The organism is Saccharospirillum sp. (genome assembly GCF_039982735.1).
In the GTDB taxonomy this organism is placed as follows: Bacteria; Pseudomonadota; Gammaproteobacteria; order Pseudomonadales; family Natronospirillaceae; genus Saccharospirillum.
In genome coordinates this window covers 56,949-172,291 of sequence record NZ_JBDWXV010000009.1, presented here as the reverse complement: position 1 = coordinate 172,291, position 115,343 = coordinate 56,949, and the positions used below count along the sequence as shown (strand labels likewise).

The window sequence follows — 115,343 nt, the reverse complement described above, 5'->3', positions numbered from 1 at the left end:
TGCGTCGGGCTGTTACCGGTGCCGCCGATGTTAACCCCACTACTGCCACGGCTGTGGCGAAGAGCTGAAGGGGCTGTTATGGAACAGGTAATGACTCGTACAATACCGAATACGCTCTCGACACCATTCAAGCGTTTTGTCTTTCGCTGGGAAACCTTTTTATTGCTGGTTACAGCGCTCGTTTTTTTTGCGAACACACAGATATCTCCGTACTTTCTCGATCCCTGGAGTTTGTCTGACATGACGTTCAATTTCTCGGAAAAGGCGATAATCGCCTTACCCATGGCCATGCTGATTATTTGCCGGGAAATTGATCTTTCTGTCGCCTCGACCATCGCCTTGTCTTCGGTGTGCATGGGTTTGGCTGCTCAGGCCGGGCTCAGCATCGAAGTCATATGTGCCGTTGGTATCCTGGTTGGAATCGGCTGTGGGTTATTTAACGGGTTCATTGTCACCTGGTTCAACATTCCTTCGATTGTTGTGACCATCGGTACCATGAGTCTATTTCGCGGGATTACCTATGTCATTCTTGGCGATACCGTGATGAGTGACTACCCGTCCGAGTTCGCCTTTTTTGGGCAGGGTTATATTGCCTGGGTGATTTCATTCGAATTCACGGTGTTTCTGATATTGGCTCTGGTGTTTTACGTGTTGTTGCATCACACCAATTTCGGACGGCGAACGTATGCCATCGGTAATAACCCAACCGGGGCGCTGTATTCGGGCATTAAAGTCAACAAACATAAGGTAGTGCTGTTCACTCTGGTTGGAGCGATGTCGGGTCTGGCCGCTATTTTTCTGACTTCCCGATTAGGCAGCACCCGCCCGGGCATTGCCTTCGCCTGGGAGTTGCAGATCGTGACCATGGTGGTACTGGGCGGCGTCAGTATTCTGGGTGGCTCCGGCAGTATTCTGGGCGTTGTCATTGCGGTTTTTCTGATGGGTCTGGTGACCTTTGGCTTGGGGCTGATCAATGTGCCGGGCATCGTCATGACCGTCATCATTGGTGCTATGCTAATTACCGTGATCAGTATTCCCGCCGTACTGGCCAAACTGCGTGAAAGAAAAGGCCGCTCGGTATGAGAATTGCGTCGATTATGACGGTGTTTCCAGGTTGTGAAGCAGAGTACCGGCGTCGGCATGATGAGCTGTGGCCCGAGCTTGCCGAGCACCTGAAAAGCGTCGGAATAACCAACTATTCAATTTTTTTGGATCCCGGGTCACGGCAGCTGTTTGCGGTGTTTGATGCGCCCGATACCTTCGATCCGGAGCAGGTCAGTCGTCACCCTGTTATGCAGCGCTGGTGGGATTATATGGCGGATATTATGGAAACTCAGGCAGGGTCCAATGAGCCATTGCAGCATCCACTGACCGAAGTATTCCGGTTTAACTCAACGGGTGAGCACTGATGTCGGTTACCGTAACCGTTGTGTTTGATATCGGTAAAACCAACTTGAAATTGTGTGCACTGGACCTCGCGACGGGCGCTATTGTTGCCAGTTTACGCACCACAAATGATGTTTGTTACGACGGGCTATACCCACATGCCGATGTTAACCGTTGCTGGCGTTGGTTGTGTGAGGGGCTGGTGGAGCTGGGCAAAAGCTGGGCAATCCGCTCGATCGGCATTACCACTCACGGAGCCACAGCAGCCTGTCTTGCCGGTGATGAACTCGTCTTGCCGGTACTCGACTACGAGCATCCGGGTATCGACAGCACAGCGGATACCTACCACAAGGTTCGTCCCGATTTTGCGGAAACTCGAAGCCCGGGGTTGCCTGCGGGATTGAACCTGGGTGCTCAGCTTTACTGGCTGGAAAACACTCACAGGGAAACCTTTTCGCAAGTAACCCGGGTGCTGACTTACCCCCAATATTGGGGCTGGCGATTGTCCGGCGTTGCGGCCTCTGAAGTAACTTCGTTGGGGTGCCATACTGATTTATGGAATCCTGCACGGTCTGATTTCTCAAGTCTGGTTGACAGCCAGAGGTGGCGTTCTCTGTTTCCACCCCTGGTCGCAACGGGTTCCGGGCTCGGAAGTCTGTTGCCTGAACTGGCAAGCGAATTGGGTCTTGATCCTGACTGTGTTGTGTATAACGGCATACACGACAGCAACGCCTCACTGGTACCGCATTTGCTAAAGTTGGACGCACCGTTTGGTGTGGTTTCAAGTGGTACCTGGGCAGTGATCGCCGGAGTCGGTGCGCCGCTGAATTCGCTTGATCAAAACGCCGACATGCTGGCTAACGTGAACGCGTTTGGCGACCCGGTTCCGTGCATTCGTTTCATGGGCGGGCGTGAATGGGAAACCCTGCGAGGCTCTCCCGAGTGCAGCTGGCAAGACGTTGTCGACGTACTGCAATTGCAAGTATATGCCATCCCCTCCTTTGTGGATCAGGGTGGACCTTTTCAGAACCAACAGGGTCGATTTACCGGTCCGGTACAACGATTAAATGAAACCCAGAAAACAGCCTTGGCAACTCTCTACGTTGCTCTGATGACTGACTATTGTCTGGAACGGCTGCAACAACGGGGTGATATCATTGTAGAAGGGGCCTTCGCAGCGAGCGACTGCTTTTTGACTGCGTTGAGTACCTTACGTCCACATCAGGCGGTATTGAAAAGTACAGACGCAACTGGCACGACAATGGGTACCGCTATGTTGTCTAACCCCGAAGCGCACTGGGACATGACCTACGAGAAGCAACCCGGTTCGCCTGATCGGGTAACCGAGTTGCTGGCCTATCGGGATCATTGGGTGCAGTTGTTGCCGTCGGTCTAAACGGCGTCCGCTTGTGCAGCAGGTGCCGCTTTCTCAATCTCGGGCAGTTCCCGGCAACGATCCGCAGTCCGGACCAGGGTGGGGTAGGCGCTCAGGTCGCAGTTGAACCGTTCGGCGTTGAACACCTGGGGAACCAGAAACACATCGGCCAGCGTCGGCTTGTCGCCATGGCAAAAGGTGCCGGTCGCTGCCTCTTGAGTCAGGCGGGCTTCAAACGCGGTAAAGCCTTTGGCGACCCAATGCTGATACCAGGCGAGTTTGGTGGCTTCATCAACGCCCAACTGATCGGTTAGGTAGCCCAGTACCGATACATTGTTCAGCGGGTGCATTTCGCAAGCGACCAACAGGGCCAGCGAGCGAACCCGGGCGCGCGCTTCCAGGCTTTCCGGTAACAGCGGTGGTTCCGGGTACCGCTCTTCGAGGTACTCGCAGATGGCCATTGATTGGGTGAGGGCACTGCCTTGCTCGGTTTCCAGTACCGGTACCAGCCCCTGAGGGTTGCGGCGCCGGTGGGCCTCCAGTCGATGCTCGCCTTTGAGTAGATTGACCGGGATCTGGTCGTAATCGAGCCCTTTCAGGTTCAGGGCAATGCGCACCCGGAAAGCCGCTGAAGACCGGAAGTAACTGTGTAATGTGAGCATGGGGAGCGCCTCATCCTATAGCCTGGGCAGTGTAGTCGATTATTTTACGCCTGATATTGCGTAACTTGCTGGTCGATGGCACCGAAGATGCTCTGGCCATTGGTATCGAACATTTCGATACGAACCCGGTCGCCAAAGCGCATAAATGGTGTTTTGGCAGCGCCGTGCAGAATGGTCTCGACCATGCGTAACTCGGCCAGGCAACTGTAGCCGACGCCGCCGTCACCGATTGGCTTGCCGGGGCCGCCGTTGGCATCGGGGTTGGAGACGGTGCCGGAACCAATAACGGCACCAGCGCCCAGGTACCGGGTTTTTGCCGCATGGGCAATCAGCTCGGGAAAGCCAAAAATCATGTCCGGACCGGCATCGGGTTCGCCGAACTTTTCACCATTGAGGTGAACCGTTAATGGCCGATGTAAGCGTCCGTCTTTCCAGGCGTCGCCGAGTTCATCGGGTGTGACGCAAATCGGGGAAAAGCTGGAGGCGGGTTTGGCCTGAAAAAAGCCAAAGCCCTTGGCCAGTTCACCGGGAATCAGCCCACGCAGGCTGACGTCGTTGACCAGCATGACCAGTTTGATGTGGCTGGCGGCCTGTTCGGGCGTGACAGCCATTGGCACGTCGTCAGTAATGACTGCAATTTCGCCTTCGAAATCAATGCCATGCTCTTCACTGATCGCTTCGATGTCTTCGGTGGGTGATAAAAAGCAATCGCCACCGCCCTGGTACATCAGCGGGTCGGTCCAGAAGGTCTCCGGCATCTCGGCATTGCGCGCCTGGCGCACCAGCTTGACGTGGTTCAGATAGGCAGAGCCATCGGCCCAATGGTAGGTGCGCGGTAAGGGTGAGTGCAGGGCGCTCATATCCAGTGCGAAGGCGTCTTTGGCCGTGCCTGCGTTCAGAGCGGCGTAGCGTTCTTCCAGCTTGGGGGCAACCGCTGCCCAGTTCTCGATGGCCTGTTGCAGGGTGCTGGCAATGTCGGTGGCTGGCGCGGCCTGGGTCAGGTCCCGTGAGACCAGAACTAGGGTGCCGTCGCGGCCGGTGTTCAAAGTGGCGAGTTTCATAATGGTTCAATCCTGTAAGTCGAAAAGCGTGGTCTGCCTGAGAGTGGCTTCCTGTCAGCGTTTGCCGGGGTCGAATTGAGCGGTCAGCGTCGACCAGACGTGCACGTAATCTTGCTGACGGTGTTTGGTAGTCAGGGCCGCTTCGGTCGCTTGAAAAACGTAGCGGCTCTCAAACATAAATGCCAGGGTGTTGCCCTGGTACTGGGGCGTTAATTCGGCAGCGCTGGCTTTGGCAAAGGTGTCGGCATCTGGCCCGTGCGGCGACATGCAGTTGTGCAGGCTGGCACCGCCAGGCACGAAGCCTTCGGCTTTGGCGTCGTATTCGCCGTGAATCAGCCCCATGAATTCACTCATCAGATTGCGGTGAAAATAGGGCGGGCGAAAGGTGTTCTCGGCGACCATCCAGCGCGGCGGGAAGATCACGAAATCGATGTTAGCCATGCCTGGGGTGTCGGAAGCGGAGGTCAACACGGTAAAGATAGACGGGTCAGGGTGGTCGAAACTGACGGTGTTTATGGTGTTGAACCGGGCCAGGTCGTATTTGTAGGGCGTAACATTGCCATGCCAGGCAACGACATCCAGTGGCGAATGGCCCAGGTCTGCGACCCAGAGGTGGCCGGAGAATTTAGCAACCAGCTCAAAGTTACCGGTTTGGTCTTCATAGGCCGCCACCGGCGCTAAAAAGTCTCTCGGGTTGGCCAGGCCGTTGGCGCCAATGGGCCCGAGCCCTGGTAATTCCAGAGGGCTGCCGTAGTTTTCGCAGACATAGCCACGAATGGCCTCACACCCCTCACCCAGACGAACCTGGAATTTGATACCGCGCGGTATTACCGCGATCTCGCCGCTGGCGACTTCCAGTACGCCCAGCTCCGTGCGCAGTATCAGGGTACCCAGTTGCGGCACGATCAACAGTTCACCGTCGGCATTGTAGAAAAACCGCTGGGTCATATCGATGTTAGCGGCATAGAGGTGAACACCGCAACCGGTTTGGGTACCGGCATCACCATTGACCGCCACGGTGAACAAACCGTCGATAAAATCGGTCGGTTCGGTCGGAATGGGTAACGGATCCCAGCGCATTTGGTTCGGGTCAGCCACACCGGCCAGTGGGGCGGTCTCAACCTTGTGACCTGGCAGTGGCCGATAGGCCGATTGCAGCACCGATGGCCGAATCCGATACATCCAGGTTCGCAGGTTTTGGTGGCGCGGCGCGGTAAAGGCCGAACCGGAAAACTGTTCGGCGTACAGACCATAGGGGCAGCGCTGGGGCGAGTTCTGACCGATGGGCAGTGCACCCGGCAAGGCTTCGGTTGAGAACTGGTTGCGAAAGCCGCTTTGGTAGTCGAGTGAAGCCGTCATGATCAGGCCCTCTGAATATTATGGTTGCAAATGAAACTATATACGCCAAGGGTAGCGCCGGTTGGTTTCATTTGCAACTAACTGCCTGGGTGCCGCTATGACGACTGCCAGGAATCCAGCCCCAGCAGTTTGCGCCCGAGCTCCGACAACTCGGCTCTCGGGTAACGCGTCTGCTCCCAGCCTCGTGGGTCGCCGGGGAAGGCATAACCCTGAGGGGGAAGGCGGTCGCGCCATGACGTTATGCGCCAGTCGCACACTTCGGTGTTGTTTTCCTCGGCGGGCACCATGGCGATGTACTGTGCCAGGCGCGCGGCATCCGATTGGTTCGGGCGAATGCCGTGGGCGAGCAGGCTGTTGAAAATCAGCAGGTCTCCGGCTTTCATCGGCACGAATTCAGTAGGGTAGCCGCAATCCTGTCCGGGCGAGAACGGGTCCCGGTCGGCTGGGGCCTGGCCTCGCCATTCTTCAAAGTGTTCGAATAGCTGGGGCACACACTGGAAACCACCGGTTTCCGGCGTGGTGTCGCTCAGCGCCAGCACCCCCTGAACGTTGACTGGCAATGGATCGAGTGTGGTGTTGGCATCCCAGTGAATGAAACCCGAAAAGGCCCGGCCAGAGCGGTTGGGCGGGTTCAGATTGGCCCGGTCGATGGTGACCCAGAGGTCTTCGCGGTCCCAGATATCGACGAAGGCGTTGTACACCCGAGGTGTCTGGCGGTTCGCCCACAACAGCGGGTGGTTGTAGGCCTCCACCATACCGCTGTTGTTCAGTTCTACCATGGCATGGTCACGCCGCTGGGGTGCGTACCAGCTGCCTGGGTCCCGGGGCGACATTTCCTGAAATTCCCAGAGAAAGTCGGCGGTGGCGGTTACCTGTTCAGGTGCGATCGCCTGGCGGATGACGACGTAGCCATAACGCTGCCAGTGAGCCCAGTCAGCCTCGCTGAGCACACGCAATGGTTTCTGTTTAACGAGACTGGCAAGCGGCGGGTGTTCCTGATTGCCAACGCTGTTGTTGCCGGGTTGCTGGTCACCAAAGCCGTAGCGGTTTTTTATCGTGGTCATGGGGTTCTCCTGTGAGTCCATGGACACATCCTAGCGCCATGACAGGGGGCTGGGCGGTGACTTTTGAGCATAAACCAATACAATTCGCTCAATTTGGATGGCATTATCGAATAGATAGTGCAATTAAGGAGGCAGGTGCATGAAAGCCCAATTCGAACGCATTCAGCACCCGGACGATGCCTCCTGGCGGTTCTTTCTGCGTGAGCTCGATACCTTGCCGTTTGAATGGCATTACCACCCGGAGTACGAGCTGACGCTGACGGTGAACAGCCAGGGGGAGCGTTATATTGGTGATCATATCGAAGCCTACCAGAGCGGTGACCTGGTGTTACTTGGCCCCAATTTGCCACACAGCTGGGCCAGCCAGACACCCGGGCAAGCAGGCCCGCATCGGGTCTATGTGCTCTGGTTTCACCAGGCCTGGGTCGATGGCCTGGCCCGGCAATTTCCGGAATTCGCGTCACTCGCCCCCTGGCTGGACAGGTCGCGACGGGGGCTTGCCTGGTCGCATAAGCTGGCCAGTGACCTGGAACCGCTGTTTGAGCAATTACCTGGGGCCAGTGCGGCTCGTCGCCTGACGTTATTGCTCGATATTCTTATCGCCCTTCAGGAAGAAGCCCCGCGTACGCTGGCGTCCGCTCGGTTTCATGGCGAGACGCTGGCCGAACCCGCGCAGCGGGAACTGAGCCCGATACTGGATAGTTTGCACCGCGATTTTCGCGAACCGTTGCGTGTGCCCGATCTGGCGCGAAACCATCATATGAGCGTCAGTACAATGAACCGGGTGTTTCGCCGGCAAATGAACCAGAGCTTGCACCAGTATTTAACCCACATTCGCCTGGGACATGCCTGTGCTGATCTGATTCGGACCGAGCGACCGGTCAGTCTGGTGGCTGAGCAGAGCGGTTTCGCCAATCTGTCCAATTTCAACCGGCTGTTCAAGCAATACAAAGGCGTAACACCGCGCCAGTTCCGCCGGAAGTTTCAGCAGGCGGTGGTTCATGGCAGGCCCTCGATGCTGGCAGGTTCGGTGGACAACTCGTGAAGGTTTACTGGTATTTATCGAGCACGGAATCGAGGCGTTTGATAAAGTTGTCAGTCGCGCGGGAATTTGGGCTGTCGACTGAAAACGTCTGGTGAAACATCAGCGTTAACGTCACTGCACCGTCACTCAGTGAGACAGTATAACCATCAAAACCAGTATCGGCGGTGAGGCCATCAAGCTCATAGCCCTTATCGGTTTTTGTGCCGTTATCGATCACGGTCTGGAAGGCACGCAAGGCGTTACCGGCTTCGATTTTTTCAGACATTCGATCAGCCTGTGAAGGGTGAGTTCAGTCTGAGTCTAGTGTAATTGGCCTTGGCTTCCCAACAGCGTAGGCCTCAACCTGAAAATCGGGGCAAGCGGCTGATCACCATTGCAGCGACAAGCGACAAACCACCGGTGACTACCCAGGTCGATTCCCAGCCTTCGCTGCGACTGGCGACCAGCGCAACCAGAGGCGGGCCAGCAAACTGACCCAGAGATGACCATTGCTGCATCCAGCCGACGGTGGTCGAGACCGTATCCTCACTGGGTGCCAGCCTAACGGCAAGTGAAAACAGAACGCCGGGAATCACACCGCCGACCATGGAGAACAGCAAAACAGCACTGTAGCGAACCATAGGCGCCGTGTCGGTCAAACTGGAAAAGGCGAGCAGAGTGCCAAGGCTCATCACACCAAAACCGGTGTACAACAACTGCCGGGCCTGGATGCCGCGATGCAACAGGTAGCCGGAGGCCAGGTTACCCAGAACGTTAATCAGCGCCACCAGAGCCGTAAGCGGCCCGATCAACAGGGCGCTGAAACCGGCCTGCCGATAGATGGATGGCAAAAACCCGATGACCGAGAGCCACTGGCTGGAATACATGGCGAAGATGATGGCGATCAGCCAGGGGCCCGGCGCCGCCAGTGTATCGGCCGGGCGTTGCCACCAGGGAGCCGATGGCGAAGTGGTATTGGCTGAGGTCGAATGCGGTTGGTCGGCGGGCACTGCGTACCACACCCAAACCAGCATCAGCATCGATACCAGCGCCAGCACTCGCCACCAGCCTTGCCAGCTGGCTGCGTCGATTACCCAGGGTGCGGTTAATAACGCCAGGCTGGTACCGAACCCCATATAGCAGCCCCAAAGGCCGAGTCGCGGGCTCAGTTTCTCGACCGGCACCTGACGCCGAATCAGTCCCGGGGCAGGCAATACGACCAGCAAGAAGCCAACCCCTTCGAGCGCACGCAAGGTGAGCAACGCCGACACCGACGTCGCTTCAGCGCCAAGAAAACTGGCCAGTGCCAGGATAACCAGCCCGGCTATCATGCTGCGCCGCAGACCGACCGTATCGGCTGCCATACCCACCAGTAATCCTACCGTCATGCCCGCCAATTGCACCAGCGACAACATAAAACCCGCTTGCAGCAATGTGATGCCAAGCGCTGATTCAAGAGCCGTAATCGCCGGCGGCAATTTCCCAAGGTGAAGCGCTGCGGAGACACCGGCGATGATCACGACAAACTCAGAAGGAAAGCGACACTGCGACATAATGACGAAAAGCCTGGAAGTTAAGGTCATGGTAAACGAGGTACTTTAACAGGTTAGTGGATGAAAGCGGGAACATAGGGCTATGTCCCGTTAACTGGCTGACTGTGGGGTTAGGCACTAGGCTTGCGCCATCAATTAAACGATACAGCGAGCAACTGTATGGATTCCACAATAGAAACACTTTGGCACCACATCTATGGCGGGGATCATCCTGAAGCGCTGTCGCGACTGTCCAAGCTGCTGGAAACCAGCCGTCAATCGCTGGCGCAACAGCCCACCACGCCGGACCCGGACTGGTACCGCAACGCCATTGTCTATTCACTGTACGTCGATGCCTTTGCCGGTGACTTTAAGGGCCTGACCGAGCAACTCGACTATTTGGCGACGCTGGGTGTCAATACCCTGTGGCTGCTGCCCATTCTGGATTCGCCGATGCGTGACCAGGGCTTTGATATTCGTGACTTCAAAACCATTCGGGCGGAATTGGGTGGCAACGCGGCCTTTTCCGATTTTATTCAGGCCGCGCACCAGCGTGGCATTCGGCTCTTGTTCGACATGGCTGTGAATCACAGTTCCGATCAGCATCCCTGGTTTCAGGCCGCCCGTACCGACCGGAATTCGCCCTATCGGGATTATTACATCTGGCATCCCGACCGCGAGCGTTACCAGGGTGCGCGGCTGATTTTTAAAGGCATGGTCAATTCCAACTGGTCGTATAACGAGGCAACCAATGACTATTATTTTCATCGCTTCTATTCGTTTCAGCCCGATCTGAACTATCGCAACCCCGATGTGCTGATCGCGATGATGGAGAATTTCCTGTACTGGAAAATTCAGGGCGTCGATGGGTTGCGCATGGATGCCATTCCCTTTATCTGGAAGGAGGAGGGCACCAACTGTGAAGACCTGCCCACCACGCATACGCTACTGAAACTGATTCGAGCCGGGCTTGATTATTGCGAGCCGGGCACGCTGTTGATCGCTGAAGCAAACATGAAACCCAAGGATGTCGTCGGCTATTTCGGCAACGACGATGAATGTCAGGCGGCCTATCATTTTCCCCTGATGCCGCAGTTTTATATGGCGCTGGCCGAGGGCAACCGGCGCTACATTGAGGATGCGCTGTCACCTTCAGTCACGCCCGCCATACCGGAGAAGTCCTGCTGGATGTCGTTTCTGCGCTGCCACGACGAGCTGACGCTGGAGTTCGTCTCGCCTGAGGTTCGGGAAAAGATGAACCGCTACTATCTACATGATCCGGAGTGTACTTTTCGCGAAGGGGAAGGTTTGGCCGGCCGGCTGTTCTATCTGGTGAAAGAAGACCCGGCCCAAGCCCTGCTGCTGAACGCCATGCTGTTTGCGACCGAAGGCTCGCCCATTTTGTATTACGGCGATGAAGTCGGCATGGCCAACGATGAGACGTTTTATCGGGAAAACAGTGCCCGCACCGGTTTTAAGGACGCGCGTTTTATGAACCGGGGTGACATGAGCTGGAGCAAGGTCGACGCGGCTCTGAACCAGCCCGGGTCGGTCGAACATCAACTTTTTCACGGCATTCAGCAATTAATTGAATGGCGTCGCCGGTTTGCGGCCTGCTTTCATCGCAGTGCCCGTTTTCTAGCGAACCCGAACCCGGCGGTTTACAGCCTGGAACGAGAGGCCAGCGGTCACCGGCTGGTCATTGTGCACAATCTTTCGGCAACGCCCGTTGAGGTTGAGATCGACCAGCCGATGACCGACCTGGCATCGAACCAGACTGTCATCGGGCCGATTGGGTTGCCGGCCTTCGGCTTCGTCTGGCTGGTCAGCGACACGACCGGTTAAGAGGACACCTCGGTGATCAGTTTCAGGGTGCGTTCCCAGGCTACCTTGGCTGACACCGGCTCATAGGAATCTCGAATGTCGCAGTTGAACCCGTGACCTGCCGGGTAGGTATAGACCGGCAATTTGGGTTGCTTGCTGCGCACGGTGTCGACGTTCGCCATGGGAATGCTCGCGTCCTGTTCGCCGAAGTGAAGGATGGTGGGGCACAGTGGCGACGTGTCGGCGAATTCCGGAATGCGACCGCCGTAATAGCAGACGGCACCGGCGAGCCCGGAATGTTGAGTCGCAACCTTGTAGGCCAATGAACCGCCCATGCAAAAACCGATGACGGAGACCGGACCGCGCGCTTTAAAATGGTCGATCGCAGCGATGACATCAAGTGCGGCTGTGTCGAAACTGAAATTGGCGAGCAAGGCTCGACCGCGTGCGACGTCTTCGGGGGCATAGCCTGTTTCATAGCCGGGTTCCAGTCGATCAAACAACGCCGGTGCCACGGCAATAAACCCTGCGTTAGCCAACCGGTCGCAAACAGAGCGGATGTGACGGTTCACCCCAAAAATCTCCTGCAAGACAATAATGACGCCTCGAGGGGTATGGTCTGGCTCCGCGACGTAGGCCGTAAAACGGTGCTGGTCGCTGGCGGTCAGTTCCTGAGTGTGTGACATGATCAATTTCCTGGTGAAGTTGGGGTGGCCGTCAGTGTAGCCAGCTTTATCTGAACTGGGCAGACTCAGCAGTGAAACTGAGCGTTCAGGAAGGAAACCGGACTGCATTTCAGCGAACCGCTGAGCAAGGGGCAGGCAAAAAAAAGCACGGGACGATCGCTCGGCCCGTGCAAAATAACAACACAACAACAACGACAAAGAGGAGAGCTTGCACCAGCGTGGTGGTTGTCAGGTCACCACGCCGTCATGAAATGAGAGTGTTCAGGCGTTGCTTGGCGTGGCACGCGAGCCCAGAATATTCTGGATACCAGCGCGCAAGGACTTGAAGAAGTCGCCTGCCTGCTTACGCAGGTATTCGTTGCGCAAGCGCATGGCTTCACGCTCGTAGTAGGCAACATCAACGTTGCCGAAACGGTCGGTTACGATTGCAGTTTCAGTGGTCGAGTTGGTCATGTCATGCTCCTGGGCGCTTAGCCGGAATAAGTGGGAGGGGAGACCGGTGTTGGGTGCCCCCTTCAATTGCGGCGCATGATAAGAACTTGACCGCCTGGTCACAAACGATCAAATTTAAGGCTATGAATTAGAAAAAGTATTTTATATTGGCAATGGCCGAGTGGCCCAGTCGGTCGAATGCTGTGCGAGACAGGCATTATTTTTCGTGACGCATCAACCAGGGCAAGGTCAGGCTGGTCAGCAGCACGGTGCCGACGGTTACCACCATCATGGCGGTAAAGGCCCGGGGTTCAGCGCCTGCTTCCAATGCTTTCTGCATAATAACCATGGCAATCTCTGCCCTGGGGATCATACTGACGCCGATCAGCAAGGCGCCATAGCCGCCCAGTCGGCGATAGGCAGGCAGGCAGGAGCCCAGCAACTTGCCTGCGATGGCCGCTGCGAGCAGTATCAAGCCGGGCCAGAGCGCGCTGGAGAAAGCTGTCAGGTCAATGTGCAGGCCCAGACCAATGAAGAAAAACGGGGTAAACACGACGTAGAGGCCGTTAAACACGACGCGTTCTTTGGCGGCGGCGGTATCCCGGCTAAACGCCAGCCCGGCGAGAAAGGCACCCACCGCCAGCGACAGCCCACTGACTTCAGCCAGTGCCGCAATGATAAACCCGATCGACAGCATCAGTACCATGGGTTCATGGCGGGTTTCATAGCGTTCGACAAACTGAGTGAGGCGTTTTTCAATAAAGACTGAAAACACCCAGCAGGCGGTGATGAACAGGGTTAGGGTGGCCAACACTTTGGTCAGCGTCAGCCCCACACTGGTCAGCGCAATGCCCTGACCATTGGCCAATAATGGGGCAAGTGCCACGAGAATGGCCATGAGCACGATGCTGCTGATGTCATCGAGTTCGGCAACATCGACAAACAAATTGCCACGTTCAGTCGTTAGCTGTTTCGCATCCTGCCAGATAGTGACGGTCACCCCCAGGCTGGTTGCGGTGAGGGCCACGCCAATGAAAATACTGGCCAGGAGTGAAAAGCTGGCGAGGTAATAGGCTGCAGCGAACCCGAGCGCGCCGCTGAACAAGACGTTCCACAGCCAGATCCAGGACGCGTTGGGCAGCTGCTTCAGAAGGCCGTTCAGGTCGCTCTCCAGGCCGACCTTGAACACCAGCAACACCAGGCCCGTTTCGGCCAATAACCCAAGGCTGTGTCGGCTGCCCGAATCGAGCAGTGGCACCCTGGTGTTCAGCCAGCCCAGTAAGGTGCCGAGACCAATGTAGATAATCATCAGCGGTATAAAACGTCGAATAAAAACGCCCCGGACCAGCAGGGTGAATATCATCAGCACGCCCACCAGAAACAGTGAGTAGGCTGAGGGGAGCTCTGGCAGTGACACTGAATTCATGGCGCGACTGACGACAGGGAGTGTGATCTCAGTGTAACAGGTTGGTCAGGGACGTCAGGCTGATCTGGGTCAGTAGGCTCCGTTTAAGATGTGGGGCGATGGCGGTGCCTCAGTCGTACATAGAGCGTGCGCGCCACGTGGCAGACCAGATCACCCTGTTGGTCGCGGACGTTGACGGTAAAGACCGGGAAATGTTTTTCACCATTGGCTGTTGCCGCTTTGATGGCATGCAGGTGATCGTCTTCAATATGAAACTCGGCGGTTAATCGCCCTTTGCCGGGAGCAATGTAATCGATGTCCGCCTTTTTATCCCAGATCAGGTAGCGGTCCCAGCCCAGGCAACCGAACAGCATCAAAGCATAGATGGGGTCGGTCATCGCATACAGGCTGCCACCGAATTGGGTATTGTTGATATTGCGGGTCCAGGGGCGCCACTTCAGGTCAACCCGGGCATAGCGGAAATCGGGACTGATGGTCACGATTTTCACCCCGGTAAAGAGAAAGGGTGGCCAGAGGTTCATGACCCAGCGAAACAAGAAAGGATGGCGAAAGAAAAGGTTGCGCATGAAACAGGCCGCTCAGTCGGTGTTTGGCGGCTGAGTATACTGACCTGAACGGGTGGGTATAGCACCCTGCGTTTATCTGTGAAGCGGGGTGCATAAAGCGGGTAGTTGTGCCCGGGTTAATGCTGGTCGGGTGCGGTGAAATTATCAGCGCACCGACCAGCGTACGGTTCATCGCTTAAGCTGGCTCGTGATCAAGAGGCGCTTTGGGCAGGATGCGCTGGGTCAGGTTGCCCAGTCGGTCCATGTAGGTGACCACCACCGGAACGACGACCAGCGTCAGCAAGGTTGAACTCAGCAAGCCACCGATGACCGCGTGTGCCATGGGTGCGTTCTGACCACTGCCTTCGTGCAGGCTCAGCGCCATCGGCAGCATGCCGAACGTCATCGCCAGGGTGGTCATGATGATCGGGCGAAACCGGGTGGTGCCGGCCTGCACCAGGGCATCGTAAAGGCTGAGTCCATCACGTCGCCCCTGGTTCGCATGATCGACCAGCAAAATGGCGTTCTTGACCACCAGCCCCATCAACATGATGAAGCCAATCATCGAATACATGTTCAGCGTGCTGCCACCAACCAGCAGACCGAGCAAGACACCAACCAGGGCCAGCGGCAATGCCGCCATGATCGCAACCGGTTGCAGGAAGCTGCCGAACTGGGAGGCCAGTACCAGATAGATAAAAATGATCGCCAGCAGCAGTGCCGACCCGGCAGCGGCGGCTGTCTCGGCAACCTGTTCGGCATCGCCGCCCATGTTGGCGCGGTAACCGGCTGGCAATGACAGCTGGTCTATCGCTTGCTGCAATTGCGGCGTCACGTCCCCCAGGGTTACACCGGCGATGTTGGCCGACAGGGTAACCTGGCGTGACAGATCCAGCCGGTTGATTTCAGACGGTCCGGTCGATTCGACAATATCGGCAACCTGATCCAGCCGTACGATCGACTGGCTGCCGGTCGCGCCGCTTTGTGAAATTGGCAGGCTCGCCAGCGCATCGCGGTCGTTGCGGTCGGTCTCAGGCAAGCGAACCACCATAGTGAAGCTGTTGCCGAGCGGGTCGGTCCAATCACCCACTTCCTCGCCGCCCAGCATGGGCCTCAGGGTGGCGCCAATTTGTTGCAGGCTAACGCCGAGGTCGCTGGCCGCATCGCGGTTGATCCGGACACCCAGTACCGGCTGTGAAGCGGTCAGGCTCGATTCAATGTCTGTTAACCCATCGATGTCAGCCATGGCTGCGCGAAGCTGATCCGACAGCCGGCGCAAGGTGCCGAAGTCATCCCCGTACAGATTGACCTGCACCGGCGCGGTGACGCCTCCGCCAAAGCTGCCGGCGGCACCGACCTTAACGTCGATACCCGGAATCGTCGCCAGCGCATCGCGAATGGGAATGGTCAGTTCAACCGGGGTCCGGTCGCGTTCCGAGGGCGACACCAGAGACACCATGATGGTGGCTGCGTTGCTTCCCTGTGCATTGGTGCCCGCGTTGACGGTGGTGTAGGTGCCGGTGACCTCAGGCATGCCTTGCAGCAGCGTGCTGACCTGGCGTGCTTTGGTCGCCGTGTATTCCAGACTGGAACCGTCGAGAGTTTCCAGGTCGACCTGCAATTCACTGGTGTCTGTCGCCGGTACAAACTCAACCCCGACCAGGGGGAAGAGTGCGAAGCTGCCGATCAGGGCAGACAACGCCAGCGCCAGCGTCGATTTGCGATGGCGCAGACTCCAGCGGAGTACTTTGCTGTAACCGTTCTGCAATTTGGTGAATAACCGGTCAAAAGCGGCGACCGCCTTGCCGATTGGGCCACGCTTGGCATTGGGTTCTGCCGCCGGGTCATACCAGACGCTCGACAGCATCGGGTCCAGCGTAAAGGCCACGAACATGGAAATCAGTACGGCCACCGAGACGGTTACGCCAAACTGCAGGAAAAAGCGGCCGAGAATGCCGTCCATAAAGGCGACCGGCAGGAAAACCGCAATGATCGACAGGGTGGTTGCCAGAACCGCCAGGCCAATCTCGTTGGTGCCATCAAGCGCTGCCTGGCGATGCCCCTTACCCATATGCAAATGGCGCATGATGTTTTCACGCACCACAATGGCATCGTCGATCAACAAGCCAACGGCCAGTGACAGTGCCATCAGAGACATCATGTTCAGCGTAAAGCCAAAGAAGTGCAGCGCAATCATGGTGCCGATAATGGAAATCGGCAGTGTCAGCCCGGTGATGATGGTCGAGCGCCAGGAGTTTAAAAACAAAAACACAATCAACACCGCCAGGGCCGCACCTTCAACCAGCATGTTCTGCACGGCGTGGAAGGATTGCTCAACCGGTTTGGCATTGTCGCGCACGATCTCCAGGCTAACATTTTCGCTGGCGAGTTCTGCTTCCAAACGACTGACGGCAGCTCGAACGGCCTCGGCAACGCCGACCGTGTTGGCACCCTGCGTCTTGACGATATCAATCGCCAGCGCCTGATTGCCGTTCAGCAACGCCATGCTTTCCCGGTCGGACTGGCCGCTTTCCACCCGGGCCACATCACCCAGTCGAATTGGCTGGCCACCGCGGCGGGCAACAATAACGTCGAGAAAGTCATCGAGACGCTCAATGCGGCCTTCGACTTGAATGGCCTGGACGGCCTGATCGTATTCCAGTGAGCCCGCGGGCAGGTTCTGGTTATCCTGTGACAGGGCGGCGGTAACGTCGCCAATGCCGATGTTAAACGCCGTCAGCTTGTCCGGGTCGATCAGAATACTGACCTGCCGGTTGATGCCGCCGATAACGGTGGCCTCACCAACACCCTGAATGACAGAGATTTGTTGAGCGATGATGTCTTCGGTCAGCGCTGTCAGTTCTCCGGCCGATAAGGAATCGGAACTGACGGCCACTGACATGATCGGCATTTGACCGGGATCAAAGCGCAGGATCATCGGGTCGTTGGCGTTGCTGGGCAGAGAGCCCTCCAGCGTCGCCAGGCGGTCACGGACTTCCTGAGCAGCGGTGCTGGATGCGACATCCATATCAAACATCAGAATGATCAATGCCTGGCCAGAGCGGGCGGTAGACTGCACCGAATCGATGCCGCTGATGGTGTTGACCGATTCCTCAATGGGTTCGATCACATCCTGTTCCACCGCCTCAGGCGAGGCACCCGGGTAACTGACCACCACGGCGACAACCGGAAAGTCGACATCCGGCAATTGCTCGATGGGCAAGCGCTGATAAGAGTAAAAACCAAACACCATAATCGCGACCATGATCATGGTCGCAAATACGGGCTGGTTGACGCTGATACGGGTTAGAAACATCAGTTAACCCCTTCAACAGTAATGCGGTCTCCGGCTTTTAATCCGGGTAAGGGGGCTGAAATCAGGGTGTCACCGACCGAGAGGCCAGAGGCGATTTCCAGGCGTGTGCCCGAGTCCCATTTGCCGGCCACGGTGACGGGCTGGCGCACCAGATGATCGGCTTCAAGGCGCAGGACGAAATCGCCTTCAGCGTCGGACCGCACGGACTCGGCCGGAACGGAGAGGGCGTTATCGCGGGTACTGATGATGATATTCCCGGTGGCAAACAGGCCGCCACGCAGGCGGGCATCCGGTTCCGTTATGCGGATATAAACCGGCAGCGTCCGGGTCGCATCCAGTGCAACCGGATTGATGCGATCGACCGTGCCCTGCAGACTGAACGGTTGGGCACTGTCGACGTCTATGGTGACCAGCTGGCCCGGTTCAACCAGTGTGGCCGCATTGACGGGCAGATTGGCCTGCATTTCCAGCGCAGTCAGGTCAACCAGGGTGACCAGGGGGGTGCCAACCGACACATATTGACCGGGTTCAACCGATCGCGACGACACCTGACCCTTGAACGGCGCCCGCACGACCGCATCAGCCACCGCCTGTTCGGCGGCCCGAATCTGCCATTCCTGAGTGGCCAGAGTCGCACTCTGGGCTTCTACATTGGCACGCAACTCTTCAATGGACGACGCCGGGCTCAGGCCTTGCTCGGCCAGGCGAACCCCCCGGTCGAGGCTGCGTTGCGCCAGCGTCAGTTGTGCCTGTGTCGCCCGAGCGGTGTTGGTCAATTGATTCAATTGGTTGGTCAGGTTGGTGGCGTCCATTTCGACCAGCACGTCGCCCTGTTCAACGGAATCGCCAGGCCTGACCACAATACGGGCCACCGGAGCATTCACCTGAGACGACAGCCGTGCCTTTTCAACCGGGCTTAACGTGCCGGTTACCCGCAAGCGTTGTTCCAGGCGCTGTTGTTCGAGCGTGGTAATTTCTGATGCGCTGATGCGCAAAACGGATTCGGTAGCGGCCGGTTCAGCCTGGGCAGCACTGGCCACATCCGGTTCGCCCTGGGACGCAAATACCACCCCGGCGACGGCGACCGGGATCAGCGCCAGTAACCAGGGCCAGCGGCGACGCTTGTTAGGCGGAAGTCCCTGACGAGCGCGTTCGGCATTCATTAATTCGCGTTTGCTCATGGCCCACTCGGGCTTGGCATTTGAAGATGTTTCTGAAGTCATGTGTGGATCCAGTAAATCGGTAAGTGGGTAAGCGGTGATGTATCGGGCGATTGCTTATTTTGAGGGCGGCAGTCGATCGGACCAGTCGATCGCTGTTTCTGAGGCCAGCCGGTAACATTCGGCTAAATTGGCAATGCGGTCGCGAGCGATAGATTGCTCTGAGGGTATCGCTTCGTGAACCTCGGCAATTTGATTGGAGACTTGCATCATTCGTGCACTGACCTTTAACGCCATCTGTCGATACACATCCGGTACCAACTCGTAAAAATCCTGACGAATGCCGGGTTTGGAGGTCAGGCGTATGACCCCTCTTTCGGCCAGAAACCGGGCATTGGTGCTCGCGCTGGCTTTACTGACCTGCAATCGGGTGGCTATGTCTTGCAAGGCGTATGGCTCATCTTCAACCAACAGCAGTCCAAAAATACGGCCCGCTATCCGAGGTGCACCGTCTACCTGATAAGTCATGCCCATCAGTTCGATGAAGTTTTCAATTGGGTCAGTCATGTCGGTCTCCGGTCAGTTGGTGGTAGTTTGATGTGTTCAGTTCGTTCAGTCAATACTGAACGTTGGGTTAATTGGATTTGAAACGGGACGTCATCCCAGGCTCCGGCCTATAAGGAAAAAGGTGGCTTGTCTGGTAGGTACGAATAAAAACCCATTAAATCAGAGGCTTATTGACTGTGACTATTCATATGGCCTAGTTGAACCACAGGTCTTTTAGGGGGTGGGCTTGATCTGTCTACAGACGCGAGTACTATGAAATTAAGTATGAGAGTGGGGGTGGCGCCGAATTGTCGACGACCCTTGTCGAGTAGGGACCAGTACAGCAACGGTCGATCCATTGCCGGTTGTCGCTGATAGAGCACGGAGCACCTCAATGGAATACTTCCAAGACGCTACGACACAGCGCTTTACGTTTACGTCTTATGCCTCCGGCGTCACCGAAACTACCTTTGCTGTTTTACGTTTCAAGGGAATGGAAGCCATTTCCACTCCTTACGAGTTTGAGATAATGCTGGTCTCAGGCGACCCGGATGTTGACTTGTCGGCTCTGCTTCAATCCCAGGCAGTCTTTACCATACATCGCGACAAAGGTGAGGATATTGCTTATAACGGTATTCTTGCTGAATTCGATCAGCTTCATGCCTACAACGACCACTATTTTTACCGCGCCAAGCTGGTGCCCAAAATCTGGTGGCTGATGCAGACACAGCATAACCAGGTGTTTCTCGACAAATCCGTCCCGGAGATCATTGAAGGGGCGCTGGTCGATGGCGGCATGGATTCCCTCGATTACGACGTTTCTGCACTAGAAGGTACCTACAACCCGGTTGAGTACGTGTGCCAGTACGGTGAGAGCCACTTCAATTTCGTATCGCGTTGGCTTGAACGAGAAGGTGTCTATTATTACTTCTATCACAACATCGATGGCGACAAACTTGTACTGTCAGACAGCAGCTTCAGTCACGAGCCCTTTCGGCAGGGGGCAGATCTTGTCTATTCACCGAAGACCGGAATGGAACAGGGTCACCTCGATGAGCTCATTCTCAATTTCACCTGTCGCCAGAAACAACTGCCCAATCGCATTGTACTGAAGGACCACAACCCGGAGCGACCGTCGCTTGAAATGTCGGTACGTGCCGATGTCGATCCCAATGGTCGGGGTGAAAGTTTCCTGTACGGCGAACACTATGCCACGCCGGAGGAAGGCGAACGTTTGGTGGCTTTCCGAGCAGAAGAGCTGCTGTGTCAGAAACAAGAGTTTCACGGAGACAGCACGGTTCCGTTTCTGTCACCCGGGTTCAAGTTCAACATGAACCGACATTACCGCTCGGCATTTAACCAGGAGTACATGGTCACCAGCGTGACTCACGAGGGCGACCAGACGAATCTGTTGAAAACCTCGGTGATTGGCAGTCTGACCGAAAACGCTGATATCAACATCTACAGCAATTCGTTCACCGCCATACCCGCCGACCGTCAATATCGCCACACTCGCACGGCGGAGAGACCGCGTATTTCCGGTACCTTACACGGGAAGATTGATGGTGAGCAAGAAAGCCCGTATGCACAATTGGATGAGCAAGGTCGCTATAAAGTAAAACTACCCTTCGATATCAACGACGAGCACATCGATGGCAAAGCCAGTGCTCGGGTTCGGATGATGCAACCTTACGCCGGCGAAGGTAAAGGCATGCAGTTTCCGTTAACCAAAGGAACAGAAGTACTGCTAACGTTTATCGATGGTAATCCAGACCGCCCTGTTATTGCAGGTGCAATTTCTTCTGAGGTTGCCCCTAGTCCAGTCAGTGCTGGTAATCAGAGTGAGTCGGTTATCAAGTCGGCAGGAAATAATCGCATCAGGATGGAAGATAAAGCAGGTGCCGAGCGCATAATGTTCGAAAGCCCTTCATCGAATTCCTGGCTCCGTGTTGGCGCTCCCAATGACCCAATCTCTTTGTCGGGAAGTTCCATAGCTTATGTTAAAACCGGTGAAATATGGGGTAGCGATAGCGCACCTGATCAAATGGGACACGGGATTCAAGAAGATGGATCAACATATGATCCAACGCCAATTTCCATCGACTGGATTCGAAAGCAGTCGGAAGTAGATAGCAATTCTGCAACTGATTATCAAGGTAAAGCTCTTGACGATGAAGGAGAGTATATCGTTCAGTATGTTCATACCGGGGCTGAAGAAAACGCTGCCAGTAATACAGCTCGACGACGACTGTTCGTATTTGATACTGATGATTCGGAGCATCCCTATTACAAAAAAGTCACTGACGGGATAAGACTCTTTTCAAACGGATCTGTATGGATCGAGTCTATGGATCGTTATGGTTTGTATACTGATGGGTATCCCGACTATTACAATAAGGCGGGAGGGACTGACCAGGGGCGCGCTTACATTGGCACTTTGTTAAATAAACTCGAAAATGACTACGCACCCTCCGGTCTAAAGAATTATCACGATGGTACTGCACTGGGAGCTGGGAAGTCGATTAAGCAACTGATGCCAACGGCACAGGTCAACGTTTCCAGCTTTGATACCATAACCACTCAGGAAGGCAATATTTATGACTTCGGTGGTTATTGGAATTACAATCTCGGAAACAGCTATGAAGAAGCACATATTAACCAGAGTGCGGAATTAAACTCACTGGATAAAGTGGACATTCTCAATGAGGCGGGACCTAACTGGGCAGGTGTAAGCTGGCCTTCCACAACTGGCGGCACTGGTATAGGTAGCTCGAATATTGCTGCTGAAGATACAACCTTAAGCGGAAATTGGTCTTCCGGCGATGTTTGGACAACCAAGCAGTTTGGAAACAGTTACGACCTTCATGTTGGTGACGCTATATCTATTCACGATGGCGACAGCCTTGATATTTCTTTCAAAGGACATCGAAATATTGAATTGGTGTTGCGGAAAGATGAAAGTGATAATCCATCTAAGCCAGCATACTATTCTCATTCTGAAAGTGGGGTCAATAAAGAGCGAAAGTGGGATAAGCAAGGTCAACTGATCTATGACAGTACTAGTACCGACAGTGGTCACTCTCTTGATACTGTTGAAACCCACTATAATAGAGGGACGTCCGGAGTAAAAAGCTTTAGCGCTGTGTCTACTACTGGTATGGGGACTGCAGAGTTTGAATTTGATTTTTCGAATGTTGCATCTGCCAAGGTTTCAGTAGGAACAAGTTTGAAGTTTACAATGGATGCGGCGGTTTCTGCAGCTGTCGCTGTTAATCTTTCAGCGAGTTTTAGTTTGTCCCTTAACCCAGCAGTAGCCTTGGATATAAAGGCCAATGGACTTGGTGTTGAAATGGACTTGATTGCAAACAAGCAGAAAGTTTCGTTTCCAGGTGGTTCGGTTAAGAATTACACGGGTAGAGTGCTAGATGTTCAAAATAAAGCGTTGGTAGAAATCAAAAATGGTCACATTATTTTGAAGAACGAGCAAGGTGTTAGGATAAAAAAAGGGAACTTTAATCTCGATCTTGTGAATCTTGATATGAAGGGCTAGTTTAATATGAATTAAGGATATCCAGCGACGTAAGTAGCAAAATATGGGTTACAGGTAGAATTTAAGCAGACAAGTTTAGGCAGTATTCTGCAGGCAGCGATTGTATTGCTCGTAAATGAACAATTACAGCAGGATAGTGCTGTGGTTAGGTGTGTTTGCTAGAGCGAATGCTGGTTAGAGTGCCTCTAATTAGAGTAGTAATCGATAAATATGGCGATGTGCATTTATTGTGGCCTGAGCTTGGAGCAACTATGGACTACTTTCAAGACCCTACGACGCAACGCTTTACCTTCGTTTCATACGCATCCGAGGCTAGTGAAAACACCTTTGCTGTGCTTCGTTTTAAGGGGTTGGAGGCCATCTCTACTCCTTATGAATTCGAGATTATGCTGGTATCCTCCGAGCCAGACCTTGATATGTCGGCCATTCTGCAATCCCAGGCGGTGTTCACCATTCGCCGAGAAAGTGGTGACGATGTCGCTTACAACGGCATTTTAGCCAAGTTTGATCAGTTGCATGCCTACGGTAACCACTACTTCTATCGCGCTAAACTGGTTCCCAAAGTCTGGTGGCTGATGCAGACCCAGCATAATCAGGTCTTTCTGGATAAAACCGTGCCGGAGATTGTGGAAGGCGCGTTGGCTGATGGCGGTATGGACTCGCTCGACTATGATCTGAGCGCGCTTGAAGGAAGCTACAACCCCGTCGAGTATGTGTGCCAGTACGGTGAAAGCCACTTCAACTTTGTTTCGCGCTGGCTTGAGCGAGAGGGTGTTTACTACTATTTCTATCACGACATCGATGGCGACAAGCTTGTGCTGTCAGACAGCAGCTTCAGCCATGAGCCCTTCAAGCAAGGTGCCGACTTGGTCTATTCCCCCAAAACTGGTATGGAACAAGGGCATCTGGATGAAATTATTCTGAACTTCAGTTGCAGCCAGAAGCAACTGCCCAACCGTATTGTCATGAAGGATCACAACCCCGAGCGCCCCTCGCTTGAAATGGCGGTTCACGCCGATGTCGACCCGGATGGCCGTGGCGAGACGTTTCTCTATGGCGAACATTACGCGACGCCCGAAGAAGGTGAACGGCTCATAGCTTTCCGGGCTGAAGAGCTGCTGTGTACCAAGCAGCAGTTTCAGGGTGAGAGTACTGTCCCGTTTCTTACCCCGGGGTTTAAATTTAACCTGGGTCAGCATTACCGTTCAGCATTTAACCAGGAGTATATGGTTACCAGCGTGACCCATGAGGGTGATCAGACCAATCTACTGAAGACGTCTGTGATAGGCAGCTTGAGTGACGATGCTGAGATAAACATTTACAGCAACGCTTTTACAGCGATTCCAGCCGACCGACAATACCGGCATCCACGTACGGCAGATCGCCCACGCATATCTGGTACGTTGCATGGCAAAATTGATGGAGAGCAGGAAAGCCCATACGCCCAGTTGGATGAACAAGGTCGTTACAAGGTTAGGTTGCCTTTCGATATAAACGATGAACATCTTGATGGGAAAGCCAGTGCTCGAGTTCGAATGATGCAACCTTATGCCGGGGAAGGGAAAGGCATGCAGTTCCCGCTAACCAAGGGTACCGAGGTATTGCTGACGTTTATTGACGGTAACCCTGATCGCCCGGTGATCGCCGGGGCTGTTTCGTCGGCAACATCGCCCAGCCCGGTGAGTTCGGAGAATCAAAGTGAGTCAGTTATCCGTTCGGCTGGTAATAACCGGATCCGAATGGAAGATAAAGCTGGAAAGGAACGCATGGTATTCCAGTCAGCAATGGCCAGCTCGTGGATTCGTGTAGGCACGCCAAACGATCCGATTAGCCTTTTGGGGGCTTCGCCGCTGGAAGTGACTAACGACGTTGGCTGGACGGATCCGGGTGCAGAAATCTTTGACCCGCAGAGCCCGACAGTGGTTGCAACTGCAAACCAGCCCGCTGATTGGGTACGCCCGGAAAGCTCAATCAACGATCCTGCGACCAATATTAACTCTGGAGATCCGTTGCCCGAGGGCGTTTATATCGCCCACTATTCCAGTGGAACAGACACGGTTAGACGGCGCATATTCTCGTTCGATACAACAGATGTCAATCACCAGTATCACAATCAGGAAGCTGACGGTGTCAGGGTTCGAACTAACGGTGCATTATGGATGGAATCGAAGGATCGCTATGGTCAATATATAAATGGCTACCCACCTAATCCTTCACAACGAAGGGCTGCCGACACCGATCCCTCGCTACTGGGTGACATGCTGTTAAACTTTACGGATCCTTCGGTGCGTTCCTATGCGCCCACTGGGATGAAGGCTTACCTTGATAGTACCGTGGGCATTAATGACTTTATTACGGTACTTCAGGGCGCAGATGTACGAATGTCCAGTTTCGATACCGTTACGACACAAGAAGGCAATATTTACGACTTCGGTGGTTACTGGAATTACAATTTAGGGAACAGTTACGAAGAAGCGCACATCAGTCAAGTTGCCGCGCTAAACCGCGTTAGGGTTCCTAAAAAAGATGATATCGATGAATCCTCCAAGATATGGGGTGATCTGCCTAAGGAAGGCGGACCGGGGTGGACTGAAATAGAGTGGCCAGATGCTGGTAGCGGAAATAGTACAAGCATACCCGGTCAATGGCATTCGGATACCGTCTGGACCACCAAAGAATTTGGTGATTCCTATGACTTTAGGGAAGGCAATGCCATTAGCGTAGCTCGCGGGTCTACGCTGGATGTCAGCTATACGGGCCACACCGCAGTTGAAGTGAAGTTGCGCGATGATGGAAACCCGGCTTCGTATACTCATTCCAAGAGTGGTGTATCAACCGAGAAAAAGTGGAACGCAAATAAAATTCTCTATTACGACAGTACTACAACACTTCACGACGATGGTCGGGTTTCAACAGTAACGACTGAGAAAGATCGTTTAACAGGGGCAGTCAAGACTTTCAATGCAAAGTCGACTACAGGCATGGGCACTGCCGAGTTCGAGTTTGACTACTCAAACACGACATCCGCAAAGATCTCATCTGGAGCTAATTTAAAGTTTTCTATGGATATTTCCGCGACATTGTTCGCTTCCATAAATGTAAGTGCGAATGTCGGATTTACAGCAAATGCACTTGACGTTGACATGAAAGTACACGGTGTTGGCGTGGAAATGAAATTGAATTCAGGAAAGACAGAGGTCTCTGTCATTGGTATGGAAGCAAAGACATATGTTGGGTTTTTCAAATTTGAAGCGGAGCCTCCGACTAAGATTGAGCAAAGCGTTATGAAATTGCAGAATAGTCAAATTAAATTAGCCCAATATACTATGGGTCTTTCACAAGCAACTGCTTTGGAAATGTTTGGATGAGAGTTATTAAGTCCCTACATTCGGGTGTGCTGCACCGAAATCTTGAAATGGATAAAAGGGAGCTTCTTTCTGTTGCTTCTTTATGGGGTTTCCAGTTGTCAACGGGAAAACCGCTGCTTGAAAAAGATCTGTGGCCCTGTGTGCTGGAGGCATTGCCGCAAGGTCAGGCCTTAGATGTGGGGTTGCCTAAATTCAAAGCTGAATTCCTGGTAGCAGGGTCGTTTTTGTCCCCAGAGCCGGTACCCGGTGGTACAGTTCATGTCGAATGCGGTGAGTGTAAAAAGTCGCTTGCTGTATTCGGTGATCGTTATTGGAGTACTACCAGTTTTGAAGGACCAGAACCTATAGCCGAATTACCTTTGACATATGAGCAAGCGTTTGGTGGTGAAAATTTTTTGAGTAATCCGGTTGGTAAAGGGATAGCCGGTGTGACGTACGAAGGTGTCAAACGGTACCCTCTGCCAAACGTTGAATACCTTGATGCACTGGTCAGTTCTAAGAACGATAAGCCCAGGCCGGCTTCATTAGGTAATGTTGATGTGACCTGGCAGCCGCGAAGCCAGTTGGCGGGTACCTACGACGAGGAATACATTAACCGCTATATGCCGGGTTTTCCGCCCGACATGGATCCGACCTACTTTTGCTGTGCCGCACAGGACCAGTGGTTCGAAGATTACCCAAAGGGTGGGGAACGCTTTCGCATCTCTAGCATGAATCTTGAGTATCCGGAACTATCGGGAATATTACCCCAGATTAATGCTCGACTGTTTCTTGCTGACACCTCTGGAAGTGATACTAAACTTGTTGAGCTTGAGAACCAGATCGATACGGTCTGGTTTTTCCCAAACCAGGATTGTGGCGTCATCATACACCGGGGTGTCATGGAATTGTCTACTGAGACACCCTTGCATTTTTCCGATCTATTGATAGCCCATGAAAACCAGGCGGATACACCTCGCGATATAGCTCATTATAAAGACCAATTTATCAAGCGGACCGACCCTGAGAAAGGCGCTATTTACAGCTTCAGCACAGATGCACTGATCCCTGAGGGCGTAATGTGTGGTTTCAAACAAATCATGTCCGAAGCCGAAACAGATAATTCAGTGGCTCGTGATCAGTTTAACACCTATGCCGATAACCAAACTGCGAAACTGGAAGCACAGATCAACGAGCAGAACGAGGCCAGTGGCAGTCCTCTTAGTGAATATGGATTCGATGGGGTGTCGATTAGTGAATTACAGTCTAAACAGTCTGTTGACGATACTGAAATGGGTCGGCAGATACAGTCCATCCTGGATAAAATAGCCCCGAAGGACCCCAATAATCCGAACGCCGTTGACTTGGAGAAAATGGATCTATCGGCAATTGATGAGCTCAATGAGTATATGAAGTCAATGGCCGAGAAAGAAGAACAAAAGGCCATGGAGGGTATTCAGGAGCGAATAGAGCAGCTCAGGGCTGAACCATCAACTGTAGGCATGGCGGAAGACATGGAGCGTGCACTGGCTGAAAGAAAGCTTCCGCCGGTGCTGCCTAGAATACGAGACGAAGTAAATGCTGCCTGGGCTAGTATTGAATCGCAAATGAGCGAAACACGTAAAAACCTAATGGTCACGCAGTCACTTGGGGTAGATCCGGCGCCCATTTTGGCTCAGCTCAACTCTCTGAATGAGACCGCTGAAAAAATCAATGAATCGCTTGAATCTGCCGAGAGTGGGTATTGCAAAAGTGCTCATTTTATTGAAGAGTCGCGCTCTCCTCATGAGGGTAAAGAGCCCGGCCTGGTTGTCGAGTTTCAAAGCCTGGTCGGGAGTAACCGAGAGTTTGAGTTTGTGGAGCTTGCCTTTACTAGCTTGCCTAAACTGATACTCATCGAGAAGTCTTTTAAAGGGGGCTACTTCGAATATGCTGATTTAACCGATTCTGCCTTTGAGAATGTTCGTTTTTCCAGGGCTGTATTTGCGCATGCGAATTTCACCGAGGCACAGATCGTTGGATGTACGTTTAGCGAATGTAACCTGGGCGCTTGCGATTTCACTAACGCCCGGTTTGAGCAATGCGAATTTGATGACACAACGTTAGGTCGTTCCCGCTTTAAGGGAGCAGTATTCATCAACTGTGTCTTTAAATGCGGCATGGATGGTTTTCTTGAAGCTGATCTTAAAGGGAGTTCTTTTTCTGACTGCGAGATGGAGAGCTGCATCTTTAATGAGTTGGACATGACAGGCTGCGTATTCGAACGGTGCAAGCTGGATACTAGTAATTTTGTTTATTGCCAGCTTGCCGGGTCTCGGTTTTCAGGTTCATCACTGAATGGTGCAAACCTTGTGGGAGCGAAAGCCAGTGGGGTTGATTTTAGCGAGTGCAGCATGGAGAACATTCGTTTTGTTGATGGTTGCGTATTGAGTGAGTGTAAGTTTACTCATGCAACCGGGTCGCTGGCTAACTTTCGGGGCAGTCAGCTTGACAAGGCGAATTTGAGCGAGTCTCGGTTCCATAGTTGCGATTTTAGCGATGCCAATCTATTTGCTGCGAACATTAGCCAGGCATCACTACGGTTGTCGATGTTTGACCGCGCCAACATGGAACGAGCCAGCCTTAATCGTTGTGATGCAATGGAGGCTTCCTTCCAGGAAGCGCGGTTGGTATCCGCAAATTTTGGCAGGGCGAACCTCTATGGGGCTAATTTCTACGGCGTTGAAGTCGGCGAGACAGACTTCCGCTCGGCCAATTTGAAGAAAACCCTCTTCAAGGACTGGAGGCCTGAGCGTGGATAAAACTGAATTAGAGCGCTGGGTCCAGGGTCATGGAGATGTCCCAATTGTTACTGAGAAAAATTGTTCGAACGAATCGTTGGTTGGGTTGAATGTCAGTAATGGACAATTTCACCGTGTAAATTTCACCGGCTGTGACTTCTCAGGTGCGATCATAAATGAGTGCCAGTTTATGGAGTGCATTTTTGACCGGTCGGTCATGAACCAGGCGACCATCACCAAATCGAATTTTATTCAGTGTTCACTGGCGGAGTTGACGGCTAGTGAATTGTCGATGGCTGAATCCAGTGCTATTGAGTGCTCTTTTGATGGAGCTCAATGGATTTCTCCAACATTGGCTTTGTGCAATTTCCTTAAAACCTCATTTGTTGATGCTTCGTTGGCTGGTTTAAAAGCCGAGTCAACCACCTGGCTAGAGGGGGATCTGACCAATATCAGGCTTTCGGAAGGAGAGTTTTTCAGGCCCAATTTCATACAAGTTACCTTGGCCGGCTTAAACCTTAAAAACTCTACATTGGATACGCCTTTTTTCAGAGAAGTTAATCTTCATGAATTCGATTTCTCGGATGTTGTGTTGTCAAAACCCCAGTTCAGTATGTCTGTCGTTTCGCAAGCGATCTTTAAGGGACTTTCGCTCAGTCAGGCGGGCTTTTCGGATGCTGATCTTTCGGGAGCGGATTTTGGCGGAGCTAATCTCGACAATGCGCTATTTATTAAGGCAATTGCAAAAGGGGTTAACTTCGAGCGAGCAACGGCCAAGCAGGCCCTGTTTATTGAAGCAGATGTTAGTCTGTCTAATTTCACTGAAGCTCAGCTAGAGCAGGCTCAGTTTACAAACGGCGTGTGTATATCCACCATCTTTAACAAATCTGATCTGACTTATGTTGATTTCTCCCATGCCGATTTGACTGAAGCAGTCCTTATGGACTGCGAGCTATACCGGTGTAATCTACATAGAATTATCGAAGAGAAGACACAGTGGCCGGGGTCTAACCGGAAGGTTGCGCTAGAAACGGACCCCGATCGAGAAGAAGCGGAAAGGGGTGGCCCCGCGGCCTGATGATTTTCATTCACACCAAAATTAGTGATAACCAGGAGTAGGCTATGGATCGTTCTGTTCGAAGTATACGTCAACCGGCAGCGGTGCAGGGGCTGGAGGAAGCCATCGTCGAAAGCGTGTCTGAATCCGGGGTGTTGATTACCTCCCCTAACGGCATTGAACGAGCCAGCCAGGCTGTTTCCTGTTTGATTAAGCCCTGCCAGGGTGACACCGTATTATTGTTGAGAGTCGCTCCCTCAAGACTGTATATCCTGGCGATTCTGGAAAGAACGGCAGCGTCTGGTAGAGATGTTGCACTTGAGTTTACGGGGTCTGTATCAATTAGCAGTGCTGAGGAGGTGACCATAGCCTCCAAGCATACTAAGTTAGCCGGACAGCAGCTTGACCTGGTAGGGCGCGACCTGTCATTAACGTCCAACACCTTGAAATCATATAGTGACACGACGGTACTAAGCAGCAAGACGATGAAAATCGCCTCTCAAACACTGAATGTGGTTGGACAGCACATGAGTCGCCATCTCAAGTCATTTGTCAGCATGGTCGCGGGTAATGAGGTACGAAAGGCAGGTAATGTGACGAGTCAGGTAAGCGACTTTAAGCTGGATCAATCAAGGCACAGTATTATTGATGTTCGTAAAGATCTTAAGATTGATGCCGAACGAATTCACATGGGCTAAGGGGGACAGTCATGGTTTTTGTGAAAACTCAGATGGCGGGCCTCGATATGGCGATGCCCGATGTGTGTCTGACCCCGGTGCCTTCACCAGCGGGTCCGATCCCGACACCCATACCTTACCCCAACATTGCTTTACCAATGTCGGCAATTCCGTCGCAAGTTAAGTATTTAATATTGGCAATGCCAGCACACAATATGATGACCATTACGCCCATGAGCAACGGCGATAATGCGGGTGTTATGATGAACCCAATGTCGGGAATGGTCATGGGGCCTTCGAGGAATTTGATGGGCAGTACAAACCTGATGATAGGTGGGTTGCCAGCCACAAAAATGCTATCTCCAACCGGGCAAAATGGTGCAAGCCCGGGTGCGTTTGGTATGTCGATGGTTCCAAGCCAGGTTAAAGTGATGTCGTTAAGGTAGCGCTTCGGTGTTACTTGGTTTTCGGTTAAGCCACATATATAGGGTATTTAACAGAGTATGTCAGAAGATAAAAAACAAAACGAAGCAGCAACAAGCGACAATACAGTCCAGAAAGTGACGGTTAACTACGCTGACGACTGTGATTATAAGTATCGTGACGTTCTGAATATTTTTGTCGGGCGGGGTGATGTGATATTGGAGCTGGGAAATATTCATCGCAGTGTCGTGGGCCAGGCGACAATCAGTGACCGGATCGCTGTTTCCATGGCGACAGCCTACGACTTTCACGCGCGTTTGGGTCAGGCGCTTAAGGAAGCTCAGGAAGCATTGCAAAAAGAAATGGCTCGGTCACAGTAACCGGCCATTTCCATCATGATCTGGTTAGCTCAGGGTGTAGGAGAACTCCTGACTTTGGGCTAGCCCAATGTGCACTGCGTTTATCGAATCTCCATTCGCCATTCTGGATAGACTCTGTGTCGCCAGTTCCGGCAATATACTCCGCGAAATGACATTCTCTACATTCCGCGCTCCGGTATCCGGGTCCTGACACTGATCGACAATGCGCTGTACGACGGTTTCATCGAAACTGAATGAAGCGCCGTAATGTTCTTTTACGCGCCGCTCGATACGCTTCATGTTGATGCCAACAATGGTTGCGAGTACTTCTTTAGTCAGTGGGAAGTATGGAATGATTCGAGTCCGACCCAAAAAGGCCGGGCGGAAGTGGGTGAGCAGTTCTGGTCGTACCGCTTCCAGCAAGGCTTTGTCATCCGGGGTCGGGTTTGCTTCGCAGTAGTCGGCAATCGAACCTGAGCAGGCGTTAGAGGTCATGATGACCACGGTGTTGCGAAAGTCAATGTCGAGTCCGGCACCATCCTTAATGGTGCCCTTGTCGAACAGGTTGTAGAAAATGTCCTGTATGCCCGGGTGTGCCTTTTCCATTTCGTCTAGCAAGACAACACTGTAGGGCTTTCGGCGTACCGCTTCTGTCAGTACGCCTCCCTCACCAAAGCCGACGTAACCGGCTGGAGCGCCGAGCAACATAGATACCTTATGCTCTTCCTTAAACTCGCTCATGTTGATGGTGATGACGTTTTGTTCGCCGCCATACAATGATTCGGCCAGTGCCAGGGCTGTTTCGGTCTTGCCTGCACCCGAGGTACCAATCATCAGGAACACGCCTATGGGCTTTCTGGGGTCCATCAGGCCTGCTCTTGAGGTGCGGATAGCCTCGGCCACCTCTTTCAGTGCGTGGTCCTGGCCGACGACCCGCTCTTTGAGGTGATCGGCCAGTTGCAGCACAGAATTCAATTCGTCGCTGACCATGCGCCCGACTGGAATGCCAGTCCAGTTGGCGACGACGACCGCGATCGCACTTTGGTCAACACTGAGGTATACCATAGGCGTCTCGCCTTGGAGGGTCGCCAGCTCCACGCGTTCGTGGTTGAGCTTTTCCGTCAATTCCGGGTTCTCCGGGTCACTCGCGCGTTGTTCAAACAGCTGTTTGATCTCAGCCACTTTATCGAGCTCTTTTTTCCACTGTGCATCCAGTTCAGTCAACTGTTCCCGGGTCTCTGCCAGTAATGTGTTGTACTCAGCGATCTTGTCTTCCAGTCCGCCGTGGCTCAGCTGCTCACGCTTCAGTAGTGTCAGGTTAATTTCATACTGGTAAACTGACTTTTGCGCGTCTTCTATCACTGCAGGCGTAGAACCCTGGCTCAGCGCGACGCGAGCACAGGCCGTATCCAGCAGGCTAACGGCCTTATCCGGCAAATGCCTTGCAGGGATGTACCGGCTGCTCAGCTTAACGGCTGCTTCAATGGCGCTATCGAGAATGATCACCTCGTGATGTTGCTCTAGTGACTTGGCAATGCCCCGCATCATATTAATGGCACGGGCTTCATCAGGTTCTGCGACGTTCACTACCTGGAACCGCCGGGTCAGTGCCGGGTCTTTTTCGAAGTATTTCTTGTATTCGGCATAGGTTGTAGCGGCAATGGTTCGAAATTCACCACGGGCCAGTGCTGGTTTCATCAGATTGGCGGCATCACCCTGGCCTTCACGGCCGCCTGCCCCGATCATGGTGTGGGCTTCGTCGATGAACATGATGATCGGTTCGGGCGACTCTTTCACTTCCTGAATAACGGCTTTGAGTCGGTTTTCAAACTCGCCTTTTACACTGGCACCGGCTTCAAGCAAGCCCATATCCAGTGACAGTAGCTGCACGCCTTTTAACGGCGGTGGTACGTCATCATTCACGATGCGTTGAGCCAGGCCTTCTACAACCGCTGTCTTACCCACTCCCGGTTCACCCGTAAGAATTGGGTTGTTCTGCCGTCGGCGCATCAGTACGTCGATGAGTTGGCGGATTTCTTCATCCCGGCCCAGTACCGGATCCATGTCCCCTTCTAAGGCTTTGGCAGTCAGGTTGATGGTGAACCGGGACAAAGCTGACCCGGCCATTGGGTCTGCTTGTGAAGCAGCAGAGCCTCCGGTTGCCGTTCCTTGTCCGGCCTGCTGTATCAGCGCTGATTCCGAGGTGGATCCAATCACGCTGGGTGCGTAGGTTTTCAGTGCTTCGCCGGACAGTGGTGACAATAGGGGGAGAGCGCTTTTCAACTGACTCGAAAGGGCTGCGTCTAGCATGGCAGCGGCGATGATGTGCCCTGTAGTTACCTGAGCATGGCCATACTCGGCTGAGGCCAGTAGCCATCCCTGGGTCACAAGGTCTACCAGTGTCTGTGACAATGCAGGTGGTCGTGTATTGCCTTTTTTGAAGTTCTCTATGCTACGAGTCAGCTGAGTAAGCAATGCCTCCGTCTCAATGTCGTAGGCATCCAGTATTTTGATCAGGTCAGTATCGGGGTGTTCCAGAATCTTGGCCAGCCAATGCTCAATTTCAACGTTGTATTGGCTATTGGCCATTGCCAGGCCAGCGGCACCTTCAAGCGTTGTTTTAAGTGTAGGGTTGAGCTTGGCCACTAAGCCTTTGATATTTATAGGAATCATGCTTACATCCTGTATTGGTCAGGCATTCCATTGCAGAACAGACACGAATGGTAGTGTACCGAACAGAGCCGTCTGTTGTGACAGTGGCTTTTAAGTTGGCTCGTGGCTATGGATTAACCTTCAATGACGTCAGCTACAGATTTGCATATAACAGATGAAGTGAAAAGGACTAAATACAGGCGGCAAGCACCCATCATTCGGGTTCATCCTGAACAATATAGCCTGTAAGTCGATTGGCTGAACCGACAGTTAGCCGTTAACTGTCGTATAAGTTATTGATTTTTAATGGCCTTATGGGAAAGAAATTGGAATCATGCGTTTGGCTGGTCTTCGTTTGTGAATTAGTTCATAGTGAGCAGTCCTAGTACGATTTATCTAGTCAGTTTTCGGCGAATCCAGGTGTGTTTTGGCATCTTGTTGCCTTTATGTGCGCTCTTCCGGGGTCAATCTGACTGGTTGAATGTGGGAAGTGCTGCAGTAATGCAAGGACTGTTATTGGACAAGGGATTTTCGATGTACAAGTTGTTGTCGCACTGGATTTTAATCACGCTGATAATCTCTGTTTCGCCGGCTGCTTTGCCTGAAACACCGGACTATTTCCAGAACGATACCCCTGCCCGTTTCGACAATAATCAGAATCCTCAATTACCGCCCGCAAACAGGTCAGAAGAATCCCAGCCTTTCATTACCATTCGGTCATTTGAGCCGATTGATTTTCTCGATGTACCGGAGAGTGATGTCAGGCTCTCAGACATCGAGTCTGTTCTGGCTCGTTATCTGGAGGAGCAGAATGGCGAATTCACAGTAGCGGAGCTTGATGCACTAACCAAAGAGCTTACGCAGTATTATCGCAGCAGGGGGTTCATACTTGCTCGAGTCATTATCCCGGAACAATCGGTTGTATCTGGTGTTGTTCAGCTTCGCCTGGTTATTGGCAGGTTGCATTCAGTTGCTGTGACAGGTGAGTCGGCTTATGGCCAGGAAACCCTGAAAGTACCCTTTCGCAGGCAAGTTGGCGAACCGGTTCAGCAGGACGCACTGGAGCGTGCCTTGATTCAGTTATCGGCATACCCGGGTATCGACCTGACTACAGCTCTGGCTCCGGGCGACGAACCGGGAACTACTCAGATGAATCTGAGGGTTTTGGAAGAAAAGCCTTTGGCCGCTTCAGTGGTCGTTGATAATCAGGGCACTGAGGATACGGGCATTTACCGGCTTACCATGGCGGGTCAATATCGGAACCCGACCGATCATGCCGATATGCTCAGTGGCAGTCTCAGGGTATCGGCTTTTGCAGCGAATTCGATAGCAGGGCAGATAGATTATACGGCACCCTTGCCTCATTTCACTCCGCCGGGGCCTTATTACCTATGGGAAGATACAGACCTGGGTATCGGCTACAGCCTGACCCGATATCAGGTTATGGGTGATTTCGAAGCTCTCGACCTGAGTGGTGGGAGTGATCAGTTCTATGTGAAAGCGACCAGGGGGCTGGACTACAGCCGCAGACACCGGTTATCGGCAGATATTACGCTGTCCAAGATATTGTCTCGAACACAACAAAGCAATGCGACGTTGAGCGATGATAACCTGACGGCACTGTCAGCTGGTGTGCAGTGGGAAAACACGGATCTGGTTCTGGGCGGGGGGCGAAATACCCTGGATGCCAGAGTAACTCAGGGACTTGGCGGGTTCCTCGGCGGTCTGTCGGGTTCAGGGGATGCAGCGTCCAGCCGGGATGGCGCCAGCGGTGAGTTTGCCGGTGGTGTATATACAGTACTGAGCACCCGCGCTGAGCGGCTTCAATCCTACGGTGATCAGTTCCTATCTCTGGCCGGAACTGTGCAGTTAAGTAATGATTTGTTGACGTCGAGTGAGCAAATAGGGTTCGGCGGGCAGAATACGGTTCGTGGTTATCCTGAATCCTCTTACTCGGCTGACTCCGCTGTGATCGTCAATGTGGAGTATTTTGGTATTTCCGGGTCTCCCGGAGCCGCTTTGCCCATCAGTAATATTAAGCTCGCCGCCTTCTGGGACATGGCCTGGGGTTGGCGCAATGATGCCTTCCCCAGTGAAGATGAAACTCCCAGTGCTATGAGTATAGGCGGTTATATGGCGTTGTCTGTCCTGAGGGATTATCAGGCACGTGTTGACCTTGGTATTCCGGTTGGTAGTAGCTTGCCTGATGACGGCAGTCGATTCAGAGTGACATTCAGCCTGAGTCGACTGTTCTGATTGTTTAACGTAACTGATTGCCAGGAAATGTATCCCGGCGGAGGTCTACATGGATAAGTTTGCCGTTAATAAAACTTGGGCAGCTCTTGGCCTGTGCTCTCCGCTACTCGCCATAGCGGCCCCCGTAGGTGGCACTGTCGAGTCAGGCAGCGCAACAATTTCGCAGTCCGGTCAGCATACTCAGATTGATCAGTCCAGCCAGAGCGCTATTGTGGGATGGGAGCAATTCGATGTGGGTATCAGTGAAACGGTAACGTTCGCGGTACCCAACGCCAGTTCGATTACGCTTAATCAGATTTACGATCAGAACCCCAGTCAGATTCTAGGGCAAGTCTCCTCTAATGGCCGCCTGATTCTGGCAAACCCGAACGGTTTGTATTTTGGCTCCGGCTCGAACCTTAACGTTGGTGCATTGATAGCAACTACCAGCGATGTAGAGCTTGTTGATGACACACTGTTGATGCATGGTGCCAGCACAAGCGCAGGTATTAATCACCAGGGTGCTGTCAATGCCAGTGGCAGCGTTGCTTATTACTCTCCCAGACTAGACTTGAGTGGGTCCATCATCGCGGCTGGTGACATTCACCTGAGTAACCATACGTCGGGAACCATTACCCTGTCCGAGACCGGTATTGGCTTTGAGGTCTCGGATTCAGGCGAGCGCGCCCTGGATCAGCAAGGAATCAACGTCACTGGCAGCGTGAGAAGTGACGGTGGATACATAGGTATTGAAACTGCAGCGGTCAATGGGTTGTACGACGCCGCATTGAATGTCGAAGGCATGATTTCAGCGGACAGTCTGGTAACCGATGGCGGTAAAGTTGAACTGACGGCAAGCGCCGGCACGGCGCTGGTCACCGGCGATGTTAGTGCCAGTTCAGCAACGGGTACAGGTGGTGACATAAGAGTGGCGGGCGATCTCGTCCAATTGACAGAAGACTCGACCGTATCAGCCAATGGGGCGAGCGGAGGCGGTGTCGTTTATATCGGTGGCGGTTGGGACTATACATCAGGCCCGGACATAGCGCGCCGGACCGTGTTGAATGCGAATACCGACGTGTCAGCCGACGCGACGGAGAATGGTGATGGCGGTGATGTATGGATCTGGAGTGAAGAGCAAACTGTTGTGCAGGGCGAGTTGAGTGTCCGAGGTGTGGGTCCCGATGGGGATGGAGGGTTTGTGGAGACCTCAAGCCTCGGACAGTTGGTGGTTGAGAACGCCCCAGACCTGGGCTCAGACACAGGTAGCCATGGTGAATGGCTCCTGGATCCCCAGCGAGTTTACATAACCCCGAATGCACTGCCCACCAATGTCGAGTGCGTAGTAATTGCTTGCAATGCAGATGTTGATTCTGCATCAGACAATGTTGTCTTTACGCCTGCTAATGATGCTGCGGATATTACGACGACCATCTGGGTCGGATTTATTCAGGGTGTTCTGGAAGATGGTGGGGATGTAACAATCCAAACGACGACAACGGACACCGGCAACTTTATTGCCTGGTATGACTCCCCGTTGGTTTTGGGTGCCTTGGGTGCGGGTGGCTCTGCAACCTTGACGCTTAAAACCAGTGGCGGAATATATATTAATAGTGAAATAACCTCCGCGACCGACCCCCTGACACTGAATCTGGAGGCGGGGCAAATTGTTTATCCTTTTGGTGATGCAGCATTTACGGTTGACACTTTGAGGCTTGATACACCGTTGATGTATCACCCTTCCGATATATCCATTAATGCCAGCTCAGTGATTACGCAAAACGATATGAATTGGGACATCGCTAGTGGGGCTGATTTGACGTTTTCCGGTCAGGCAGTTATCAGCAGTGATCAGGAGGGCGGCCTTCTTGACTTCAATGTCTTTAGTGCTGATTCAGTCATACGATTTGGTGATATTGGGCTTGAGAATCTTGGATTGGGTACACTCGATCTGAGGAATGTATCCGGTAGTATCGTTTTTGGCGGGTCTCAAATTACACTTGATTCTCTGCTATTACCCAGTGGTGCACGTATCTTCTCTGATGATGCCCTGACTGTGTCGGCTGATTCGATCAGCGTCAATGGCGTTAGCCGGTGGAATGCCAGTGATGACCTGAACATTAACAATACTAACAATAATTCAGTCTTTAACAATAATGGTCAGTTTACCTTCAATATGTCCGGCAATAGCCTAAACCTGGACAGTGTGAACACAAGTACGATCAGCAGTCTTAGTATCGTAGATGCATTTTCAGTGGGTATTTACGGTGAACAATTGAAGCAGGGTTCAGTGATGTTTGATGCTAACAACCTGACTTCATACAACGGACTCACTCTTGACGTAGATGATATCAGGCTTGCCACCGGCTTGGTCTGGTCGGCAGAGTCTGACCTCACCTTTAGCACTGTGAGTCGATTGGATAGCCTGACTGCAGCAGGTAGTATGAGCTTTGATTTAAATGACAACGATTTAACACTGGGCGGAGTTGGGCTTGGTTCGACTGGCGTGGGGGCGTTTAACCTGACAAACGTCAATCTACTGAGTCTGAATGATTCTATTCAACTGAGCGGCAACTCAGCTTTGAATCTCGGTTCTGCCAACATTTCCAGTATTGACTTGAGAGGAGATGCAGCACTGACCACAGGCGGCGGGACAATTACCCTGGCTCCAGTTACTTCCTCTGACAATGACCCTGTTTCCGGTTCGGCTCCCGTTCTAACTGTTTCCAGTGGCTCGGGCAATATTAGCGTGGGGGATTTATTGAACATTGGAAATGTTGCAATGAGCAGTACGGGCGTTATTACGGTTTCTGGAAATGTAACATCGTTGGGCGACAGTATTGTGATTGATGCAGGTCAGTTTCGTGTGAACAGTGATGGCACTTCTGTGTCGTTATCTACCGGTGGTGTGATAGACCTTAACGCACCCATTGACAGCGTAGCCGGAACCACCTCGGGTTTGACGCTTCAGGCTGGAAATCGGGTCGATATCGGCTCTGTCGGTGCAAGCAATGCACTGGGCGACTTTCAATTGATAACCGGTGGTACAGCATCGCTTAACGGTGCCGTTCTGGCGGCTGATACGGTGAATATAGATGCTGAGAACCTGAGCCTGACCACAGACACTGTGATCAGTGTCCTGGGTGATTCAGGTACGTTTAATGATACGGATATTACCAGTCTTGTTAGTCAGACGCTTTCTTTCGAAGCAGCCGGGGCCGATCTGGTGCTTGGAGGTGACATCAATGCCGGAGCATTGTCAGTAGAAGCCAGCTCGTTAACGGTCGGGGGTACTCTTGCTTCAACACTAGGTGATATCGATCTAAGGCAGGTAAATGCCATGGCATTGTCCGGTGATACCACGCTTAACTCCGGTGTTACAGGTAGCCTGTATCTGGCGGATGATATTTCCGGACCATATGCGCTGACATTGTCAATAGGCGAGGGAAATCTGGAACTTGGCAGCCAGAACAGCAGCGATGCGCTGTCCAGTCTTGCGCTTGAAGATTCTGCTTTGCAATTTGGTACTAATACCTCAAGCGATGGCATTGTTGTAACCGGCCTTCTGGATTTATCCAATACCGGATCGCTTACCGTCGCAGAGAATGCGTTGTTTCAGTCACAGTCAGGCGATGTCTTGCTTAATGGGACAACCATTGAGGCCGGTGACAAGACGATAACCGTCTCAGCCTATGATCAGGCACAGTTGAGTGACGTCAATGCGGGTGGGTTTACGCTGGCCATTACCGGAAGTGCTGACCTTCCAAACGCGAAAGCCTCCCTTGATGGTGACATCACCGCTTTGTCCCGACTGGATCTGAGTCAGGCGGGCAGCATTGAGTTGCTTGATGATATTCAGCTGACGGGCCCCTTGTTGCTCAGCACCGGAACCGGCACCACCTCAGTGAATGGAAACTACGCCCTCACAATCGATGCAAACAACCAGAACCTTACGTTGTTCGATATGGGCAATAGGGTTGAGCTTGATTCATTGTCCGTGGTGAACGCGTCCACTGTACAACTGGCAGGTGGGATTACGACACAAGGTCTCGATGGCATTTCGCTATCGGGCAATCGCCTGGACCTCGCCATCGATACTGATCTGAATACCAGCAGCTCCAGCGGAACCATCGACTTGTCCGGTATTGGCGTGAATGGTGAGTTTACGCTAACGCTGAATGCGGGTAGCGGCAATATCTCACTGGGCGATGTCGGGCAGAATCTGGCACTGGCCAGTCTGGTCGTCCAGGAGGCATCAACGCTGGCATTGTCTGGCAACATCCGCACAGCAGATACCCTGCTGGATCTCAGCAAGGTTCAGTCTGTTGTGCTGTCGGATGACGTCAGTATCGATACGACAGCCTCGGATGGTGGCATAACCCTTGGTGACACAGCAATCGACGGTACATTCTCCCTGTCACTGGCGACGGGAGCCGGAGCGGTTCAACTGGCAGCGGTTGGTCAGTCGGTAGCCCTTCAGTCGTTCAGTTTGAACACTGAGGCGGATATCAGTCTGGATCACGACATCAGTGTCATTGACAGGTTAGCGTTGTCCGGTAATGTGCTGGAACTGAATAGTGACCTGAACAGTTTTGGTGGCGGTGTGTCACTCGCAGCCACTTCTGATCTGAATATGTCGGCTTCAGGGACCGTCACTGCGCTGGACGATGCTGGCTTATCCAGTGAGTCGGGTTCAATTAGGCTGGGCAAAGTAACGTCCGAAACGGGCGCTATAGAACTCAACGCTGGCTCTGGCAGTATCTACAATACCCTTGGTGATTTTGTGAGTGTCGAGGATACCTCTGTTAACCTCACTGCAAACAGGGTCAGTCTGATCGCGGGGCAGGATATTGGGTCGGGTTCCGCTGATCCGATTGTCCTGGACGTACCTCAGTCAGGATCAATCAATTTGTCGTTTACGGCGCCGCTTGCGTACATTGTGAACATTAATCAGGCCGCTATAACGTCCAGCGGCAAAGTGTTTGATGTGTTAAGTGATAGCCAGCGAGCGGCCTTGTCTGCTTCTAACAGCGCTGAACTGGCGGGAGAGACTCAGTTCTGGGGCAGTGTGCTGTCAGCGCCTGAGCCGTATAGTGAGCTTTTTGCCATTACCCAGCCAGGCTATGCTCTGGCGTCGAATGCCAGGGTCGAAGGAAGCCTGAGTGCTGAGCAACCGGCTGTTCCTGCCATTCGGCTGCAAGGTGATGAGTGGTGGTTGTTGCACTCAAGAGGTGTCAGTCAATAATCCGGTGACCACTACACTGCCGGAAGTGCAGTGGGTCGCCGAATAATAACTGTCCGGATTGTGGTGGTAGACCTGCAGCGTTCAGGGTGTTTTAACTACGAAAGTCTGCATTTCCACTGGCGTAGGATCGCCACTGGGCGGGGCAGATCGCGTGATCATCTGTGATTCATCCGCCAGGTTCAGCGTCCAGATCTCACCGCTTGCATTGTTAACTGGCGACGAGGACATCAGAGGCAGCATGGTGCCACCCGGCAAGCTCGGAAGAAAGTAATGAGGTAGGTTGGTATCGACTGTTAGACCCGTTGAGTCGCAGTCAATTGCAACCAGTGATAGTAATTCCTTGATGGTTGGTGCCCGCCAACCGGTTGCATCCGCGGTTTCTCCGTCATACGTGTCTGCTTGTTCAAGCGCGGTGGCCCAGGTTGGGGTGCTGTTGGAATCACTGGTTAACAGAGACCGGGAAGCCCAGGTAAGTCCCGTCAGATTGTCAGTCACTTCACCTGCATTCACATTCAGGGTATACCGGAAGTCAGATGTGATGCTCGCGTCCAGTGAAGCCGTATCTTCAGCGCAGGCGTAGTTGGGTGTCGGACGGATGGGTACCAAGGGTGATTGTGAATCAGAAACCAGCATTAGATAGCCGGACGTATCGGTGGTAATTTGCCCCTGATTGAATGACATCAACAACGGCGTTGAGCTTGCCTTGCTCTCAACAAACCAGTACTTATCGGCACTGCTGGCTACTTGTACGCCGGGGAATACAGACGTATCCAGCAAGCCCGTTTCACCGGTAAACACCATTAAATTAGCCAATTCATTGAAGGTAGGGCGCCGCCAGTCAGTCACTCCGCAAACGCCAACCATTTCAGTGATCTTCTGGTCTACCTGACTGTTTTGATAACTCTGGGGTAAAGCCGAGTCTTCAAATGCCCAGGTTAATTGAGTGACCGAGTCAGTTCGGCAAAGCCAGTCAAGAGGCGTTGAAGCACTGTCTGAGCCTGATTGTGGAGGCGGCGAAGCCGTAAAGGCGGCAGTACCCACTTTGCCATCCTGTGATTGCAATGCCGCTTCCGTAACGTTGTCGCAATCGGCATCGATAGTACCTGCCACGTCCGCGCAGTAGTTAATGCCGGAACCGTTGACCAGCACACTGGTGTCATCATTGAGCAACAGCCAACTGGCCTCAGTGAGCGTCAGTAAATCAATGGGTTCACCGGTCTCGGCCCCTGTTTTGATTCGGATAGCCATCTCTTCGTTAAATTCGGTGATGCTGTCACTGCTTGCGGCGGCTGGAAATGCAAAGGTGCTTCCGGATACATGCGAAGGTTCAACGGTTATCGTAGCTATGTCTGCATCAACACCTTCGGTCGCCGGGTAGGCTTCTCCCCCGGTTCTTTCAAACTCCAGAGTGACCTCAATCTCAGTTGTGCCATTTACAACAACGGCGGCACCGGGTTCCTGGTCGTTCTCGTAGGATTCAAAATGTGATGCTTGAAAGCCAACGCTGAGCGTGTCGACGCTTATAATTGTTAGCGTCACTTGAGCGGAATCGTCTGTGTAACTTAAAACGGAGTTCAGTTCATTGGCGATCGGTTCGAGCCCGAACGTAATGCTTTGAAGTTCTTCCACAATGTCATCTGATTCTATGGTCAATACTCCATCAAGCCAGTCGGACTTGGATGAGCCCGTGCTGTAGTCGGTTCCGCCAGGAACGGTGAGCAGTCCGTTCCCGTAAGTGTAATCCGATGGAGAGCTCGCCGTGGCCGAAACAATGGCCAGTTCAAAGGTCAGGTCGGGGGAGTCAGCATCCAGGCGGTCGCCTGAGATCTGGATGAGTATGTTCGCAGTCGCCCCCTCGTCGACTGACACGGGTGTTGTGTCCAGAGTCAGGGTGACTGAGTCGTCGCTGATAATCGTGTAAGTGAATCGATCCCTGCTGGCATCCACGGACGTCAGTGAGCTTTCGGCTGCTGTAAGGAACAGTGTTGCATCTTCCGTATTCTCGACCAGGTCATCATCGGCCAGCGTAGGCAGTGTGGATGTGATCGCCTCGCCGGTGTTAATGGGAAATCCGGTAATACTCAGCTGGACAGGCAGGGTGGGCGTAAAGTCAGCCCTCTCCGCCTGCCCGGCTGTACCAGGATTGGCTATGTCCAGCGTAACGGCCAGTGCCTGGCCACCGGGGCCTGACGGATCATAGTCTGACGCCACATCTGTCATGGCCACGAGGCTGGGGATTGCGACTGGGCTGTCTTCGTTCCCGGATAGGTCAGCCGTGCTGTTAAAGCCAACTACCAGACTATCGTCATTTTCAATGGTGATAGCGAGTGCGCTATTGGTGCCGATACCCAGGCCGGGTGAGCTTGTGTTGGAAAGACTCAGTGTTAACGTCTCGTCATTTTCCAGGACGTTGTCGGAGATAATGAAGAAATCCGGGATAGGCAGTGACTGTGCAGTCGTGTAATCACCGCTCGGGATGGTAATAGTCACCAGGCCTCCGGCTGGCAGAGCGAAGTCATCAGCTTCTGCAGACCCCTGATTGATGACCGTCATGGTGACTGTGGTGGTTTCGCTAATGATACCGTTATAGACCCGAATGCCAGGGGCCGCTTCAGTGGCAACGAGACTCTCCAGATCCAGTTGAGCACCATTCACATTGCCTTCCTGGCCGCGAAAGGTTGCTTTTGAAAAATCGACCAGAACGGTGTCGTTGTCAATAACTGATATTCGTGATTGATACAATGCGGCTCGTGCGTTGGTCGCATCAGCTTGTGAACCGTAAAAAGAGACCGAGAAGCTTTCAGTGTCTTCAACCAGAGCGTCGTCATTGATGGTTACCAGGACGGGCATCCCTGAAGATCCAGTGCTTCCTTCCGGGTATACGGCGCTACCCGTCAAGCTGGTTGTGGTAATATCGGTATTGGCTACACCGGTTGTTCCTGCAGTAGCGGAGCCTCCGTCTACGACCCAGAAAAGCGTCGTTTCCTGGGTTACCGGCTGAGCGAATCGAGCAAAGAAAGACACTGTGCCAGTGTTTTCGGCGAATTGGTCGCCATCTGTGGGCGTTACGATTAGCTGAGGGGCATCGTCATTCTGTATCAATCCACTTGCCGAGGTGACTGGTACACCCGACACTGTGCTGATCTGCAGCAAAAACGCTTCGTTGGGTTCGTAGTTTGCGTCTCCACGAATCGGGATGTCTATGAATTTAGTGGTATCCCCCGGGGAAAACGTCAGGGAGTCGCTCTTGTAGCTATAGTCGACACCACTGGTTGCGGCTGAGATATCCACTGATACGCTATCCAGCGTTCGATATTTCAATGTAATGGCTTCTGCAACTGGCTCGGGCTCATCCCAGGTTAGCGTAAATCGCATCTGGCTTTCACCGGAATTCCCCTCAAGAGCGGTAACGTCACTCATGGCAAAACGGGGGGTATCGTCGTTCAGGATGTATCCACGGGCTCTGTCCAGTTCATACCCCGTTTCCGTCGTCAGTACCAGCTCAAAATAGTCATTCAATTCGTACTGGTCATCACCAGTTAGGGGGATTAGAAGCACACTGCTTTCTGAAATCTCTCCACCAGATCCATCTATATCCATGTACTTCCCGCTTAAAGCTGGCAGGTCGTTGCTGTCGGCAGGGGTAAAACCACTGGTTGCACTATCGGGGTAGATGACTTCATAGAAAATGGAGAAGCTGACTTCATTGGGTCCGGATAAGTTGAGTGGGAAACTGAGTGCATTACCGGCTCCAGCCGGACCTTCCTGCCCCTGACTGTTATTCAGCGTCACCTCCGGCATATTAAACCCGGGCCCATCATCATTTGTAATGATTCCCAGTGCGCTGTCCAGTGGAACATTTGTCTGGGGGTCTGCAGTGCTTTCAAACACCTTTACTGAAAATGCTTCGTCTGGCTCAATGTTTGTATCTCCCAGAATCAGGACATTGAACGTGACTGAGTTGGCCCCCGACTGGATCACCAGTTGCTGATCGATGGTTTGATAGTCAACGCCCGCGTCAGCGGGCTGAAAGGTAACGCCTGCGTCTGTCGTAAGCGCCGACGGTGAGGCATCTTCCACCAGGACCCGGACCGGGAACGGTGTTAAAGTGGTTTGAGACAGCGCAATAGTGAATCGCATGATCGTCGAGCCTTCAAAGCCCTCCGACACTCGTTGGTTTGCGATACGTAGAGTTGGCCGGTCATCATTGAATATCGTTCCTGTATGCCGTGATGTAGACCCGTCGCTATAGGTGAGCAACAGCCCAGTTTGTTCATCAGCTTCAACTTGGAGGTCGCCAAGCACAGGTACGTCTATTGTCTGCTCAACACCCGGACGCATCAACAACTCGCCAGAGGTACTGAGATAGTCGCTATTGGATGCCGCAGTAATATTAGTTGTCTGGTATCGAATGCGTTGCTCGATATCACTTAACACACGGAATGACAGGTTACTCTGCCCCGAATTGCCTTCGAGTTTGCCGGAAGTGGTAACGGTTGCTATTTGTATCTTAGGTTGATTACTGTCGGCAGGGGCGCATGAAACGGTTAGTAACGCGGCTAGAACAACCAGACACAAAGAAAAACGATGGCGTTTGATCATCTACAACTTCCTCTGTCCCTGAGTATTCCGGTTATACCTATATCCCTCGGCACCACTGGCGGCGGCAATTAACAATGCCGGACTCTACAGCAGTTAGCAGTGGCTTGGTCACGAACACCCTCGTCCTCCTGCTCATAGGCATGGTTTCCGACTGGCACTAAGGTAACCTGGTAATATCTCACCGGTTAACATAGCTCATTACCGGGAAAGAGAGTAACAAACTCTACCTAAAATGGCACTGCTTTGCGTAGTCGGGGATTGTTGGTCGTAATAAGGGTTGGCTGTGAACATCACAGTGCGATGTAATGTGAATGCTTTTAGCAACTCACTGACTGGTAGCGGGCTATGCCTGCTTGCTTTGGAAACTCTATATATTACACGGGCTTATCATTTGCTTTTAATCCTATTTCAAATATAAACAGGAGTAATTGCTTTGGTTGCACCGGTGTTCGTTGTGAAAAAAACAGCGGAAACCTTGTGGGAAAGTAGACATGGCATATGTAACGGGATAAGTTATTCAGCCTACTACAGCGGTGAGCCTAGTGCGGTGAGCATAGTAGCGGCATCTTCTGTCGTTGCGCTAAGGTACGCTATAGTCTCTGGTTGATGCGTTGTAATCGCTGTATTACGAAGCCATAAGGATGTGTCGTTGTATGGAACTGGACCCTAAGCTCGTTTCTCTTGCGCAGGAGCCAATTCAGGGCGAGGCGCCTGCTGGCATCTCCGTTAAGTATGAAGAATCTTTTCAGAAACTTGAGTCAGAGCTTGCCAAGCAAGAGTCGCTAACAGCGGCGACAGTAGATTGGCGACTGGTTGAGGCTTTGGGCCGAACCATTCTGGCAGAGCAGTCCAAAGATATTCTTGTAGCCAGCTATCTCGCAATGGCCCTGATCCAAAACAACGGCTACGCTGGGATGTATCAGGGTTTTTCATTGCTTCAAGAGTTGAGCGAGCGCTGGTGGGAGGACATGTTTCCGCCGCTGAAGCGCATTCGGGGGAGAGCTGCCGCAGTTTCCTGGTTGATAGAGAAAGTCAGCCGGTATGTTGAATCGACGCCCCCCTCAGGTCCTGACCTATCTGTTATTCCGGATCTCTATGAGGCAATTTCGTCGCTGGATCAGTTTCTGGCAGACAAAATGGCCGATAAAGCTCCGGATATGACCGGGTTGATACGCCCTTTGCGTCAATTGAAGAAAGCAGCTGACGCCCTAGAAAAACAGGCTAGAGTTGCGGCAGCGAAAACTGCACCGGCCGAGCCCACGCCAGCGGAGGCCGGGGCCGGCGAAACTGAAGCCAGTGGTAACGCGGCAACGTCCGAAGCACCCGCGGTCACACCGGCCGTTGCACCCGCTGTACCGCCCGCAGCGCCCTCCGCGACCGGTCCAAAAACACCCGACATCCAAGCCGATGTGTCTTCCGATGCCGACGCGAACAAGGCTATTCGGCAAATTCAGGATGCCCTGCGCAAACTGTCCTCATATTATGCGGAAGCCAAACCCGCTGATGGCCGGCGATATCGCCTGGCTAGGTATGCTTTGTGGCTGAACGTCGACTCACTCCCCCCGAACAAAGACGGTAAAACCCAGGTACCACCACCGGCAAAAGATCTGGGTAGCCGCTTGCAACAGACACTGGAACAGGCCGACTTCACCGGGGTTGTTGAGCAGGTGGAGAAGCAACTGGTCAAATCGCCTTACTGGTTTGAAGGTCAGCGCATACTGCTTACCGCCATGGATCAGCTGGGTGGAAGCCATCAGGCCGCTGCGCAGGTCGTGCGTTCTGAGCTACAGGGGTTGCTTCAACGTCTGCCCGGGCTGCTTGACTTAAGTTACAGCGACGGAACACCTTTTGCCGATGATGCAACCCGATTCTGGCTGAAACAGACAATATTGTCATTTCAGGAAGCTTCCGGGAGTGGTGGAGGGCAGGACGATGCATTAGGCGAGGCACATCAGGCGGCCGTGAAACTGGCCGCTTCCGGCAAGGTAGCTGATGCGATCACCGAGTTACAGAAATTTGCTCAACATTGTGGAAGCCGTCGCGAGGAATACCACGCGAGGCTGGCGCTGGCTGAGGTGTTGATGGACAGCGGCCAGGCATCGGCAGCGCTCCCCATTCTTGATCGGCTTGCCAGGCACATAGAAGAGTACCAGCTAGCCGACTGGGAACCCGTTTTTGCAAAACGATGCTATCAGCTGTTGCACCTCGCCTGCCAGCGCGAGGCGAACAATGAGGCGAATGATGTAGAGTCACTTAAACTGAGGCAGGCTGCGGCGTATTCCGAGCTTTGCTGGTTCGATCCCGGGTCTGCAGTGACCTGAAAACAGAACAATTTGCCAGGAGGATCCTGCGATGGCCGATGGAAGTGTTGCACCTAAAGAACGTATCAATATTGCCTATAAATCTAACACTGGTGGTGTCTCTGAAGACGTCGAGTTGCCCCTTAAAATGCTGGTTTTGGATGACTTTACCGGCCGACCCAATGAAGACGTGCTTGAAGATATAGAGCCGTTAAACGTTAATAAGGAAAACTTCGACGACGTCATCAAAAGTCATAACATCGGCATGTCTTTTTCGGTTCCCAATAAGCTACAGGAAGATTCGACGGACACGGTCAATGTTGATTTGAAAATCAATTCGATCAAAGACTTTAATCCGGAAAATGTTGCCCGTCAGATCCCCGAGCTGAACAGCCTGCTTGAGTTGCGTCGGGCGCTGCTGGCGCTAAAAGGCCCTCTGGGCAATACCCCGGCATTTCGCAAGACCATTCAGGCGATTCTCGACAACGACGATACTCGTGCCCAAATCATGCGCGAGCTCGGAATAGAAGAATAAGGGGTAACCATTATGGCCGAATTAGAAAAAGGCAGTGCAGAGAAGACTACAACGGACACCGTATCGTTGCTCGATCAGGTTATGCAAGAGACCCGAATGAAACCTGGCGATGACGGTTTCGATACAGCACGCCAGGGTGTTCAGGCATTTATTGCCGACTTGGTGGCTCCGAACCACCGGACGGGTAAGGTTGAGCAAAAGCTGGTTGATGACATGATCTCCGAGGTTGATCAGAAAATCAGTGCCCAGCTAGATGAAGTGCTGCATTCCGAAGCGTTCAAGAAACTCGAATCCTCCTGGCGGGGACTTAAGTTTCTGGTCGATCGCACTGACTTTCGCGAAAACATTCGAATTGAACTGATTAGCCTGTCGAAAGATGAATTGCTTGAAGACTTTGAAGATGCACCGGATACCACTAAATCCGGTTTGTACAAGCATGTGTACTCGGCCGAGTATGGTCAGTTTGGCGGCAAACCAATCGCATCAATTATCACCGGGTATGACTTTGGCCCCAACTCTCAGGATGTTAAGTTGCTGAGTGATCTGGCCTCGGTATCGGCGATGTCCCATGCACCGGTGGTGGCGAATGCCGGGCCAGAATTTTTTGGTCTGGATGAATTCTCCGGCCTGCCCAACCTGAAAGATCTTGAATCGATTTTCGAGGGGCCTCAGTACGCCAAATGGCATGGCTTTCGGGAATCGGATGACTCAAGAAACATCGGCCTGACAGTACCGCGTTTCATGTTGCGATCAGCCTACGGTGAAGATAACAAGGTCAAAGCCTTCAATTATCAGGAAAACGTAGGAAAAGACTTCAGTAAGTTGTGCTGGGGCGCGGCTTCTTATGCCTTTGCCGGAAACCTGACACGCAGTTTCGCCAAGTACCGCTGGTGCCCGAACATTATTGGCCCGCAAAGCGGTGGTGAGGTTCTGGACCTCCCTGTTTACAAGTATCAGGAAAGCGGTGATACGCGTGCCTATACACCCACCGAAGTCACTATTACCGATCGTCAGGAATTTGAACTGGCAGAGCAGGGTTTTATGGGTCTAGTGGCTCGCAAGGGAGCTGATAACGCGACGTTCTTCTCTGCCAACTCATGCCAGAAACCCAAGTTCTTCGGCAATACACCGGAAGGCAAGCAGGCAGAGACCAACTTCAAGCTCGGTACAGAGCTGCCTTACCTGTTTATGGTTGACCGACTGGCGCACTACATCAAGGTGTTGCAGCGTGAGCATATTGGTAGCTGGAAAACCAAGAATGATCTCGACCGTGAACTCAATGGCTGGATTCGTCAGTACGTGGCCGACCAGGACAATCCACCGCCGGAAGTTCGCAGCCGAAAGCCTTTGCGCGAAGCGCAAATTATCGTCACGGACGATGAAGGTAACCCCGGTTTCTATCGGGTCGAAATGAACGTCAGACCTCATTTCAAATACATGGGATCCAGCTTTACCTTGTCCCTGGCTGGCAAGCTCGACAAAGAGTAAGCCTGAAACGCAATTTAATTTTTGTTAGGAGATAGACCATGGCAATACCTGCATATATGACCATTGAAGGCTCCAACCAGGGTGACATCAGTTCCGGTGCATTGAGTATGGACAGCGTTGGCACCGCCAGCCAGGAAGGTCACGAAGATGAAATCATGATCCAGGCATTTGAGCACAGTGTGCCACGTGCGACTAACGTTCAGAGCGGTCAGATCACCGGCTTGCCTGAAATGAAGGCCATGAAGATCGTCAAAATGATCGATAAGGCTTCGCCTTTGCTTTACAACGCCCTAACCGGCGGTGAACAGCTGAGTATCGTGGTGAACTGGTACCGCGTGTCAGCCAGTGGTGAGGAAGAGCTGTACTATGTGATGACGCTTGAAAACGCCGTTTTGGTAGATATCAAAACGGTTATGGAAAACGTTACCGATCCGCAAAAAGCGCACTTCTCTCATATGGAGGAGCTGTACATCACCGCTGGTAACATTACTTGGACACATGAAGCTGCAGGCACGGAAGGTTCCTATCAATTCGGTGCATCGAACGGGTGATGTTTATTGTCGACTGGTCGAGGCATCCCGATTCATGAAATGGTTCCCGTTTGTGGCGGCGCTACGTCGCCTGGCAACCTTGTTGTGTGTCTGCTCACTCGCACTGTTTATGATTGGTTGCGCGGGCACGCCCGTTCTAGAAGTGGCTCCGGAAGACTGGAAGTATCAGGACCGGGCAATCACTTTGCAGGTAGAGAGTGTTTCCGATCTGAACGTCTTGAGTGGCCGGCCGCACTCACTGGTAATCGGGTTGTTTCAAATGTCCGATCCCGGCACCTTTCAAGGGCTGGCAACGACTCAGGAAGGTGCCATCCAGTTGCTGAACGAGGGTAGGATCGACGGCACCATTGCGAGTTTTGATCGCATCATCGTTCAACCAGGTCAAACCAAAACCGAAGTGTTACCCCGTGCTCAGGGAGCCCAGTTTGTCGGTGTGGTCGTGGGTTATTTTGGCTTGAGTACAGAGCTGGATATCCGCATCGTCGAGATTCCGGTTCAACCGGCGCGGCGAGGGGCGGTTGATCTGGTGCTGGCGAACATGGGGCTGGTTGCGAACGAAGCCAAGGCGGTACCGGACGTACTGTACTTGTCGTTGTCGCTGGGACGGAACAACACCAATAAAGTTGAAATCATACGGTCGACGACCGTAGAGACCATATAGCGCTGGCTGGAGAATGACCTTGAGAGTAAGCAAACCCATCTTTTGGCACCAGGGCATGTTCATGCAGCCCCAGCATTTTCAGTACAGTGAAGCATACTGGCAGTCACTGCTCGGCCCGATGCAGCAAATGATGCAGCCTCACTTCTGGGGAGTCATAGACCTGAACCTGTCGCGCAGCGCCTTGCCGAATCGTAGCTGCGAGCTCGTGTCCGGCCGGTTTATCTTCCCTGACGGTAGTCAGGTCAGCGTGCCCGACAATGGCCAGCTACCCAACCGGACCTTCGATGAGGATGCCGTCGAACCGGACCGGCCGTTTACCATCTATATTGGCGTGCGCACTCTGCAGCCCGGCGAACCCAATGTCACAGTGGTGAACAGCGGCGGTGACGTGCAGTCAGTCAAAACCCGATATTTCACCCGGGTAGACCCGCGCAGCGCACAGGACCTGTACCAGGATGGACCAGACGCCTCCATTCAGGAGCTCGAGTATAAACTGGAGTTTCTATTCGAGAACGAAATTGAGTTGCGCAGTGAATTTCAGGTGATTCCGGTTGCGCAGGTGGTGCGTGATGGCGACCAGTTACGCTATGCCTCTGAATACATTCCGCCACTTGTACAACTGGCGGGTAATGCATCTCTGCTGTCTATGATTCGGGAGATCCGGGATGAAATCACCGGACGTGCCATCCAGCTTGACTACAGTGATGCGTCGAGCAGTGGAATCAGTGAGTTCGACCCGAATGTTCTGCGTTACCGAATTGGCCTGCAGGCGTTGAGCCAGTATGTGCCGCGCCTGGTGCATCTGTGCGAGCAAGACAGCATTCATCCCTGGCAAATTTATGGTGTGTTGCGTGAGCTGATTGGTGAGCTGAGCACTTTTTCCGGGTTGGTTAACATGGTCGGTGAAAAATCGGACGGTGAACGTCTGGTACCTGCTTATGATCATGGCAAATTGACACACTGTTTTCAGGCGGTCAGAGGCCTGGTAACGGCACTGTTGAATGAAATTTCCATCGGGCCTCGCTATCTGGTGGATATGGACTTTGAAGACGATGTTTTTCATGCAGATGTTCCTGAGCATTTCTTTGAGGAGCAGGTTGAATATTATCTGGTTCTAAATACCCAGATGCTTGCCAACGAGTGGCGGGAGACCTTTGAGACTACCGCCAAGCTGGCCTCATTCGATACCGTTAAACAGCTGGCGCAGCGCTCCTTGCCGGGCGTGCCTATGGTGCTGCTGGGCAGCGCCCCCATTGGTCTGCCACGCAAAGCCTTTGCAAACTACATTCGGCTCGATGCCAATAACGAGCAATGGGACAAGGTACGCCGGCAGAAGAACGCGGCCCTGCACTGGGCTGAGGCGCCGGAAGATCTGAAATGCGAGCTGGTCATTCTGAGAAAGTAAGTTTTACCCGCTCGCGTGACTGAAGGGCACAATTGACCTGCAGGTGCATTGCACCTGACCAAGAGAACAGGGACCGTTATGACACACAAGCCATACAGGGATGGGTACTCCGCCGAACCCGGACAAGGTGCGCTATGAGACTGGTCGACTTTTACGTTCCCGCGTTGCTTTTCACGCGTCAGACAGCCAGAACACTGCATGCCAGTGAGTTGCCGGCCGATCAGTTGCGAGAACATTTCGATCGCTTGTATCAAAGCCTGACCGAGCGCGCCGAAGCGGCGGGATTCAGTCTCGAGAGCGTACGTGAAGGCTGGTTTGCCGTGTGCGCCTACATCGATGAAGTGTTGTTGACCAGTCAGTGGCCCAACCGTAATGCCTGGCAACAAGCATCCCTGCAGCGCGAGCATTTTAACACCACCAATGCAGGCGCAGAATTCTACGATCGACTCAACCTGCTGAGTAAACACGGTGACGATCGCAGTGTTCGGGAAATATTTTTGCTGTGCCTCGGCCTGGGTTTCAAAGGTCGCTACTTTGATCCTGAAGATCGCCCTCAGCTAGAAAACGCGCGCGGCTTCAACCTGTCGCTGCTTTTGCCTGAGGAAGCGCAGCATAACCTGGACCAGTCGGTTCTGTTCCGTACGGCCTTCAGTGAACAGGAACTGGCGGCAAAAGAGCGTAAACGCCGCGCGAATCTTATTCCCTATGTTGTTGCGGTTCCCGCGTTGTTTATTCTGGGGGTGTTCTTGTGGTACGCCAGCCAGATTCACGGGCTGATCGTTGATTTACTGAACCTGGTGTCCTGACGATGAAAGCATTTTTTGTATTCCTGTGGCGCCTGTTGCTGATTTTGCTGGTTATCGGCGTAGTGCTCAGCCTGTTTTATTTGCTCGAATGGCCCATGGAACTGGCGTACTGGGTACTGGGCGTTGGATTCGGTGTATTCTTTTTGTTGGTTCTGGGGCGGCGACTCTATGTTCGATATCGCGCCAGGGCTCAGGTCAAGCGGGTCATCCGCCAGGGAAAGCCCAGCGCGGTGTCTGCCGGTCAAGACGTAGGTATGTCCAGTAGCCAGCTAAATCGGGCCCTGAGCAAACGCTGGCGGCAAACCATAAAGGCATTGAAAAAGTCGCAACTCAAACTTCGGGGCGATCCGCTGTATGTGCTGCCCTGGTATATGATCATCGGCCGCCCGACCACCGGTAAAAGCACCTCCTTGCGCAGCGCGCAGTTGCTCAAGCCCGGTATCGAAAACCTGTCCATTCATGAAGATGGCTCGACCCTGAATCTGGAATGGTGGCTGTACGAAGAGGCCATCGTTATCGATACAGCCGGGCGCTACGCAGTACCTGAACAGCAGGAACGAGATCGCAAGGAATGGGATAAGCTGCTGGGTCTATTGGCCGGTCACAAACAACGAGAGCCGCTTAATGGGCTGGTGGTAGCTGTGTCAGCCGAACGATTGTTAACCTGCGACGAAGAAACCATTCTGGAAGAGGGGCGCCAGGTTCGCTCCTCGATCAACAACCTGATGGACCGTTTGGAAATTCAGGTGCCGGTCTATTTGCTGGTGACAAAGTGCGACAAGATTGAAGGATTCTCAGAATGGGTTTCCTACCTGCCCGATGAAAGCCTGTTGCAGCCCATGGGGTACCTGAATACGGCGGATACCGTTGACTTTAATTCAGTGCTAGATAAGGCACTGGACAGTATTCTTGATCGCATGAAAGAGCTGCGATTGCTGATGATGGAGCGCACCGATACACCCGATGACAGTCTGTTGGTATTGCCTTCGGAAGTAGAACGTTTACGCGATAACCTGCATGCTTTTATCAACACCGCACTGGTGGGGAATATTTATCAGGAAGCTCCAAAATTCCGTGGCTTGTATTTCGGGTCGAGCATTCAAAGCGTTAACGGCAAGGAAACTCATCGGGGTGTTTTTCTTCATGAATTTTTCACCCGGGTGTTGCCCTCTGATCGGGGCTTGTATGAAAGCCTGCCAAGCATAGACCGGATACGCCGCGCGGTGCGTCGGTATGCACTCGGTATCGGCGGTGCCGTCACGCTGATCAGCTTTGCGGTTTTAACGCTGGCCTATGAAGCCAATCGCAGTACTCTTGAGACCATTCGAGATACGTTTTCGGAAGTTGAACTCAGTGATCAGGGTAGCTCGGCGGACCAGCTCTTTTCGGCCGCTGAATTGCTTGATTTTGCCCTGGCCATGGAGCAGTACCAGCAATCAGAAGTGATACCCTGGTGGCTGCCATACGGTGGAGCGGGTGATATCAGCGAATTGAGGGCCCGTTACGTCAACTATTTCCGCACCTCGATTTTGCAACCCATTGATGAACCCATTATTCAAACCATTGATGATCTGGCAAATGCAGAGACCAGTGTCGTGGCCGGTGGTCTGATACGTCGTATTAATGCCTTGCAAACGCAGTTGGACGGTGAAGATCCAAATCTGGTACCTGCGGTGAGCAGCACCTATTACGGCTTGCTGGAAGAAGGCGTCAGCCTCGAGCAATCGGCCATCTTCAATGAGTTGTATCTGGCGTACCTTGATTGGAATCCGGTTACCAGCTCACTGGTCGAAGAACGCCTTAATCTGCAGAGTGCTTTATTGCACCTGGTTAATCGCAACAGCGGTGATTACTCCTGGATCGTAGACTGGGCCAACGCCCAGGGTTTTCCGAGCGTTCGGCTTGAAGATTTCTGGGGTGGCAGTCAGCGCATTGCAGATGCGCCCCAGGTAGACCCCGCCTTTACCCTAACCGGTTACGACTTTGTTACCCAGTTTATGGAAGAGTTTTCCACGGCCAACGAAGGGGACGATGCGTTAACGGAGATTCAGGCTGATTTCGAGCAGTTTTACCAGCGTGAGTACCAAATGGCCTGGGAATCTTTTGCTGAGCGCTTTGACGAAGGGGTTCAACGTTACCGGGACCGCCGGGAATGGGTGAGAGCACTGGAGCGCATGCCCGGAAACGACAACCCTTATTTCGCGTTTATCGAACGCATGTACGCTGAGCTGACTCCGTTCGAAGAGCTGCAGTATGCCTCAGCTGACCATTTTGCTTACTTTGTGGAATTGCAGGAATACACAGTACCGGACGCGTCCGGCGGACAGGGACCCGGCGCCTCACGAGCCATTAAAAAAGTACTGGGTAAGGCCGGTAGAGTGGGCAAGTTGGCACAACGCGCTATCAAACTTCAGCGCCGGACCGGTGTCGGATCGACGGAAGAGGAGGTCAACCCTCTCGACTCGCTGCTGGAACAGGGGGTAACGGCCGTTGATGATTACAAGGCCGCTTTGTCTCAGGTGGCCTTTAATTCGAACTTGCGCAGTCAATCGCTGGCTGCCCTGAACGATTACTTTCTGCAGCCGGACGCATTGGAATCTGGCAGCGGACCTATGGCGAATGCCTGGACTGCCGTATATGCCTTGCAAGAAATTTTTGGCCGGCCAGATTCCGAATCGGCCTTATTCTGGGAACTGTATACCGGGCCGCTTGATGTGGCCTATGACTATATGATGAAAGAGGGATCCTGTGAATTGCAGGAACGGTGGGAAAACAACGTTCTGGCCTCGCTCGAAGGTGTTGAGCAAAACCGCCTGGGGAATTTGATCGTCGGTGAGCAGGGCGTGTTATGGGAGTTCCTGAACGGTGATGCCCAGGCCTTTGTATCGCGGCAGTTGAACCGCGGGTATGTACCGGCTGCTGTCAGTGGGCGAACCATGACGTTGGACGACGACTTTTATGACGTTCTCAACAACGCCAGCAACGGCGGTATTGTTGTGGGCAATGAGTTTGATGTCAGCGTGCGAACTCTGCCCTCCGGTACCAATGCCGGAGCAACAGCGTCACCCTATGCCACCTTCCTGAATTTGCATTGCAGTGATGGTGTTCAGACTTTGGCGAACTACAACTACCCTTCAGAGCGAACCTTTAACTGGTCGTTGGAGCAATGCGGTGATACCTCGCTAACCATCGAGATCGGTCAGATGAGACTGACAAAGGATTATCCGGGTGTTAAGGGCTTTGCCCGCTTCCTCGATGATTTCAGAGATGGCAGGTTCATTTTCAGTGTCAGCGATTTCCCGGGTTCAGAGGCACAATTGCGTCAGCAGAATATCAGCCAGATCGATATCAACTATGAAATAGTCGGTCAGCGGCCGGTTATTCAGTCGCTGAGCACCGTGCCCCTGGGGTTGCCGCCGCAGATCGCCAGCTGCTGGCCCAACCCCCAAATGGAGGTCGAACCGCTGATGGTGGTTGAAGAGGCTCCAACGTCCGCAGCCAGGGTGTCGTTCTGATGGTGGCGGGCTATTGGCTTGAACCAATCAAACCGGAGCACGGGTTATGACCGAGGGCGTGTCGGAAAAGATCAATTTGGTGTACCGCGCCCATGGTGCGGATCAGGATGAGGAACTGCCCTTTCGGATTCTGGTGCTCTCGGCACTGAATCCTACTGCTGATCTGGATCCCTATGATGCCTTTGAGAAAGTACAACTGACCAGCAATGACCTCAGTGGTGCCTTCGCCAGCTTTCAGCCGGAACTGACACTTTCGATTGAAGACGAAATGCTCGGTAATGGCGAGGCCATCTCCATTACCCTGTCGTTCTTGTCGCTGTCCGATTTTGAGCCTGAATCGCTCTTTCCACACATACCCGGCTTTACCACACTGATTGAAGCACGCGATAACCTGTCTCTGTGTCTGGACAGTGAAACGGTGAGCCTGAACGATACTACCCGGGCTTTGCTTGACCGAGCCGGCTTGCTGCAGGAGGCGCAAACACCTGACTCAGCCGATGTCTCCCGCTGGATGGCCGAACTGGACACTCGTCTGAACTCGCAGATGAACGTATTGTTGCACCACCCCGATTTTCAGCGGTTGGAGTCTGCCTGGCGCTCACTCGACTATCTGGTAGGAGGGATCGATTTTCACGAAAATGCTCTGGTCGATGTGGTTAATCTGGATAAGGAAACCCTGCGTGAAAGTTTCGAAGACACGCCGGAAATCACCCAGTCTCCGTTGTACCAGCTGGTTTATTCCAGCGAATTTGGTCAGTTCGGGGGTAAGCCCTACAGTTTGATGGTGGGTGATTACCTGTTCGACCCCAACGCACCGGATATTCAACTGCTGCAGAATCTGGCTAGAGTAGCCGCCATTGCGCATGCTCCTTATCTCGGTGCGGTCAGTGCCCGTTTCTTCGGACTGGATGACTTTCGGGAATTTAGCCGGATGCGTGACTTGAACGCACACTTCCAGCAACCCGGGTTTGAGAAATGGCAGTCTTTTCGACAAGAGCCCGATGCGCGCTACATGGCATTGTGTATGCCGCGTTTTTTGCTGCGTGAAGCCTACGCAGAAGACAACAGCATGGGCTTTAGTTTTTATGAGACCTATCGCAAACAGGATACGCAAGGTGTTTGGGGTAACGCTGCCTTTGCATTGGCTGAACGGGTTGCAACGGCCTTTTCCCGCTATCGCTGGTTCGTCAATATGGTGGGGGAAGACTTTGGTGTTCTGCCCGAGTTGACTGTATCCAGCGGACGCGGCGCCCAGCGCGGTCAGATACCAACCGAAGTGCTGGTTTCCGATCGACGTGAGAACGATCTGGTGCACCAGGGGTTTGTGCCGCTGACCTTGCGTAAGGGGAAATCACAGGCGGGATTCTATTCAGCCGCCAGTGTTCGCTTTCATGACATTGAAGGTACACCCGAAGAAACCATTGCGGCGCAACTGGATGGACAGATGCCCTACATCCTGATTGCCTGCCGCTTCGCCCAGTATCTGAAGGTGATGCAGCGTGAACACATTGGCTCCTGGAAGACCCGTGCGCAAATCGATCAGGAGCTGACGCAGTGGCTTCGCCAATACGTGTCGGACATGGATAACCCGGCACCCGGAGTTAGGGCCCGTCGGCCGTTGCGTAGCGCAAACCTGTCGATACGGGAAGTCGAAGGCAAAGCTGGGTGGTACATGATCTCGATGGAACTGACCCCACACTTTAAATTTTTAGGTCAGCCGGTCACCTTGCGTGAAAGCGGTCGGTTGGAAAAAAGCTGATAACAGGAGGTGATTTTCATGGCACTACCCGGCTATATGCAAATAACCGCAGAAAACCAGGGTGCGATCGAAGGCGATGTAGACCTGGCCGGTCGCGAAGGCAGCATCGAGATACTGAATTTTCAGCACACCGTGAAGATACCGTCAGACACCTTTGGCATTCCAACCGGACGGCGGGTGCATTTGCCGATGACACTGGGCAAGATTGTCGATCGCAGCAGCCCGATGCTGTTTCAGGCATTGTGCGACAGCGAATTGCTGACCGAAGTACTGATCGACTGGTACCGGACCGACGGCTCGGGCATGGAAGAGTTGTATTACCGGCTGCGCCTGAAAAATGCCCAGATCACCAACATTGAATTCTACGTGCCTGATACCGAAACCGCTGAACACCAGGTAGCGGGGCATCGCGAGAAGATCTCGCTGGTGTACGACCATATTATCTGGAGCCATGAAGTCGATGGTGTGGAATATGAAGACGCCTGGAGTGCTGAGCGCTGAGTATGGGTCAACTGCGTTTGCTCAAAAGGCTGCAACAGTGGCAGCACCTCGAAGGTGAGCCGCTGGAGGTCGACGACGTCAGCCTTATAGATTCAATACTGACGGATATTAGCAACCTGCTGAATACCATTCAGGGGACGGCGCTGATTCACGACAAACTCGGCTTGTCTGATGTTAAAAAGCTGTTTGTCAGCCACGGCAATGTTGCTCAGGATGTGATCAGCGAGGAGATACGAATCAACATTCAACTGTTTGAACCCCGGCTCCGCCGCTGCTCGCTGGAGCGGGATGAAACGGTGAAGGCGGGTGCGCTGCGCTGGCAATTGCGCGGTGAGGTAGCGGTTCGTGACCGGGTACTGCCGGTGCGAGCCATGATTTCCCTGACTGCTGATGGACGCATCAGCCTGAGTATGCGGGGCTGATGAATGATCAGTGAACTATACCAACGCGAACTGAATGCGCTGCGCGAAAAAGCCGTTGAGTTCTCCCGAAAATACCCGGCCTATGCGCCACATCTGGGCGGTGCCAGCTCCGACCCCGATGTTGAGCGCATTCTCGAAGGCGTAGCTTATCTGGGTGCTGGTATCCAGGAGCGACTTGATTCCGGTTTTCCGCAACTGGCGCAGTCGCTGCTCAACCTGGTCGCACCGCAGTATATAGAAGAAATTCCGGCCACAACCATCATGGCGTTTGAGCCAAAAAGCATTCTCAAAGAGCCTCTGCTGGTGCCCAAGGGCACTTTTATCGACTCCCGCGAGGTTCAGGGTGTCAAGTGCCGTTTTACCACGGCCTACGATCTGAATGTGTTACCAATGACGATAAAGGGTGTAACGCTGGAAACCCTCGGCGATCGCTCGGGTACGCTCAGTGTTCAGATCAACATGCTCGCCGGCTACGGTCGACGCTTCAGCCTGAGTGACCTGAGCTTCCTGGCTGCCGATGACTACTTGCAGGCCAGTTCCCTGTTTTACCTGCTAAAGACTTGTGTGCAGTCGGTGTCTGTGGTTCAGGGCGGGCAACGACGTACCCTGCCTGGCTGTAGGCTGGACTCTTTGGGTACGGATGATCGCTACCCGTTGTTGTCCCGCCCCAGTCAGTCGCTGCCTACTTATCAGCGGCTAACTGAATATTACGTGAACAAGTATAACTATCTCTACTTCCGGCTGGCATCACCCAGCCCTCAGACGCTGATGGTCGATGGCGGTAACCTGACGATCGAGTTCCACTTGAAAAACCTGCGCAGCAAAATGCCCCGGGTTGGCAACGACAGCCTGAAACTGTTCACCGTACCGGCGGTTAATCTGTTCCCTCATGACAGTGAACCGGTTCAGGTGGATCAGCGAGAAGCCGACTTGTTATTGCAGCCAGCGCGCAATGTGGACAATCGGTATCAGATTCATTCAGTGCAAAAAGTGACCGGTCACAATCGCCAGACGGCTACGCGAAGCAGCTATCAGCCGCTGTCATTGCTTAGTCAGAGTGAGGCCGACGGCGGTGTTTACGAACTGATTCGGCAGTTTGATGCCGATGCTGGAAGCACCGCCACGCGCCTGAACCTGAGTTATCCGGACAGCGAGCGTATCCCGCAGCGCGAAACCCTGACCGCTTCTCTGACCTGTTCCAACGGCAGTCTTGCCAGTGAATTGAAGCAGGGTGAAGTGAGCAAAGGTACTCAGAATACCTCCGAGTTGGTCGACTTTTCCAACCTGTTGGCGCCAACCGGTTATGTACCTCCCCGATCCGGTAATGATTTGTGGAGCTTGTTGTCTCACCTGACCATTAATTATTTGCCGATGGCGACTCTCGATAATCTGAAAGGGCTGTTGCGACTGTACCTGCCACAACACAGCGCAGGAAAGAGCGATGAAAACGCCAATCTAAAGCGACTGGATTCCATTCAGGCCATGACCGTTACTCCGGCAACCCGATTGTTACGTGGCAGTCTTATTCGTGGCCAACACGTCACTTTGAGTGTCGACGGAACCGGGTTTGCGGGCCTGGGTGATATCTATTTGTTCGGCGAGGTTTTGCATCGGTTACTGACTGATTTTGCCACGGTCAATGCCTATGTTGAGTTGACCATTACAGATTTGAATTCTGCAGAGGAACTGGTATGGACCAGCCAGACGGGACATCGATCGCTGATCTGAAACAGGACCTGCTGGACAACAGCCAGGACTTCGATTTCTTTCAGGCTTACCGGTTGCTGCAGCGCTTGAATACGCTGAGTACGCGCAGTCGGTTTGATCAGCGTGACATCCGGGTAAGACCCAATCTTGAACTGGGCTATGGTGATACCGACATTCATGAAGTGTTGGAATTGCCTGGCAACAAAGGCTATGAACTAGTCACCAATCTTGCCGGGCTCTACGGCATCTCCTCACCCCTGCCAGATTTTTATACCGAAGAGTTACTGGATTACGAATGGGAAGGTTACGAAGGGCCAAGGGCCTTTCTCGATATTCTGAACAACCATTTACTGACCAAACTGTTCGATGCCTGGCGCCTGAACCGCCTGACCCAGAATACCATCGAGAACCGCCTGCAGGATTATCGTCGGCTGATCGCCAGTGTTAGTAATAATCCGACACTGGAGCAAAACCCGGATGATGAACTGGCGCAGTTGAAATTACGCTTCAGCGGGCTATTCAGTTTGTACAGTAAATCGGCGACGGGCCTCAAAACGCTGTTGCAGGGGTACCTGGAAACTGACGAGGTTGAAGTGGTTGAACATTATCGCCTGGTGGCACCGGTGCCGGAGCGAGATCGGTTGCGGTTAGGACAGCAGGCCACCGTGCTCGGACAGGATGCACACCTGGGCAGTCGAGTGACCGATTACAGCAGTGGAATTTGTGTGCGTATCGGCCCCATGCCCGAAGCCATGTACCGGGAGCAGTTTGTGAATGCCGGGCGCTGGGCGTTGCTCAATCATCTTGTTCGTGACTATCTGGTCGAACCGTTGGCCGTTCAACTGGAGTTGCTGGTGCGCCGGACCGGCCAACCTGCAAGACTGGGGCAAGACTGGAATCATCTGGGGCAAACCAGTTATCTCGGGCACATCAGTGACAGTGGCGTCGTCCCCTTCTTTGCATCACTCGACTGATCCCTCCGTTCGGCTATGGATGAGGTAAATTCACCTATGGCATGAAAACCCATCGTTTGTTACCGATCGTAAGCCTCCCTATCATGGGTGTCATTGAAGGCCTCAGCGCCTAACCGTACACGCACATGACATTGTCTGGAGGCAAACATGGCACACTCAAACGAGATCGAATTCAAAGCTGTTACCGATTCCTGGGGCAACCCGGATGTGGCTTACTACGAAGCCGAAGCCATGAGAATGCGCAATGAATACCTGCGCTCGGCTGCCCTGAAAGGCCTGGCATCTGCCAAAGAGACTCTGGTCTCCTGGTTCAGCGCCCCGTCTCGCACGCACAGCGCCTGATCGTCCTTTTTTACTTTATCGTTGTTAGTTTCCAGCACGTGCTCCTTCGGGGCCGTGCTTTTTTGTTTTGTACTGCCTGCGCATGACATTTCGCCGCCTTACCCCCTATAATCCCGTCTCTTCAAGCCCTTCCTGTTTATTGCATCGCTGATTTCCGAGGTGTTATGTACCCGATCGACCTGAATGATCTGCGCCAGTCCATCGTGGCTAATGTGGCGGCTTCACTTGCCGAAGACGTTGCCAGCGGCGACATCAATGCCGCTTTGATTGCTGAGCAAAGCGAAGCCCATGCGCGGGTGATTACTCGTGAAACGGCTGTCATCTGCGGTGTCGACTGGGTGAATGAGGTGTTTCATCAGTTGGACCCCGATGTCAGGCTGGAATGGCATGTTCAGGACGGCGACCGGGTTGCGGCCAATGACACCCTGGTAGAGATCAACGGCAAAGCCCGGTCACTGCTGACCGGTGAACGAGCGGCTCTGAATTTCCTGCAGTTGTTGTCGGCCACGGCGACGCGCGCGGCGCATTTCGTGGCCATGCTCGAAGGCACCGGCGTAAATCTGCTCGATACCCGCAAGACACTGCCCGGGCTGCGCCTGGCGCAGAAATATGCAGTGACTTGCGGCGGTGGCCAAAGCCATCGGATGGGCCTCTACGATGCGTTTCTGATCAAGGAAAACCACATCCTGGCCTGTGGTGGTATTGGTGCGGCGGTGAGAGCGGCCCGAGACCTGGCCCCGGGCAAGGCGGTTGAGGTGGAAACCGAAAACCTGTCTGAACTGGCCGAAGCGCTGGAGGCCGGCGCGGATGTCATCATGCTCGATAATTTCAGCCTGGAGGATACCCGCACCGCGGTAGCAACCACGAGCGGCCGGGCTCGTCTGGAAGCCTCGGGTAATGTGAACGCCGATACACTGCGTGGCATTGCTGAAACCGGGGTGGACTATATTTCGATGGGCACTCTGACCAAGGATGTCACCGCAATCGATCTGTCGATGCGCTTGTTCATTCAAGACTAAGCGCCGTTGTTCGATTAGGAAGGCTGGTACCAGAGTCGGCTGTCGTCAAGCGGAGTGTCGGGTGGCAGCAGCGGGTTGCTAAGTTCGATGACCCGGCGCTCCTGCAAGCGGGCGCGTTCGATGGCTTCACCGTGAAAGCGCCAGAAAATAGCATCAAAGCTGCCATCGTCGATCATTCTCAGCAACCCGGTTTCCAGCCGTTCAGCCAGGGCGGCGTTGTCTTTCTTGACGAAGAAGTAATAGGGCCAGGGGTAGTACAAGAGCAGGTTGGGCTCGATGGTCAGGTTGGGCAATACCTCCCGCCGCATTTCCCATTCGTCGAACACCTCGCCGATACCGCGCGGAAAAATATCCACCCGGCCAGCATCGATCATGCGAAACAGGCTTTCGTATTCGCTGGTCGATACCCGCAACCCGTTGGCTTCAAATACCAGTATGTCTCCCCATCCAATGCCCTGCGCCAGTGAAAGTTGCGCGAGGTCTTCCAGCTCTTGTACCTGGTCAATTTTGGGCTGATTTTCGGCCCGGGTCAGTGCGATACGATACGACAACAAGCCTTTGCGCAGGGGAATGCGAATGGGAAGAAGCAGGGTTTCGCGTTCAATGGAGGTTGAGGTCCAAATCACGTTCGGGGTGCGCCCGGCCATCAGCTCCTGTGAATAGCGCATGGACGTCATGGGAGCCGGCGCGGCGTGCATTTCGAAGGGGCCAAAGTCGGTTTCGGTTTTTTCCAGGGCGGTGCGCAATATGAGGGTGAGGTCGTCAAAACGACGATCCAGTTCAGATTCACTGGCGGGGTAAACCACAGCGAGTTCAGCGCGAACACTGGTCACGATGGTCACAAACCATAACATCACCAGAGTTCGCACCATTCGGGTCACCCTACAACGACAAGCCTTACCGCAGACTAGTTGAACGGCTGGGGTTGTCAAAGGAGTGTTGAGGCGCGTCAAGAGGTAGAGCTCTGGTTTCGGAGGCTGAACTGGCTACCATGCCTTGAGCCCGCGACGGATGGCAGGGTTGCTCTTGCGGGGGCGCCGTGAATACCTCCGTGTAGGCTTAACTTGGGCATCCATGCCTCAGATACCCCCGCAAAAACAACCCTGCCACCCGCCGCTTTCAGTGTGCAAACTCAAAAGTTTGACTACTAAATCATGACGTCGTCGATCAGATTTAACCAACGATCCCTTGCTCACGCCAAAGCGCTAATTGCTCTGCATCGCAGCCCAGCAGGTCTATTAGAACCCGGTCGGTATCGGCACCCAGTGACGGCGGCGCTTTGTCGTACTGAACCGCTGATTCGCTGAAGCGGATGGGGTTGGCGACTGAGGGCACCTTGCCCAGTTCTGTCTGGTCCAGCTCCCGCTGCAGCTCACGGCTCTGAACCTGGGGGTCGGCGAATACCTGCTCCAGAGTGTTGATCGGGCCGCAAGGTACGGAGACTTCTTCCAGTCGGGCCAGCCACCAGTCGCGAGACTGGGTTTTCATCAGCTCGATAACTACCGGTAACAGGGTTTCGCGGTTGGCAACCCTGGCCTGGTTGGTGGCAAAGCGTTCGTCGGCTGCCAGGTCCGGGCGGCCGGCGACGTCGCAGAACCGCTGGAATTGCCCATCGTTGCCGACAGCGAGAATAAGGTAATCGTCTGCTGTCGCAAACGCCTGGTAGGGCACGATATTGGGGTGGGCGTTGCCTAGGCGCCCCGGCGAGTTGCCGGTGGCCAGGTAGTTCATGGCCTGGTTGGCCATGGCCGCGACCTGAACATCCAGCAGGGAGAGATCGATGTGCTGACCGAGGCCGGTGCAAGCGCGAAAGTGTAGGGCAGCCTGAATGGCGTTGGCGGCGTAGAGGCCGGTTAAAATGTCGGACAGTGCTACGCCGGCTTTCATTGGAGTGCCATCGGGTTCGCCGGTTACACTCATCAGGCCGCTCATGCCCTGTATCATGAAGTCGTATCCGGCGCGGTGTTTGTATGGCCCGGTTTGGCCGAAGCCGGTGATCGAGCAGTACACCAGACGCGGGTTGATGGTCTTCAGACTGTCGTAGTCGAGCCCGTATTTTTTCAGGCCGTCAACTTTGTAGTTTTCGACCAGTACGTCGGCGTCGCGAATCAGGTCGCGCAACAGTTGTTGGCCTTCCGGTTTGGTGAAGTCGATGGTGATGGACGCTTTGCCCCGGTTGGCGCTGTGAAAGTAGGCGGCGACGCGGTGCTCGCCCTCGCCCAGAAACGGCGGGCCCCAGCCCCGGGTGTCGTCACCCTGGCCGGGCCGCTCTACTTTAATCACTTCGGCGCCGAAGTCGGCCAGCATCTGGGTGGCCCAGGGGCCAGCCAGAATGCGGCTCAGGTCGATGACCCGAATGCCGCTCAGGGCGCCTTGAACGGCTGTATCGTTCATTAGCCGAACGCCTGAATGCCGGTTTGTGCACGGCCGAGAATCAGGGCGTGAATGTCGTGCGTGCCTTCATAGGTATTAACGGCTTCGAGGTTCATGACGTGGCGGATAACACCGTATTCGTCGCTGATGCCGTTACCGCCGTGCATGTCGCGGGCAACGCGGGCGATGTCGAGTGCCTTGCCGGCGTTGTTGCGTTTCATCAGAGATATCAGCTCAACCGGGCAGGCGTCGTTATCCATCAGTTGACCCATGCGCAGGCAGCCCTGCAAGCCGAGGCTGATTTCGGTCTGCATGTCGGCCAGTTTTTTCTGGATCAGCTGGTTGGCGGCCAGCGGCCGGTTGAACTGAACCCGGTCCATCACGTAGCTGTGTGCGGCCAGCCAGCAGGCTTCGGCCGCACCCATGGCGCCCCAGGCAATGCCGTAGCGGGCTTTATTCAGGCAACCGAAGGGGCCTTTGAGGCCTTTGACGTTGGGCAGAATGTTGGCTTCAGGCACATACACATCTTCCATCACGATCTCACCGGTGATCGAGGCGCGCAGGCTGAATTTGCCTTCGATTTTGGGAGCGCTCAGGCCTTTCATGTCGCGTTCGAGGATAAAGCCGCGGATCTCACCGTCGAGTTTGGCCCAAACTACGAATACATCGGCGATGGGGGAGTTGGTGATCCACATTTTGGCGCCGTTGAGAACGTAGCCATTGTTGGTTTTGACGGCCTTGCTTTGCATGCTTCCGGGGTCAGAACCGGCATCCGGTTCGGTTAGGCCGAAGCAGCCGATCAACTCACCGGTAGCCAGTTTGGGCAGGTATTTTTTGCGCTGTTCTTCGCTTCCATATGCGTAAATCGGGTGCATGACCAGGGAGGACTGTACGCTCATGGCCGAGCGGTAGCCGCTGTCGACGCGTTCAACCTCGCGGGCGATCAGGCCATAGGCGACATGGCTGGCATTCACGCAGCCGTATTCTTCCGGCAAGGTCACCCCGAGCATCCCCAATTCGCCGAGTTCCAGCATGATGGCGGGGTCAAAGCTTTCGTTGCGGTTGGCCATTTGCACACGACTGGCCAGTTTGTCCTGGCAGTAGGCGTGGGCGGTGTCGAGAATCATGCGTTCGTCGTCGTTCAACTGCTCGGTCAGCTTGAAGGGGTCTTTCCAGTCAAAATGTGCGGTAGCCATAGTGGTGCCTCTTGTTTTGGTGGCTGGAGTTCGTGTCAGTCACCGGGTGTGCCTAACCGGGGTCGGCGTATATCCATCCATGGAGCCTAGACCGCAGCATCCTTGCTGCGGACTCCCCCGGTTAGGCACACCCGGCACCTGACACTGAGCTGGCCGTTAACTCCAGATCGGTGTTTTTAGTGGGCTTAAAGATAGCTTAAGTTTCTGAATATCCATATTATATTGTTTTTATATTTTCCATATATTTAGGATATAGCTGAGAGCTGAGAGCTGAGAGCTGAGAGCTGAGAGCTGTGTGCTAGGGGTAACTTTATGCGGTTAGACAGCATCAGCCGGTTGCGGTACTTCAACGACATCGCCATTACCGGCAGTTTCTCCCGGTCGGCGCGGCGGTTGGGTATTGCGCAGCCGGCGTTGAGTATTGCCATTAAAAAGCTGGAGGAAGAAACCGGCCTCAAGCTGATTAACCGGGCCGACCGGCGCATGACGCTGACGTCGGACGGTGAGGTATTGCTTACTCACGTGCGCCGCATTCTGGAAGGGCTGACCGATGCCACCCGCGAACTGACCGAGCTGCAGGGGTTGGAGCAGGGGGAGGTGAAGCTGGGCGCGTCGGCGATGCTGTCGACCTATTACTTACCGGCCTACCTGTTTGCGTTCAAGAAAGCCTACCCCGGGATTCGGATTCGTCTGTATGAAGCCGGTACCGATACGCTGGAGCAGATGGTGATCAATGGCGAGCTCGATCTGGCGCTGATTCGCTCTGAAAGACCCCACGACCAGATTCGATATGCCTCGCAATTGTCGGAGCAGGTTGTGGCCTGTATGCCGAAGCATCACCATTTGGCGGAGCGCGAGTCGATCACAATCGAATCGTTTTGCAAACAATCAACGGTGATGTTTCGCAGTGGTTATTACCTGCGCGACTCGGTTGAGCAACGCGCCCGGGCGCAGGGGCTCAGTCTGAATGTGCAGTTTGAGACCAACCTGGTGGATTTGTTGAAGAGCCTGGTGAAAAACGAGATGGGGCTGGCGACCTGTCTGTCGATGATTGTCGAGAACGAGCCGCTGCTCTGCACCCGGCCCTTCGACCCGCCCATTCCGCTCGAACTGGCCTGGGGCTGGAAGAAAAATCACTATCTGTCGAAGGCGAGCCAGGCGTTCCTGAGCTTTTTTGAGAAGTGAGAAAAGAGAGCTGCGAGCTGCGAGTTCTGAGTTATTAGCTAACAGCTCGTAGCTCTCAGCTCACAAGGCCATCCCTTCCGGCACACCAAATAACGGACCGTAACGCAGGCCAATATAGGCGTGTTCGCGCATCAGCATTTCTGCGCGGGTGCTTTCGCCCATGACCAGAGCTTGCACAACGAGCTGGTGTTGCAGTTGCGCGACCTGGAGTTTGCGTTGCTCCTGGGCCAGGTGATCGGTATCGATGGTGATCGAAGCCGATGAGGCGAACGGCAGGTGATTGTTGCGGGTGATGGCGTCGCTGATGGCGCGGCTGCCGGCGTTGTTGACGATCAGGGCGTGGAAGCGGGCGTTGATGTCGCCCCAGCGTTCAATGTCTTCCTGGCTCAGCTGAGGCTGGTTTATGAGCGCATCCCCTTCCTGAACACAGCGTTCCAGTTGGTCTTTCAACTCTGCAGATAAACCCTTCTCGGCCAGCCGACGCGCGGCCAGCCCTTCCAGTACGCCACGTATCTCAACACCGCACAAGACGTCGTCGGCCGACACTTCACGTACGACATAGCCTTGCTTGCCGGTACGTTCCAGCAGGCCTTCCTGTTCCAGGGTGCGAAAGGCGAGTCTGACCGGTGTACGTGAGACGCCCAGTAGCTCGGCTACCTGTACTTCACGCAGTTTTTCACCCGGTTGGTAGCGACCATCGCGGATGTGTTTGCGCAGTGCGGTAATGGCGGTGTGGCTGATCTGGGTCATGATGAAAACGGGATCCAGTGAGTCATTTGTGCTGGGCATTCTCGGCCCAATGGGGGCTTTGCGCAAGCCTTTCAGGTACATCCTGGATCCAAAAATATACATAAGTGGATCCAAAACTGATATTTCTATTGACAAGCGGGGGTGTGAAACCTATTTTTGGATCCATAACTGATGTCGACGGATAAAAACAAGTGAGTCGACCGACCCAATCACACGACCCGATGCAGTGGAGAACCGCCATGACCGTGCAAGCCTCCTGGCCGACCAATACCTGGTACGTTGCCTTTTCGTCTGATGAAATAACCGACAAGCCACAGGGCCGCCAGATTTGTGGCCAGCGTATGGTGTTTTACCGCACCCAAAACGAGAAAATCGTGGCCCTGGCCGATTTCTGCCCACACCGGGGTGCGCCCTTGTCGTTGGGTTATGTGAATGACGAAGGTGACCTGGTCTGCGGTTACCACGGCATGGTGATGAATTGCGACGGCAACTGTAAGTCGATGCCAGGCCAGCGCGTCAATGCGTTTCCGGGCATTACGGCTTACCCGGTTGAAGAGCGGTATGGCTTTATCTGGGTATGGCCGGGCGATGCTGAAAAAGCCGATACCGATCTGATTCCCAAGTTCGACTTCTTTGATGACCCGGACTGGGCCTACGGCGGCGGCGTTTATCACATCAACTGCAACTACAAGTTGATGGTCGATAACCTGATGGACCTGACGCACGAGACCTATGTGCACGCGACCAGCATTGGTCAGCCCGAGATCGAAGACGAAGCACCCGACTCCTTTAAGGATGGCGATACCGTGGTCACCAAGCGCACCATGGAAAGCATTAAGGCACCGCCTTTCTGGCAAAACGCCCTGAAATTCAACGACCTTGAACCGACGGCCGATGTCGACCGCTGGCAGATCAGCCGCTTCACACCCCCCAGCCACATTATGATCAACGTTGGCGTGGCCATTGCCGGCCAGGGTGGATTCGATGCCCCGGCCGACCAGAAAGCGTCGAGCGTTGTGGTCGACTTCATTACCCCCGAAACCGAAACCTCAATCTGGTACTACTGGGGCATGGCCCGTAACTTCAAGCCGCACGATCAGGAACTGACCAAGACCATTCGCGAAGGTCAGGGCCAGATTTTCTCGGAAGATCTGGAAATGCTGGAAGCCCAGCAACGCAATCTGATCGACAACCCTGACCGTCAGTTGCTGAAACTGAACATCGACGGCGGTGGTGTACTGGCGCGCCGCATGATCGACAAGATCCTCAAGCAGGAAGCATCGGCGTCTTAAATCTTCGAGATTTGAAGTTCGCAACGTGCGAGCGAAGGGTGCCACCGGTAGCCTTCGCGGAATGTAGCCACTTAGTGAACTCCAGGCTTGAACTAATCCGAACAGTGCCCGGCCACTTTGGCCGGGCGCACTGTCTACCGGAGTTGGTATGAGTAAAAAAACCACCCTGTCGATGATCGTCAAGGTTAACAAAAAAGTCGCCGAAGCCGATGGCATTGTGCGAGTGGAACTGGTCGATCCGCACGGTCGTGAATTGCCGGTGTTTACCGCAGGAAGCCACATTGATATTCAGGTTGCGCTGGATACCATTCGTCAGTATTCGCTGAGCAATGCCCCCTGGGACAACAAACGGTATCAGTTGGGTGTGCTGCGCGAACCGAAGTCACGCGGCGGGTCTATGGCGGTGCACGATGCACTCAATGAAGGTGATTTGGTGCAAATCAGTGCGCCGCGCAATCACTTTGAATTGCGCCCGGCTGCCAAAAAATCCTTGTTGTTGGCCGGTGGCATTGGCATCACGCCGATTTACTCCATGGCCCAGCAACTGAATCGTGAAGGCAAGGAATTCGAGTTTCATTATGCCGCCAAGTCACGCGGGTGCATGGCGTTTCTGGATGAGCTGGAAGATGCCCCGTTCAGCGACCGCTGTCATTTTTATTTCAGCGACGAGCCGGATACTGGTCGGGTAGACATGGCCGCTCTGGCGAAAAACGTTGAGCCCGATACGCATCTCTATGTGTGCGGACCAGAGCGCTTTACCGACAGTGCCTTGCAGACATTCAAGGACGCTGGCTGGCCGGTCGATCATCTGCACACCGAATACTTTGTTGCCGAAGACATCGACACCTCGGCCGATGGCAGTTTCAAGGTTCGAATCGCGAGTACGGGAGAGGAGTTTGACATTCCGGCTGACGAGACCATCGCTAACGTGCTGATCGACAACGATGTCGATGTGCTGACCTCGTGCGAGCAGGGCATTTGCGGTACCTGCCTGACCAAGGTCATCGAAGGCACTCCCGAGCATCGTGACCGGTATCTGGATGACGCCGAACACGCCGCCAATGATCAGATGACGGTGTGCTGTTCACGCTCCAAATCACCCTTGCTGGTGCTGGATCTGTAAGCTCGCAAGCGACCTCAGTCCGCTTCTTCTGTTAGCATGGTGCCTCGGCAAAAACGAGGCACCAGCGCATGCGCCCCCTGTTCGAACAAATTGATACCCGCCCCACGCCCATTGGCCAGATCACCCTGCGCCGCCGGCGAATTCCCGGCCTGACAGACGACGACATCTACGAAGTAAAGCTCGGCGAAGAGTTCCTGATGTCCAGCCTGTTTGTTAAAGCCGAAGAAGCGCTGTCTGATTTGGGGTTAGCCGCATTGGATGATCGACCAGCCGATGTTGTCGTCGGCGGTCTTGGCCTCGGCTATACCGCCGTTGCTGCATTGAAGCACGAAAAAGTACGTTCCATGGTGGTGGTCGAGCTACTGGAGCCGGTGATCGAATGGCACCAGGCCGAAGACGTGCCGCTGGGCGCCATATTAAATGCCGACCCGCGAAACCGCTACGTACAGGGCAGCTTCTTTGACCTGGCCAAAGGCGAGCCAACCGGCTTCGACCCGGAGCAGCCTGGCCGTGTCTTCGATGCCATTCTGCTCGACATTGACCATTCCCCAAGCTTTCTGCTAAACGCCTCCAATGCGTCGTTTTACCAGACTGACACCCTGGCCACCATGGCCCGGCAACTGCGACCGGAAGGCGTGTTTGCGCTCTGGTCCAACGAACCGCCGGCACCGGATTTTATCGCCGTGCTGGAAACGGTGTTCAGCCAGGTCGAGTCCCACATCATTCGCTTTTACAACCCATTCCAAAACAACGAAGCAACGGCAACGGTTTATGTCGCCATTAAATAGGCTTGAGCGTCACGTTTCGCCGTTCGGTTTCGGTGTATCGCCATAAGCTCGCGCCGATTTCAGTAGTAGATTAAGCAATGATGCTCTTAAAACCGTGTGCTGCCTTTTTAAAATATAGACTCAATTTATTCAGAATAATTTCAACACCCAGTTTGGCGACTCTTTAGTGTGTGAATACTGAAATCTCAGTCAGTTAGATGCAGCAATCCCTCAGTGTTCACCTTGACTGGAACTGGATCGGATACTTGGCCAATGAAGGTTCCATCCGGGGTGTCATGCCAGAACCCCATGAACGAGAGTTCGTCATTTTGCCGGATGATCTTGCCGGCATAACGGGGCACCGGGTTGCCGCCATCCAGGAAAGGCCCCGGAGCTAACCGCCATGGGCCAAGATGATGGTCGGCCATCAGGTAATGGGTGCCGCCTACGGGGTCCGTGGGTGAGTCGGCCGCATAGCCTTTCGACCAATGCTCCCCAGCGGTGCAGAACAGGCAGTACCAGTGCTTGCCATGTTTGAATACTTGCGGAACCTCTAACTGGCCAAACAGGCCGGCATAGACCGGCTTCTCCAGAGTCCAGTGAGCAAGGTCCGCAGATCGTGCCAGACCGATGGCGCCTCCGTCATTCGGTTCGTCCCGGCCCGATACGCGAGCGGTGAAATACATCAGCCAGCCATCACCATCGGGGTCTTTCATTACCCAGGGGTCGCGCATGGCACGGTCATGCCATTGGCCCTGTTCGTATTCTTCATACAGTTCAGGATCCAGATCAAGCGCCAGGCCATTGCCTACGCGCTCCCAATGGTGGCCATCCGTACTGGTGGCGTGACCGATACGCTGCTTCATACCTCGCTCGGCTTCACAGGTTCCGGTGTAAAACAGGTGCCAAAGCCCGTTGTCGTCTTTAATGACCGAACCGGTCCAGGTGGTCTTGTCGTCCCAGGCCGGGCCTTCAGCGGGTGCCAGGCAAGTGCCTTGGTTGTCCCAATGGTGCAGATCGGTGGAGATGGCATGACCTTGGCTGACATTCCAGTGCCGCAACTGCGGATCCTCCAGGCTCTTGTCGGCCTGAAGGTAATAGAGGTGCCATTGGCCGCCGTCCTGGTAGAGCCAGAAATCCCAGATCCATTTATCGTTTAGTGCGAACATGTCATGCTTCCTGTGGAAAAAGAGAGGCAAGCGCCTCTCACGGATATTTGATGGGGGTGTCAGATGTGGCTAACGGTGTCACGCCGAATCAATTCACTTTCGATTCGCCGGGGCTGATCGGCATTGGCGTCATGCTTGCCCTGAAGGATGCCATCGAGGCATCGATAGGCTTCCAGGCCGATTTCCCGATAGGGCAGAGTGACCGTGGTTAATGCATGTTCCATATGTCGAATAAGCATTTCATCGTTGTCATAGCCTATGACTGAGATGTCATCGGGTATGCGAACGCCTTTTTCCTTAAAATACGCCATGGCGCGCATGGCCATTAAATCATTGCCGAAACAAAAAGCGGTCGGTGGCTCCGCCCGCGTCAGTAACTCGTCCAGAATGGCCTGCAAGTCAGCGAACGGTGTCCACGGCTCGAACTCTTTTGTCTGACGCCAGATGATGGCGCGATCATCCAGACCACCTTCCCGGCAACCTTTCAGAAAACCGTTCAGTCGCAACCTGGAAGCCACCATGTTATCCGGCAGACCGATGTAGGCCAGACGTCGGTGGCCCTGCTCGATTAAATAGCGCGTGGCGATCTCCTGACCCTGAGCGTCGTCGGGGACAACGGCCGGGGTTTGCATGGCATCAAAACAGTTGGCCAACACTAGCGGGAAGTTCTCTGAATGGGGGAATAAGACCTGCTGATGATAGTCCGCTGCATAAATGACACCCTCAACCCGATGCGATTGAAACTTGCGCAGCAGCTCTGCGACTTCTTCGGATGAGCCTGGGCTGTCGGCGATCATCAGGATTCGGCCATCGCGTCGACACCCTTCCTGAACGGCTCGCACCAGGTGCATGGCCGATAGGCCGGATTCCAGCGGGTCGTGAGTCGCAGCGGACAAGACACCTGTGATCATGCCGATGATGCCGGACTTACTGGAACGCATGGCTCGCGCACCAGCGTGCGGCCGGTAATCCAGTTTTTTAATCGCGGCTTCTACTTTGGCCCGGGTGGTGTCCTTAATGGACGGCTCGTTATTGATGACTCGCGATACCGTTTTGATGGAGACACCGGCCAACTGGGCGACATCATGAATGTTGGCCATATAACTCTCTGATGACAACGTTAGACATTGCCATGTTTATGCAAAGCCAGCAGATTGTCAACAGACCTGCATAACTTAGCTCGTATAGGCTAACTGCCCTATGATACCTATCCCAAGTAATCGAGTTGTCGGAATTACAAACTGAAACATTTTCCAATTGACAACAATGTCATTGGAGGGGTAAAAATAGCCCCACAAATTGACAACATTGTCATTTGAGACGATCAAACTGCAATTACAACAACAATCTAAGGTGTAATGCCATGACAAACACGTTCAGCAAGCAGCAGAGTGCTTCAGCCATGAAGCGCATCGCACTGGCAGCAATGGCTGCGTCCGTATCCTGTTCCGCAGTCGCTACCGAAACACTGAGCCTGTGGTACCACGGCGCCGGGAACCCGGCCGAAATGGAAGTTCTCGGCTCCATTATCAGCGACTTCAATGCTAGCCAGAATGACTGGGCAGTTGAAATTCAGTCTTTCCCTCAGAACTCTTACAACTCGTCCATCGTCGCAGCCGGTCTATCGGATAATCTGCCGGATATCCTCGATGTGGATGCTCCAGTCATGCCGAACTGGGCCTGGTCCGGATACCTGGCACCGTTGGATATACAGGAAGACCAGTTGGCAGGGTTTCTGCCTGGTACGATCGGCCGGTATGAGGGCGAGCTTTACTCCATCGGCTTTTGGGACGCCGCGGTTGCCATGTTTGCGCGTCGTTCGGTCCTGGAGAAGCACAACATCCGAATTCCAACGCTCGAAAGCCCCTGGACCAAGGATGAATTCAATAGCGCGCTGGCAAATCTCGATGCCAGCGGTGACTTCAAATACCCGCTGGATCTGGGAATGGCTTCGACAGGGGAGTGGTATTCATACGCCTTTGGTCCTTTCCTGCACAGTTTTGGCGGCGACCTGATGGACCCCTCAGTGCCAACAGCCGAAGGCGTATTGAATGGCAGCGCCGGTATTGAATTCGGCGAGTGGTGGCAAATGCTGTTTGAGCAGGAGTGGACGCCAGGCACGTCACAGGATGGCGGTGACCGAGAGACCGGTTTCCTGAATGGTGATTACGCCTTGCAGTGGAATGGTAACTGGGCGGCACCAGCCGCGTTAGCGCAATTTGGCGACGATCTACTGCTTCTACCCGCACCGGATATGGGCGAAGGGTCCTTTATCGGCTCTGGTTCCTGGCAGTTTGCGGTGACCAAATCGTCCGACAAGCAGGAAGGCGCCAACGCGTTTATCCAGTTTGCACTGAAAGACAAATACGTGGCAGCTTTCTCCAATACCACCGGTCTGATTCCAGCCACTGAAAGTGCGGCAACAATGACCAGCGACTACGCAGCAGGCGGTGATCTTGAGGTCTTTTACGAACTGAGCAATGAACAGGCACGCAATCGCGTTATCACACCGGGATACGGCGTGGCCTCTCTCGAATTCGAGAAGGCGCTGCGTGACCTTGCCAATGGTGCCGACGTTGCCGATACGCTGGATGCAGCAACCGACGCCATCAATGACGACCTGGAAAAGAACAATGGATACCGTTAAGTCTACATTCACCGACACGACAGCTGCCCCTGAGGGGGCGGCGTTGTCCGGGGAAAGGACAGTTAAGGTCAATAAATCCGGTTTTAACAAGCAAAACCTTGCCGGTTGGTTGATGGCGTTTCCTGCGTTTAGTTTGATCACGTTGTTCCTGGTCATTCCTTTCCTTTTGGCGTTCATTCTGTCGTTTACCAACCAGCGGTTGATGTCGCCTAATGAAACCGAATGGGTGGGCCTGGACAACTTTCAGGACATGCTCGGGCTGAGCACTTTCGTACTGGAGCCCGAACGGGATGTCAGTGGTGCCGTTGTGGTAGAAGATGGTGAAACTCAATTTCCCCGCTTGCGTCAATTCACACGCAACAACCCGGATTATCCCAACCTGGATGGCAAGCGTCGCTGGCTAACCCTGCCCTGGTTTAACGACAGTCAATTCGTGGTATTAGCTTCCGATGTCGTGTTTATGAAAGCCCTGGTGAACACCGTTCTGTTTGTCAGCATTGTGGCACCGACCCAGGCGTTTATTGCATTGCTGCTGGCGCTGATGATCAACCAAAAATTGAGAGGGGTGAACGTATTTCGAGCGATCTATTTCATGCCAGTGGTCATTTCCATCGTTGTGATCTCTTTTCTATGGCGCTTTATCTACGATGGTGAAAACGGACTGCTTAACAGCCTGTTGCAATTTGTCACCTTCGGGGCTTTTAAGCCGGTGGACTGGCTGGGCAACCCCGATACCGCGCTGGGGTCCATTATGGCGATGTCGATCTGGCAGGCCGTAGGGTTTCACATGGTGATTTGGTTATCAGGTCTGCAAACCATACCCAAAGAGCTGTATGAGGCGGCAACGCAGCTCGGCGCCAATGGCTGGCAGACGTTCCGTTATGTGACTTGGCCCGGCCTGCGTAACACGGCCATTCTGGTCATGGTGGTAATCACCATGCAAGCCTTTGCGCTCTTTGCTCAGGTAGATGTTATGACCCGGGGCGGCCCGCTCGACAGCACCCAAACGTTGGTCTATCAGGCTGTGCAGCGAGGCTACGGCAAACAGGATATCGCTGGTGGTTCAGCGCTGTCAGTAGTGCTGTTTGTATTTGTGCTAGCGATTTCGCTGTTCCAACGTTACCTGACCCGGGAGAAGAACTAATGGATCGTTACTCCAAGCTCTCATTGGCCGTGCGTTACTTACTGCTTATCTGGGTGGCATTGATTTTTATCTTCCCGGTCGTGTTCATGGTGGTGTCCTCGTTAAAACCGGACTTGCAGTTACTGCAGGACAGTACCTCCATTCGCGCTTTTTTACCGGTAGGTGATATCTCGCTGGACAACTACCGCGAAGCGTGGGAGCGGGTACCAATAGTCCGGTTTGTCTTCAATTCGTTGTTTGTTACGGCCAGTACTTTGGTGTTGTCGCTGTTTCTCTGTTCGATGGCTGCTTTTGCCTTTGTGTTTCTAAATTTCTGGGGAAAGTCGGTGTTGTTTTCCATCATTCTTGCGACGTTTATTGTTCCTTTCGAAACGATTGCCATTCCGATGTTAATGCTGGTTAACAATTTACCCTGGATTGGGCTGGACGGCTTCGAGATTGGTTGGATGAACAGTTATCAAGTACAGATCATTCCCTTTTTGGCGGATGCACTGACGATCTTTTTGTTTGTCCAGTATTTCAAGGATTTACCGGGCGAGATTGTTGAAGCGGCACGCGTCGACGGCGCTACCTGGTTCCAGATATACGCGCGAATTATATTGCCTTTGTCGGGGCCGATTATCGCTACCGCAGCCATCCTGAAGTTCCTGGTGATGTACAATCAATACCTCTGGCCATTGATGACGACCCAATCCGATCAGTACCGACCGGTCATGGTGGGACTGCAGTATTTTTTCCAAATGAATACAGCCTGGGGAGAAATCATGGCCTATCTGTCATTGATTACTTTGCCTGTACTGGCATTTTACCTGGCGTTGCAAAAAGCATTTATCTCCAGCATTGCTTCGACCGGGGTCAAGGGTTAGTGGCAATCCATGGAAATTCACGAATCGTTGCACTTCGTCTTTGACTCTGTGAAGGGTCATACCGATGAAACCCAGGTAAAGTGCTATTCAAGAGATAACCTGTTGGTTGTTCATTGAGATTTTTTCAGCGGGCTCAGCTTTTCGTTCCATTGCTCAAGATTAGGTTGAAAGCGACAACCTCTCCAGACACACCGGGCATCCAGTAACCCGTTGTGAGTACCCGAGGCCTGGATTCAGAGGGTGGAACGATTACTGGTAATGCCCATGGTCGTTGCAATAATGCGAACGTACTGTCTGAGTTTAACACCGCCCAGTTATTGATCAGGATCAATTTTTTGAGCCCGGTAAGCGCTACCTTTGGCCAACAACGTCAGGCAGCCAGAGGATACCCCCATGAATGCCGCCAGGAACCCGCTGGATACCGTCACCTTTGATGGTCCCAAAGCCACTCAGGGCTATAACCTGAACAAGATGTGTTACTCCTTCAATGAGGCCAGTTCCCGTGAAGCCTTTAAAGCGGACGAAGCCGCTTATTGTGATCGGTTTGGGCTGACCAACGAACAGAAAGCAGCCATTCTCAAACGCGATATTCTGCGCCTGCTGGAACTCGGCGGCAGTATTTATTATCTGGCGAAATTCGCGGGCTTGCTGGGCTTGTCGGTTCAGGACGTCGGTGGTTTGCAAACGGGGATGAGCACAGAAGCATTCAAAGAAAAGCTGGTACGGGCGGGAGACTGACTATGGCTAAGATCATCGGTGCCGTCGGCACATCACACATCCCGGCCATTGGCAAAGCCATGGACCAGGGGCTGGAACAAACGCCTTACTGGAAAGACTTTTTCGATGCCTATCCGCCGGTTCGGAACTGGCTGAACGAGCAGCAACCGGATATCGCTGTGGTGTTTTACAACGATCATGGTTTGTCGTTCTTTCTCGACAAGAAGCCGACCTTTGCCATTGGAGCGGCACCGGAATATACCAATGCCGACGAAGGCTGGGGCATTCAACCCATAGCCCCCATCACCGGTGAAACCGAGCTTGCCTGGCACATCATCAACAACCTGATAGAAGACGAATTCGATGTCACCGTCTGCCAGGAATTGCGGGTTGACCATGGACTCACCGTGCCCATGACGCTGCTGTGGCCGAACGAGGAATACCGCAAGATCAAGGTGATTCCCGTTGCCATTAACTGCGAACGGCACCCCATGCCCAAGCCGTCCCGGTCTTACAAGCTGGGTCAGTCGATCGGGCGGGCGATTCAGTCGTGGGACAGCGATGAGAAGGTGGTTGTTCTGGGTACCGGTGGACTGTCACACCAGCTAGATGGTGCCCGCGCCGGCTTCATCAACAGGGAGTTTGACCTGTACTGCATGGACAAGCTGGTGACGAGCCCGGAGGCGTTGCTGGGTTATACCAACGCCGATCTGACCGAAACGGCCGGTGCCCAGGGCGTTGAGCTGGCCATGTGGCTGGCGATGCGGGGTGCGCTGGAAGGTGACGTCAAGTTGTTGCACCAGAACTATCACATTCCGGTCTCCAACACCGGAGCCGGGCTGATGTTGCTTGAGCCGTCTTAACCACCGCGCTTTATCACCGCATCCACATAGCTGCAGGAGGCGTGAATGTCGTAGCCCTGCTCCCTGGCCCAGGCAAGCCCGGTATCGACCAGTTGACGCGCCAGGCCATGGTGACGCAGTGCGGGTGGCACGAACGTATGGTCGAAATCGACCTGGCTAGAGCCCTGGGGGTGGTGATACGTCAGTGACGACGTTTCACCGTCCATCTCGATTACAAAACGGTGGTGTTCGGGCTGATGCTGAACATCAGGCATAGCGAGCTCCTGCAAAACGGGTTACGAATTCTTGTGCAGCAGGGATTCCATGGTATCGACCAGCTCAGCCCATTCGGCGTCGTCATCGCGCATCCGGGTCAGCGTCAGACGTTGTTCGAAGCTTAGAAAGTCCGCCTCGGAAACATCTTCATCCTGCCCGAGATGATGGTGCCGGAAGAAGGCTTCTATGGCGTCCTGGCTGCTGTCGAGCCCCAGTTGGTCGAATAGCGTGGTCATATCCGGTAAGGGTGTCAGCATACGATGTACCCCCCACGTGCAGTTAGCGTGAGCACTAAGCATAGCTGTTTCATATGACACTACCATTGCCGGGCGCCAAACGGATGCCCAGCCCCCGTAAAACCGTCAATCTGGATGAACAGCGGCTCAGATGGCCCGTCCCTCTATCTCCTGGCGCAAACGCTCGAGGTTGCGCTGGCTTTGGGTAGATTGTGGGTAGATATCCAGCACCTGTTCGTAGGCCCGTATCGCTGCGGCCGGTTGCTGCAGACGCGCGAAAATCGACCCTAGCCCGGCCAGGGCACCAAAATGTCGGGGTTCAAGCGTCAGTGTCTGTTCAATATCGGCCATCGACTGACTGATGTCGCCGCGCAGGTAGTGCAGGGTGGCCCGTTTGTTCCAGGCTTCGGCGAACTCGGGTTCTTCGTCAATCAGCTGGTCGAACATCCCGAGGGCATCATCAAATTCACCGCGCTGCATGGCGCGAACGCCCCGGCGCAACTGCCGGGTTGCTTCATCTGTTGGCCCCCGGCTCCACAGCACCCAGATTTGCTGTTCAATCACCGAGGAGACGTTAACCCCGGGTGAGGATTGCAGTTCATCGAAAAGGGGGTCGAGTCGTTCGTCATTCTGGTCGGCATTTACGCCGGTTGTGAGCCACAATATCGCGGCCATCAGCCAGGTCCAGTGGGTGTGTCGGACGCAGTGCATCACAGGTACCTCCATCCGGGTGTAGCGAGTTATTCGCTACACGAACCAGAATAGACCATTAAAAACGGCGGTGGAGGTTTGGGTGATTTAGAAATTGGCGGGTGTAGTCGCCGAAACGATCTGGCAGGGTTCATCAAACGGGTTTCGAAAGCGGTGCGGCCGGGTCGAGTCGAAATAATAGGCATCGCCAGTTTTCAGCTCGTACACCTCGGTGCCCACGGTCAACTCAAAGCGGCCGCTGATGACCAGGCCCGCTTCTTCGCCTTCATGCACGTAGAGGTCGGCTCCGGTATCGGAACCGGGTTCGTAGGTTTCGATCATAAAGGCCAGGGCGCGGCGGCCATAGGCCTTGCCCACCAGCTTCATGCTGACATCGTTGACCGACAGATCCATGAATTCATCCGGGCTGTACACCACTGGTTGGCTGGCATCGGCCTCCGCCTCTTCGGCAAAGAACTCGACCAGTGACATCGGAATGCCTTGCAGCACTTTCTTCAGCGAGCCGACACTGGGGCTAACACTGTTCTTTTCGATCATCGAAATGGTGCTGTTGGTAACACCGGCGCGCTTGGCCAGCTCGCGCTGCGACAGGCCTTTCTGTTTGCGTATAACTTTGAGTCGTTCACCCACATCCAAGGGTTGCTTCCTCCGGTAACGAGCATTATTCAATCGAAAGCGGCATGATAAGACACCTGACGCCGGGCATTCATTATTTTTTACAGAGTGTAGCAAATACTGGCAACCGTGCGGTATGCCTATTTAAAACTCACGTTTTGGCGTTTGGGTTGGCTTGGAGGCACTGGTCCGTGTCAGGCACCGGGTAGGCCTATACGGGGGCGGCGTAAACCCGTCCATGGGGCCTAGACCGCATGATATGAATCCCTTCCATGGGATTCACCCGTCGGGCTCGCTTCGCTCATGCTAAAACGCTCCTGGCGTTTTAGTTCATGTTGCGGACTACCCCGGATAGGCCTACCCGGCCCCTGGCACTCGGTAAGTTGCCAGCTTTGAAACGGGAGTTGTAAAAACGCTCGAAGTGTGTCAAAAATACCGAACATTCGACGATTATAATTGACGGCCATCCCTTTATGCACGCCACTCGCAGTACCTACCTGAACCCCCAAACCCACACCGATGATCACCCGGCGTCCTACTACGCCGCCACGGCGAACCCAGACGCTCAGGTTCGTTATCCGACGCTCACCGAGTCCGTCGAGGCCGATGTCTGCGTTGTTGGTGGCGGGTTTAGTGGGGTTAATACCGCGTTGGAACTGGCTGACCGGGGCTACAAGGTGGTGTTACTGGAAGGAAGACGCATTGGCTGGGGCGCCAGTGGCCGCAACGGTGGGCAATTGATTCGCGGTGTTGGCCATGGGCTCGAACCGTTTCGCAAGGCGCTAGGGCAGGAGGGCATCGACGCCGTTACCCAAATGGGCTATGAATCGGTCGACATCATTCGTCAGCGAGTCGCCCGGTTTAACATTCAGTGCGATCTGAAGTGGGGCTATTGCGATTTGGCTCTGCGCCCACGGCATCTCAAAGACCTGGACGCCGATTATGAGGAGCTGAAAGCCACCGGTTACGCCCATAAAATTGAACGCATCGGCAAAGACCGCATGCACGAAGTGGTTGGGTCCGACCGCTACATTGGTGGCCTTGTCGACTATGGCGCCGGTCACTTGCACCCGCTGAACCTGATCACCGGCGAAGCCGCTGCAGCCGCGGGACTGGGTGTGCGTATTTTTGAGAACAGCCTGGTTACCGGGGTGCAATACGGAACGCAGGTGCGTGTAACAACCGAGCAGGGCGAAGTCCGCGCCGAGCGACTGGTGCTGTGCGGCAACGCCTATGTGGCGGGCCTGAACGACACTCTGGCCGGGAAGGTACTGCCGGCGGGAAGCTACGTAATGGCCACCGAGCCCCTCACCGAAGCTCAGGCCAAACAGGTGCTGCCGCAGGATATGGCAGTCTGCGATTTGAACGTCGCGCTCGACTACTACCGCCTAAGCGCCGACCGCCGCCTGCTGTTCGGTGGCCTGTGTAACTACTCGGGCCGCGACCCGGCCTCTATAGAAGCAGCACTGAAACCCCACATGGATAAAGTATTCCCCTACCTCAAAGATCTGCGCATCGACTACCAGTGGGGCGGCATGATCGGCATCGGCGCCAACCGCTTCCCGCAGGTGGGCCGACTGCAACCCAATGTCTACTACGCCCAGGCCTATTCCGGCCACGGCCTCAACGTCACCCACCTGGCCGGCCGACTGATTGCCGAGAGCATTCACCAGGAAAGCAAACGACTGGATATCTTCGAAAAGGTAAAGCACATCACCTTCCCCGGCGGCCCAAAATTCCGCTCACCCATCCTCGCACTGGGCATGCTGTACCATCGATTACGGGATGTGATTTGACGAAAGATAGAACAGTCATCGCTTTCCGCGATAGCCCCCTTACCCCGTAGGGGGCCAGCCACCCGGGCGACAGGAAGCAAACCTACCCCAGTACCCAAACCCCAACCAACCCCACCAAAAAAAACTTGCCAACCCGGACACGGAGTGACATGGTGAAAACACAACTTATTTTGCCTTGGTGTGCCCTGTAACCGGCCGGGTGGTAGCTAGTTTAAAGGGTTTTAGCGGGAACTTTACTCCCTCAACCTATTCCGATTGAAACCGAGGATAGCCTGCGGAATGAAGCTTATGCACCTTCTGATCGATTCGTCTGTTTGCGCTCCATCCAATTGCTAGTGATTTTATGAAAGATGGTGCGACAAGGATGAATGGAGTAAAAGATTGTGCGACGAATCAGGGATATCACCGTGGATATGTAACAAATATGATTATGTATCCTGGTTGGCCATTAGATTTGCTAGTTTTTACGGGTAATTATTTGTTTGATGGAAAGAGTTGGAAAGTAGGTTTATGGCTCTGGGGTGGGGTATACAAGGGATAGGTTTGTGGTCCGAGGGTTTTGATGGGCTTGGATCTTGTGCATTATTTGATATGAAGAAACTGTTATGCCTCAGGAGAATTCAGTGCCCGATGAAAAGTCTGTAGAGCATGAAATAGCCACGCTTAAATGGATAGTTGAAATTCACGAATCACAGGGTGCCACTAAGTCATGTGGATTTTGCAGAATGGTCTGGCTTGGAGTCTTGGTCGCCAGTACTGCTTTTGTCGTAGTTTCATACAACTACCACTTTGTGCAGGTCGGCTTTTTACTTTTTGGGGCAGCCATTGCTGGTGGAGCATTCATGGCTGTGGGGCTATTCTCACAAAGTACCGCTAGCCTGGGCATTATGAGCCGGTATGTTGATATTGAATCGGTGAAAAAGCGCCTTAATGAACTACAAGCATAACCAGTCGCAGCAGTTCGCGGCCGATGGCCGCCGGACGTCCCTGACAGGCCGCCGCTGTGCTCAACGTTATATTTATAGGAGAAGTTCCAGTTGAACTGGATTGTTGAGGTCTTTTCAGATAAATCCGATCAGGCCAGACTGGTTGCAATACTGATATCAGCGGTAGTAGCGATTTTTGTCGTATTACTTAATCAATGGTTTATGTCAAAGCGTTCCAAGCGTGAATTGCTAATCGAAAAAATTGAAGAATTGTTTTCAGCATCTAATGAATATGTCTCTGCATGCAGGGAATTGATGGACGCTCTCGCTCAACAGGATATTGATCGCCCAGGAAAGTACTACGAGTACCCTAGCGAGTCAGTGAACAAACTGAATGACTCCATAACCAAGATGCAAATGATCTGTGGCCTGTATTTTAAAGCAGTAGAGTTCTCTCCAGATGACTTCTACATATGGCGTATGCCAATCTTGGAAATTGCGCATAAAGGAAAGTCGCTTCCTGAGGGCGAGGGCCAAATGGCTTATGAGGACTCGAAGGCTCATATTAGAAAAAGCAGAGAGCAGCTAGATAACCTATGTAAAAGGCTGATGCACAAGCATGGGCACTAAAAACATAACAAGCAAAGGCAGCATCGCCCAGCGGGCTGGAAGTGCTAAAGCGCGCCGCTCCTTTGGGCGTTATAGCTATGAGTGAATCACACCTGAGGAGTATCGGGTTCAAGGAGGCTGGAACGTTCAGCAAGCCTGCTGTGGCAAAAACCCAGCTTAACCGCGCCATAGACTTATTTCTACAGCAGGATTTTATCTGCAGCCTTACCTTGGCGGGGGCGGCAGACGCAGTTCTGGCGGGTATTCTGATTAGCCAAGGAGAAGAGCCGGCACACGAAGCGTCTTACTATCTTCTTAAAACCTTTCGGAAAGTTCTGGACCTTGATCCTGTCATCGACCAGAAGTCTAAAGCGGCAATTTTCAGAGAATGGAATAGCGGTCGTAATCGGCTAAAACATCATGATGAAAAGGATGATTTGGAATTTCAAATGAACGACTGTGATGAAGCGTACTGGATGATTCGTCGCGCGCTGAGGAATGCGGCAAAGCTTGGTCTAGAAATTGTTCAAAAGGAAATTTTTGATGCATGGGCTGAAGCCAATGTCAGGCTATAACAATTCGCTGTGATAATTGTTGAGACATCCACTTTAAGTGGCTATTAAGAAGTGGTTAGTAATAGTTTTAATCTATGAAAACGGTCATGCGTCTTGTTATTTAAGCCATCAACTCAGCCAACCAATCCATAAACACCCGCACTCTCCGGGCCATTGCCCGGCGGTGCGGGTACAACAATGACATGGTCATGGGCTCGGCCGGGTAACCCGGCATGATTTCCACCAGCTCCCCCCGTTCAAGGTAGTCCTGAATTCCGAGTTTAGGCACCTGGATGATCCCCAAGCCAGACAAGCAGGCATGGAGGTACGCTTCGGTACCGTTCACGGTCAAGGCGGCCTCCATGGGAATATTCCGTGATTCCCTGCCATCCCAATACTCCCAGCCCGGCTCTCCACTTCCCAGGGTTTGGGTATAGTGAATCAGTTTATGCTCGGCTAAATCGTCCAGCGATTCAGGCGTACGATATTGAGCTAAATAAGCCGGGCTCGCGCAGCTCGCCACTGGCAAGCGCCCCAATGGCCTGGCAATAAGGTTGGAGTTACTCAAAGGCCCAACCCGCAGCACGCAGTCAAACCCGTCCCGAACCAGGTCCACCCGGTAATCGGTTGTGCTTAATTCCACGTCGATGCCCGGGTAGCGCTGTTTAAAGTCTGACAAATGTGGCAACACCAACCGGCAGGCGGTCCCGGTCGGCATATCAACGCGAACGCGACCGGTCAGCACTGTCTCGGCGCGACGGAATAGGGTGGTCGCGTCTTCTACATCGGCCAACAGATCGCGGCAGCGCTCATAGAAGACTTCGCCATCGGGGGTCAGGTGCACTCGGCGGGTGGTGCGGTTGAATAAACGTGTGCCCAGCCAGCTTTCCAGTTGCTTGACGGCCTCTGAAACACTGGCCTTGGGTAGCCCCAGGCTGTCAGCCGCTTGGGTAAAGCTGGCCAACTCAGCCACTCGGGCAAACACCTCCATACGCTCCAATCGGTCCATTTCTCACCTATTGTTCGTGATATACAGACAGTGTAATCAAATAGAGGCTATTTATTAATATTTTTCGGTCAATAAACTGATTCATGCCCAATCACTCAATGAGGAGCATGAACAATGATGACACCAATCGCTTTGATCACCGGTGGTAGCCGCGGCCTGGGCCGCAGCATGGTACTTAACCTGGCTCGAAAGGGGGTGGATGTTGTGTTCACCTATCGGGAACGTGAAGCGGAGGCCGCGGCGCTGGTCCAGGCGGTAAATGACCTGGGTCAACAGGCCGCTGCGTTGCAGCTGGATGTGGCAAAGGGTTCCGGATTTGAAGCCTTCGCTACTCAACTGCAACAGACATTGGACCAACAGTGGCAGCGCTGCCGCTTCAACTACCTGGTCAATAATGCCGGGGTCGGTGTGCACAAAACGTTCGAGGAAACTACAGAGGACGAGTTCGACCAACTGATGAACATTCATCTGAAGGCCCCTTTCTTCCTCACTCAGCAACTGGTGCCTCTATTGGAAGATGGCGGTGCCATACTGAATGTCTCCAGCGGTCTGACTCGTTTTGCCATACCCGGGTACGCCGCTTATGCCACCATGAAGGGTGGCATTGAGGTACTCACGCACTATTTGGCAAAAGAGCTGGGCGAGAGGGGGATACGCGTAAACACACTCGCACCGGGTGCGATTGAAACGGACTTCGGAGGCGGGGCTGTGCGAGATAACCAGGAACTCAATCAGTTTCTGGCCAGCCAGACGGCCTTGGGGCGGGTAGGCGTGCCGGAAGACATCGGGCCGGTCGTAGCCTACCTCCTGCAGGACGAAAACCGCTGGGTTACCGCACAACGGATTGAAGCGTCAGGCGGGATGTTCCTGTAATTCACCCGGAGACTACCCCTTGGCAGGCTGCTGAAATTCCTGGAACTTCGGCAGCCTGCTGAATGTTAGCTGCTTCGATTTCAGGAGACGCTTGTTCCTCTCTGATTGAGCCCTTCATCAGGCCTTGGCGAGCAAATCTAACCGCTGAAACCCATTACGGGCAAACACGCGCTCAACCGGCAAAAATTTGTTAGCCTTAGGTCCTATTCGGTCGAATGCTATATTGGTGTCTGAACCTATGATGACCTCGTAGCGTTCTGCTAATCACAAACCAGGGGGTGTTTAATCTATGGAAATGGACGATCCAGTCAACGTATTCGGTGAAAAACTGGAAATTTGCGGTCAGGATCCTGTCACCGGGTTTTACCGGGACGGTCATTGCAATACCTGCGAACAGGATGTCGGTTCCCATACCGTCTGCATTGAAGCGTCGAAGTCGTTCCTGGACTATTCGAAGTCCAAGGGGAATGACCTGTCAACGCCCCGGCCAGAGTTTGGTTTCAACGGGTTAAAGCCGGGCGACAGCTGGTGTGTCTGTGCGGCACGCTGGTTGGAAGCGGTTGAGGGCAATGCGGCACCGAGGCTCAACCTGAAGAGTACCCATATTAAAGCACTGGACATTATTCCAATGGACCTGCTGAAGAAGTACGCGGCGGATTTGAATTAACCCAAGCCCGGTTCAGAGGCTCCCTAGGTACTCAAACGCCAAAAAATCGGTACTCGTGTATTAGGTGTTAGTCACATTTCAATTCGGAGTTAATCTAAAAGGACGTAGCTATGTATCATGGGTCTTGCCTATGCGGTGCCATAAAAGTCGAACTCAATGGAGCTATTGAAGACATTATTCATTGTCATTGTTCGCTGTGTAGAAAAAACAGTGGAACCGCTTATGCGACAAATGGCTTTATCAATACCAGTGAGTTTCGCGTCATCGACCCGGAAAATAATCTTGGTGCTTACTCGTTTAAGCCGGGTAAAAATAGACACTTCTGCAAAGTGTGCGCATCCCCTATCTACAGTTCAAACGCAGATGACCCAAGCAGGCTAAGAATCCGCCTGGGTATTCTGGATTCGGATATAACAGAAAGGCCGGTTTCCCATAATTTTGTGTCTTCAAAAGCAAACTGGGATAACCTGAATGCAGAATTACCCGAATATGACGGTTTTGAACCATCAAGATAGAGAAAGCAACTAGTCCGTCTTGTCGGAGAAAGAATTCCCTCCGGTCACACAGACGAAAATGCATGGGTGACTCGCAATCCTAGGCTTAAAAGCCGGGCGTTATGTGTATTTTACCAACTGTCTATAGATTGGCTGAAGAAAAGGTTGCTATTGCTGATTTTGTCGGTTCCTGCCTTTGTGGCACGGTAAGGTTTGCAGTAAAGGGCGATTTTGACAGCTTTTACCAGTGTCATTGTCAGCACTGCCAAAAAGATACAGGAACGGCTCATGCGGCAAACCTGTTCTCACAGTCAGCTGTATTGACCTGGCAGTCGGGTGCAGAGGCGGTGACTTCCTTTACGCTTCCTGGCACTCGTCATAGAAAGAGCTTCTGTAAGGTGTGTGGTTCAGCATTGCCGGGTACTCAGATTGCCGGTTTGCTCGTCGTCCCAGCAGGGTGTTTGGACACTGAAACCAGCGTGGTGCCAACAGCTCACATCTTTTTATCCAGCAAGGCGGCCTGGGAGGGGCATTTAGGTGAAGTACCAACGTTCGAGGGGGCGCCAACCTAAGCATTCATCACATCCCAGGTGTTGCTGGCGAGCGTGCCAGGGCGGCTTAACTCATAGCCGGGTTTAAGGCCACCCAAGCCTAGTGAGCCCATTGAGTGGTCAGCTCTTTCCCGACTGACGGACAATACTCTATTCTGGTGTCGAATCTGTTGTCCTTCGTTCTACTGTAATGTGCCTACTGGCGGACATTACCCTGGGAGTAACCCTATGAAGATTCCGATCGAAACGGTTGTAAAAGCCATTTCGGCTATACTCGGCAACCAGAGCATTGGCGATGATGGCTGTACGCGGCTCTACCCTATTGACTGATCATTATTACAAGGAGGCAACGCCATGGCGAATATCATCGTATGCGCGGACGGAACCTGGAACCGTCCCGAGGAAGACCTCGAAGAAGATCACCCCAGCAATGTGTTAAGGCTTGCCCGAGCCATTACTCCCGAACAGGGTGGCCAGCGCCAGCATGTCTTCTATGACTGGGGGCTGGGGTCTTATCACAGCAAATTGTCCGCCGGAGCCACCGGTCGTGGTATTCACAAAAACATTGTCGATGGCTATCGGTACATTGTTCAGAACTATCATCCCGGTGATCGTATCTATCTGTTCGGATTCAGTCGCGGCGCTTATACGGTGCGCGCACTGAGTGGGCTGATCAATAACTGCGGCATTCTGAAACGAGTGGATGCCCCGTTAATCGCCGAAGCCTGGAAGATTTACAAAAGCCCTGTGGCCAGGAACAGCCCGAGCGGTGCAAACGCCGTTGCGTTTCGGCAGCGCCATGCACACTCAACGCGCAACGTCCATTTTGTTGGCGTCTGGGATACGGTTGGATCCCTGGGTATTCCCTTCAGTTTAATGGGGCTGCTAGACAGTCACGACGAATTTTACGATACCAAAATGGGGGCTAACGTGGCCATTGCCCGCCATGCTATTGCCATCGACGAGCAGCGGGAAGATTTTGAGCCAACCGTTTGGCTTCCCAGGCCCGGTGTGGATTTGAAACAAGTCTGGTTTGCGGGCGTGCATTCAGATGTCGGCGGCTCTTACCCACCTGACAAAGGCACCGGGTTATTGGCTTCCGACGTGCCGTTGAGTTGGATGATAAAAGAAGCCAAAGCGGCTGGGCTGAGTGTGGAGTCACATTTGGAGAGTGGCCTCACCGACGGTGTGCGGGCAAGGCTGCACAAAACCCGAAAACACGTATACCGCTTAAAGCGGCCTCTGCACCGGGAGCTGCAGCCAAAGGACAGGCCCATTCGAATTCACCCGAGTGTTAAGGCCCGCTATTTGGCTGATTCACAGTATCGGCCAAAGCAGTTGACGGCGCTCGTCGAACAAGTCGGGTGGGACAATCTGGATGTCGGCGATTAACCTCTAGTCCGGCCTGACATGCGTGGCCAGAATGCGTTGCTGTTCGGCCTGCACGCCCGGTGCGTTGCGCTGTTGCCATAAACGGTCTCGAGCATGACGGCCAGTGAGGGTGATATCGACGATAGGCTCCGGATAATCGCGCCCCAGCTGAAAACCGATCATGACAGCCTCCAGAGGGGGCAAGTCCCAGGGCGTGTGAAGATCAGGGTCAGACAGATCAGATAACTCTGGCACCCACTGGCGAATGAACTGACCGTCTGGATCGTGCTCCTGAGATTGCTTGACCGGGTTGTAGATCCGTACCGTATTGGTGCCAGTATGGCCCGCCTGCATTTGAAACTGGGCGTAGTGAATGCCCGGCTCGAAGTCCAGAAACTGTTTGGCCAGATGGTGCACCCCCCATCGCCAGTCTAGCCAGAGATGGTGCGTTAAAAAGCTGACCAGCATGGCGCGCATTCTGAAATTCAAATAGCCGGTGGCGATGACTGCACGCATGCAGGCATCCACAAGGGGGTAGCCTGTGTTACCGGTTTGCCAGGCGATCAGATCCGCCTCGGCTTTAGGCCCTTGCCGATATTCAATGGTGTTATAGCCCCGGTTTACCGGTTCAAATTCCATTCGTGATTCGCTCTCGAACTTCTGAATGAAATGGCCCTGCCAATGCAAACGGGAGGAGAACCCCTGTAATGCACGATGCCACCCCGGGCGATGCCAGTCTTCCTGTAATCGCTGATAAACCTGTCGAATGCTCAGGTTTCCCCAGGCAAGATAGGGTGACAGACGGGAGCAGCTATCGCGGCTCAGAAGAGGCTTGGAGATGTGTCTCGCGTAGTTCTGGCCGCGCGCCTCAAAGAACGACTGCAGCGTATGCCAGGCTGCGGTTTCCCCACCGGTCTGAAACTGGTCTGCTTGTTGTGGCCAGTCGGCCGGCCATGGCCAGTCATCCGCTACGCCGTTCACCGGAACGAGTCGCGCCAGGTCCGGATTAACCGGTTCAGCTTGCATGATGGATTGCCAGTGCTTGTCCCAGTGGTGGCGGTGAGTGAGGCCACGCTGAACGGCACCGTTGGGTGTTTCCTGCCAGTTTATGCCGTGGTCTCTACACCAGTTGGCGACGGCCTTGTCCCGCTCAAAGGTAAGGGCAAGGCCAGTTTCCTCGTGGCTGTGCAGGCTGATGATGTGATGGTCTTTGTGCAGTTGAGCCAGTATCTTCAAGGTATCGCCACTGCGCTTTACTACCCGGTTACCATAGGGTTTCAGGCGCCGGTTCATGTCCTGAATAGACTGGCGGATGAAGCGCCAGTGCCGCGCATCGTAATGCGGGTCGGTCAGTAAGTCTGGCTCGGCAATGTAGATCAACAGAACCGGGTATCCGGATTCGATGGCCTGTTGCAGCGGCGTGTGGTCGTGCAAACGCAGGTCACGCTTGAACCACACAACGCTGATGCCGTTACCCGGTTCGCTGCTGGAGTTGCTCAGTGTCATCGGTGCTTGTATTGGGTAGGGCAGTGGCTGCGTAACACCTGGCCATTGCGCAGGGCAATGTGCTTGGTGGCACGCTGGCTCACACGAGCGCGCCAGTTGCGGAAACTGGTTGGTTTGAGCAGCCGTTGCATCAGTCGAATAACATCGGCTTCAGACAGGCCGAACTGTGTCTCGATGGCATCGAAGGGCGTTCTGTCTTCCCAGGCCATTTCGATCAGGCGTGACTGTTCATCGACAGGCCATTGTTGAAAGCGACTCCAGAGTATAGACCGGCGCTGGCTCATGGCGTTGTGCTCTGTGCAAGGGGCGTGGTAAAAGCGGGTTTAAACATGCCACCTATACGCAATGGCATCTTGCTCGGATCAGAATCAGAGGGCCGTGAGAGAAGCGTGCTTAGGGTGAGCAACCTGAGGCGTGACGTAGTTGGATTTGTTGTCGAGTACTAAAACAGAGTCAGGCTGATGACGAATGGGGTTCGGTCAGCCTGACGGTCGGTCATTAAAGGTTGGATGTCCGAGCAAGAACAGCTCAGGCATGGCGCACGTAAGATGGCGCGTGGAAAACTTTTTGTGCGCTGCTTCGTACCCACTGACCAAAGCGCTGACTGGCGGCGCGAAACGCTTCGGAACGCATGCGTTCGGCGTTACGGATATGGTAGGCCACATCTGCGTCGTAGACGTTGAGCCTGCGGTCACCCTCCAGCAGTTCAGAGTGGTGGGTTGAATTGGTCAAAATAGCCGGGTCGATAAACATTTGAGTTTCTCCTCTGTGGCTTAACACGTCAGGGGTTTGGGAATGCCGTCTGCATCCCCGTCCTGTTGCGACCACAATAGGGTGAGCCCGGATACATCACAAACGATCAATATTTGAGCCATAAGTGAGCTAAATTCATCTACGTCCCGTTCGTCTGGTCAGCAAGCGGTTACGTTACACTCAGCGCTAGCCCGGAAAGTGCAATAAACCCACCCGCCCAACGATGCAAGCCGGGCAAAACCCGGGCCGCCAGGCCTGAAAGAATGCCAACGCCATGCAAGGCACCCGTTGCCAGTACAAAGCCAAAGGCATAGGCCATGGCCGAGCTGCCTAACGGCATTTCGTTGCCATGCGCCAGGCCATGGAACACGGCGAAGCCAGCGCAGAGCATTGCCGCAGCGGTTGCATTCAATTTGCCGTTTACGGCCAGCACCAGGCCAATAACAACAGACGAGGCCATTATCATCGGCTCCGTCGACAGCGTCAGCAACGGTGCGACCAACCCGGTCATGGCCAGGGTGCCGCCCAGGACCATGGCTACCACAAACACCAGAGGTAACTGCCAGCGAGCGTTGCCGCCCAGGTGCGCTGCCCAGAACCCGACGGCCACCATGGCTAAAAGGTGATCGAGCCCGCCAATTGGGTGGGCGAGGCCGGCGGTAAAGCCTGAGGCATGGGTATGGCCTTCATGGGCCAGGGCCAGCCCGGGCAGTAACGTGGTTGCCAAAACGCTGGCTGTAGCGATGGATTTATTGAGTGGGGGCATGATGAATCTCCTGGGTTAAGCGTGAGGTTTGGCCTTAAACAACGGCCTTGGCGGGTGGCAGTGTTTTCGCTTCAAGCATGCCTTCCCGCACGATAAAGGCGATGATGTCATCGAGACCCTGGGCTGCTTTAAGATTGCTGAATACAAAAGGACGGTCGCCGCGCATGGTTTTGGCATCGCGGTCCATCACAGCGAGGTCAGCGCCGACCAGCGGGGCAAGATCGGTTTTATTGATGATCAGCAAATCAGATTTGGTAATGCCCGGCCCACCCTTGCGCGGTATCTTGTCACCCGCCGAGACGTCAATGACATAGATCGTCAGATCTGAGAGTTCCGGGCTGAAGGTGGCACTCAGGTTGTCGCCGCCGCTCTCCACAAACACCAGGTCCAGGTCGCCGTGTCGTGCGGTCAGTTCATCGATGGCGGCCAGGTTCATCGAGGCGTCTTCGCGAATGGCGGTGTGGGGGCAGCCGCCGGTTTCAACACCGATGATGCGATCGGCACTGAGCGCCTGGTGCTGGGTCAGGAATTTCGCGTCCTCCTGGGTGTAGATGTCGTTAGTGACCACCGCGATGTCATAGTGCTCGCGCATGGCGGAACACAGCGAACGCAGCAAAGCCGTTTTACCGGAGCCAACCGGCCCGCCGACACCGATGCGCAAGGTTTGTTTGGGTTGTGTTGTTGTGGTTTGAGTGTGATTGATCATGGTTGGTTCTCCCCTCAGGATCGGAACAAGCGGCTGTATTGGGTTTCGTGATAACAACTGGCGATGGCGAGCGCAGGAAGACACGCGCCGATGTCATCGTCTTCCAAGGTGGTGGCCAGGGCGATGGCCTCAGGTATCAGTGGCTGCAATTCACCCAGTAAACGCTGGGCATCGGTTTGGCCGAGTGGCACCAGTTTGGTTGCAGCGGCAATCTGGTTTTCCAGCCAGGCCCAACTAAAGCCCAAAGCTGCCGTGTGAAACGCAATGCCCCAGTGCGAAGCGGCCATGGCATAGCCAGTGACAAAGCTCAGCGGTTCGGCGGGTGAGAAGGGCAGTTCGATGCCGAGGCTGCGCAGTAACCGAGCCAGGGCTTTACCCATGGCGGTATCAGTGAGTCGCAATTCCTGCGTTTCACGACAAGCCAAAGCCAGGTCGTTCCACTGGGTGAGCGCCTTTACATCGGTATGGCCGAAACTGTGCATGGCTCGCTGCAGCAGCGGCAGATCGAGACGGCCCAGGCCTTCAATCAATTGCAGGCTTAGCGCCTCGAAGGTATCGAACTTGGTGCGCACCCAGCCGAGGTCAATACTGCTTTCCAGGCCCTGTGAAAAGGCAAAGCCTCCAACGGGCAAACTGACACTGCTCAGTTGTAACAAACGCAGCTGATGGATATCAGTCAGCATGGGCATGGCCTTTGATGTGACTGTGAGAATGTCCAGCATCATGGTTGTGTGAAGAGCTGTGTGAATGGTTGTGCGCGTGCCCATGAGAAGTGCCCGGTGCATAAGCGCCAGATTCCGGGTTGAAGACGGCATTGTCAGAGACAACGGTTAGCCCCTGCTGAATCAGCATGGCTTCAAGCACATGATCCGGTTTAATACGCAACCAGCGATCACCCACTTCGATTTTTACGTGCCGGTTACCCAGGTGGTAACAGGCACGGGCAAAGGTTTGCCAATCGTGGCAATGGGCTTCGGATATGGGCTCAATGGCACCCGCAACCTGAATGTGTTTACCACAGTCGCTCTTCAGAAACTCACCGACCTGTAACGCTTTGCCTCGCTCGAGAAATACCTGAACTTCCTCGCCGGCATCACTGACTGCGCGCAGTCGGCCTTTTTCACGCTGGTCGTGAGTCAGGGTTAGGCGGGCGTCTATTGAAACCGGTGAAATTGTGCCCAGCCTTTGGTGAATGATTAGCATGGTGTATTCCTCTTAAATCCAATTGTGGTATCCGCCGCGGGCCATCGCCACAAGGCAAGCCCGACACTGGGCCATTAAAACAAACAGTAGCGTTGTGCCAGTGGCAGCTCTGCTGCTGGCTCGCAGGTCAGGAGTTTGCCGTCGGCTCGCACCTCATAGGTTTGCGGGTCGACGGTGATGTCCGGTTGCCAGTCATTTAGAATCATGTCGGCTTTGGTGATGGTTCGGGTGTTCTTGCAAGCGACCAGCGTGCGCTGCAAGCCGAGTTGTTCGCCGATGTTGGCATCCAGTGCCGCCTGGCTGGTGAAGGTGACGCTCAACTGAGCGGGTGCCTGGCCGAAGCTGCCGAACATGGGGCGGTAGTGCATGGGTTGCGGCGTTGGGATGGATGCATTGGGGTCGCCCATTGGGGCTGCTGCAATCATGCCGCCTTTGATGATTAATGACGGTTTGATGCCAAAGAAGGCTGGTTTCCATAACACCAGATCGGCCAGTTTACCGGCTTCGATGGAACCCACTTCGTGTGCGATACCATGGGTAATAGCCGGGTTGATGGTGTATTTGGCAATGTAGCGTCGGGCGCGAAAATTGTCGGTACCCCGGTCAAGGTCTTCGGCGAGTAGGCCGCGTTGCTTTTTCATCTTGTTGGCGGTTTGCCAGGTGCGTGTAATCACTTCGCCTACCCGGCCCATGGCCTGCGAATCCGAAGCGATCATGCTGAAGGCACCCAGGTCGTGAAACAAATCTTCGGCCGCGATGGTCTCCTTGCGAATCCGCGAGTCAGCGAAGGCCACGTCTTCGGGTATTTTCGAATCGAGGTGATGGCAGACCATCAGCATGTCGAGGTGCTCATCGACCGTGTTGACGGTGTAAGGCCGGGTTGGGTTGGTCGATGAAGGCAATACGTTGGAATACGCACAGGCTTTGATGATGTCGGGTGCGTGTCCACCGCCTGCGCCTTCGGTGTGGTAGGTATGTATGACCCGGCCTTTGAAGGCGTTGATGGTATCGTCGACAAAGCCGCTTTCGTTCAGGGTGTCGGTGTGAATCGCGATCTGAACGTCGTAGCGGTCAGCGACGCTCAGACAGGTGTCGATGGCCGCTGGTGTGGTACCCCAGTCTTCGTGCAGTTTTAATCCGCACGCGCCGGCGAGTAACTGTTCTTCAAGCGCCACGGGCTGGCTCGCGTTACCTTTACCCATAAAGCCCAGGTTCATGGGCATGGCGTCGGTGGCTTGCAGCATTTTACCGATGTACCAGGGGCCCGGCGTGCACGTGGTGGCGTTGGTGCCGGTCGCTGGGCCAGTGCCGCCACCGAGCATGGTAGTGACGCCAGACATCAGTGCTTCTTCGATTTGTTGCGGGCAAATAAAATGAATGTGCGCGTCGATGCCACCGGCCGTCAGTATTGAGCCTTCACCGGCAATGATTTCGGTACCGGGTCCGATGATGATATCGACGTTGTCTTGAATATCCGGGTTGCCGGCTTTGCCGAGTATGGCGATGCGGCCGTTCTTGATGCCAACGTCGGTTTTAACGATGCCCCAGTGGTCGAGCACCACGGCGTTGGTGATCACCAGGTCCATCGCGACATCGCAACTGACCTGGCTTTGTCCCATGCCGTCGCGAATGACTTTACCACCACCGAATTTAACTTCGTCGCCATAGGTGGCACTGTCAGACTCGACTTCGATCCAGAGGTCGGTATCGCCGAGGCGAATGCGGTCGCCGGTGGTCGGTCCGAACATCTGGGCGTACGTGGTGCGATCCATTGTAGTCATTGTTGGGCTCCCTGATCCAATGCGCCCATGACATCACCCCGGAAACCGTAAACGTTCCGGAGCCCGGCGTAGGCGACTAGTTCGACAGTGCGACTTTGCCCGGGTTCAAAGCGTACGGCCGTGCCAGCGGCGATGTTGAGGCGAAAGCCGCGCGCGGCTATACGGTCGAATGAGAGGGCGGCGTTGGTTTCAGCGAAGTGATAGTGAGACCCAACCTGCACCGGCCGGTCACCGGTGTTCTCTACGGTCAGCTGTAAGGTGGCGCGCCCGGTATTGAGGGTAATGGACCCTTCGCCGACCTGAATTTCCCCTGGTATCATCATTAGGAGCTCCTGTGTACGTTGCGCTTTGCGGTCAACTAAATAATCGGGTTATGAACAGTGACCAGTTTGGTCCCATCCGGAAAGGTAGCTTCGACCTGTACTTCGGTAATCAGATCAGCAATGCCGTCCATCACCTGGTCGGCGTTTAGCCAGGTCTTCCCCTCACCCATCAGTTGCGCCACGGTTTTTCCATCCCGGGCGCCTTCCAGAATATTCATGCTGAGATAGGCAACCGCCTCGGGATAATTCAGTTTGACGCCACGGTTGAGTCGGCGCTCGGCCAACAGTGCAGCGGTAAAAACCAGCAGCTTGTCTTTCTCTCTCGGCAGTAATTCCATCTTTGTCTCCTGGTTGCTATTTGTTCTGTGGCGTTGGTTCGTACCGGTAACTCGGGATGCCCGGGCGGGGCCGCCGTGAATACTTCCGTGTAGGCTTAGCCTCGACATCCATGTCTCGGATATCCCCGCCCGGGCACCCCGAGCCACCGTCACTTGCTTGGTTGCCTTAATTCAATAGCCTTATCGTTAAGTTGCCCAGATTCTCGGTTCGCAAACGGAACGATTGCATATCGCTTGCCGCACTGGCGCCCAGCACTGGGTGAACAGTTTTTTAACCGGCTCTGCACGATTGGCCAGGGCTCGAATAACAATGTATCGGTCGACCTGTGTTACACCTGCCAGGCCTGAAAACTCAGAACATAGGTGTTGCAGTTGTTTTATTGCTTCGGGTGCCAGCGGCTCGTTGAATGGTCCGGCAATCATGATGGCGTTGACGCTGTGGTCGCGAAAACCGAGGCGGCCGTTGAGTGCTTTTCGGTTGGCGTTGGTAAGGTGCAGGTGTTCGCGCAGAGCGACCCGGCCGTTTTCAATGACCTGCAAGCGTTGGCTTAATTCTCCCGACTGAAACGGTTTTTTGCTGGCCGGTAGCCCCAGGCAGGTAATGTCCCATCCGATGAACCGGGCACCGTCGTTCAGGTGAATGTCGGTATCCAGGCGAGCGCGGGCATCGGGGTAGAGCAGGGTTTCCTGGGGCAGCCATTCAAGTGTTGCGTTTTCATGGGCATTGAGTGATATGTGTTGGTGTTGCAGTGTTCTGTCGGGACGTGCCCGGTATGCACGGCCTGCGCCGGGCGTAGTTAGCAGGGCGTGGGCGTTTTGGTCAACGTTGACAGCAATCTGTAAGTGATCGCCGGAAACCAGGCCGCCAGGCGGGTGTAATAAATACGCATGGGCGCAGTCCGACCCTTCCGGGTAGAAAGGTTTCTGCACATAGAGTGGGCCCTGGTGGTTGCAGCGCGATAATTGCGTGCCTCGAGGGCCGTGGGTAAAACCCAGGTTTAACCAGGCGGCCCATTCGGAGGCTTGTATCGTTGGTGGTAACGGTGCCCGACTGTTCATGGTACTGCGTCTCCTAAACGGCCAGGTGTTGTCGGATGAGTTGGTCGTTGAGATTGGCCATCTGGTCGCTGGCGACGACGCGGCCTTTCTCCATCAATCGGAATTCCTGGCCGACGCGGCGGGCGAAGCCGAGTTTTTGTTCAACCAGCACAACGGTCAGCCCGTCTTCCTGATTCAGCTTTTGAATCACATCGCCGATCTGGGTAACGATGTTGGGTTGAATGCCTTCGTTGGGCTCATCGAGAATCAGAACCCTGGGGTCGATGACCAGAGCACGGCCGATGGCGAGTTGTTGCTGCTGGCCACCGGATAGGTCACCGCCGCGTCGGTGCAGCATGTCGTGCAACACGGGGAACAGCTCAAATATTTTGTCGGGGATGGTTTTGGCTTTGTCAGCGCGTGCACCGAGGCCAATGCGCAGGTTTTCTTCGACACTGAGCATCGGGAAGATGTCGCGACCTTGAGGCACATAACCGATGCCAAGCCGGGCTCGGGCATCGGCGGGTTTCTTGTGCAGGGCTTCGCCGGCGAGGGTGATTTCGCCGCTGCTGATCGGCAGCAAGCCCATCAGGCATTTGAGCAGGGTGGTTTTGCCGACGCCATTGCGGCCCATGATGCAGGTGCAGCGACCTTCGGGAATGTCGAGATCGAGATCCCAAAGAATGTGAGTGCCGCCGTAACGCTGGTTAACGCCGTTTACGCTGATCATGGCGCTTCTCCCAAATAGACTTCGATGACATCGGGGTGGTTTTGAACGTGATCCATGCTGCCCTCGGCCAATACCGAACCCTGGTGCAATACGGTGACGGTGCGTGCGATGCTGCGTACAAATTCCATGTCGTGCTCCACCACCACCACGGTGTGTTTACCGGCCAGTGACGTCAGCAACTCAGCGGTGCGCTCGGTTTCCTCGGCGGTCATGCCGGCGACGGGTTCGTCGATGAGCAGCAACCTGGGTTCGGAGACCAGCAGCATGCCGATTTCCAGCCATTGTTTTTGACCGTGAGATAAGGCGCCTGCCTGTTGGAAGCGATGCTCGGTTAAGCCAATGGTGGCAAGTACGGTGTCGATCCGGTCAATCTCGGAGGGGCTAAGCCGGGCCAGTAGGGTGGGTAGCAACCGCTTGTTGCTTTTCAGAGCCAGTTCCAAATTGTCGAATACGCTCTGGGCTTCAAATACGGTCGGCTTCTGGAACTTTCGGCCAATGCCGAGTTCGGCGATGTCCGCTTCGCTGTACCTGAGCAGGTTGATGGTCTGGCCAAAGAACACGCTGCCTGAGTCGCATTGGGTTTTGCCGGTAATCACATCCATCAGGGTGGTTTTACCGGCGCCGTTGGCGCCGATCAGACATCTCAGCTCGCCATCGTTGATGTAGAGGTTCAGGTTGTTCAGCGCCTTGAAGCCATCGAAGCTGAGGTTCAGGTCTTCGATATACAGCAGGATGTCTTTATCGACATTGATGCTGGCCGCAGGCGGTTGTAAAAACGGCCAGACCTGGTCGCGTCGCATCAGTTCGGCGGTATTGGACAATGCCGTCATGAGGTGGCCTCCTGGTTGTGTTGCGGGGGCTCATCACTGCTCCGGCTGCGTTTCCATGAAGTGGCTAACTGGCCGTAGACACCGGCCAGGCCTTTGGGCAGAAACAGGGTAACCAGAACAAAAAGTGCACCGAGCATGAACAGCCAGCCATCTGGCATGAGGGCGGTAAAGCGGGTTTTGGCGTAGTTAACCAGAAGAGCGCCGATGACGGCACCGTACAAAGTACCCCGGCCACCCACGGCTACCCAGACGACGATTTCGATGGAGTTCAGTGGCGCAAACTCACCCGGGTTGATGATGCCGACCTGAGGCACATAGAGGGCACCGGCGATACCAGCGATCATGGCGGAATAGACGAACAGCGCGACCTTGTAGCGGTCGGTCCGGTAACCCAGAAAACGAACACGGGGCTCGCCATCGCGAATCGCTTCGATCACCTTGCCAAATCGAGACTTCAGCACCCAGTGGCTGAGCATAAAAATGGCGGCCAGAAGCCCGGCTGTGCACAGCAACAGCGCAACCCGGGTGGTGTCGGCCTGCAAACTGAAGCCAAGCAGGTCTTTAAAGTCCGTAAGTCCGTTGTTGCCGCCAAAGCCCATTTCGTTGCGAAAGAAAGCCAGCATCAGTGCGTAAGTAAGCGCCTGGGTGATGATCGACAGGTATACACCGGTAACTCGGGAATGGAAGGCGAGCCAGCCAAACACAAAGGCGAGCATGCCCGGTACCAGTAAGACCATTAGCATGGCAAACCAGAACTGGTCCATGCCGAGCCAGTACCAGGGCAAAACATCCCAGTCCAGAAACACCATAAAGTCAGGCAGGATTGGGTCGCCATAAACACCGCGACTGCCAATCTGGCGCATCAGGTACATGCCCATGGCGTAACCGCCCAGTGCAAAGAAGGCGCCATGACCAAGACTTAGAATGCCGCAATAGCCCCAAACAATATCGACCGCCAATGCAAGCATCGCGAAGCTCAGGTATTTGCCGAGTAGGGTGATGGTGTAAGTTGACACGTGAAATACAGAGTCGGCCGGTATCCACAAGTTGCCAATTGTTGCTAATACTGTCAGCGACATGAGTACGGTGACAAAGGGCAGTACTGGGCTACCGAGGCTGTTCCGGCGCGACAGAAATGTAGTCAGCAAGCTCATTCAGCAGCCCTCCCGCGTTGCGGGAACAGCCCCTTGGGGCGCTTCTGAATAAACAGGATGATGAACACCAGCACCAGAATACTGGCCAGTACCGTACCGGTAACCGGTTCCAGAAACTTGTTGGCGATGCCAAGCGTAAAGGCAGCGACTAACGTACCCAGTAAATTGCCGACTCCGCCGAATACCACAACCATAAACGAATCAATGATGTAAGCCTGGCCGAGGTTGGGCCCTACGTTAGTTAGTTGGCTCAGCGCAACGCCACCGATGCCCGCAATGCCCGAGCCCAAACCAAAGGTCAGGGCATCGACCCGGTCGGTTTTAATGCCCATGGCCTTGGCCATGTCCCGATTCTGCGATACAGCGCGCACGTATAAACCGAGGGCGGTTTTCTTCATGATCACCAGCAGGGCGATAAACACAATCAGCGCAAAAATCAGAATGGTTAACCGGTTATAGGTCAGTGACAACACCGGGTTGATTTCCAGTGAACCACTCATCCAGTCCGGTGCAGCGACGCGACGATTCAGTGGCGAAAACACGGTGCGGACTAGTTGCTGCAGAATCAGGCTGATACCAAAGGTGGCGAGCAGCGTTTCCAGAGGCCGGCCGTGCAAGAAACGAATAACGCAGCGTTCGATCAGAATGCCGAACAGCCCCGCGACGATAAAGGCGGCCGGTATGGCGACCCAGAGTGAGTAGTTGATGAAGCCCGGCATCAGAAGCTGAACCACGTAGGTGGTGTAAGCACCGAGCATCAGCATTTCACCATGGGCCATATTGATGACACCCATCACACCGAAGGTGATGGCCAGCCCAATGGCGGCGAGCAGCAGTACTGAGCCCAGGCTAAGCCCGAAGAACAGCTGGTCGACGTAGCCATAGAACGTCACCTTACCGTCTATTTTTTTCAGGGCGGCGGTAGCGGCTTCGCGCACGGCGGGGTTGTCGGCATTGCGTTCCAGATCGAACAGCAGGTTGCGCGCTTCCGGTTGCAGGCGATCCGACAGCGTATCGATGGCGGTGATTTGAGCCGCGACTGTGTTGGCTGATCGTGCACTGTACATCGCCAGTGCCAGGTCAATGGATGACAGCACGGTACGGTTGGATTCTTCGCGGCGCAGCTCGGCCAGGTCGTCAGCGGTTGCAGCATCCAGTTTTGTCAGCAAAGATAAAACAGCCGCGCTGCGCAAGTCGGGCTCTGAACTGCGAAGTTGCAGTCGGCCTATCGCGCTGCTTAGGAAGTTTCGCAGATTATTGTTTACGCGTATCTTGCTGACATCGCGCCGCCCCAAGGGCTCAATCGCGGTGCCGCTTTGAAATTCGGTGTACTGGTCGGTGCCGTTGACATCGACAATGGAGAGTAATACCTGGTCGGCTTTGCGAAAGTGCAGATTGCCATCCAGTAAGGTTTGAAAGAGTGACAGAACCTGCGGGTGACCGGTCGCCTCTATTTTTTCCAGTATGGGTTGGGTGGTGTTGAGGTCGGCCTCGGTCAGCGCTATCAACAAATCGTCATACGACGAGGTGGTATCGGTTTCGGCCATCGTCGGGGTCGACCACAACGCCAGCCAGCACCCGAACATCAGCAAGGCTTGTTTCACGGCATCCTCCGCAGGCAATCAATAAAGTGCAATAAAAGAAGGGCGGCAGAACCGCCCCAAGGGAGAGTTGGTCTAAGCCTCAGTACACGGTGCCGGAGCAGGTGCCGGTTTCGGTGTTGTAATTGCCACACTTCAACGGAGCGGACCAGTCAGCCAGTAGCATTTTCGACCCGGGCAGGTAATCGGACCAGGCATCACCCGGTACGACGCCAGCGGTCTGCCAGACAATCTCGAACTGACCGTCATCCTGAATTTCACCGATCAGAACCGGCTTGCTCAGGTGGTGGTTCCTGTTCATGACTGCCGTGCCGCCAGACAGGTTGGCAACGGTTTGGCCAATCATCGCTTGTTCAACGGCGTCGACATCGGTAGTGCCTGCCTGTTCGACCGCTTGAACCCACATTTTGAAGCCGATGTAAGTCGCTTCCATCGGGTCATTGGTGACACGGTCTTCATCGCCAATGTAGGCGTGCCACATGTCGATAAAGTCGTAGTTCACATCGGCATCCACACTCTGGAAGTAGTTCCAGGCTGCCAGGTGTCCAACCAATGGGCTGGTGTCGAAACCGGAGAGTTCCTCCTCACCTACGGAGAAGGCGATCACCGGGATGTCGGCAGACGACACACCCTGGTTGCCCAGTTCCTTGTAGAACGGGACGTTGGCATCACCGTTGATGGTGGAAACCACGGCGGTCTTTTTACCGGCACTGCCGAAGGTTTTAATGTCGGAGACAATCGACTGCCAGTCTGAGTGCGAAAACGGCGTGTAGTTGATCATGATGTCTTCTTCGGCCACACCCAGATCCATCAGGTAGGCTTCCAGAATCTTGTTGGTCGTGCGCGGGTACACGTAGTCGGTTCCCGCCAGTACCCAGCGCTCTACACCCAGCTCGTTGCGCAGGTAGTCAACCGCAGGAATCGCCTGCTGGTTGGGTGCAGCGCCGGTGTAGAAAACGTTTTTGGACGACTCTTCGCCTTCATACTGAACCGGGTAAAACATCAGGCCGTTCAGCTCTTCGAGCACGGGCAATACGGATTTGCGCGATACCGACGTCCAGCTGCCGAAAATTACATCGACTTCTTCTTGCGTCAGCAGTTCCCGGGCTTTTTCAGCGAACAGAGGCCAGTTGGAGGCCGGGTCTACAACAACGGCTTCCAGCGGACGGCCGAGCAGGCCACCGGCTTCGTTCTGTTGTTCCACCATCATCAAAACGGTGTCTTTCAACGTGGTTTCACTGATCGCCATGGTGCCGGACAGTGAATGCAGTACGCCGACTTTAATCGGGTCTTCCGCGATGGCGGCAGTGCTCAATACGGTGGACGCCACAGCAAAGCTGAGGCCCTGAAGTATGGGTTTGAGTGTCATGCTGTCTTCCCCCTGGTGTGTGTTCGAATCAGATCGATGACGGTGTGTCAGCACGATCGATTGTTGAACAGCGGGGTGCCAGGCGGTATGGGGAGGATGGCGGTGGCCCCTACGTCATTTAACGTATGGACAGTGAGAGATTACTTTTTCTGTGGTGCCAGTCGTAGGTTCTGTGGTCGACCGTTGAACTCAGTTTCAGCCGCGTGTCGGCTCCGGCCGCGTTCGCCTTCCACCCGGTCTTGCAGGCACATACCTGTGCCCAAGACCTACCGCGAGCTTCCATGCTCGCTGTTGAAGACGAACCCGGCCGGAACCTTGGTAGGTTGGTTTCTATTTTAAGGTTTGGGGTAAGCACATTGCGAGCGTCGAGTGCCGGTAGTCCCTCTGCGGGGGAGTCCGCAACATGGATGTTGCGGTCTAGGCTCCATGGATGGATTTACGCCGACCCCGCAGAGGGACTACCGGTAGTCGTCGCGGGCTCATGGCAATAGCGTCTATTTTACCTCCGAGGCCAGGGTCTCCAGGTGGTCCGCTATGGCGGCGGCAATTTGGTATTTGCCTTCGACTGGGGTGACGCCTGCTTTGGTGACCATTAGGGCGCGTTGCTCCTTGCCTTGGGTGTCTTCACCGCGTGTGGCGACGACCAGGCTGGCGTGATTCAGGCGTTTGGAGGCGACGTTGATGAGCTCTTCTTCGGTCACCTGTTCCAGATACTTGAACGCAATGCAGCGCATTGACTGGGCCGCTTCGCAGGCCAGGTCGATGACTTTTTCAGTCGGTACCAGGTTGAGTGGCAGGCTGGCCTGGCCAGAGGTGATTTTTCCCTGCACCGCTTCGGCGGGCCGATAGTCGGCCACACCGGCTGAAAATACACCGGCAAAGAGGCCCGACCGGGCACGGTCTACGACGGTGTCGCGGTACTCATCGAAGGTGCGGGTGATGGTCAGTGGCAGGGTTGTCTTTGGTCGCCAGGCACCGTCGCCGAGGATGAGTTCGGCATCGGCACCGCGCCAGATGAGCTCTTCGGCAATGGCAGCGCCGAGGCGGCCACGGAAGCGGTTGACGATTCTGCGAACGCCGTCGATCGGTACCGGGGTAGGGCCAGCGGTAACCATGATGGACTTATTTCGCAACGGAGATTCGCTCAGAATGCGGCCGACGCTGGTGCAAAGCACATCGGTATCCGGCAGGTTGTGTTTGCCGTAACCGTCGCGCGGGGCAACAAAATGCACACCAAGGTTGCTGAGTTTACGGGCGTTCTCAACCAGTACACTGTTGTGCAGGGTGCCGTGCATGGTCGGGGCGATCAGGATCTTGGTGTGGCCCTGTTCCATTCGGCCCAGTGCCGATGCCAGTGCCGACGTAATGACGGTATCGGCGATGCCGTTGGCCATTTTGGCAATGGTGTTGTGGGTGGCCGGAGCCACCAGGTAAGCATCGAAAGGGGCGTTGTCGGATAAATGTTCCGCCGCCCAGGTCAGGGTGCTGACCACGGGTGAGCAGGTGGCCCATTCCAGGGCCTCCCGGGCCACATAGCGCAGAGCGTCGTCCGATGCGAAGGCGACGACCTCGGCGCCATGCCGGCGCAAACCACGCGCAATTTGCGGGGTTTTCATGGCGGCAATGCCGCCGGTAACCAGCAGGGCGACGCGCTTGCCGGCAAGGCGATTGGAGATCACCGGCACATCGTGGTCGCCCATGTCGCTCGGCGTTGGAGCCTGGAAATTCCAGTCAAACAGGCCAGCGGCGGTGGGTCTTGAGGTCATGCCACCAACTCCTCGCGGCGGGCAGTCTGAACCGGCTGGAACTGCTGCTGTGCCTGGTTAACCAACGGCATGTAAACCGACTGAATGCGGTCGAGGCTGGTGTTCAGGGCTTCGAAATGTTGCATAGAAAATCGGCTTTTTTTGCTCATTTCTTCTTCGAGATTCGTCAGCACTTCTTCGTCTCTCAGGAAGGGGTCGGTCTGGTTCATCAAGGCTGAGGGGCTGTACGGGAAGCCGTCAGCAAAGGTAACCGGCACCAGTTGGGCGAACTCCGGGTTGGCTTCTACAAAGGCATCGCAGACGTCGTCGTTGAAGGTCGCATCGGCAGAATGCCAGCGGCCGTTTATCTTCATCGCGGCGTAATAATGTTTGAACGACGAGCGCATCAGCAAGCGCCAGCTCGGCGGCATAATGATGCCCAGCACACTCAGCTCCAGCGGTGCTTCGATGAAGCCGGCTTCAATGTTGCTGGCGCGGCACAGGGCCACTTGCAAGTTGGCTTTGGTGGTACACATGCCCACGCCTTTGGCCAGGGTCGTAGACGCGGTTTCCTGCCAGGTGCCGAAGCGGTAGGGAATGGCCTGAACAAAATAAAAAATGTTGCGAGCCGTTTCGGCGGGTGTGCGACCTTTGAGTTCCCGGGCGCACTTTTGAATGGCAGGGTGCTGGTAATCGCACAGCGTCGTCTTATCTGGCAATTGCGCATCGGGTACCGGCGCAACGGATTTGTAGGCGGCATCGGCGGCCAGCATGGCCAGCGTCATTGCACGTCGCAGTGGCATGGCCGCCGGTGCCTGCCAGGCATCGCTGGCCAGATCCAGGTGCCACAAAATAACCGTGTCACCCAGGGCCGTCAGGGGTGGCTGACCGTCGGACAGTGCAGCCATAAAATGATTGCCGGGACCGTGCCAGGCCGCCGCGTGACCCAAGCGACCCTGAAGGACCGTATAGAGGCGATAAGGCGAAGGGTTTTCCAGAGGGGCGTCGGCTTCAAGGTGAGTCACAGTACCAAGGTGGAAGATCGGGTCGGCTTTGTCATCGAGGTAAAAGCCGAGGGTTGTATCACGAAACAGGGCGTCGTGTTCCATACTGAGAGCGGGTGCGGCGTTCATTTTTTTCTACTCCGTTTAACGGTTAGTCAGCGTCGGAGTGGGCGGTTCGGCGAACATCACTCCAGCAGTCAGTCAATTGACGTGGCACCTTCGGTACCGTGCTGGCGCTCTATGCGATTGCTGTGCCAAACTCTGTTTATGCTTAAAACACAGCAACTTAGCTGCGTTGGTTGAATCTGTGGCCGCCAGTATTTTGTTGCTTACGGCGTGTATTGTCAGAAAAATGACGGCGCAGATCGGCCGACATGAACCCATCATTCGGCCAATTGTCGCAGGGCAATTCCGGCCGCCGCGGTCCGGTTATCGACTGCGAGTTTTTGAAAAATAGTCTCCAGATGTTTGTTTACCGTGCGCGGGCTCATCGTCAATATTTGTGCTGCCTCCCGGTTCGATTTTCCGTTGGCCACCCAGTAGAGCACCTCGGATTCACGTTCGGTCAACCCCAGACCGTTTTTTAATAGAGCCGGGCCTGCGGCTCGCTCTTCGTCGACGAGTTTGAGCAGGGTTTCCTGATGGGTGTGCTGTGCAATCAAGCGAATACTCAACGCATGATCAAGGCCCGTCAGAGTGAGTTGGTGGCCGGGTTCGGGCCCATGGCCCAGCCAGTGTCTTAATTGCGAAGCGAGCTCATTTTGCTGCCAGCGTTCGACCGCTCGTGCACGGGCCAGCAGGGCATGGGTTTGCGGTGTGGCCCATTGAATGGCGCCATCAGCATTCACGGTGAACAGCGTCTGGCCGGTGCTGTCGAGTGCGGTTTGAGCGCTTGAGGTCAGGCGTGCATTGTTCAGATGTACGCGCATGCGAGCCAGCAGTTCGCCGGGTTGAATGGGCTTGGTCAGGTAATCGACACCCCCGCATTCGAGGCCGCGCACCACATCGTTGGTGTCGCTCAGGCCGGTCATGAAAATAACCGGAATGGACGAGAGATTGGGGTCGGCTTTCAGCGCGGTGCAGGTATCGAAACCATCGAGTACCGGCATCACGGCATCCAGCAGAATAATGTCGGGCCGGATGCGTCGCGCTATGGTAAGCGCCTGCTTGCCTTCCAGTGCAACCAGCACATCCATGCCTTCGGCTTCGAGAGCGTCGTTAATCATACTCAGGGCATCGGGCGAATCATCGACCACCAGCACCACGTCGGGAGTGTCGGGGCGATGAACCTGGGACGGCGCTGAAGAGGCATTAGCGTTCATGGTGTATCGAGCTCCAGGCAGTGCACCAGCGTTTCAAACTGGAGTTTGCGGGTAAGGTGTTCAAGGTAGGTGAGGGTATCGTTCTGAATAATATCCGACTCGCGAAGCTGTTTGAGTGTGGCACGAACCCCTTTGGTGTAGCCGATTTCGGCAAAGGCTTTCAACTCGCGCACCACCGGGTGATCGGGTATTACCAGGGGGTTTGGGCGTTGCGGGGTGTGCTTTGTTGTACGCCCGGCTGAGGCGGTCACCGTGTCTGGCGGCTCCTGCAGCTGATAAGTCCAGGTCAGTGCGAGGTGGTGCGCCAGTTTGTCGAGCAGGTTTTGGTTAGTGACGGGCTTAACCAGATAATCGTTGTACGCTGGTGTGGCATGGCCGGTGCTCTGGTATTCCTTGGCATCAGCCGAGAGCATGATGATCGGCGCGGTAATATCCCGGTCACGCAAGGTAGCCGCCAGGTCGAGCCCGTTCATGCCGGGCATTGAGATATCGAGTAAAAACAGATCCGGTGAAATCTGGTTCAGCATTCCGAGGCAAGCGTTGGCGTCCTGGGCTTCCAGGGTGGTGAAGCCGAGGGGGATCAGCAGATCGGACAGCAAGCCGCGCAGAACCGGGTCGTCGTCGACCAGCATCAGCGTGCGCTGGCGGCCTTCATAACCGGCAATGCGCCGGGGTTGCGAGGCATCGGCATCCGACAGTGTAACCCAGGGCAGCATCAGGTTGACGGTAAAGCGACTGCCATGCCCGAGCTTTGATTCCACCCCCAACTGCCCCCCCATTATTTCTGTCAGCAGTTTCACAATGGTAAGGCCAAGACCGGTGCCCGGCAGGTTGGGTGATTCAGCCGTACGCACGCGTTCAAACGGTGCAAAGATGCGCTCCAGATCGGCCTCGGGAATACCGGAGCCGGTATCGCTGATCACAAACTCTGCAACCTGGTTGCGGTAGTGAATGTCGAGCAAAACGCCGCCAGCCTGGGTGTACTTTATGGCGTTGGAAAGCAAGTTGATCAGAATTTGCCGTAGCCGTTTCTCATCGGTGATAACGGTTTTGGGCAGGGGGTCGTGCAAGCGAAAATCGAAATCAATGCCTTTGTCGCGGGCTTGCATGGCAAACATCTGGGCCAGTTGTTCGATCAGTTCTGGCAGGGCAACCCGGTTGCGATACAGCTCGAGCCGGCCGGCTTCGATTTTCGAGACATCGAGCAAGCCTTCGATCAGGTCCGTCAGGTACTGACCGCTGCGGCCGATAATGGCCAAACCATCCTGGTGCCGATCCGGCGTGTCGGGCCGGTCGGCCAGCAGTTGGGCGTAGCCCAGAATGGATTGCAATGGTGTGCGCAGTTCATGGCTGAGCCCGGTAAGGTAACGGCTCTTCGCGGCATTGGCCCGTTCTGCCAATTCCTTAGCTTGTTGCAATGCCAGGTCAGTCGCCTGGTGCGCATCGATCTCACGCATCAGCTTGTGTGTTTGCCGGTTGGATTCGCGCTGCGCAACCAGCCGGCTTTCATGGGCCAGCAAAAACAACCAGGCGATGACTCCGGAGACAATAAACAGCGTAAAAAACAGTGACCACAGCGTCTGTTCCAACAGGGCTGTTTCAGCCAGTGTCGCGGGCTGCATTTGCCGGTATACCAGGGCAAGCAACGCCGACAGCAGCACGGTGATTACCAGCAGTAAGGCGGTAAACCGCCCAAGCCGGGAATTCACCCAGCGCACGGCGCGTACCGGCAATACCAGCCGTAAACTGTCGATTAATTGTTGTGACAGCCGGGCCTTGGGTTTGCAATGGTCCAGGCAGCGGACATCAAGCGAACAACAGAGTGAACAGATCGGCAGATCGTAGGCGGAGCAGAAACTCATGTCCTCTTGTTCGAACCGGTTTTCGCACACGCCGCAGGTGAGCACGGCCACCGGATGATCCGCATCAGCCGGTTGCAATAAGGGAATCAGCTCGGGTGACTGGCGTGCCAGATAATATTTGCCACCGGTCAGCCAGGCAATGGCGGGAACGGCAATGAAACAGGTGCCGAGGCTGATAAAGTGCGCCATGTTGGCTGCCACTTCACCAAAAGCGCCAAGATAGCTGACCATGCCAATGGCCGTTGCCAGACACATGGAACCGACACCAACGGGATTGATGTCGTACAGATGAGCCCGCTTGAATTCAACATAAGAAGGGCTGAGCCCGAGTGGTTTGTTGATCAGTAAATCGGCCGACAAAGACCCCAGCCAACTGACGGCCACAATGGCAAAAATACTCAATATCGCTTCAAGGGATTGATAAATGCCCAGCTCCATCAGAATCAGGGCAATGGTGACATTGAACACCAGCCAGACTACCCGTCCCGGATGACTGTGGGTGAGTCGCGAGAAGAAGTTCGACCAGGCGATCGAGCCCGCGTAGGCATTAGTCACGTTGATTTTCATTTGCGAAATAATCACCATCAGCGCCGCGAGTATGAGCGCGATGGCGGGGGTGTTGGTTAAATACAGAAAGACGGTCTGGTACATATGGGTCGGGTCAGATGCAACCTCAGCAGGTATACCGGCACTGATGGCGAGGTATGCCAGAAAGGAGCCCAGCAACATCTTAATCAGCCCAAACAATACCCAGCCCGGTCCTGCGAGGATCAGCCAGAACCACCAGCGGCGTGCGTTTTCCGGTGTCTTGGTGGGCAGAAACCGCAGGTAGTCAACCTGTTCGCCAATCTGCGCGACCAGTGCAAAAAACACCGATGCCGCGGCCCCGAACAATACCCAGCTGAACGCATCGCTGCCCGGGATTTTGGCGGGCGCATACTGAGTCCAGTCTGGTATCGACTGGTAGTCGTGAACGATGACTACCAGCAACGCCGAGCATTGCAGCAGTAGCCAAATAGACTGGGTACCCACCTGGAACTTACTGATCGCTTTAATACCGTGAGTCACAATGGGAATGACCGCAACGGAACACAGAAAATACCCAATGGGCAGGGGGATGCCTAGCAGCGCTTTCAGTGCCGAGGCCAGAATCGCCGCTTCGATGGCAAAGAAAATAAAGGTAAAAGAGGCATAGATCAGTGAGGTCAGCGTTGAGCCCAGATACCCGAAACCCGCCCCTCGGGTCAGCAGGTCGATATCCAGCCCGTGTTTGGCCGAATAGTAGGTAATGGGAAAGCCGGTAATAAAGAACAACACACACACCACCACCATGGCAGTTACGGTGTTGATAAAACCGTAATTCAGCGTGACTGCCGCCGCAATGCCTTCCAGCGCCAAAAACGCGGTAGCGCCGAGGGCGGTATTTCCAACCCGCTGGATACTCATGGTACGACCCGCCCGCGCGGTGAAGCGCAGCGCATAGTCTTCCAGTGTCTGGTTGGCGACCCATTTGTTGTAGTGCCGGCGGACCTTGAATATTTTTTGTGAGGCGGCCATGCCCGCGAACCCGCTATTATGATCAATGCTGGTGCGCCAAGCGCCTCAATAACGCGCGCAAAAGCCCAAAAAAGCAGCCTGATCGTGAGTAGAAGCCCTGTTTTGGGGCTGAATGGGTAATCTATAGCAGGAAACATGCCCTATTTTGCCCTCATGCTCACCCCAGTTGGCCTGAGTGCATCGAAGGCCGCTGGGAGCCAACCCTAAGTTCCAAACCCAGCACCCGCCAGAACCCAGCCCAAACCGCCATCGCCTTTCACCAGGCCTTGCAGGGGCGACCATGGTCCACCAAGCCTGACCGAAGGCTTGACCGGATCTGCACTTCCGCATAGGTTGGGGCGCATTCAAGGTAATGAGGACTCCCGCAATTGGAGCGTAAGGGTATATTCTCAAGGTTATTCAGATGGCAAAAAGGGCGTCAGAATACCGGGTACGACAAAATGCTGATTGGTGGCGGGCTATGGCCCTATCCGTTTGATATCTATATCTTGAGGTTCAGTGAGGGCCAGGAAATCCCTCCCCATGTAGACAAAGTGGAACGGGGCGAGCACTACCGGCTGAATATCATTCTGAAGGCGCCCACATCAGGAGGCGAGTTTACTTGCAGTTCGCCACTGTATGAAAGTAAGCGCATAAAGTACTTCAGATCTGATATTTCAGAGCACTCTGTCGGCAAGGTTTTAAAGGGAAGGCGTTATGTTCTCAGTATTGGTTGGGTGAAAAACTCCTAGCCAAGGGCCACACTCCACTGTGGCGAGAGCCTGTGGGTCTGAGGGATGTGCCCGTAGAGAGAACGCGAAGACATGTCGAGATCATTAAATTATTAGGGAAGGTTTATGGTGGCATCAAGCGCCAAGGAGGCGTATCCGCTTCTCCTGTATCCGTGTGTTATAACTCGCGCCAAGTATGAGAGATAGTTCTATGGACCTAGAACTGAGAACCACGGAACAATCTGATTACGATGCCATTGCAACCTGGATAGAAGATGCGACCTCATGTTCCCGTTGGGCGGGCCCACTGGTGCCGTTCCCATTTTCAGCCAGAGAATTGCCTGAGCTGCTGTCAGTAAAAGGTGGCTCAAGCTATTCTTTATATGATAGTAACAATAACTGCATAGGCTTTGGTCAATTCTGGGTCGTTAAACAAGGGGCTGTTCACCTTGGCAGAATTATTATTTCACCGGAAGCGAGAGGCTTTGGTGCAGGCCGGTTGTTGTGTAATAAGCTCATGGCGAAAGCCATGCAGGAGGCTGGTGCAGCAAGGGTCACCTTGCGTGTTTATCGGGATAATGCACCTGCGCTATCATTGTACTCAAGTCTGGGGTTCTCCATTATAGAGTCCGAGTCTACCGATAACCTGTTGTTAATGAGTGCCTCTAACGCCGAGTAATGAGTTATATCGGCTGATTGAAACGTTGTGACACCTACTGAATCGGGCGTTATGCAAAGGGGGTCGGAGAAGACGATGAGTATTCGCGCAGCAATTAATGTGGATGTGCCGGCAGTTTCCATCCTGGTAAAGTCACTGGCGCACTACTATCTGGACGGATCAGGTGAAACACTGCCGTCATGGCTGGAGGATACGTTAACTCACGAAGCATTTTTGGCGAGACTAACAGATGCTGATTGTTTGAATCTCGTTTTTGACGTATCTGGTGCTATCGTTGGCTATATATCTGTTAAGAAGCCTGGGCATCTGTATCATTTGTTTGTAGCTGAAGGGTTCCAGGGAAAGGGTATATCTCGCTTACTATGGGAGCAAGTCAAACGGCAATGTCGTTGCAATAGTTTCACAGTCAGGTCATCGATCCACGCTATACCAGTTTATAGCCGGTTTGGGTTTACAGAGTCAGGCCCTGTAGGAACTAGGGACGGTGTGTCTTTTCAACATATGGAGTGTGAACTTGGGGCGGGATGATTTCAAAAAGAAGGGATTGTTTGCGCTTATCAGTTCACTAGTTCTCTGGCTAGCGCTATTCAACTTGTCATTTGATACGCCACTATCTAAAGAATCCCAAGCCCTGTTTGACGAATACTTCCTTCAGATGGGCGATTCCCCTGCAGTTTCCGAGCTGGCTAAGCTTAAGTCACTGGTTGTAGAGACCCCAAGGCTTTGCGACACCAGTACCCAGGATTGTCTGGCCTGGTTGGCTGAGCAGTCTTTGCAGAGCGCACAGGCTGAAGATCTGGCTCGAATGATCATTGCTGGAAGGAATTTCAGGGTTAGCAAGGTACCAGGCATAGAAGATCCACTGCTGCCATACGGTGATCTCTACAAAGCGATACAAAGTTACCAGTCCCGGGTGCTTAATGACGCCACGCTCTGGGGGCCTCTGGTGGTTGATCTGCAGCACTGGTGTAACCAGCAAATGGACCTGGTAGGCTATATTTCCTGTATTGCTATGATTGAAGACACTCTGGATGTTGGCGAGTACCTTGTTAAAAAAGGTAGGTTGACAGTGATACCAGAGGTGATTTTGACTGATGATGCGATACGGTTGCCGCTAATCGGTGAATGGATTCAAGTGAACGCTTACATCAGTGGCTCTTTCGAAAAGGAAACCTTTGGTTGGAAGTATTGGGTCATGCCAAAGTTGGCACGACGCTACTTCGTGGATGTAAACGCTATGGTGAATGCCAGTGCAGATGAGTTTCATCAGTTACTTGGTTATCTGGAAGGCGATGAG

At 54.1% G+C, this 115,343-nt stretch carries 96 protein-coding genes (2 of these 96 cut by a window edge); 50 read left to right on the top strand and 46 right to left on the bottom strand.

Annotated elements, in window-relative coordinates; translation table 11 throughout:
- The 4 genes in view from ABJT94_RS06745 to ABJT94_RS06730 are tightly spaced (at most 22 nt apart) and all read left to right on the top strand, a layout consistent with a single transcriptional unit that may run on beyond the window.
- Window positions 1-68, top strand: the end of a protein-coding gene (locus tag ABJT94_RS06745) for an ABC transporter permease (RefSeq protein ID WP_348474654.1). Its footprint begins 961 nt before the window's first position; only the last 68 of its 1,029 coding nucleotides appear in the window; the start codon falls outside the window, past its left edge; its stop codon occupies window positions 66-68.
- A gap of 22 nt (window positions 69-90) precedes the next feature.
- Window positions 91-1,083 (top strand): ABC transporter permease, encoded by a 993-nt coding sequence (locus tag ABJT94_RS06740; RefSeq protein ID WP_348474653.1) that lies wholly within the window; start codon window positions 91-93, stop codon window positions 1,081-1,083.
- The gene (gene rhaM / locus ABJT94_RS06735) at window positions 1,080-1,409 is read left to right on the top strand and encodes an L-rhamnose mutarotase (protein ID WP_348474652.1); all 330 of its coding nucleotides are present in this window, start codon (window positions 1,080-1,082) and stop codon (window positions 1,407-1,409) included. Before ABJT94_RS06740 ends, rhaM begins: the two co-directional genes overlap by 4 nt.
- Complete coding sequence (locus tag ABJT94_RS06730; protein WP_348474651.1) at window positions 1,409-2,782, top strand: FGGY family carbohydrate kinase; 1,374 nt, start codon at window positions 1,409-1,411, stop codon at window positions 2,780-2,782. The genes rhaM and ABJT94_RS06730 overlap by 1 nt, the downstream gene beginning before the upstream one ends.
- Here ABJT94_RS06730 and maiA read toward each other — a convergent pair.
- The 4 genes from maiA to ABJT94_RS06710 all read right to left on the bottom strand — a co-directional run bounded on the left by maiA (window position 2,779) and on the right by ABJT94_RS06710 (window position 6,907).
- Complete coding sequence (maiA, locus tag ABJT94_RS06725) at window positions 2,779-3,423, bottom strand: maleylacetoacetate isomerase (RefSeq protein ID WP_348474650.1); 645 nt, start codon at window positions 3,421-3,423, stop codon at window positions 2,779-2,781. The genes ABJT94_RS06730 and maiA overlap by 4 nt on opposite strands.
- 44 nt (window positions 3,424-3,467) lie before the next feature.
- The gene (locus tag ABJT94_RS06720) at window positions 3,468-4,484 is read right to left on the bottom strand and encodes a fumarylacetoacetate hydrolase family protein (protein ID WP_348474649.1); all 1,017 of its coding nucleotides are present in this window, start codon (window positions 4,482-4,484) and stop codon (window positions 3,468-3,470) included.
- A 54-nt stretch (window positions 4,485-4,538) separates the two neighbouring features.
- Window positions 4,539-5,843, bottom strand: a complete 1,305-nt coding sequence (gene hmgA / locus ABJT94_RS06715) for a homogentisate 1,2-dioxygenase (RefSeq protein ID WP_348474648.1) — start codon at window positions 5,841-5,843, stop codon at window positions 4,539-4,541.
- 95 nt (window positions 5,844-5,938) lie between these two features.
- Window positions 5,939-6,907, bottom strand: a complete 969-nt coding sequence (locus ABJT94_RS06710; RefSeq protein WP_348474647.1) for a phytanoyl-CoA dioxygenase family protein — start codon at window positions 6,905-6,907, stop codon at window positions 5,939-5,941.
- 139 nt (window positions 6,908-7,046) lie between these two features.
- On the opposite strand from ABJT94_RS06710, the gene ABJT94_RS06705 reads away from it, so the two are divergent.
- Complete coding sequence (locus ABJT94_RS06705; protein WP_348474646.1) at window positions 7,047-7,952, top strand: AraC family transcriptional regulator; 906 nt, start codon at window positions 7,047-7,049, stop codon at window positions 7,950-7,952.
- A gap of 4 nt (window positions 7,953-7,956) precedes the next feature.
- Here ABJT94_RS06705 and ABJT94_RS06700 read toward each other — a convergent pair whose 3' ends face one another.
- Window positions 7,957-8,217, bottom strand: coding sequence for a DUF3081 family protein (locus ABJT94_RS06700; protein ID WP_348474645.1), 261 nt, complete (start codon window positions 8,215-8,217; stop codon window positions 7,957-7,959).
- A gap of 73 nt (window positions 8,218-8,290) precedes the next feature.
- Complete coding sequence (locus ABJT94_RS06695) at window positions 8,291-9,514, bottom strand: MFS transporter (RefSeq protein WP_348474644.1); 1,224 nt, start codon at window positions 9,512-9,514, stop codon at window positions 8,291-8,293.
- A 129-nt stretch (window positions 9,515-9,643) separates the two neighbouring features.
- Between ABJT94_RS06695 and ABJT94_RS06690 the strand changes: the two genes are divergently transcribed.
- The gene (locus ABJT94_RS06690; protein WP_348474643.1) at window positions 9,644-11,308 is read left to right on the top strand and encodes an alpha-amylase family glycosyl hydrolase; all 1,665 of its coding nucleotides are present in this window, start codon (window positions 9,644-9,646) and stop codon (window positions 11,306-11,308) included.
- Here ABJT94_RS06690 and ABJT94_RS06685 read toward each other — a convergent pair.
- From ABJT94_RS06685 to ABJT94_RS06655, 7 genes are all read right to left on the bottom strand, one after another.
- Window positions 11,305-11,973, bottom strand: a complete 669-nt coding sequence (locus ABJT94_RS06685; RefSeq protein ID WP_348474642.1) for a dienelactone hydrolase family protein — start codon at window positions 11,971-11,973, stop codon at window positions 11,305-11,307. The two genes, ABJT94_RS06690 and ABJT94_RS06685, sit on opposite strands and share 4 nt — an antisense overlap.
- Before the next feature lie 261 nt (window positions 11,974-12,234).
- On the bottom strand, window positions 12,235-12,426 hold the full coding sequence (locus ABJT94_RS06680; protein ID WP_348474641.1) for a hypothetical protein: 192 nt from the start codon (window positions 12,424-12,426) through the stop codon (window positions 12,235-12,237).
- Window positions 12,427-12,622: 196 nt separating this feature from the next.
- On the bottom strand, window positions 12,623-13,831 hold the full coding sequence (locus ABJT94_RS06675) for a cation:proton antiporter (protein ID WP_348474640.1): 1,209 nt from the start codon (window positions 13,829-13,831) through the stop codon (window positions 12,623-12,625).
- 83 nt (window positions 13,832-13,914) lie between these two features.
- Window positions 13,915-14,397, bottom strand: coding sequence for a DUF4442 domain-containing protein (locus ABJT94_RS06670; protein ID WP_348474639.1), 483 nt, complete (start codon window positions 14,395-14,397; stop codon window positions 13,915-13,917).
- A gap of 175 nt (window positions 14,398-14,572) precedes the next feature.
- Window positions 14,573-17,692, bottom strand: a complete 3,120-nt coding sequence (locus ABJT94_RS06665; RefSeq protein ID WP_348474638.1) for an efflux RND transporter permease subunit — start codon at window positions 17,690-17,692, stop codon at window positions 14,573-14,575.
- The gene (locus ABJT94_RS06660) at window positions 17,692-18,915 is read right to left on the bottom strand and encodes an efflux RND transporter periplasmic adaptor subunit (protein ID WP_348474637.1); all 1,224 of its coding nucleotides are present in this window, start codon (window positions 18,913-18,915) and stop codon (window positions 17,692-17,694) included. Before ABJT94_RS06660 ends, ABJT94_RS06665 begins: the two co-directional genes overlap by 1 nt.
- A gap of 54 nt (window positions 18,916-18,969) precedes the next feature.
- A complete protein-coding gene (locus ABJT94_RS06655) occupies window positions 18,970-19,419 on the bottom strand; it encodes a hypothetical protein (RefSeq protein ID WP_348474636.1) in 450 nt (149 codons plus the stop codon).
- A 373-nt stretch (window positions 19,420-19,792) separates the two neighbouring features.
- On the opposite strand from ABJT94_RS06655, the gene tssI (ABJT94_RS06650) reads away from it, so the two are divergent.
- The 7 genes from tssI (ABJT94_RS06650) (at window position 19,793) to ABJT94_RS06620 (ending at window position 31,612) form a co-directional block, all read left to right on the top strand.
- Window positions 19,793-22,948 (top strand): type VI secretion system tip protein TssI/VgrG, encoded by a 3,156-nt coding sequence (gene tssI, locus ABJT94_RS06650; RefSeq protein ID WP_348483229.1) that lies wholly within the window; start codon window positions 19,793-19,795, stop codon window positions 22,946-22,948.
- A 251-nt stretch (window positions 22,949-23,199) separates the two neighbouring features.
- The gene (gene tssI / locus ABJT94_RS06645; RefSeq protein WP_348474903.1) at window positions 23,200-26,316 is read left to right on the top strand and encodes a type VI secretion system tip protein TssI/VgrG; all 3,117 of its coding nucleotides are present in this window, start codon (window positions 23,200-23,202) and stop codon (window positions 26,314-26,316) included.
- Window positions 26,313-29,096, top strand: a complete 2,784-nt coding sequence (locus ABJT94_RS06640; protein ID WP_348474902.1) for a DUF2169 domain-containing protein — start codon at window positions 26,313-26,315, stop codon at window positions 29,094-29,096. The genes tssI (ABJT94_RS06645) and ABJT94_RS06640 overlap by 4 nt, the downstream gene beginning before the upstream one ends.
- The gene (locus tag ABJT94_RS06635) at window positions 29,089-30,153 is read left to right on the top strand and encodes a pentapeptide repeat-containing protein (protein ID WP_348474901.1); all 1,065 of its coding nucleotides are present in this window, start codon (window positions 29,089-29,091) and stop codon (window positions 30,151-30,153) included. The genes ABJT94_RS06640 and ABJT94_RS06635 overlap by 8 nt, the downstream gene beginning before the upstream one ends.
- Window positions 30,154-30,197: 44 nt before the next feature.
- Window positions 30,198-30,830, top strand: coding sequence for a DUF3540 domain-containing protein (locus ABJT94_RS06630; RefSeq protein WP_348474900.1), 633 nt, complete (start codon window positions 30,198-30,200; stop codon window positions 30,828-30,830).
- Between the two features lie 11 nt (window positions 30,831-30,841).
- Window positions 30,842-31,255 carry a DUF4150 domain-containing protein gene (locus ABJT94_RS06625; RefSeq protein WP_348474899.1) on the top strand — a complete coding sequence of 138 codons (414 nt, stop codon included), beginning with the start codon at window positions 30,842-30,844 and terminating at the stop codon, window positions 31,253-31,255.
- A gap of 57 nt (window positions 31,256-31,312) precedes the next feature.
- The gene (locus ABJT94_RS06620) at window positions 31,313-31,612 is read left to right on the top strand and encodes a hypothetical protein (RefSeq protein ID WP_348474898.1); all 300 of its coding nucleotides are present in this window, start codon (window positions 31,313-31,315) and stop codon (window positions 31,610-31,612) included.
- A 24-nt stretch (window positions 31,613-31,636) separates the two neighbouring features.
- On the opposite strand, the gene tssH is transcribed toward ABJT94_RS06620, so the two are convergent.
- Window positions 31,637-34,264 (bottom strand): type VI secretion system ATPase TssH, encoded by a 2,628-nt coding sequence (tssH, locus tag ABJT94_RS06615; RefSeq protein WP_348474897.1) that lies wholly within the window; start codon window positions 34,262-34,264, stop codon window positions 31,637-31,639.
- A gap of 495 nt (window positions 34,265-34,759) precedes the next feature.
- On the opposite strand from tssH, the gene ABJT94_RS06610 reads away from it, so the two are divergent.
- Window positions 34,760-36,499, top strand: coding sequence for a ShlB/FhaC/HecB family hemolysin secretion/activation protein (locus tag ABJT94_RS06610; RefSeq protein WP_348483208.1), 1,740 nt, complete (start codon window positions 34,760-34,762; stop codon window positions 36,497-36,499).
- Window positions 36,500-36,548: 49 nt separating this feature from the next.
- Complete coding sequence (locus ABJT94_RS06605) at window positions 36,549-41,723, top strand: filamentous hemagglutinin N-terminal domain-containing protein (protein ID WP_348474895.1); 5,175 nt, start codon at window positions 36,549-36,551, stop codon at window positions 41,721-41,723.
- Window positions 41,724-41,804: 81 nt separating this feature from the next.
- Here the strand turns inward: ABJT94_RS06605 and ABJT94_RS06600 are convergent, their stop codons facing one another.
- Entirely contained in the window at window positions 41,805-46,325 is a 4,521-nt protein-coding gene (locus ABJT94_RS06600; RefSeq protein WP_348474894.1) for a Calx-beta domain-containing protein, read from the bottom strand.
- Window positions 46,326-46,978: 653 nt separating this feature from the next.
- Between ABJT94_RS06600 and tssA the strand changes: the two genes are divergently transcribed.
- From tssA to nadC, 15 genes are all read left to right on the top strand, one after another.
- Complete coding sequence (gene tssA, locus ABJT94_RS06595; protein WP_348474893.1) at window positions 46,979-48,646, top strand: type VI secretion system protein TssA; 1,668 nt, start codon at window positions 46,979-46,981, stop codon at window positions 48,644-48,646.
- 31 nt (window positions 48,647-48,677) lie between these two features.
- Entirely contained in the window at window positions 48,678-49,160 is a 483-nt protein-coding gene (tssB, locus tag ABJT94_RS06590; RefSeq protein WP_348474892.1) for a type VI secretion system contractile sheath small subunit, read from the top strand.
- Between the two features lie 12 nt (window positions 49,161-49,172).
- Window positions 49,173-50,648, top strand: a complete 1,476-nt coding sequence (tssC, locus tag ABJT94_RS06585) for a type VI secretion system contractile sheath large subunit (protein ID WP_348474891.1) — start codon at window positions 49,173-49,175, stop codon at window positions 50,646-50,648.
- Between the two features lie 38 nt (window positions 50,649-50,686).
- The gene (locus tag ABJT94_RS06580; RefSeq protein ID WP_127557030.1) at window positions 50,687-51,199 is read left to right on the top strand and encodes an Hcp family type VI secretion system effector; all 513 of its coding nucleotides are present in this window, start codon (window positions 50,687-50,689) and stop codon (window positions 51,197-51,199) included.
- Between the two features lie 34 nt (window positions 51,200-51,233).
- Window positions 51,234-51,860, top strand: coding sequence for a type VI secretion system lipoprotein TssJ (gene tssJ / locus ABJT94_RS06575; RefSeq protein ID WP_348474890.1), 627 nt, complete (start codon window positions 51,234-51,236; stop codon window positions 51,858-51,860).
- A 19-nt stretch (window positions 51,861-51,879) separates the two neighbouring features.
- On the top strand, window positions 51,880-53,265 hold the full coding sequence (gene tssK, locus ABJT94_RS06570; protein ID WP_348474889.1) for a type VI secretion system baseplate subunit TssK: 1,386 nt from the start codon (window positions 51,880-51,882) through the stop codon (window positions 53,263-53,265).
- A gap of 134 nt (window positions 53,266-53,399) precedes the next feature.
- Window positions 53,400-54,071: a DotU family type IV/VI secretion system protein gene (locus ABJT94_RS06565; RefSeq protein WP_348474888.1), complete on the top strand. Its 672-nt coding sequence runs from the start codon at window positions 53,400-53,402 to the stop codon at window positions 54,069-54,071.
- A gap of 2 nt (window positions 54,072-54,073) precedes the next feature.
- Window positions 54,074-57,586: a type VI secretion protein IcmF/TssM N-terminal domain-containing protein gene (locus ABJT94_RS06560; RefSeq protein ID WP_348474887.1), complete on the top strand. Its 3,513-nt coding sequence runs from the start codon at window positions 54,074-54,076 to the stop codon at window positions 57,584-57,586.
- Window positions 57,587-57,632: 46 nt separating this feature from the next.
- On the top strand, window positions 57,633-59,345 hold the full coding sequence (gene tssC / locus ABJT94_RS06555) for a type VI secretion system contractile sheath large subunit (protein ID WP_348474886.1): 1,713 nt from the start codon (window positions 57,633-57,635) through the stop codon (window positions 59,343-59,345).
- Between the two features lie 18 nt (window positions 59,346-59,363).
- Complete coding sequence (gene tssD / locus ABJT94_RS06550; RefSeq protein ID WP_348474885.1) at window positions 59,364-59,846, top strand: type VI secretion system tube protein TssD; 483 nt, start codon at window positions 59,364-59,366, stop codon at window positions 59,844-59,846.
- Window positions 59,847-59,848: 2 nt separating this feature from the next.
- Window positions 59,849-60,268 carry a type VI secretion system baseplate subunit TssE gene (gene tssE, locus ABJT94_RS06545; protein ID WP_348474884.1) on the top strand — a complete coding sequence of 140 codons (420 nt, stop codon included), beginning with the start codon at window positions 59,849-59,851 and terminating at the stop codon, window positions 60,266-60,268.
- Between the two features lie 3 nt (window positions 60,269-60,271).
- Complete coding sequence (tssF, locus tag ABJT94_RS06540; RefSeq protein WP_348474883.1) at window positions 60,272-61,996, top strand: type VI secretion system baseplate subunit TssF; 1,725 nt, start codon at window positions 60,272-60,274, stop codon at window positions 61,994-61,996.
- Entirely contained in the window at window positions 61,960-62,949 is a 990-nt protein-coding gene (tssG, locus tag ABJT94_RS06535; protein ID WP_348474882.1) for a type VI secretion system baseplate subunit TssG, read from the top strand. Before tssF ends, tssG begins: the two co-directional genes overlap by 37 nt.
- 147 nt (window positions 62,950-63,096) lie before the next feature.
- Complete coding sequence (locus ABJT94_RS06530; protein WP_348474881.1) at window positions 63,097-63,291, top strand: hypothetical protein; 195 nt, start codon at window positions 63,097-63,099, stop codon at window positions 63,289-63,291.
- Window positions 63,292-63,455: 164 nt separating this feature from the next.
- Complete coding sequence (gene nadC / locus ABJT94_RS06525; protein WP_348474880.1) at window positions 63,456-64,310, top strand: carboxylating nicotinate-nucleotide diphosphorylase; 855 nt, start codon at window positions 63,456-63,458, stop codon at window positions 64,308-64,310.
- Between the two features lie 14 nt (window positions 64,311-64,324).
- Here the strand turns inward: nadC and ABJT94_RS06520 are convergent, their stop codons facing one another.
- From ABJT94_RS06520 to ABJT94_RS06510, 3 genes are all read right to left on the bottom strand, one after another.
- The gene (locus ABJT94_RS06520; protein WP_348474879.1) at window positions 64,325-65,182 is read right to left on the bottom strand and encodes an amino acid ABC transporter substrate-binding protein; all 858 of its coding nucleotides are present in this window, start codon (window positions 65,180-65,182) and stop codon (window positions 64,325-64,327) included.
- A 301-nt stretch (window positions 65,183-65,483) separates the two neighbouring features.
- Window positions 65,484-66,704 (bottom strand): CaiB/BaiF CoA-transferase family protein, encoded by a 1,221-nt coding sequence (locus ABJT94_RS06515; protein ID WP_348474878.1) that lies wholly within the window; start codon window positions 66,702-66,704, stop codon window positions 65,484-65,486.
- Window positions 66,704-67,879, bottom strand: a complete 1,176-nt coding sequence (locus ABJT94_RS06510; protein WP_348474877.1) for an acyl-CoA dehydrogenase — start codon at window positions 67,877-67,879, stop codon at window positions 66,704-66,706. Before ABJT94_RS06510 ends, ABJT94_RS06515 begins: the two co-directional genes overlap by 1 nt.
- 312 nt (window positions 67,880-68,191) lie before the next feature.
- Between ABJT94_RS06510 and ABJT94_RS06505 the strand changes: the two genes are divergently transcribed.
- Complete coding sequence (locus ABJT94_RS06505) at window positions 68,192-69,064, top strand: LysR family transcriptional regulator (RefSeq protein ID WP_348474876.1); 873 nt, start codon at window positions 68,192-68,194, stop codon at window positions 69,062-69,064.
- Window positions 69,065-69,124: 60 nt separating this feature from the next.
- Here ABJT94_RS06505 and ABJT94_RS06500 read toward each other — a convergent pair whose 3' ends face one another.
- A complete protein-coding gene (locus tag ABJT94_RS06500) occupies window positions 69,125-69,814 on the bottom strand; it encodes a GntR family transcriptional regulator (protein WP_348483209.1) in 690 nt (229 codons plus the stop codon).
- Between the two features lie 239 nt (window positions 69,815-70,053).
- Between ABJT94_RS06500 and ABJT94_RS06495 the strand changes: the two genes are divergently transcribed.
- The 3 genes from ABJT94_RS06495 (at window position 70,054) to ABJT94_RS06485 (ending at window position 73,017) form a co-directional block, all read left to right on the top strand.
- Window positions 70,054-71,106, top strand: a complete 1,053-nt coding sequence (locus tag ABJT94_RS06495) for an aromatic ring-hydroxylating dioxygenase subunit alpha (RefSeq protein ID WP_348474874.1) — start codon at window positions 70,054-70,056, stop codon at window positions 71,104-71,106.
- Window positions 71,107-71,254: 148 nt separating this feature from the next.
- Window positions 71,255-72,229, top strand: a complete 975-nt coding sequence (locus tag ABJT94_RS06490; protein ID WP_348474873.1) for a PDR/VanB family oxidoreductase — start codon at window positions 71,255-71,257, stop codon at window positions 72,227-72,229.
- 68 nt (window positions 72,230-72,297) lie between these two features.
- On the top strand, window positions 72,298-73,017 hold the full coding sequence (locus ABJT94_RS06485) for a spermidine synthase (protein ID WP_348474872.1): 720 nt from the start codon (window positions 72,298-72,300) through the stop codon (window positions 73,015-73,017).
- 185 nt (window positions 73,018-73,202) lie between these two features.
- Here the strand turns inward: ABJT94_RS06485 and ABJT94_RS06480 are convergent, their stop codons facing one another.
- Window positions 73,203-74,165, bottom strand: a complete 963-nt coding sequence (locus ABJT94_RS06480) for a levansucrase (protein WP_348474871.1) — start codon at window positions 74,163-74,165, stop codon at window positions 73,203-73,205.
- 59 nt (window positions 74,166-74,224) lie between these two features.
- On the bottom strand, window positions 74,225-75,265 hold the full coding sequence (locus ABJT94_RS06475; RefSeq protein WP_348474870.1) for a LacI family DNA-binding transcriptional regulator: 1,041 nt from the start codon (window positions 75,263-75,265) through the stop codon (window positions 74,225-74,227).
- Window positions 75,266-75,528: 263 nt separating this feature from the next.
- On the opposite strand from ABJT94_RS06475, the gene ABJT94_RS06470 reads away from it, so the two are divergent.
- From ABJT94_RS06470 to ABJT94_RS06450, 5 genes are all read left to right on the top strand, one after another.
- Complete coding sequence (locus tag ABJT94_RS06470) at window positions 75,529-76,812, top strand: extracellular solute-binding protein (RefSeq protein WP_348474869.1); 1,284 nt, start codon at window positions 75,529-75,531, stop codon at window positions 76,810-76,812.
- Window positions 76,799-77,956 (top strand): sugar ABC transporter permease, encoded by a 1,158-nt coding sequence (locus ABJT94_RS06465; protein ID WP_348474868.1) that lies wholly within the window; start codon window positions 76,799-76,801, stop codon window positions 77,954-77,956. The genes ABJT94_RS06470 and ABJT94_RS06465 overlap by 14 nt, the downstream gene beginning before the upstream one ends.
- On the top strand, window positions 77,956-78,822 hold the full coding sequence (locus tag ABJT94_RS06460) for a carbohydrate ABC transporter permease (RefSeq protein WP_348474867.1): 867 nt from the start codon (window positions 77,956-77,958) through the stop codon (window positions 78,820-78,822). The genes ABJT94_RS06465 and ABJT94_RS06460 overlap by 1 nt, the downstream gene beginning before the upstream one ends.
- Window positions 78,823-79,215: 393 nt before the next feature.
- Window positions 79,216-79,560 (top strand): protocatechuate 4,5-dioxygenase subunit alpha, encoded by a 345-nt coding sequence (locus tag ABJT94_RS06455; RefSeq protein WP_348474866.1) that lies wholly within the window; start codon window positions 79,216-79,218, stop codon window positions 79,558-79,560.
- A gap of 2 nt (window positions 79,561-79,562) precedes the next feature.
- Complete coding sequence (locus tag ABJT94_RS06450; protein ID WP_348474865.1) at window positions 79,563-80,402, top strand: class III extradiol dioxygenase family protein; 840 nt, start codon at window positions 79,563-79,565, stop codon at window positions 80,400-80,402.
- Here the strand turns inward: ABJT94_RS06450 and ABJT94_RS06445 are convergent.
- The 4 genes from ABJT94_RS06445 to ABJT94_RS06430 all read right to left on the bottom strand — a co-directional run bounded on the left by ABJT94_RS06445 (window position 80,399) and on the right by ABJT94_RS06430 (window position 82,240).
- Window positions 80,399-80,656, bottom strand: coding sequence for a GNAT family N-acetyltransferase (locus tag ABJT94_RS06445; RefSeq protein WP_348474864.1), 258 nt, complete (start codon window positions 80,654-80,656; stop codon window positions 80,399-80,401). The two genes, ABJT94_RS06450 and ABJT94_RS06445, sit on opposite strands and share 4 nt — an antisense overlap.
- 21 nt (window positions 80,657-80,677) lie before the next feature.
- Window positions 80,678-80,914: a DUF2789 family protein gene (locus tag ABJT94_RS06440; RefSeq protein WP_348474863.1), complete on the bottom strand. Its 237-nt coding sequence runs from the start codon at window positions 80,912-80,914 to the stop codon at window positions 80,678-80,680.
- A 126-nt stretch (window positions 80,915-81,040) separates the two neighbouring features.
- Window positions 81,041-81,568, bottom strand: coding sequence for a tetratricopeptide repeat protein (locus tag ABJT94_RS06435; protein WP_348485134.1), 528 nt, complete (start codon window positions 81,566-81,568; stop codon window positions 81,041-81,043).
- Window positions 81,569-81,691: 123 nt separating this feature from the next.
- On the bottom strand, window positions 81,692-82,240 hold the full coding sequence (locus ABJT94_RS06430) for a cupin domain-containing protein (protein WP_127556981.1): 549 nt from the start codon (window positions 82,238-82,240) through the stop codon (window positions 81,692-81,694).
- 452 nt (window positions 82,241-82,692) lie between these two features.
- Here ABJT94_RS06430 and ABJT94_RS06425 point away from each other — a divergent pair, with 452 nt between their 5' ends.
- The 4 genes from ABJT94_RS06425 to ABJT94_RS06410 all read left to right on the top strand — a co-directional run bounded on the left by ABJT94_RS06425 (window position 82,693) and on the right by ABJT94_RS06410 (window position 86,125).
- Window positions 82,693-84,015: an FAD-binding oxidoreductase gene (locus ABJT94_RS06425; RefSeq protein ID WP_348474862.1), complete on the top strand. Its 1,323-nt coding sequence runs from the start codon at window positions 82,693-82,695 to the stop codon at window positions 84,013-84,015.
- A 623-nt stretch (window positions 84,016-84,638) separates the two neighbouring features.
- The gene (locus ABJT94_RS06420) at window positions 84,639-84,962 is read left to right on the top strand and encodes a hypothetical protein (RefSeq protein ID WP_348474861.1); all 324 of its coding nucleotides are present in this window, start codon (window positions 84,639-84,641) and stop codon (window positions 84,960-84,962) included.
- Window positions 84,963-85,052: 90 nt separating this feature from the next.
- Window positions 85,053-85,571 carry a hypothetical protein gene (locus ABJT94_RS06415; protein ID WP_348474860.1) on the top strand — a complete coding sequence of 173 codons (519 nt, stop codon included), beginning with the start codon at window positions 85,053-85,055 and terminating at the stop codon, window positions 85,569-85,571.
- A gap of 77 nt (window positions 85,572-85,648) precedes the next feature.
- A complete protein-coding gene (locus tag ABJT94_RS06410; RefSeq protein ID WP_348474859.1) occupies window positions 85,649-86,125 on the top strand; it encodes a hypothetical protein in 477 nt (158 codons plus the stop codon).
- Window positions 86,126-86,225: 100 nt separating this feature from the next.
- Here ABJT94_RS06410 and ABJT94_RS06405 read toward each other — a convergent pair whose 3' ends face one another.
- Window positions 86,226-87,113, bottom strand: coding sequence for a LysR family transcriptional regulator (locus ABJT94_RS06405; protein ID WP_348474858.1), 888 nt, complete (start codon window positions 87,111-87,113; stop codon window positions 86,226-86,228).
- Window positions 87,114-87,227: 114 nt separating this feature from the next.
- Here ABJT94_RS06405 and ABJT94_RS06400 point away from each other — a divergent pair, with 114 nt between their 5' ends.
- The 5 genes from ABJT94_RS06400 to ABJT94_RS06380 all read left to right on the top strand — a co-directional run bounded on the left by ABJT94_RS06400 (window position 87,228) and on the right by ABJT94_RS06380 (window position 91,090).
- Window positions 87,228-87,986 (top strand): SDR family oxidoreductase, encoded by a 759-nt coding sequence (locus ABJT94_RS06400; protein WP_348474857.1) that lies wholly within the window; start codon window positions 87,228-87,230, stop codon window positions 87,984-87,986.
- Between the two features lie 289 nt (window positions 87,987-88,275).
- Window positions 88,276-88,653 (top strand): DUF2237 domain-containing protein, encoded by a 378-nt coding sequence (locus tag ABJT94_RS06395; RefSeq protein ID WP_348474856.1) that lies wholly within the window; start codon window positions 88,276-88,278, stop codon window positions 88,651-88,653.
- 110 nt (window positions 88,654-88,763) lie between these two features.
- A complete protein-coding gene (locus tag ABJT94_RS06390) occupies window positions 88,764-89,168 on the top strand; it encodes a GFA family protein (RefSeq protein WP_348474855.1) in 405 nt (134 codons plus the stop codon).
- Window positions 89,169-89,269: 101 nt separating this feature from the next.
- On the top strand, window positions 89,270-89,719 hold the full coding sequence (locus ABJT94_RS06385; protein WP_348493906.1) for a GFA family protein: 450 nt from the start codon (window positions 89,270-89,272) through the stop codon (window positions 89,717-89,719).
- 333 nt (window positions 89,720-90,052) lie between these two features.
- Window positions 90,053-91,090, top strand: coding sequence for a DUF2235 domain-containing protein (locus ABJT94_RS06380; RefSeq protein WP_348474853.1), 1,038 nt, complete (start codon window positions 90,053-90,055; stop codon window positions 91,088-91,090).
- A gap of 3 nt (window positions 91,091-91,093) precedes the next feature.
- On the opposite strand, the gene ABJT94_RS06375 is transcribed toward ABJT94_RS06380, so the two are convergent.
- The 20 genes from ABJT94_RS06375 to ABJT94_RS06280 form a co-directional block, all read right to left on the bottom strand.
- The gene (locus tag ABJT94_RS06375; protein ID WP_348474852.1) at window positions 91,094-92,575 is read right to left on the bottom strand and encodes a deoxyribodipyrimidine photo-lyase; all 1,482 of its coding nucleotides are present in this window, start codon (window positions 92,573-92,575) and stop codon (window positions 91,094-91,096) included.
- Window positions 92,572-92,859 carry a TIGR03643 family protein gene (locus ABJT94_RS06370; RefSeq protein WP_348474851.1) on the bottom strand — a complete coding sequence of 96 codons (288 nt, stop codon included), beginning with the start codon at window positions 92,857-92,859 and terminating at the stop codon, window positions 92,572-92,574. The genes ABJT94_RS06375 and ABJT94_RS06370 overlap by 4 nt, the downstream gene beginning before the upstream one ends.
- A 244-nt stretch (window positions 92,860-93,103) precedes the next feature.
- Window positions 93,104-93,328, bottom strand: coding sequence for a hypothetical protein (locus ABJT94_RS06365; RefSeq protein WP_348474850.1), 225 nt, complete (start codon window positions 93,326-93,328; stop codon window positions 93,104-93,106).
- A gap of 169 nt (window positions 93,329-93,497) precedes the next feature.
- Window positions 93,498-94,094, bottom strand: a complete 597-nt coding sequence (locus ABJT94_RS06360) for a HupE/UreJ family protein (RefSeq protein ID WP_348474849.1) — start codon at window positions 94,092-94,094, stop codon at window positions 93,498-93,500.
- A gap of 34 nt (window positions 94,095-94,128) precedes the next feature.
- The gene (gene ureG / locus ABJT94_RS06355; RefSeq protein WP_348474848.1) at window positions 94,129-94,800 is read right to left on the bottom strand and encodes an urease accessory protein UreG; all 672 of its coding nucleotides are present in this window, start codon (window positions 94,798-94,800) and stop codon (window positions 94,129-94,131) included.
- A 14-nt stretch (window positions 94,801-94,814) separates the two neighbouring features.
- Window positions 94,815-95,489, bottom strand: coding sequence for an urease accessory UreF family protein (locus tag ABJT94_RS06350; protein ID WP_348474847.1), 675 nt, complete (start codon window positions 95,487-95,489; stop codon window positions 94,815-94,817).
- Window positions 95,473-96,003 (bottom strand): urease accessory protein UreE, encoded by a 531-nt coding sequence (gene ureE / locus ABJT94_RS06345; protein WP_348474846.1) that lies wholly within the window; start codon window positions 96,001-96,003, stop codon window positions 95,473-95,475. Before ureE ends, ABJT94_RS06350 begins: the two co-directional genes overlap by 17 nt.
- 74 nt (window positions 96,004-96,077) lie before the next feature.
- Window positions 96,078-97,784: an urease subunit alpha gene (gene ureC, locus ABJT94_RS06340; protein WP_348474845.1), complete on the bottom strand. Its 1,707-nt coding sequence runs from the start codon at window positions 97,782-97,784 to the stop codon at window positions 96,078-96,080.
- Complete coding sequence (locus ABJT94_RS06335; protein WP_348474908.1) at window positions 97,781-98,104, bottom strand: urease subunit beta; 324 nt, start codon at window positions 98,102-98,104, stop codon at window positions 97,781-97,783. The genes ureC and ABJT94_RS06335 overlap by 4 nt, the downstream gene beginning before the upstream one ends.
- Before the next feature lie 38 nt (window positions 98,105-98,142).
- The gene (locus ABJT94_RS06330; protein WP_348474844.1) at window positions 98,143-98,445 is read right to left on the bottom strand and encodes an urease subunit gamma; all 303 of its coding nucleotides are present in this window, start codon (window positions 98,443-98,445) and stop codon (window positions 98,143-98,145) included.
- Window positions 98,446-98,631: 186 nt separating this feature from the next.
- Window positions 98,632-99,504, bottom strand: coding sequence for an urease accessory protein UreD (locus ABJT94_RS06325; protein WP_348474843.1), 873 nt, complete (start codon window positions 99,502-99,504; stop codon window positions 98,632-98,634).
- Between the two features lie 13 nt (window positions 99,505-99,517).
- Window positions 99,518-100,213, bottom strand: coding sequence for an urea ABC transporter ATP-binding subunit UrtE (urtE, locus tag ABJT94_RS06320; RefSeq protein WP_348474842.1), 696 nt, complete (start codon window positions 100,211-100,213; stop codon window positions 99,518-99,520).
- Complete coding sequence (urtD, locus tag ABJT94_RS06315; RefSeq protein ID WP_348474841.1) at window positions 100,210-101,043, bottom strand: urea ABC transporter ATP-binding protein UrtD; 834 nt, start codon at window positions 101,041-101,043, stop codon at window positions 100,210-100,212. The genes urtE and urtD overlap by 4 nt, the downstream gene beginning before the upstream one ends.
- Complete coding sequence (gene urtC / locus ABJT94_RS06310) at window positions 101,040-102,197, bottom strand: urea ABC transporter permease subunit UrtC (RefSeq protein ID WP_348474840.1); 1,158 nt, start codon at window positions 102,195-102,197, stop codon at window positions 101,040-101,042. Before urtC ends, urtD begins: the two co-directional genes overlap by 4 nt.
- On the bottom strand, window positions 102,194-103,744 hold the full coding sequence (urtB, locus tag ABJT94_RS06305) for an urea ABC transporter permease subunit UrtB (protein WP_348474907.1): 1,551 nt from the start codon (window positions 103,742-103,744) through the stop codon (window positions 102,194-102,196). Before urtB ends, urtC begins: the two co-directional genes overlap by 4 nt.
- Window positions 103,745-103,880: 136 nt before the next feature.
- Window positions 103,881-105,167, bottom strand: a complete 1,287-nt coding sequence (gene urtA, locus ABJT94_RS06300) for an urea ABC transporter substrate-binding protein (RefSeq protein WP_127556946.1) — start codon at window positions 105,165-105,167, stop codon at window positions 103,881-103,883.
- A gap of 494 nt (window positions 105,168-105,661) precedes the next feature.
- Window positions 105,662-106,933 carry a phosphopantothenoylcysteine decarboxylase gene (locus tag ABJT94_RS06295; protein WP_348474839.1) on the bottom strand — a complete coding sequence of 424 codons (1,272 nt, stop codon included), beginning with the start codon at window positions 106,931-106,933 and terminating at the stop codon, window positions 105,662-105,664.
- Window positions 106,930-108,045: a transglutaminase family protein gene (locus ABJT94_RS06290; RefSeq protein WP_348474838.1), complete on the bottom strand. Its 1,116-nt coding sequence runs from the start codon at window positions 108,043-108,045 to the stop codon at window positions 106,930-106,932. The genes ABJT94_RS06295 and ABJT94_RS06290 overlap by 4 nt, the downstream gene beginning before the upstream one ends.
- A 254-nt stretch (window positions 108,046-108,299) precedes the next feature.
- Window positions 108,300-109,238 carry a DNA-binding response regulator gene (locus tag ABJT94_RS06285; protein WP_348474837.1) on the bottom strand — a complete coding sequence of 313 codons (939 nt, stop codon included), beginning with the start codon at window positions 109,236-109,238 and terminating at the stop codon, window positions 108,300-108,302.
- Window positions 109,235-112,657 (bottom strand): ATP-binding protein, encoded by a 3,423-nt coding sequence (locus tag ABJT94_RS06280; RefSeq protein ID WP_348474836.1) that lies wholly within the window; start codon window positions 112,655-112,657, stop codon window positions 109,235-109,237. The genes ABJT94_RS06285 and ABJT94_RS06280 overlap by 4 nt, the downstream gene beginning before the upstream one ends.
- A gap of 921 nt (window positions 112,658-113,578) precedes the next feature.
- On the opposite strand from ABJT94_RS06280, the gene ABJT94_RS06275 reads away from it, so the two are divergent.
- Window positions 113,579-114,046 (top strand): GNAT family N-acetyltransferase, encoded by a 468-nt coding sequence (locus ABJT94_RS06275; protein ID WP_348474835.1) that lies wholly within the window; start codon window positions 113,579-113,581, stop codon window positions 114,044-114,046.
- A gap of 514 nt (window positions 114,047-114,560) precedes the next feature.
- On the top strand, window positions 114,561-115,343 hold the 5' portion of the coding sequence (locus tag ABJT94_RS06270; RefSeq protein WP_348474834.1) for a hypothetical protein. Its footprint extends 138 nt past the window's final position; 783 of the gene's 921 nt are visible here — the first part of the coding sequence; its start codon is at window positions 114,561-114,563; the stop codon falls past the right edge of the window.

Bases quoted from the DNA above. Each gene is read 5' to 3' on its own strand.
- ABJT94_RS06450 (WP_348474865.1), top strand. From the start codon at position 79,563: ATGGCTAAGATCATCGGTGCCGTCGGCACATCACACATCCCGGCCATT.
- ABJT94_RS06720 (WP_348474649.1), bottom strand. From the start codon at position 4,484: ATGAAACTCGCCACTTTGAACACCGGCCGCGACGGCACCCTAGTTCTG.
- ABJT94_RS06440 (WP_348474863.1), bottom strand. From the start codon at position 80,914: ATGCTGACACCCTTACCGGATATGACCACGCTATTCGACCAACTGGGG.
- ABJT94_RS06520 (WP_348474879.1), bottom strand. From the start codon at position 65,182: ATGGTGCGAACTCTGGTGATGTTATGGTTTGTGACCATCGTGACCAGT.
- ABJT94_RS06560 (WP_348474887.1), top strand. From the start codon at position 54,074: ATGAAAGCATTTTTTGTATTCCTGTGGCGCCTGTTGCTGATTTTGCTG.
- ABJT94_RS06670 (WP_348474639.1), bottom strand. From the start codon at position 14,397: ATGCGCAACCTTTTCTTTCGCCATCCTTTCTTGTTTCGCTGGGTCATG.
- ABJT94_RS06485 (WP_348474872.1), top strand. From the start codon at position 72,298: ATGCGCCCCCTGTTCGAACAAATTGATACCCGCCCCACGCCCATTGGC.
- ABJT94_RS06295 (WP_348474839.1), bottom strand. From the start codon at position 106,933: ATGACCTCAAGACCCACCGCCGCTGGCCTGTTTGACTGGAATTTCCAG.
- tssF (WP_348474883.1), top strand. From the start codon at position 60,272: ATGATCAGTGAACTATACCAACGCGAACTGAATGCGCTGCGCGAAAAA.
- ABJT94_RS06500 (WP_348483209.1), bottom strand. From the start codon at position 69,814: ATGACCCAGATCAGCCACACCGCCATTACCGCACTGCGCAAACACATC.
- ABJT94_RS06275 (WP_348474835.1), top strand. From the start codon at position 113,579: ATGGACCTAGAACTGAGAACCACGGAACAATCTGATTACGATGCCATT.
- ABJT94_RS06655 (WP_348474636.1), bottom strand. From the start codon at position 19,419: ATGACTGACCCAATTGAAAACTTCATCGAACTGATGGGCATGACTTAT.
- tssA (WP_348474893.1), top strand. From the start codon at position 46,979: ATGGAACTGGACCCTAAGCTCGTTTCTCTTGCGCAGGAGCCAATTCAG.
- ABJT94_RS06400 (WP_348474857.1), top strand. From the start codon at position 87,228: ATGATGACACCAATCGCTTTGATCACCGGTGGTAGCCGCGGCCTGGGC.
- ABJT94_RS06565 (WP_348474888.1), top strand. From the start codon at position 53,400: ATGAGACTGGTCGACTTTTACGTTCCCGCGTTGCTTTTCACGCGTCAG.
- ABJT94_RS06380 (WP_348474853.1), top strand. From the start codon at position 90,053: ATGGCGAATATCATCGTATGCGCGGACGGAACCTGGAACCGTCCCGAG.
- ABJT94_RS06530 (WP_348474881.1), top strand. From the start codon at position 63,097: ATGGCACACTCAAACGAGATCGAATTCAAAGCTGTTACCGATTCCTGG.
- ABJT94_RS06350 (WP_348474847.1), bottom strand. From the start codon at position 95,489: ATGCCCATGCTGACTGATATCCATCAGCTGCGTTTGTTACAACTGAGC.
- ABJT94_RS06425 (WP_348474862.1), top strand. From the start codon at position 82,693: ATGCACGCCACTCGCAGTACCTACCTGAACCCCCAAACCCACACCGAT.
- ABJT94_RS06405 (WP_348474858.1), bottom strand. From the start codon at position 87,113: ATGGACCGATTGGAGCGTATGGAGGTGTTTGCCCGAGTGGCTGAGTTG.
- urtA (WP_127556946.1), bottom strand. From the start codon at position 105,167: ATGACACTCAAACCCATACTTCAGGGCCTCAGCTTTGCTGTGGCGTCC.
- ABJT94_RS06700 (WP_348474645.1), bottom strand. From the start codon at position 8,217: ATGTCTGAAAAAATCGAAGCCGGTAACGCCTTGCGTGCCTTCCAGACC.
- ABJT94_RS06325 (WP_348474843.1), bottom strand. From the start codon at position 99,504: ATGAACAGTCGGGCACCGTTACCACCAACGATACAAGCCTCCGAATGG.
- ureG (WP_348474848.1), bottom strand. From the start codon at position 94,800: ATGATCAATCACACTCAAACCACAACAACACAACCCAAACAAACCTTG.
- ABJT94_RS06370 (WP_348474851.1), bottom strand. From the start codon at position 92,859: ATGAGCCAGCGCCGGTCTATACTCTGGAGTCGCTTTCAACAATGGCCT.
- ABJT94_RS06480 (WP_348474871.1), bottom strand. From the start codon at position 74,165: ATGTTCGCACTAAACGATAAATGGATCTGGGATTTCTGGCTCTACCAG.
- ABJT94_RS06660 (WP_348474637.1), bottom strand. From the start codon at position 18,915: ATGACTTCAGAAACATCTTCAAATGCCAAGCCCGAGTGGGCCATGAGC.
- ABJT94_RS06675 (WP_348474640.1), bottom strand. From the start codon at position 13,831: ATGAATTCAGTGTCACTGCCAGAGCTCCCCTCAGCCTACTCACTGTTT.
- ABJT94_RS06390 (WP_348474855.1), top strand. From the start codon at position 88,764: ATGTATCATGGGTCTTGCCTATGCGGTGCCATAAAAGTCGAACTCAAT.
- ABJT94_RS06685 (WP_348474642.1), bottom strand. From the start codon at position 11,973: ATGTCACACACTCAGGAACTGACCGCCAGCGACCAGCACCGTTTTACG.
- urtC (WP_348474840.1), bottom strand. From the start codon at position 102,197: ATGAGCTTGCTGACTACATTTCTGTCGCGCCGGAACAGCCTCGGTAGC.
- ABJT94_RS06625 (WP_348474899.1), top strand. From the start codon at position 30,842: ATGGTTTTTGTGAAAACTCAGATGGCGGGCCTCGATATGGCGATGCCC.
- ABJT94_RS06690 (WP_348474643.1), top strand. From the start codon at position 9,644: ATGGATTCCACAATAGAAACACTTTGGCACCACATCTATGGCGGGGAT.
- ABJT94_RS06455 (WP_348474866.1), top strand. From the start codon at position 79,216: ATGAATGCCGCCAGGAACCCGCTGGATACCGTCACCTTTGATGGTCCC.
- ABJT94_RS06375 (WP_348474852.1), bottom strand. From the start codon at position 92,575: ATGACACTGAGCAACTCCAGCAGCGAACCGGGTAACGGCATCAGCGTT.
- urtE (WP_348474842.1), bottom strand. From the start codon at position 100,213: ATGATCAGCGTAAACGGCGTTAACCAGCGTTACGGCGGCACTCACATT.
- ureC (WP_348474845.1), bottom strand. From the start codon at position 97,784: ATGACTACAATGGATCGCACCACGTACGCCCAGATGTTCGGACCGACC.
- ABJT94_RS06605 (WP_348474895.1), top strand. From the start codon at position 36,549: ATGGATAAGTTTGCCGTTAATAAAACTTGGGCAGCTCTTGGCCTGTGC.
- ABJT94_RS06695 (WP_348474644.1), bottom strand. From the start codon at position 9,514: ATGACCTTAACTTCCAGGCTTTTCGTCATTATGTCGCAGTGTCGCTTT.
- ABJT94_RS06680 (WP_348474641.1), bottom strand. From the start codon at position 12,426: ATGACCAACTCGACCACTGAAACTGCAATCGTAACCGACCGTTTCGGC.
- tssB (WP_348474892.1), top strand. From the start codon at position 48,678: ATGGCCGATGGAAGTGTTGCACCTAAAGAACGTATCAATATTGCCTAT.
- ABJT94_RS06510 (WP_348474877.1), bottom strand. From the start codon at position 67,879: ATGGCTACCGCACATTTTGACTGGAAAGACCCCTTCAAGCTGACCGAG.
- ABJT94_RS06490 (WP_348474873.1), top strand. From the start codon at position 71,255: ATGAGTAAAAAAACCACCCTGTCGATGATCGTCAAGGTTAACAAAAAA.
- ABJT94_RS06385 (WP_348493906.1), top strand. From the start codon at position 89,270: ATGTGTATTTTACCAACTGTCTATAGATTGGCTGAAGAAAAGGTTGCT.
- ABJT94_RS06710 (WP_348474647.1), bottom strand. From the start codon at position 6,907: ATGACCACGATAAAAAACCGCTACGGCTTTGGTGACCAGCAACCCGGC.
- ABJT94_RS06705 (WP_348474646.1), top strand. From the start codon at position 7,047: ATGAAAGCCCAATTCGAACGCATTCAGCACCCGGACGATGCCTCCTGG.
- tssC (WP_348474891.1), top strand. From the start codon at position 49,173: ATGGCCGAATTAGAAAAAGGCAGTGCAGAGAAGACTACAACGGACACC.
- urtD (WP_348474841.1), bottom strand. From the start codon at position 101,043: ATGACGGCATTGTCCAATACCGCCGAACTGATGCGACGCGACCAGGTC.
- ABJT94_RS06280 (WP_348474836.1), bottom strand. From the start codon at position 112,657: ATGGCCGCCTCACAAAAAATATTCAAGGTCCGCCGGCACTACAACAAA.
- ABJT94_RS06335 (WP_348474908.1), bottom strand. From the start codon at position 98,104: ATGATACCAGGGGAAATTCAGGTCGGCGAAGGGTCCATTACCCTCAAT.
- ABJT94_RS06285 (WP_348474837.1), bottom strand. From the start codon at position 109,238: ATGAACGCTAATGCCTCTTCAGCGCCGTCCCAGGTTCATCGCCCCGAC.
- ABJT94_RS06410 (WP_348474859.1), top strand. From the start codon at position 85,649: ATGAGTGAATCACACCTGAGGAGTATCGGGTTCAAGGAGGCTGGAACG.
- ABJT94_RS06395 (WP_348474856.1), top strand. From the start codon at position 88,276: ATGGAAATGGACGATCCAGTCAACGTATTCGGTGAAAAACTGGAAATT.
- ABJT94_RS06505 (WP_348474876.1), top strand. From the start codon at position 68,192: ATGCGGTTAGACAGCATCAGCCGGTTGCGGTACTTCAACGACATCGCC.
- tssC (WP_348474886.1), top strand. From the start codon at position 57,633: ATGACCGAGGGCGTGTCGGAAAAGATCAATTTGGTGTACCGCGCCCAT.
- ABJT94_RS06475 (WP_348474870.1), bottom strand. From the start codon at position 75,265: ATGGCCAACATTCATGATGTCGCCCAGTTGGCCGGTGTCTCCATCAAA.
- nadC (WP_348474880.1), top strand. From the start codon at position 63,456: ATGTACCCGATCGACCTGAATGATCTGCGCCAGTCCATCGTGGCTAAT.
- ABJT94_RS06360 (WP_348474849.1), bottom strand. From the start codon at position 94,094: ATGCCCCCACTCAATAAATCCATCGCTACAGCCAGCGTTTTGGCAACC.
- tssD (WP_348474885.1), top strand. From the start codon at position 59,364: ATGGCACTACCCGGCTATATGCAAATAACCGCAGAAAACCAGGGTGCG.
- ABJT94_RS06365 (WP_348474850.1), bottom strand. From the start codon at position 93,328: ATGTTTATCGACCCGGCTATTTTGACCAATTCAACCCACCACTCTGAA.
- ABJT94_RS06640 (WP_348474902.1), top strand. From the start codon at position 26,313: ATGAGAGTTATTAAGTCCCTACATTCGGGTGTGCTGCACCGAAATCTT.
- ABJT94_RS06445 (WP_348474864.1), bottom strand. From the start codon at position 80,656: ATGCCTGATGTTCAGCATCAGCCCGAACACCACCGTTTTGTAATCGAG.
- tssE (WP_348474884.1), top strand. From the start codon at position 59,849: ATGGGTCAACTGCGTTTGCTCAAAAGGCTGCAACAGTGGCAGCACCTC.
- tssJ (WP_348474890.1), top strand. From the start codon at position 51,234: ATGAAATGGTTCCCGTTTGTGGCGGCGCTACGTCGCCTGGCAACCTTG.
- ABJT94_RS06495 (WP_348474874.1), top strand. From the start codon at position 70,054: ATGACCGTGCAAGCCTCCTGGCCGACCAATACCTGGTACGTTGCCTTT.
- ABJT94_RS06580 (WP_127557030.1), top strand. From the start codon at position 50,687: ATGGCAATACCTGCATATATGACCATTGAAGGCTCCAACCAGGGTGAC.
- ABJT94_RS06740 (WP_348474653.1), top strand. From the start codon at position 91: ATGACTCGTACAATACCGAATACGCTCTCGACACCATTCAAGCGTTTT.
- rhaM (WP_348474652.1), top strand. From the start codon at position 1,080: ATGAGAATTGCGTCGATTATGACGGTGTTTCCAGGTTGTGAAGCAGAG.
- tssG (WP_348474882.1), top strand. From the start codon at position 61,960: ATGGACCAGCCAGACGGGACATCGATCGCTGATCTGAAACAGGACCTG.
- ABJT94_RS06620 (WP_348474898.1), top strand. From the start codon at position 31,313: ATGTCAGAAGATAAAAAACAAAACGAAGCAGCAACAAGCGACAATACA.
- tssH (WP_348474897.1), bottom strand. From the start codon at position 34,264: ATGATTCCTATAAATATCAAAGGCTTAGTGGCCAAGCTCAACCCTACA.
- ABJT94_RS06290 (WP_348474838.1), bottom strand. From the start codon at position 108,045: ATGAACGCCGCACCCGCTCTCAGTATGGAACACGACGCCCTGTTTCGT.
- ABJT94_RS06330 (WP_348474844.1), bottom strand. From the start codon at position 98,445: ATGGAATTACTGCCGAGAGAGAAAGACAAGCTGCTGGTTTTTACCGCT.
- ABJT94_RS06470 (WP_348474869.1), top strand. From the start codon at position 75,529: ATGACAAACACGTTCAGCAAGCAGCAGAGTGCTTCAGCCATGAAGCGC.
- maiA (WP_348474650.1), bottom strand. From the start codon at position 3,423: ATGCTCACATTACACAGTTACTTCCGGTCTTCAGCGGCTTTCCGGGTG.
- tssI (WP_348483229.1), top strand. From the start codon at position 19,793: ATGGAATACTTCCAAGACGCTACGACACAGCGCTTTACGTTTACGTCT.
- hmgA (WP_348474648.1), bottom strand. From the start codon at position 5,843: ATGACGGCTTCACTCGACTACCAAAGCGGCTTTCGCAACCAGTTCTCA.
- tssI (WP_348474903.1), top strand. From the start codon at position 23,200: ATGGACTACTTTCAAGACCCTACGACGCAACGCTTTACCTTCGTTTCA.
- ABJT94_RS06515 (WP_348474878.1), bottom strand. From the start codon at position 66,704: ATGAACGATACAGCCGTTCAAGGCGCCCTGAGCGGCATTCGGGTCATC.
- ABJT94_RS06435 (WP_348485134.1), bottom strand. From the start codon at position 81,568: ATGGCCGCGATATTGTGGCTCACAACCGGCGTAAATGCCGACCAGAAT.
- urtB (WP_348474907.1), bottom strand. From the start codon at position 103,744: ATGGCCGAAACCGATACCACCTCGTCGTATGACGATTTGTTGATAGCG.
- ABJT94_RS06730 (WP_348474651.1), top strand. From the start codon at position 1,409: ATGTCGGTTACCGTAACCGTTGTGTTTGATATCGGTAAAACCAACTTG.
- ABJT94_RS06465 (WP_348474868.1), top strand. From the start codon at position 76,799: ATGGATACCGTTAAGTCTACATTCACCGACACGACAGCTGCCCCTGAG.
- ABJT94_RS06600 (WP_348474894.1), bottom strand. From the start codon at position 46,325: ATGATCAAACGCCATCGTTTTTCTTTGTGTCTGGTTGTTCTAGCCGCG.
- ABJT94_RS06460 (WP_348474867.1), top strand. From the start codon at position 77,956: ATGGATCGTTACTCCAAGCTCTCATTGGCCGTGCGTTACTTACTGCTT.
- ureE (WP_348474846.1), bottom strand. From the start codon at position 96,003: ATGCTAATCATTCACCAAAGGCTGGGCACAATTTCACCGGTTTCAATA.
- ABJT94_RS06665 (WP_348474638.1), bottom strand. From the start codon at position 17,692: ATGTTTCTAACCCGTATCAGCGTCAACCAGCCCGTATTTGCGACCATG.
- ABJT94_RS06630 (WP_348474900.1), top strand. From the start codon at position 30,198: ATGGATCGTTCTGTTCGAAGTATACGTCAACCGGCAGCGGTGCAGGGG.